The sequence below is a fragment of the Variovorax paradoxus EPS genome (genome assembly GCF_000184745.1).
Lineage (GTDB): Bacteria > Pseudomonadota > Gammaproteobacteria > Burkholderiales > Burkholderiaceae_C > Variovorax > Variovorax paradoxus_C.
Window position 1 is genome coordinate 505,872 of the sequence record NC_014931.1, and the last position, 114,866, is coordinate 620,737.

The window sequence follows — 114,866 nt, forward strand, 5'->3', positions numbered from 1 at the left end:
CCATGCGCGAAGACATGGACAAGGTCATCGTCGAGCGGCCGCGCCGCGGCGGCAGCTGGCAGGGCGACGGGCGCGCATGGCGCAACAGCAAGGAGGCCGGTTCGCACCTTGGCATGAAGCGAGGCTACGACCATCCGAAGGGGTTCAACGAAAACCTCGCGCCGCTCAAGCGCTGGCTGCACAAGCAGGTGCACCGGCCGTGGGACAAGGTGTACGCCGAGCTCTGCAGCGGCATCGACCGCCGCAGCACCGTGCAGGCGCACATCTTCCTGCACATCGACGACTTCGTGGAGCGTCGTGCCGAGCTGCGCGACGGCGAGGTGTGCGTTCCGCCGCATCGCTGGGGCACGCACCGCAGCGTGCCCTTGCGAGAGGCGCCGGATGTCGAGCTGTTCGTGCATCCGGTCACCGGGATTCTGCTGCCCAACCGGCGACTGGCCGAGGCGAAGGCCGCACGAAGGGCTGCGCGCAAGACGTGGACTGAACAGCGCGGCGGCAAGCCCTGCGCGGTCTATCACGTGATCGACGAGACCACGCAATGGCACCGCGTCGATGGTTGCTGGTTCGAAGTCACGCTCGCGAGGTTTCCCGAGAAAGCGTGTGCGACGCAGGGGGAAGAGAAGCGCTACGACGTGCTGCGTCGTTGCCTCGTTACCCGAAGCGGCGCCGCCCGGCGTCCGGCGCCCGACCTGCCCACCCACCGTGCCATGTACGGTCGCAGCGATGTCTACGCGATCGCCAAGCGACAACTGGGGCGCCGCGAAGTGCGCGCGCGTCTGGGCGACGAGGCGTGAGTGATGTGGGCCAACGTTGCGCGCGCACTGCCCCGCATAATTCAAGACGAACTTCCTCAGAGCGTTGCCTTGCCAACTTCCGACAAAACTCCACCCCGCGCGGCGAAGACGACTCGTGCCAAGGCAGCATCTTCCTCGAACGCTCTTCTGGCACGGGTGCGCGAAATTCTGGAGGCTGCGCGTGCCGGTGTGGCGCGGACAGTCAACACGACGCAGGTTGCCGCCAACTGGTTGATCGGACGCGAAATCGTCGAGGAAGAACAGCGCGGGCAGCGACGTGCCGGCTACGGTGCAAAGCTGCTTGCCGAGTTGTCCGCGCGCTTGAACGCGGAGTTCGGCCGTGGCTACTCGGTGGACAACCTCGAGGCATTCCGGCAGTTCTATCTTGACTACCCGCAGCTGATTTCCGAGACGGCGTCTCGGAAATCAACCGTGATTCGGGAACTGCCCGCGCAACCGATTTCCGCGACACCGTCTCGGAAATCGATTTCCGAGTCGGACTGGTTGCCGGGGGTGCTGCACCCCTCGCTTTCCTGGAGTCATTACCGGCAACTCCTGCGTGTCGCTCGCATGGAAGCACGCGCCTTTTATGAGATCGAGGCGATCCGCAATGCATGGTCGGTGCGCGAGTTGCAGCGTCAGGCGGCGAGCCTGTTGTACGACCGCTTGGCGAAGAGCAAGGACAAGAAGGGCCTGATGCGATTGGCAACGCATGGGCAGGAGGTAGCGCAGCCGCTGGATGCACTGAAAGACCCGATGGTGATCGAATTCCTCGGGTTGCCTGAATCTCCAAGGCTCGTGGAGTCGGCGCTGGAGCAGGCGCTGATCGATAACCTGCAGACCTTTCTGCTCGAACTGGGCAAAGGCTTTGCGTTCGTGTCGCGTCAGGAGCGCATCACGATCGATGGCGATCACTTCTACATCGACCTGGTTTTCTATCACGCGGTGCTGAAGTGCTATGTGCTGATCGACCTCAAGGTCGGCAAGCTCACTCATGCTGACCTGGGGCAAATACAGTTCTATGTGAACTACTACGACCGCGAACGCCGCACCGAAGGCGACAACCCTACATTGGGCGTCATCCTGTGCCCCGACAAGAACGATGCGGTGGTGAAGTACACCTTGGGCGAGCAGCAGGAACGCAACATCTTTGCCAGCCGCTATCAATTGCACTTGCCGACCGAACAGGAACTCGAAAGCGAATTGCGCCGCGAGATTCGTTATCTTTCGGTGTCGGAGGCGGTCCGCGTACCCGCAAAAAAGCAGGCGAAACGAGGCGCATGAAGCGGCCTCAAAGAGGCGTCATGCCTTCACGGAACGATTGATTTCGTGCCTTGGGATTCGCGCATCCGCGGCAGCACCAGAAACGCCACGGTCCCCATTGCCAGCATCCCCGCCACCGTGAGGAACACCGCGCGGAACGGCTCGACGCCGTTCGCCACGCCCCATGATGCGGCCACGCCGGTCGTCCATTGCATCAGCGACACGCCGAGGAACATCGCCATGTTCATGAGCGCCAGCGCGCGGCCCGTCATGGCGGCCGGGTAGGCGTTCTTGGTGTAGGCGTACTGCAGCACGCTGTAGCCGGAGAGAAGGCCATAGACGATCGGCAAGCCGATGTCGATCGCGCGCGAATGCGTGAACGCCATGGCCGCGAACATCAGCGCGCCGGCGGTTGCGCAGCCAATCATCCACCGCGCACGCCGCGCGGCGCCGGGGTCCAGGCGGCCGAACAGCGCGGGGCTGATCATGCCGGTGATGGTCATCACCAGCGCCACGTTGCCGCTCGCCACGAGCGAGAGGCCGTGCCGCTCGTGCAGCACGGGCCCGAGCCACAGGCCGCGCAGCGTGATGAAGGCCGCATACGACACGCAGGCAAAGCACAGGAGGCCAAGCGTGTGCGGCATCGCGAACAGCGGCAGCAGTTCGCGCACGGCCTTGCGCAGCGACTGGCGTTCGGTCGGCGCCATCGTGCCCACAGGTTCCATCGCCGCACGCGCCGGCTCGCGCACGCGCCAGAAGATGATGAGCCACGACAGCACCGCGGCCGCAGCCAGCACCGCATAGCCGGCGCGCCACGAAGCGGCCTCGATCAGCAACGCCAGCGGCGTGCCGGTGAACACGATGCCCAGGCCCGCCATGCTCATCACCAGCCCCGACATCGCGGTGAAGCGCGCGGCGTCGAAGTGCCGCGCGATGAACACCGTGCATGCGAGAAACGCCGGCGCGCAGCCGACGCCGATCAGCGCCTGCCCGAGCAGCAGCATGTGAAAGCTGTCTGCCACCGTGCACAACACGGCGCCTGCGATGGCCAGTGGAAAGGCGGTGAGCACTGTGCGGCGCACGCCGAACATGTCGATCGACACGCCCATCGCGAGCTGCATGATTCCGAACATGAAGTGAAAGGTGCCCGCCCAGGTGCCGAGCTGCTGCGGCGAGAGGCCGAAGTGGCTGCCGAGCGGCGTGGCCATCATGGCGCCGACGGTGCGGAAGGCCTGGCTCAGCGCGAAGGCCGAAGCGAGAGCCACGAGCATGGCGGCCGCGGAGGTCGACCAGCGCGGCGGGGGCGGCGATGCCGCGTTCGTGTTCATCGGGAGGGGAGAGGCTGAAGGAAGAAGGGAGCGGCACGATGCTAATGGCATGCCGCCCTCCATGCAGAACGGCGCCCGAAGGCGCCGTCCGTTCGCTCAAGCCCGGCGCGGTGCCGGACGCACGCCGATCAGGCCTCGCCCTTGACCTTCAGGCGCCATGCATGCAGCAGCGGCTCGGTGTAGCCGCTCGGCTGCTCGATGCCCTTGAACACCAGGTCCTGTGCCGCCTTGTACGCGGCCGAGGTCGCGAAGTTGCCGGCCATCGGCTGGTAGAGCGCGTCGCCTGCGTTCTGCTCGTCGACCACCTTGGCCATGCGCTGGAAGGTCTCGTCGACCTGCGCCTTGGTCACCACGCCGTGCAGCAGCCAATTGGCGATGTGCTGGCTAGAGATGCGCAGCGTCGCGCGGTCTTCCATGAGGCCCACGTTGTGGATGTCGGGCACCTTGGAGCAGCCCACGCCCTGGTCGATCCAGCGCACCACGTAGCCGAGGATGCCCTGCACGTTGTTGTCGATTTCCTGCTGGCGCTCTTCGGCCGTCCACTTGGCTTCGGGCGCGATCGGCACCTGCAGCAGCGCGTTGAGGATGTTGTCGCGTTCGGCGTCGGCGTCGATCTTTTCCAGCTCCTGCTGCACCGCGGTCACGCTCACCTGGTGGTAGTGCAGCGCGTGCAGCGTGGCGGCGGTGGGCGAGGGCACCCAGGCGGTGTTGGCGCCGGCCTTGGGGTGGCCGATCTTCTGCTCGAGCATCGCGGCCATGAGGTCGGGCATGGCCCACATGCCCTTGCCGATCTGCGCCTTGCCGCGCAGGCCGCACGAGAGGCCGACCAGCACGTTGTTCTTTTCGTAGGCGCCGATCCACGCGCTGGACTTCATGTCGCCCTTGCGGATCATCGGGCCGCCCTGCATGGCGGTGTGCATCTCGTCGCCGGTGCGGTCCAGGAAGCCGGTGTTGATGAAGGCCACGCGCGCGGCCGCTTCGGCGATGCAGGCCTTCAGGTTCACGCTGGTGCGGCGCTCCTCGTCCATGATGCCGAGCTTCACCGTGTTGGCGGGCAGGCCGAGCAGTTGCTCGACGCGGCCGAACAGCTCGCTCGCGAAGGCCACTTCGGCCGGGCCGTGCATCTTGGGCTTCACGATGTAGATGCTGCCGGTGCGCGAGTTGCCCTTGCGCTTCAAGTCGATGGTGGCGATGGTGGTGGTCACCACGGCATCGAGGATGCCTTCCGGAATCTCCTTGCCGCCGGCATACAGGATGGCCGGGTTGGTCATCAGGTGACCGACATTGCGCAGGAACATCAGCGAGCGGCCATGCAGCTTCACGGGTTGGCCGTCGGCGCCGGTGTATTCGCGGTCGGCGTTCAGGCCGCGCGTGAAGGTCTTGCCGCCCTTGGCGACTTCTTCCGTCAGCGTGCCTTCGACGATGCCGAGCCAGTTCGCATACGCGACGACCTTGTCGGCCGCATCCACCACGGCCACCGAGTCTTCGAGGTCGAGGATGGTCGAGAGCGCGGCTTCGAGCACCAGGTCGCTCACGCCGGCCGCATCGGTCTTGCCGATGGCGGTGCTGCGGTCGATGCGGATATCGAGGTGAATGCCGTTGTGCTTGAGCAGCACCGACGACGGCGCTGCGGCATCGCCCTGGTAGCCGATGAATTGAGCGGGGTCGGCGAGCCCGGTGCTGCTGCTCTGCAGCGCGACGACCAGCTTGCCGTCCTTCACGCTGTAGCCGGTCGCCATCTTGTGCGAGCCATTGGCCAGCGGCGCGGCCTGATCGAGCACGTTGCGTGCGAACTCGATGACCTTGGCGCCGCGCACCGGGTTGTAGCCCTTGCCCTTTTCGGCGCCGCCGGTTTCGGGGATGGCATCGGTGCCGTAGAGCGCGTCGTACAGCGAGCCCCAGCGCGCGTTGGCGGCGTTGAGCGCATAGCGTGCATTCAGGATCGGCACCACCAGCTGCGGGCCGGCCTGCAGCGCGAGTTCGGAGTCGACGTTCGCGGTCGTCGCCTTCGCGCCCTTGGGCTGCGGCAGCAGGTAGCCGATCTTCTCGAGGAAGGCGCGGTAGGCCGGCATGTCGGCGATCGGGCCGGGGTTCTTCTTGTGCCAGGCGTCGAGTTCGCTCTGCAGGCGGTCGCGTTCGGCGAGCAGCGCGATGTTCTTGGGCGCGAGGTCGCTCACGATGGCGTCGAAGCCCTTCCAGAAGACATCGCTGGCCACGCCGGTGGCGGGCAGGACTTTTTCTTCGATGAAACGGTGGAGCTCGGTCGCGACCTGAAGTCCGTGGGCGGTGGTGCGGGCGGTCATTTTTCTCTCCTGGAAAATCGGAATCCGGCGAAATACGGCGGAATACGGAAGCTAAAGACGTGGGTGTCGCAATGACGTAGGTCAACTTTATTCGATACCTTACGAAGGAGTAAGAGCCGAAAGCGGGATTTATCAATGACAAAAATGAGGGTAATGACGGTCCGGCGCCGCTTTTTACGCAAAGGGTAGGCACTGATAGAGGTGCCGCGGGCACGGGATATATTTAATTTCTTAAATAAATCCAGCACGCGCCGAAATGATCCTCCTGGCTTCCAACGAAAACCCGCTCGGCATGCCCGAGTCGGCCCGCCGCGCCGCGGCCGCCGCCCTCGAAGGCGCCGGCAACTACCCCGACAGCAACGGCACCGCGCTCAAGAATGCACTGGCGGCCCGGCTCGACGTGTCGCCCGAGTGGCTCACGCTTGGCAGCGGATCGAGCGAAATCCTCGAACTCGCCGCGCAGGTGAGCTTGAAGCCGGGCGAGAACGTCGTCTATTCGCAGTACGGCTTCATCGTCTACGCGCAGGCCACGGCGCACGCCCATGCGCGCGCCTCCGTCGTACCTTCGCAAGATTTCGGCCACGACCTGGGCGCGATGCGCGCCGCGATCGCCGACGACACGAAGCTGGTCTTCGTCGCCAACCCGAACAACCCGACCGGCACCTTCATCGATGCTGGGCCGCTGCGCGACTTCCTGCAATCGGTGCCCGCGCATGTGACGGTGTTGCTCGACGAGGCCTACACCGAATACCTCTCGCCCGCGCAGCGCTACGACAGCATCGAATGGGTGCGGCGCCTGCCGAACCTGATCGTCGCGCGCACCTTCTCCAAGGCCTTCGGCCTCGCGGGGATGCGCATCGGCTACGGCGTGTCGCAGCCGCCGCTGACCTCGCGCATGAACGCGCAACGGCCGCGTTTCAACGTGACGACGCCGGCCCAGGCCGCCGCAGTGGCCGCGCTCGGCGACACGGAATTCCTCGCGCGCACCTACGAACTCAACACCGCCGGACGCGAGCAACTCGCCGCGGGTTTCACCGAGTTGGGCCTCGTGCACATCCCTTCTTCGGGCAACTTTCTCATGGTGCAGGTGGGCGATGCGCAGGCCGTGCACGCGCGCCTCTTGGCCGCCGGCATCGAGGTTTCGCTGCTCGGCCCCTACGGCCTGCCGCAGTGGCTGCGCGTGAGCGTGGGCCTGCCCGAACAGAACGAGGCGCTGCTCGCCGCGCTGCGCTGACAGCGCATTTCTCCCCGCCCGCGGGAGGGCCGGGGTGGGGGCACGCGGCCGTCGATCAGGCGCCGTGCCGTGGCAAGCGCCGCGTGCCCCATCCCAACCTTCCCCCGGAAGGGGAAGGAGCAAGGCAGCTAAACCTGCCCGCTGAGTTCCTTCGCCGCCGCGCGCACGGGTTCGATGTAGCCCTCGTCATAGCGATGCGTCGGCATCGTCAGCGTGACCGCCGCAGCAAGGCTGCCGTCCGCATGGAACACCGGCGCCGAGATGCCCGCGAGTTCGGCCGTTCGATCCCCGACCAGCGCGCAGCAGCCTTGCGCGCGGATCGCTTCATACAACTTGCGTTCCCTCGCGCCGCGCGGCCGCTCGGTATCGGGACCGAAGGCGATCAGCACGCGAGCACCGGCGCCGCGGTCGTTGGGCAACAGGTCGCCCGCGCGCACGTGGTCGCGCACCACGTGCGATGAGTCGACGCGAAACTGGCACAGGCGCACCCAGCCGTCGCCCTGGTCCTGCCGCACGTGGTACGCCGCGCTTTCTCCGGTTGCGGCTGCGAGAGCACGCAGCACCGGCAGCACGATGCGGTCGAGCGACTGCGACGCGGCATAGAGCCCATGCAGCCGCGCGATCTCCATGCCGAGCGCGTAGCGGCCGTCGTCCTGCCGGCGGATCAACCGCGCGTGTTCGAGCGATGCCAAAAGCCGCAGCGCCGTGCTCTTGTAGAGCTGCGTGCGCTCGGCGAACTGCGCGAGCGACAGCGCTTCGTCGCCCGGCCGGAATGCCGACAGCAGGCTCAGCGCGCGATCGACCGCGGCGGCACCGCCGGGTGCGGCGTTGAGGTCGGAAACCGATTCGGTCTGGGCTTTGCGGGGCATGGGCGTGACTTGACAGGAAAAGTCGATCGGCGGTGTAATTCTGTTTGACGGAATTTAGTTCTGTCTAACAGAACAGTCAAGCGATCCACATCAAGATCGCTCCAAGGAGACGAAGTCGATGACACCCCCCGATGTCCTCATCAGCGAGGTCGGCCCGCGCGACGGTCTGCAATCGGTCAAGGCCACCATGCCCACGGCAGACAAGCTGCGCTGGATCGACGCGCTCTACGCCGCCGGCGTGCGCGAGATCGAGGTCGCGTCTTTCGTGCCCGCGAAGCTGCTGCCCCAGATGGCCGATGCCGCTGACGTGGTGCGCCACGCCGTCACGCTGCCTGGCCTTACCGTGATGGCGCTGGTGCCCAACCGCAAGGGCGCGCAGGCCGCGCTCGAAGCGGGCGTGCACAAGCTCACGATGCCGGTGTCGGCGAGCGTGGCGCACTCGCTCGCCAACGTTCGCAAGACGCCGTCGGAAATGGTCGAGGAGGTGCGCGCCATCTCCGACCTGCGCCGCGCGATCGCGCCGCAGGTGAAGCTCGAAGCCGGCATCTCCACCGCATTCGGCTGCACGCTGCAGGGGCTGGTGCCCGAAGACGACGTGATCCGCCTCGCCGCGCAATGCATCGAAGCCGGCGCCGAAGAGGCGGGCCTTTCGGACACCGTCGGCTACGCCAACCCGGCGCAGGTGCGGCGGCTCTTCAAGCGCCTGCGCGCGGAGCTCGGCACGCACGCCGGCGCGGCCCACATGCACAACACGCGCGGCCTCGGCATCGCGAATTGCCTGGCCGCGTGGGACGAGGGCGTGCGCACCTTCGACGCCTCGCTCGGCGGTCTCGGCGGCTGCCCCTACGCGCCCGGCGCCTCGGGCAATGCCGTGACCGAAGACCTCGTCTTCATGTTCGAGGCCATGGGCGTTCGCACCGGCATCGACATCCAGAAACTCATCGCGGCGCGCGCGCCGCTCATGGCCGGCCTGCCCGGCGAACCGGTCTACGGCATGACGCCCGAAGCCGGGTTGCCCAAAGGTTTTGCCCAGGAACACAACACACATGTCTGAAGCCAATCCACCGCCCTCCCTTCCCTACGCTGGCATCCGCGTCGTCGAGTTCACCCACATGGTCATGGGCCCGACCTGCGGGCTGCTGCTGGCCGATCTCGGCGCCGAAGTCATCAAGGTCGAGCCCATCGAGGGCGACAACACGCGCCGCCTGCTCGGCTCGGGTTCGGGCTTTTTCCCGACCTTCAACCGCAACAAGAAGAGCATCGCGCTCGACCTGAAGAAGCCCGAAGGCGTCGAAGCCGCGCTGCGCCTGATCGCCACCGCCGACATCGTGAGCGAGAACTTCAAGCCCGGCACGATGAAGAAGCTGGGGCTCGACTACGACACGCTCGCCAAGCTCAACCCGCGCCTCATCTACGTGAGCCACAAGGGCTTCCTGCCCGGCCCCTACGACCACCGCACGGCGCTGGACGAAGTGGTGCAGATGATGGGCGGCCTCGCCTACATGACCGGCCGCTCGGGCGACCCGCTGCGCGCGGGCACCAGCGTGAACGACATCATGGGCGGCATGTTCGGCGCCATCGGCGCGATGGCCGCGTTGCGCCAGCGCGATGCGACCGGCAAGGGCTGCGAGGTGCAGGCGGCGCTGTTCGAGAACAACGTGTTCCTCGTCGCGCAGCACATGATGCAGTTCGCCGCCACCGGCAAGGCGGCCGACCCGATGCCCAGCCGCATCTCGGCCTGGGCGGTGTACGACGTCTTCACCGTGAAGGACGGCGAGCAGATCTTCCTGGCGGCCGTCAGCGACAAGCAGTGGGCCATCTTCTGCAAGGCCTTCGGCCTGGAAGACATGCTGGCCGACCCGCGCCTGAAGACCAACAACGACCGCGTGCGCGCGCGCGACTGGATGATGCCGATCCTGCGCTCGCACCTGGCCGACCGCAGCGCGGCCGAACTCGCAGCGGTGTTCGAGCAGAACGAGTTGCCCTTCGCGCCGATCACCAAGCCAGAGGAGCTGTTCGATGATCCGCACCTGAACGCCACCGGCGGCCTCGCGCCCGTGCGCATGAACGACGGCCACATGGCGAAGGTGCCGCTCGCGCCCTTCACGCTCGGCGGCCAGCGCCCCGGCATCCGCCTGCAGCCGCCGCGCATCGGCGAGCACGGCGACGAGTTGCTGAGGGAAGTGGGCTACAGCGAGCCGGAAATCGCCGCGCTTCGCGCCGTTGGCGCAACCTCCGGCGGCTGAGGCCGGCTGGCGGGCTCTATCTATATAGTTTCCGCCCCATGGACCGCCTGAAGCAACTCGAATCCTTCGTCTCGGTCGCGACCCGCGGCAGTCTCACGGCCGCGGCCAAGGCCGAGGGCGTGGCGCCCGCGATCATGGGACGCCGGCTCGATGCGCTGGAGGAGCGGCTGGGCGTGAAGCTCCTGGTGCGCACCACGCGGCGCATCACGCTCACGCACGAGGGCAGCGCCTTTCTCGAAGACTGCCAGCGGCTGCTCACCGAATTCCAGAACGCCGAGGCCAGCGTGAGCGCTGGCGGCGTCAAGGCCAGCGGGCATCTGCGGGTCACGGCGCCGGCCGGCTTCGGACGCCGACACGTGGCGCCGCTGGTGCCGCGCTTTCATGCGCTGCATCCGGAGGTGACGATCTCGCTCAACCTCAGCGACCGCGTGGTCGACGTGACCGGCGAGAGCTTCGACTGCGCGGTGCGCGTGGGCGACCTGCCCGATTCATCGCTCGTGAGCGTGCGCCTTGCCGACAACCGCCGCCGATGCGTGGCGACGCCCGATTTCCTGCGCCGCCACGGCACGCCGAAACACCCCGGCGAGCTGTCGCGCTTCGCCTGCCTCACGCTGTCGAGCGATGCCTCGCAGACGCGCGGCTGGGCCTTTCGCGTCACCACCGAGGCCGGCGTGGAAGAGCTGATCCACCTGCGCCCGAGCGGTCCGCTCGATTGCTCCGACGGCCAGGTGCTGCACGACTGGTGCCTGGCCGGCCACGGCATCGCCTGGCGCAGCACCTGGGAAGTCGAGGCCGAGATCGACGCGGGCCTCTTGGTGCCGGTGCTCGACGAATTCGCCGCGCCGCCCAACGGCATCTACGCAGTGTTCGCGGGCGCCAAGCACCTGCCGCTGCGGGTGCGACTGTGGCTTGATTTCCTCAAGGACCAGTACGGACAACCGGAATTCTGGGGACGAACGGCCTGACGGCTCGGGAGCGGCGGCACAATCTGTTTGCATTTGCAACCCGTTCCGGAAGAAAGCCATCGATGACCCTCGAAGCCATCCTCGCCTACGTGCACTTGCTCGCCATCCTCACGATGGTCGTGTTCATCTCCAGCGAGGCCGCCCTGTGCCGCGTGCAGTGGCTCAACGCCGCGGTCGTCGAGCGGCTCGCCAAGGTCGACATGGTCTACGGCATCGCCGCCATCGCGGTGCTCGCGACCGGCATCGCGCGCACCTGGTGGGGCGTGAAGGGCACGGCCTGGTACTGGACCAACCCGCTGCTGCACGTGAAGCTGGGGCTCTTCATCATCGTGGGCGTGCTGTCGATCTTTCCGACGCTCACCTATTTCCGCTGGCGCAAGACGCTGCGTTCCACCGGCAAGCTGCCGGTCGAGGCCGACATCAAGAAGACGCGCAAGCTGGTGATGGTGCAGGCCCACCTGATCGCGCTGATCCCGCTGGTCGCCGTGTTCCTGGCGCGCGGCTTCGGCAAGTAATAGAAATAGAAATAGAAAAGCCCGCACGGGGCGGGCTTTTTTTTCTTTTCGGCGTTGACCTTGGTCAGCGCGACGCGGGCCTCATCAGGCCTTGGCGTCTTTCTCGCACTTCTTGATGAAGCTGTTCTTGGCGGCGCCGGCCAGCGGCTTGCCGTTCTTGTCGATGGCCTTGGCGGCGCAAGCGGGCGCTGCGGCGGCCTTGGTTTCCTTCTCGCACTTCTTGATGGAGCTGGCCTTGGCGGCGCCGGCCAGGGGCTTGCCGTTCTTGTCGATGGCCTTGGCGTCGCAGGTGGCGCCGGCGGCGGGTGCTGCTGCAGCGGGAGCGGCTGCGGCCGGGGCGACAGCGGGCGCGGGAGCCTTGTCTTGTGCCTGTGCGGCGCCGAAGGAAAGGCAGGCGCCCAGGGCGACCAGGGAAAGGAACTTCTTCATGGTGATATGTCCTTGCAAGGTGGAGTTGTGACAGGTGCCCCGCCCCGGGGCCGCTCATCCTAACGGCCGGAGGCAACGATCGGATGACGATCGTCAACAGCGCCCGGGTTTGCCCCCGGTAAAATTCGCAGATGCTATTGGTCAAACAGGAGCTGCTCGCGGCGCTCGCGAACACGCTCGAATCCCTCTCCCCCGGCGCTGGCGCCAAAGCCGCGTTCGAATCGCCCAAGGTGGCGGCGCATGGCGATTTCGCTAGCACCGCCGCCATGCAGCTCGCCAAACCGCTCGCGAAGAAGCCCCGCGAACTGGCCGAGCAACTGAGCGCTGCGCTGCTCGCCACCCCCGCTTTCGGCCAATGGGTCGAAGCCATCGAGATCGCCGGCCCCGGCTTCCTCAACATCCGCCTGAAGACCGCCGCCAAGCAGCAGATCGTGCGCGAAGTGCTGGCCGCAGGTAACACTTTTGGCCAGCAGCCCGCCACCGGCGAGAAGGTGCTGGTCGAATTCGTCTCGGCCAACCCGACCGGCCCGCTGCATGTGGGCCACGGCCGCCAGGCAGCACTGGGCGACGCCATCTGCAACCTGCGCGCCTCGCAGGGCGACAGCGTCTGGCGCGAGTTCTATTACAACGACGCCGGCGTGCAGATCCAGACGCTGGCCAACAGCACGCAGCTGCGCGCCCGCGGCTTCAAGCCGGGCGACCCGGAATGGCCGAGCGGCGAAAAGGCACCCGCCTACAACGGCGACTACATCGCCGACATCGCCGAGGACTTCAAGGCCAAGAAAACCGTCAAGTCGGACGACCGCGAATACACCGCGAGCGGCGACATCGACGACATCGATTCCATCCGCGAATTCGCCGTGGCGTACCTGCGCCGCGAACAGGACCTGGACCTGCAGGCCTTCCGCGTGCGCTTCGACAACTACTACCTCGAGTCCAGCCTCTACACCAGCGGCCGCGTCGAAGCCGCCGTGGGCAAGCTCGTGGCCGCCGGCAAGACCTACGAGGAAGACGGCGCGCTCTGGCTCAAGTCGACCGACTACGGCGACGACAAAGACCGTGTGATGAAGAAGAAGGACGGCACGTACACGTACTTCGTGCCCGACGTCGCCTATCACATTGCCAAGTGGGAGCGGGGTTTCCACAAGGTCGTGAACATCCAGGGCACCGACCACCACGGCACGATCGCGCGGGTGCGCGCCGGGCTGCAGGCGGCGGGCGAGGGCATTCCCGAGGGCTATCCCGACTACGTGCTGCACACGATGGTGCGCGTGATGAAGGGCGGCGAAGAGGTCAAGATCAGCAAGCGCGCCGGCAGCTACGTGACGCTGCGCGACCTGATCGAGTGGACCAGCACCGATGCCGTGCGCTTCTTCCTCCTGAGCCGCAAGCCCGACACCGAATACACCTTCGACGTCGACCTCGCGGTGACCAAGAACAACGACAACCCGGTGTACTACGTGCAGTACGCGCATGCGCGCATCTGCTCGGTGTTGGCCGGCTGGGGCGGCGACGCCGCCACGCTGAAGGATGTGGACCTGTCGCCGCTCAAGAGCCCGGCAGCGCAGGCGCTCATGCTGCTTTTGGCCAAGTACCCGGCCATGCTCACCGCCGCGTCGAAGGATTTCGCCCCGCACGACGTCACTTTCTACCTGCGCGAATTGGCCGCTAGTTACCACAGCTATTACGACGCCGAGCGCATTCTGGTGGACGACGAAAAGGTCAAGCTGGCCCGCCTGGCGCTGGTCGCCGCGACCGCGCAGGTGCTGCACAATGGCCTCGCGATTCTCGGCGTCAGTGCGCCGAACAAGATGTGAACCTCACTCCCATGAAGAAGACAACCAGACAACGCGGCAACATCGTCATCGGCCTGATCATCGGGCTGGTGATCGGCCTGGGCGTGGCGCTGGGCATCGCGGTCTACGTGACCAAGGTGCCGATCCCGTTCGTGAACAAGACGCAAAAGGGCGGCGCCGAGCAGGACGAAGCCGAGGCCCGCAAGAACCGCGACTGGGACCCCAACGCGCCGCTGGCCGGCAAGGCCGGCGCCGCCAAGCCGACGCCGCCGGCCGCCACCGGTCCGGTCAACCCGGTCACCGGCGAACCCGCCACCAGCACCACCGCCGTCGCACCCGGCACGCCGCCCCCGGCCACCGCACCGGTGCCCGTGGTGGTTGCGCCCAAGCCGACGCGTGCGGTGCCCGTGCCGGCCGAAGCCAATGCGCTGCCGGCGTCGAACGATCCACTGGGCGACCTGGCCCGTGCCCGCGCGGGCACCGGCTCGGGCAGCACGACCGTGGCATCCGCCGTGCCGAGCAGCAACGCCAACAACAGCGCCGCGGCGTCTTCCGGCGCCGATCCGTTCATGTACTTCGTGCAGGCCGGCGCCTTCCGCACCACCGACGACGCCGAGGCGCAGCGCGCCAAGTTGTCGCTGATGGGCGTCGAGGCCCGGGTCACCGAGCGCGAGCAGGCTGGCCGCACGGTCTACCGCGTGCGCGCCGGTCCGTTCAACAAGAAGGACGATGCCGACCGCCTCAAGGAGCGGCTCGATGGCGGCGGCCTCGAATCGGCCCTGGTCCGCGTGCAGCGCTGACCGACCGGACGCTCCGTTGCTGCCACAAATAGCCCTTAAGCTTCGCCGCGCGGCATTTGCCGCCACCATTCAGCGCCCTGGGCGTGCCGGGTGATCGCTTGCGAGGAACTCCTCGCCGCGCCCCGGCTCAGTCTGCCGTACCAACAGGAGAACCCTTTCAATGAAACGTCGTGACTTTTCGCTGGCCGCCACTTCGCTCGGGCTGCTTTCGCTGGCCGCCAATCCGGCCCACGCCCAGGCGCGCATGCCCAAGGCCGGCTCCGAGTACCTTGTGCTCGACAAGCGCGTGCCTGTCGATGCACCGGCCGGCAAGGTCGAGGTGGTCGAGTTCTTCTCGTACAACTGCCCTCATTGCAACGACTTCGAGCCCGCGCTCGAAGCCTGGGCCAAGACGGCACCCAAGGAAGTCGCCTTCCGCCGCATCCCGGTGCCTTTCGTGGGCAACGACGTCGAAGCCAAGCAGCGCCTGTACTACGCGCTCGAGGCGATGGGCAAGGTCGACGAATTCCAGCCGAAGGTCTTCAACGCGATCCACAAGCAGCGCCAGAACGTGAATGGCGATGCCAACATCATTGCCTGGGTCGCTGCCAACGGTATCGACGGCACCAAGTTCAAGGAAGTCTTCACCTCGTTCGGCGTGGCCAGCAAGGCCAAGCGCGCCTCGCAGATGACCGACGCCTACAAGGTGGCTGGCGTCCCGGCGATGGCCGTGGCCGGCCGCTGGTACGTGGATGGCGAGACCGCCGGCAACATGACCAACGTGCTGCAAGTGGTCAACTTCCTGGTCGGCGAAGCAAAGAAGGGCTGACGCCTTCCGGCTGCGCGGCACTTCGTGTCCGCTGCGCCACCCCTTGCGGGGAGCGACACCAGCGGCCGGCGGAGCCGGTTCCGCGGTGTCTCCCGATGGGAACACCGGCCCGCTTCAGCGGGCCTTTTTCATCGGGGTTGGTAACTGGTGTTAATCCGCCGCATACAATGGTTCAGAGCAAGTTTCGTGCCTCTATGACATTGCCCTCCTACCCAAACAACACCCCCCTCGTTCGTCGCATCGGCCGCCTGGCCATCGGCGCGCTGTTGCTGGCCGGCCTCGCCTCGGGCGTCCTGGCCGAGACCGCCGACCGCAGCAAGCCGATGAACATCGAGTCGGACGCCATGCGCTACGACGACCTGAAGCAGACCAGCGTGTTCACCGGCAACGTGCTCGTCACGAAGGGCACGATCATCATCCGCGGCGCGCGCCTCGATGTGCGCCAGGATGCCGAGGGCTACCAGTACGGCGTGGTCACCGCGGCACCCGGCAAGCGCGCTTACTACAAGCAGAAGCGCAATGCGCCCGACGAGTGGATCGAGGGCGAATCCGAAGTCATCGAATACGACAGCCGCGCCGACAACGTCAAGTTCATCCGCAACGCCACCATGCGCCGGCTGCTCGGCGCCACGCCGAACGACGAAAGCCAGGGCGCGCTGATCGTCTACGACCAGAGCAACGACACCTACACCGTCAACGGTTCGACCGTGCCGCCGAACACCGCGGTGAACGCATCGACCCCCACCGGCCGCGTCAAGACCATCCTCACGCCCAAGGCCGCCACCGCGCCGAAGCCCGGCGCCTCGGCACCGGCCGGCGCGAAGCCCGCGGCACCGGCTTCCACCCCCGCGCCCGGCACCGGCCTGCGCTCGACCACCACGCTGAGTGGAGAGGGAGAAGGGCGCAAGTGATCGAAACCGCCGGAATCCAGGAAGCCAACACCGTCCCGGGCAGCCGCTTGGTCGCACGCGGCCTGCAGAAAAGCTATGGCAGCCGCACCGTCGTGAAGGACGTCTCGCTCGACGTGCAGAAGGGCGAAGTCGTCGGCCTGCTCGGCCCCAACGGTGCCGGCAAGACCACATCGTTCTACATGATCGTCGGGCTGGTGCGCGCCGATGCGGGCGAGATCACCATCGATGGCGAGCCGATCGCCCACATGCCGATCCACCGCCGCGCGCGCATGGGCCTGAGCTACCTGCCGCAGGAAGCGTCGATCTTCCGCAAGCTCACGGTCGAGGAAAACGTGCGCGCCGTGCTCGAGCTGCAGCGCGAACCCGACGAGAACGGCAAGGTGGTGGCGCTGTCGAAGAAGCACATCGAGGAGCGCCTGTCCGAACTGCTGACCGACCTGCGTGTCGATCACCTGCGCGATTCGCCCGCGCTCGCGTTGTCGGGCGGCGAACGCCGCCGCGTCGAAATTGCGCGCGCGCTGGCAACCCAGCCGCGCTTCATCCTGCTGGACGAGCCCTTCGCCGGCATCGACCCGATCGCGGTGATCGAGATCCAGCGGATCATCAGTTTCCTGAAGGAACGTGGCATCGGCGTGCTCATCACCGACCACAACGTGCGTGAAACGCTGGGCATCTGCGATCACGCTTTCATCATCAGCGACGGGCACGTGCTGGCACAAGGCACACCCTCGGAGATCGTCGACAACGCCGAGGTACGCAGGGTGTACCTGGGCGAACACTTCCGCATGTAAGGGAGGGTCGCGTTCTTCATGAAGCAAGGGCTGTCCCTTCGCGTCTCGCAGCATCTGGCGCTCACGCCACAACTGCAGCAGTCGATCCGGCTGCTGCAGCTCTCCACGCTCGAACTGAGCCAGGAGGTCGAGCAGATGCTGGACGAGAACCCGTTCCTCGAGCGCACCGCTGAAGAAGCGGCGCGCGAGGAATTCGGGCTCGATGCCGTCGACACGCCGGTGCCGCGCGACGACGGCGGTGAAACCGGCGAAGGCGATTTCGCCCCGGTCTCGACCAGCAGTGCGACGACCACGACCGAGACCTCCTCCACGCCCGACTCCGACGGCCCTGCCGCCGAGATCACCGAGCGCGAGCCCGACTGGGAAGGCGACGGCACCGTCGACATGGCGCCCGACGACAGCGAGTGGGGCAGCGACGCCCCCGCGCGCCAGAACAACCTGGGCGACGACGAACGCGCCGACGCCACCGAACTTGCGCGCAGCCAGGAGTCGCTGCAGTCGTTCCTGCACCGCCAGGCGCTGAGCCTGCGCCTGAACGAGAACGACAGCGCTGCGCTGCGCTTCCTCATCGAGTCGCTCAACGACGACGGCTACCTCGAAGACTCGCTCCCCGCGCTGGCCTCGGGCCTCGCGGGCGACGACAACGACCAGTTCGACGACCTCGTGCATCACTTCCAGGTGGCACTCGGGCTGCTGCAGAGCCTGGAGCCTGCCGGCGTCGGTGCGCGCGACCTGGGCGAATGCCTGGGCATCCAGCTGCGCGCGCTCGCCAGCGAAGACGAGACCGAGGACGAAGAACTCATCCGCAAGACCGCCATCGCGATCTGCAAGCAGCCGATGGAGCTGCTCGCGCGGCGCGACTTCAAGCGCCTGGCCACGCTCACGCGAACCAACGAAGAACTGGTGCGCTCGGCGCTGCAGATCATTGCGCGACTGGAGCCCAAGCCGGGCCGGCGCTTCGTCGACGTCGAGCGCAACATCGTCATTCCCGACGTGATCGTCACCAAGACGGGCCGCGGCACCAACATCAAGTTCCGCGTCATGCTGAACCCCGAGGTGATGCCGCGCCTGCGCGTGCACGACATCTACGCGGGCGCGCTCAAGTCGCACAAGGGCGAGGGCAGCCAGGCGCTCTCGCAGCGGCTGCAGGAGGCGCGCTGGTTCATCAAGAACATCCAGCAGCGCTTCGACACCATCCTGCGCGTGAGCAACGCCATCGTCGAGCGCCAGAAGAGCTACTTCGTGCACGGCGAGCTCGCGATGCGCCCGCTGGTGCTGCGCGAGATCGCCGACGAGCTGGGCCTGCACGAATCGACCATCTCGCGCGTGACCACCGCCAAGTACATGTCCACGCCGTTCGGCACGGTCGAACTCAAGTACTTCTTCGGCTCGGCGCTCGGCACCGAGACCGGCGGCAACGCATCGAGCACCGCGGTGCGCGCGCTCATCAAGCAGTTCGTGAGCTCCGAGAGCATCAAGAAGCCGCTGTCGGACAGCCAGATCTCCGAGATGCTGAAGGAGCAGGGCATCGAGTGCGCGCGCCGCACCGTGGCCAAGTACCGCGAGGCGCTGCGCATCGCGCCCGCCAACCTTCGCAAAGCCCTTTAGAAAGTCATCGATGACCCGTCGCCTGCTGTCGCGTTGTGGGCACTGGGTCTTCGCCATGGCGACCGTGTTGCTGTTCGCGGGTTGCGCGACCTTGCCCGACGAGGCGCCGCGTGCGCCCGCCAAGGCCATGGGCGTCTCGGCCGACACCGCGCTCGGCAAGATCGCGCTGGCCTCGCAGCCCGACCCTGACCTCAGCGGTTTCCGCTTGATGCCCGGCGGCGACTTCGCCTTCGACACCCGCATCCAGCTCGCGCGCCGCGCCCAGCGCACGCTCGACGTGCAGTACTACCAGATCGAGAACGACGAAACCGGCCGCTATCTCTTGCGCACCCTGCGCGATGCGGCCCAGCGCGGCGTGCGCGTGCGCCTCCTGATGGACGACCTCTACACGTCCGGCGAAGACGAACTTTTGCTCGGCCTGGCCGCCACGCCGAATGTCGAGCTGCGCCTCTTCAACCCATTCCCGGCCGGACGCGGCAGCCTGCTCAAGCGCTTCACCGCGTCGCTCTTCGACTTCAGCCGCGTCAACCGCCGCATGCACAACAAGCTCTTCATCGCCGATGGTGCGATGGCGGTGGCGGGCGGCCGCAACATCGGCAACCAGTACTTCACCCGAACCTCGGGCGAGAACTTCATCGACCTCGACACCTTCGTGACGGGCGCGCTGATCCCGCGCCTGGGCGTCTTGTTCGACCAGTATTGGAACAGCGTCTACGTGCGGCCGGTGCAGTCGATCATCGCGAGCGACCTTTCGCGCGAGGAACTGCAAAGGCGCTTCGAAGCCGCCACCGGCCCCGACACCACGCCCCCGCCGCCGAAGCCCGCGCCCAACGACCTGCTCGGCTACAGCCCAATGGCGGACGACCTGAACGCCGGCAAGCTCGGCCTGATCTGGACCCTCGCCGAGGCATACGCCGATTCGCCCGAGCGCGTGATCGGCAAGACCGCGTCGTACGGCGGCGTGCCGCTGCTCGATGTCGACAGCGTGCGCTACAACGTGGTCGAGCAGATGCGCCGTGCGCGCAGCGAGGTGACCATCGTGTCGCCTTATCTCATCCCGGGCGCCGCGGGGCTGGAGGTGATGAAGGAGATCCGTGGGCGCAACGTGAAGATCAGCGTGGTCACCAATTCGCTCGCCGCCACGGACGAGCCGCTGGTGCACACCGCCTACCGCCGCTACCGCCCCGAGATGCTCAAGCTCGGCGCCGACCTCTACGAGCTGAGCACCACGCGCACGCGGCGCAGCGTGCGGCTTGGGCTGTTCGGTACTTCGGTGGGCCGGCTGCATGCGAAGTCGGCCGTCATCGACCAACGCATCCTTTTCGTCGGCTCGATGAATTTCGATCCGCGCTCGGAGACGCACAACACCGAGATCGGCCTCTTCATCCGCAGCGCCGAGATGGCGCAGCAAGCGCTCAAGCTCATCGATGTGCTCAAGCAGCAGGGCGCCTACCGGCTGCGCTTTGTCGAAGGCAGTGGCGAATCGCACATCGAGTGGACCAGCGAAGACGCGGGCAAGACCACGGTGCTGAACGAGGAGCCCGACTCCGGCTTCTGGGACCGAACGATGCTCGAACTGTTGGCGCCGCTGACGCCGGAGAGCCTGCTGTGATTCCCCGGCAGCCTGCGTTCAAAAAATACCGTTCACGCTGAGCTTGTCGAAGCGCCGCGCGAGGCTTCGATCCTTCGACAAGCTCAGGACAGGCCAAGCTCAGTCCGAACGGTTGGGCCTCAGCTTTCGCTCACGGCCGACCACACCAGCCGCAGGCCCAGCAACCCCATCACGCCACCGGCCGCGCGGTCGATCCAGACCTTGTAGCGCAGGTAGGCCGAACGCGGGGCCGCCGACGACAGCGCGAGCGCGACGATCGCGTACCAGCCGGTCTCGATGCAGAAGATGACCACCGGCACTGCGAGCGCCAGCACCAGCGGCACCTCGCGCGGCAGGAAGGCCGCGAAGATGCTCGCGTACACCACGGCCGTCTTCGGGTTGCTGACCTGCGTCGCCAATCCGAGCAGGAAAGTGCGGCGGCCGCGGCCCTGTTGCGGAGTCGATGACGCGTCCGCATCCTGCGTCATTGCAAGCGGCTGCCGCGCACCGCGCCAGATGAGAAAGCCCAGGTAGATCAGGTACGCGCCGCCGAAGCCCTTGATCGCGAGGTAAAGCCCCGGCACCGCGAGGAACGCCGCCTGCAATCCCGCCAGTGCGGCAATCGCGAACACGAGGCCGCCCGCGCCCATGCCCAGAGCAGCCGCAAGCCCGTCGCTGCGCGAAGCCACGGCCGTGCGCGCGACCATGACGAAGCTGGGGCCCGGGCTCATGGCGCCGACGGTCATGGCGCCGGCGATGCCCAGCAGGGAGAGGGTGGTGTCCATCATCGCGAGGCTCCGTTCATTGCTGCACGTTCACCGCTTCCACCTGCACCAGCAGCTTCACCTTGTTCTCGAAGCCGAAGTTCAGTCCCCAGTTGATGCCCCAGTCGCTGCGCTGCACGGTGGTCTCGAAGTCGCCGCCGCAGACCTGGCGGTTGATCAGCGGGTTCAGGTAGCAGTTGAAGCGCACGGCCTTCAGCGTCACCGGCTTGGTCTGGCCCATGAGCGTGAGGGTGCCCGGCACGTCGACCACCTTGTCGCCGCTGAACTCGATGCGGTCGGCCACGAAACGGCCGGTGGGGAATTCGGCGACGTTGAAGAAGTCCTTGCTCTGCACGTGGCGGTTGAGCAGGTCGACGCCGGTGTTGATGGTGCCGATGTCCATGGTGATGTCGACCTTGCCGCTCGTGCCCGAGCCGTCGATCTGCACCGAGCCGTCCTTGGTGCTGAAGCGGCCGCGGTTGGTGGTGGTGCCGTAGTGGCCCATCTCGTACATCACGAAGGTGTGCGTGGGGTCGATGACGTAGTTGCCGTTCTTCACCGGGCCGCCCGCGGGCTTGGCGGCGACGGCGGGGGCCGTGTATTCCTGCGCGATGGCGGCGAACGGGAGGGCGGCGGCGGAGAGCGCCGAGGCGAGAAGGAGCTTCTTCATGGCGTAAGGAATGAGGGACATGGGATGCAATCGAAAAAAGAGAGCGGACTCAGAGCGGCCCGAGGCCCGCGAGCGTGAGCTTGAAGCGCACCTGCACGTCGTTGCCGACCACCGAGGTGTCGGTCCACTCGCCGTCGCCCACCTTGTAGTCGAGCCGCTGGATGGTGAAGTAGCCGGTGGCCACCGCGTAGTTGCCGCCGGCCGGCGCGATGGTGACGGGCACCGTCAGGTACTTCGACGTGCCCTTGATGGTGAGCTTGCCGGCCATCTCGAACTTGCCGTCGCCCAGCGCCTTGATGGCGCTCGACTGGAAGCTCGCCTGCGGAAACTTCGCCGCATCGAACCACGGGGCCTTGGGAAGCTCGGCATCGCTCATCGGCACGCCGAAGCCGGCGCTCGCGGCGTCGATTTGCAGCGCGACCGTGCCGCCTTCGGGCTTCTTCGGATCGAAGGCGATCTGCGCGTCGAACTTCTTGAAGGCGCCTTCCATTGGCACGCCCATCTGCTTGGTGACGAAGGCGATCTGGCTCTTGTCGGCGATGAGCTTCGCGGCGGGATCAGCCGCGGCGGGCATCGTCGCAGCGGCGAGGAGCAGTGCCGTCAGCAGCGGGAGAAAGAGGCGTGTCATCCGGCGGGTTCCTTCAGTTGCGGGGTCAGGGCCACATGCGCTTGAGCAGGTCGTCGCGGTCGATCCAGTGGTGCTTCAGGGCGGCCGCCACGTGCAGCAGCGCCACCGCCGCCAGCGTGTAGGCGCTGCCCTTGTGCAGCGGCTTGAGTATGGCCTCGGCGAGGTCCTTGTCGACCGGCACGAAATCCGGCAGCGGCAGCACGCCGAACCACACGACCGGAATGCCCAGCGCCGAGGTGTAGGCCCAGCCGAACAGCGGCACCGCGAAGAACAGCAGGTACATCGCCGCGTGGCTGGCCCGGTAGCCCGCGATTTGCCAGCGCGGCATGGCGGCCAGCACCTGCGCCGGCACCGCGGGCGGACGGTGCGCAAGCCGCCACAGGAGCCGCACAGCCGACAGCAGGAGGATCGTGACGCCGGCCCACTTGTGCCAGTTGTAGAGCTTGATGCGCAGCGGCGAGAACGGCAGCCCCGTCATGTAGAGCCCCACGCCGAGCGAGCCGACGATCATTGCCGCGAGCAGCCAGTGCAGCACGATGGCCACGGTGCCATAGCGCTGGCCGCGCGCGACGGCGGAAAGAGGAGGAAGAGGGGTGTCGGCAGACATCAGTGGCAGGGCGGGCGGCCTGTGCGCGGAGCATATCCGGAAGGTGTGGCCTCCGGCTCGCATGGGTCGTGCCAGCCCTGCCTCAGGGCCGCTGCGGCGCGCGCAGCAGCACGCCGCGCAGCTCCTCCGGCTGCACGGGCTTGCGCAGCGCATGCCAGCCGCGCTCGGTGGCCAGTCGCTGTGTGGCCTCGTTGATGTCGGCGGAGATCAGCGCGATGGTGAGTGCCGGGTTCTGCGCCTGCAGCCGCTCTGCCAGCGCGATGCCGTCGAGCGCGCCCGGCAGGCGGATGTCGCACAGCGCCGCATCGAGGGCGCGCAGGTCGGCCAGCGCCAGCGCCTCGGCGGCGCTGGCGTAGACGCGCGGCGACACCTCCCACTGCCGCAGCAGCGCATACAGGCTGTCGGCCACCACGGCGTTGTCTTCCACCACCAGCACGGCGAGGCCGGGGCGCAATGCGGGGGCGGCTTCCGGGCTCGCCTGCGGTGGGGGCGCCGGCTGCAACGCCGCCGCGCCATAGCCCTGCGCCGCGGGCAGCTCGAAGCCGAACACCGAGCCCCGGCCCGGCGCCGAGCGCAGCGACACCTCGATGCCCAGTTGCGCCGCCAGCCGCCGCACGATCGCGAGGCCCAGGCCATGGCCGTGCTGCAGGTTGCGCTCCGCGTTGCCGATCTGCTCGAAGTCGTTGAACACGCGCTCCTGCGAATCCGCCGCGATGCCGATGCCGCTGTCGCGCACCTCGACGCGCCAGGCCCGTTCCGTGCCCCGGTGCCGCGCCCGCACCGCCAGCAGCACGCGGCCGCGCGGCGTGAACTTGACGGCGTTGTCGACCAGGTTGGCCAGCACGCGGCGCAGCGACACGGCGTCGGTCCACGCCACCGCGCCGGCCGGGCAGCGCACCGTCACGCGGCCGTTGCCGGCCTGGCGCGCGAGGTCCTGCAGCAAGGGGGCCAGCGCCACCGCCACAGGCCGCAGCGGATCGACCGCGGCTTCGATGCGGCCGATTTCGAGCAACTGGTTGGTGAGCCCTTCCAGCGCCTGCTGCGCCCGCGCGAGCGAGACCACGGTGTGCTGCACCGCACTGGCGTCCGCGCCGGTGTCCAGTTGCTGGCGCAGCACCTCGGCCTGCAGGCCGATGGCCATCACTGGCTGGCGCAGGTCGTGGTTGGCGGCGGAGAAGAAGCGCAGCCGTTCGGCCTGCGCCTGCTCGGAAGCGCGCAGGCCCGCGAGCGCCTGTTCGCGCAGCGTGCGCTCGTTCAGGCGGAGGCCGATGTTCTCCTCGAGCTGGCGCGAGCGCTCGGCCACCAGCTTCCACATCATGGCCGTGAGTCCGATGCCGATCACCGAGACAGCCATCATGGTCGGCGCACCCAGCGTGAGGCCGGTCACGATCACCGGCGCGAGCAGCAGCGTGATCGCCAGTTGCGTGGCCGGCGTGTAGAACGACACCGAGAACGCCGACGACAGCGTCATGCCCATCAGCATCAGGCCGAGCAAGAGTTGCTGGTCGGGCCGCTCGGGATTGAAGAGCAGCACGCCGGCCAGCCCGTGCGCCAGCTCCCAGACGGCGGTGCGCAGCGTGTGCGCGCGCTGTGCGTGGCGCAGGCTTTCGGGCGTGAAGGGATCGGGCAGGCGCTGGGGGAAGAAGCCGCGCATCACCGTGACTCCGGTGATGAGCGCGATCCACACCAGCGCGCGCACCAGCGAGTACTGCCAGGCGAAGAGCGCCGCCACGCCGCAATTGAGCAGGTACTGCACCAGCAGCACCGGCCCGATGGGCCGGATCGAGAGCCGCAGCACCTCGCACTGGATCGCGAAGCGGTCGCTGCTGGCGTCGGCGGCCGGGGCGACCGAAGGTGCGGGGGTGGGAGTCATCGGCAAATCGACTATATAGAGAAGAACCGTGACGCGGCGACAATGGAGTCCCCCCTAGTCGGGCTTCCCGATGGCCAATTTCCTGTGAACGATCTTTCCTTTTTCCTGCCTTGCGCCGCCGGCGTCGAGGAATTCCTGGCCCAAGAGGTGCACGCCCTGACGGGCCGCGTCGGGCAAGACCTGCTCACGCTGCGCGGCGGCGTGCGGGTGCGTGCCGACTGGCGCGACGCCCTGAAGCTCAACCTGCACAGCCGCCTTGCGCAGCGCGTGCTGGTCGAGCTGGCCCATGCGCCCTACCGCAACGAGAACGACCTGTACGCCATTGCGAGCGGCGTGGCCTGGGAGATCTGGTTCACGCCCAAGCAGACCTTCAAGATCGAGACCACCGCCCAGCACAGCCCGCTGCAGAGCCTGAATTTCGCCACCCTGCGCATCAAGGATGCGATTGCCGACCGCTTCCGCGCCAAGGCCAACGGCGTGCGCCCGAGCATCGAGACCCAGTGGCCCGACACCCGCGTGTTCGCCCACCTGACCACCGAGCACTGCACGCTCTACATCGACACCTCCGGCGAGCCGCTGTTCAAGCGCGGCTGGCGCCAGGACAAGGGCGACGCCCCGCTGAAGGAAACCCTTGCCGCCGCGATGCTGGCCGCCAGCGGCTGGTGGAACCCCGAGACCGGCACCGTGTCGGAGCAGCCGCTGTACGACCCCTGCTGCGGCAGCGGCACCATCCCCATCGAGGCGGCGCAGATCGCGCGCGGCATCGCGGCCGGATCGCTCAGGCGCTTCGGTTTCGAGAAGCTGCTGCCGTTCCAGGCGCACGTGTGGGACGCGATCAAGAAGGAATCGCTCCTGGCCGTGAAGCCGGGCAGTGTCGCGATCTTCGGCTCCGACGTGTCGCACCGCATGGTCGACTTTGCCGAGCGCAACGCGGAGCGCGCCGGCGTCGCCGATGCCATCGAGTTCCGCGGCGGCGACGCGCTGCAGCGCATGCCGCCGGCCGAGGGCGGCGTGGTCATGCTCAATCCGCCCTACGGCGAGCGGATCGAAGTCGGCGGCGTGGCCCGCGCGGGTGCGCGCGAAGCCGCGCAGACCGAAGAGGGCGATGGCAGCGAGTTCTTCCCCCAACTCGCCACCCATTGGAAGAAGAACTATGCCGGCTGGACGGCCTGGGTCCTCACGCCGGACCTGAAGCTGCCCAAGCAGATGCGGCTGAAGGAATCGCGCCGCGTGCCGATGTGGAACGGGCCGATCGAATGCCGGCTGTTCCGCTTCGACATGGTTGCCGGGTCCGCGCGGAAGTAGGGCTGTCGTTCAGGGCGGCACTCCCGCCGACGGTGGGCTCTGTTTCGCGAATGTCCTCCGGCCTGCGGCCTCGCCCTTGATTTCGCGAAACAGAGCCCACCATCAGCGTGAGCGCTTCAGAGGGCCGTCGATCAGCTATTTGGCGCCGACATTGCAGGCCGCGTTGACCGTGCGCGCGGCCAGCTCGGGCGGGGCGCCGGGCAGCGTCATGGGGCGGATGTCGTCGTCCTCGAACTGCTTGATCGCCACGGGCTGGCCGACGAAGTTCGGCAGGCCGTAGTAGGTGGCGCTCACATAGCGTGCGGTGCGCGCCTCGCAGTCGACGGTGACCCTGGCTTCGAAGGAGCGCAGCTTGAAGCCGTCCTTGCCGGTGAAGTCCTGCGCGAGGCTCATGCGCAGGGTCACGCCGCGGCGCGCGCCGTCGACCTCGATGCGCGCCGGATCGACCTGCACGTAGCTGCCGGTGGCATCGCCGGGCGTGCCGCTCAGGGTCAGCCATTCGGCCCGCGTGAGCGCAGAGGCGAGCAGGGCGAGGAAGAACAGCGGGAGTCGTTTCATGACGGAGGTAGGGCGGCGTGTCCGGAAGCGCGCGGTGCGCGCCGCAGCATTGTGGGGCGTCGCGCCCGACCCGCGGCTGACAAGGGGCGCACATGGTGCAACATCGGCGCTCCTCTTTTCGCCGCCATGACTCTTCCTCAAGAAACCGGCCTTGTCGTCATCGACACCAACATCGCGCTCGACCTGCTCGTGTTCGACAACCCCGACTGCCTGCCGCTCGCGGCGGCGCTCGCATCCGGCGCGCTGCGCTGGATCGCCACCGCGCCGATGCGCACCGAACTCGCACGGGTGCTCGGCTATCCGCTGATCGCGCGGCGGCTGGCCCAGCGGGAGATGGAAGCAACCCGCGTGCTCGAAGCCTTCGATGCCCGCGTGAGCCTTTTGACCGACACGCCGCCGCGCGCGCCCTGCGTGTGCAAGGATCCCGACGACCAGGTCTTCATCGACCTCGCGGTGGCGCAACGCGCGCGCCTCTTCAGCAAGGACCAGGCGGTGCTGACGATGCGCAAACGTTTGGCTGCGCAAGGCGTGGTCGTGGCGACGGTGCTGGCCGCTGCCTGAGTGCGCTGAAAGCGGTTGGCGTGGGGTCGTCTAGACAAGCATCCCCCATCGATCGCCTCGCCGATGGCCGCACCGGCGCGCCTGCGTGCAAAGCGGTTGTCTAGACAACGCTGTCGGTGCAAATCGGGTGCTTGCCGTGCGCGCATACGAATCTTCGTAGTCCGCATAGGGTCTGGCAATTGCAAGGCCCAAACAATATCTTCCGCCCCGCGAACCCGGCCCCTGCGCTCACCATGACGTGCCCGCGCGCCTCAGGCCTGTTTGCCCCCGAAGATGCCACTTCATCGCCGCGTCGCCCGCGAACCCCAGGATCGCGAGGCGTGTTGTCTCCTGTCTCCTGTCAGCCCAACAAAAAGCCATGACGAGTTCCAGCCAACGATCCCCGCGTCAACTGCTCCCCGAAGTGGAGGTCGAGCGCAGCCGCTCTACCGAGCTCGGCTACGAGCCATCGACCGAGGTGGGGCTGGTGCGTTGCCTCGAGCACGGCTTTCCGACGCCGCTCGCGCGCTGGCATTGCCATGAGGAATACGAGCTGCACCTGATCGTCGCCACCTCGGGCCAGGCCTTCGTGGGCGACTGGATCGGCGCCTTCGAGCCGGGCCACCTCGTGCTGTGCGGCCCGAAGCTGCCGCACAACTGGATCTCGCTCGACATGCCTGCGGAGGGCGTGCCGCAGCGCGACCTGGTGATCCAGTTTTTGCACGACCCGATCTTCGAAGCGGCCCAGCGCATTCCCGAACTGCAGGAGGCGGTGCGCATGCTGGAGCGCGCGCGCTACGGCATCGAGTTCTTCGGCATGTCGGCCAGCGCCGAGGCGCACTGGCACCGCGTGAAGGACGCGCGCGGCCTCAAGCGCTTCAGCCTGTTCTGCGACTTTCTCGCCGACATGGCGATGTGCACCGACTACCGCCTCTTGTCGGGCATGCAGACCGACGGCGACCACGGCATCGAGGCCATCAACGACGTGGTCACGCGCATCACCAACGAGCCCGCAAAAGACATCAGCGCGGCCGACATCGCGGCCGAGCTCGGCATGAACCCGGGGCGCTTCGGCCGGCTCTTCCGGCGCGCCACCGGCCACAGTTTTCTGGGCTACGTGAACGAGGTGCGCATCAACAAGGCGTGCCTTCTCCTGATGCAGAGCGACCGCTACGTGACCTCGATTTGTTACGAAGTTGGTTTTAACAACGTCTCGAATTTCAATCGCCGATTTCTCGAGATCAAAGGCGTGACGCCGACCGAATTTCGCAGGCAAAGCCAGCTTCGTTTCGAAGGCGCGGGCAGTTTGGAGAACTAAAGAATTCCGGGTGTTTTGCGATTGTTTTGAGATTGTTAATTTGTATCGGGATTCGCGAAAACTGTATCGAACACACGACGGATGCGTCCCTACGATCCGCCTGTTCTTTCAGCCACCTTTCAGGAACTTCCCTCATGCAAATCCATCGTCTGACCCAGTTGAGCCGCCAACTTGCCTCGAAGATCAAGATCCGCGGGCAAGGCATGACCGAGTACCTCGTGATCCTGGGCCTGATCGCCATCGCCGCGATCGCCGTGTTCAGCTTCTTCGGCCAGACCATGCGCAACCAGGTTGCCGGCATGGCCAAGGAAGTGGGCGGCCAGTCGGGCGCCACCGAAGTCACGAACGCGCAGACCGCCGCCGGCAAGGCGTCGACCAACGCGCAGGTCAACATGAACATGAGCACCTACACCAAGGGCGGTGCCGAGGCCACGAAGTAAGGCTTTGCTCGACGTCCTGACGGCCTGACCGACATCGCGCGATGCCTCCAGCCGCCGCTTCGCTCCCCCTGGCCACTGCCGGCGCCTCCGCGCGCCGGCGGCGCCAGTCGGGCCAGGCGATCGTGTACCTGGTGGCGATGCTGCCGATCATCTTTCTGAGCGTGCTGGTGGTCTACAACACCGCCACCGCGGCGCGCGAGAAGATGAAGCTGCAGAACACGGCCGATGCGGCCACCTACAGCGCCAACGTGCTCACGGCGCGCACCCTCAACTACCTGGCCTACACCAACCGCGCGATGGCCGCCAACGAGGCGAGCGTCGCGACGCTGGCGAGCGTGCAGACGTCGATGGCGATGCTCATCACGAGCGCTGCCAACATCCAGGAGGGCCTGGTCGTCGCCGAGGCCATGAAGGGAATACGCAATCTCGAGAGGGCGCGCCTGCCGGTGGTCGGGCCCATCTTCGCCCTTGCCTGGTTGCTCGGCAACGTGCCCCGCGCGAATCGCCTGCAGCGCACCGCCGACCGCATCGCCGGCTTCGTCGAGCCCTCGGCCAAGCCGCTGCAGATCGGCGCCGACATCCTTCGCGCGTTCAACCAGGGCATCTCGGCCAGCCAGGCCGTGATGCTGCTGGGCACGACCGCGCAGCTGCCGCAACTGGTGAAGGACGTCGTCAACTCGAACGACCCCGATGCGTCGGTCCCGCCGACCGAGACCGCGATCTTCGTCATCAAGTTCGTGGCCGACGTGGGGACCTACCTGAAGACGTACCACCAGTCGGGCAGCCTCGGTTTCGACGACGAGGAGTTCAACGAGGTGCTGCGCTTCGCGCACGCCGCGCAGGCCACGCGCGACGACTGGACCAAGAACCGCCGCTTCCTGCCCAACGTGCTCGGCTGGGTCGCCTCGGGCATGTCCGGCGCGCTGCAGGGCATGGTTTCCAGCAGCCCGAATTCGCCACCGGGCTTCAGCGACATCACCGGCGACATGATGGGCGGGCTCCTCGAGTGGAAGGGCGGCACCGAACTGGTCGCGACCGAAGGCATCGTGGGCGACGAGACCGGGCGCATCCGCTGGCAGTCGGCCGATTCGATCGAGATCAAGCTGCCCATCGGCGTGCTCTACACCGACCTCATCGGCGGCTGGGACGACATCCTGCGCGGCCGCTTCGGCCTGGGTGCGGGCGCGGCTGCGGCAGGCGGACCCAACTACATGAAGAGCTGGGAAGGCCAGCGCCTCACCCTTCGCAGCTACGCCCGCGAGGGGCGCACCTACGGCGGCCTGAACGGCGAGGTCGGCGACACCGCGTACATGGAGCGCGAATCCTTCGAGCGCGCCGCGCGCGACCGCAACGGCGAGCTGCTGCTGGCCCCGATGGCGGTGCTGGTGTTCAACGCCAAGCTGCACTACAGCCCGCGCACCGACATCGGCATCGTCACCAAGAGCTGGGCGATGCCCCGCTTCACCGAGATCAAGGACCACCCGCCGATGGTGGCCAACGAGTCGGACAACTGGCTCAAGGAAAACGGCTTCAGCGGCGCCAACCCGCTCAAGTGGGGCAAGAACACCGACAAGGGCCCGGCCTTCACGCTCGTGGTGCAAAAGGGCGGCGACAAGGTGCGCACGGGCGAGGTCGCCGGCTTCGGCAACTCGGCGGCCGACGGCAAGGCGGGTTTGCGCGACAACTTCCAGGGCCGCGAGATCAAGGCGCTGTCGACCTCGCAGGTCTACTTCCGCCGGCCGCAGGACCGCTGGGCGCGCCGCGACAACGCGGTGGCCGATCCCTCGACGGTCGGCAAATACAACGTGGGCTTCGCCGGCGGCTACATCGAGCACCGCAGCCTCTTCAGCCCCTACTGGCACGTGCACAACGTGGAGCCCTCGCTGTGGGCGCGCGCCATCGCCATGGGCGGCGCGGCGGTCGGCGGCTCGGCCGACGAAGACAACGGCAACTGATGAAGGACGCCCGCGCATGACCCGCCCGCATCGACGCCCGTTTGCACATCAGGCCCGCGCGAGCGCCACCGTCGCAGGCCACGCGATGGTCGAGACGCTGCTCATCGTGAGCTTCGCCGCCGTCGTGCTGGGGGCGATTCCGGCCATTGCCGAATACGGCACCAAGCGCATGCAGACCGTGTCCGCCGCCAAGCTGGTGGCCTGGCAGCGCACCGTGTGGATGCCCGAGGCGCAGGGCATCACCGCGGAAGAAGCCAAGGGCGCATCGGGCGCCATCAAGAAGACCGATGCGGAGGTCACGCGCGACCTGCGCCGCCACATCTTTCGCGACCGCTCGGCACCCGGCATCTCGATCCACGCCGCCGACATCGCCGAGTTCGAGCCGATGCTGCCGGCCATCGACCAGCGCACCACGGCGGTGGCCGCGTCGAGCACGGCCGCGCCCTTGCCCTCGCTGCTCAATGCCAGCGACGTGGTGTTCGACGGCATCCGCGTGGCGCAAGCCGCGCTGGGGGGCAACGCGATCACCGGTCCGCTGGGCAAGTTCCAGTTCGTGAGCAGCGGGTATCTGCGCCACGAGGTGAAGGTGAGCCAGACCTACACCAAGTTCAAGGACGTTCCCGCGCTGGACATGACCGAGCAGGTCACCATGCTCACCGAAGCCTGGAACGCCGGCGGCACGAACCGCGAGGAAACCAAGATCCAGGGCCTGGTGCCGATGAAGCTTCTGGACGCGCCCTTCTACCAGCAGCTTCGCGGCGGCATGCACCAGACGGCCTACCAGATCAAGCAGATCTTTCCGGCCTTCGACATGAACAACCTCACCATGGGCTTCACGCCGGGCGACGCGCTCGAGAAGACGCCGCTGGACCGCTTCGAGCGCATTCCGCCCGGCGCCACCGGCGAGACCGGCGGCGATGGCGAGGCGAACGGCGGCAGCGTGAAGGACCACTTCCGCTACTACCGCGCCTTCCCGCCGACCCCCGTGGTCAACACGCTGCCCTGATGAGCCTCGCCGCGCCGTTTCTGCGATGGATGCTCGCCGCCGCATGGCTGTGCCTGTGCGGCGCTGCAGTCGCGGCGCCGCCGCAGCGCGACTGGCCTGCGATTCCGTCGCCCGCGGCGGCCAAGACCTTCTGGATCGCCGAGTACATCGAGCAGAACACCATCCCCATGCAGATCCGCGGCATCGAGTCGAGCGATCCGCTGGAGGTCGTCTCGCGCTTCTACGAGAAGTGGCTTTCCGACAAGACCGGCTACGGCGTGACCACGCTCGGGCCCATGCGTGTGCTCGGCGCGCGCTTCGGCCTGTACCAAGTCACGGTGCAGTTGCGCGCGGTTCCTTCGGGCACGGCGGGCCGGCTGGTGGCGGCGGTGGTCTACGACGAAGTCAAGAACGAGCAGGCGCTGCGCGAGCGCGCCGAGCGCATCGGCAAGGGCTTTCCGCGGCCGGCCGGCTCGCAGGTGGTCTCGGACACGCTCTCCTTCGACGAAGGCCAGCGCAACCGCACCATCGTCGTCACCAACAACGTGAGCGTGGAGACCAACGCGCTCTACCTGCGCGAACAGATGATCCGCCTGGGCTGGACGCTGATACAGGACCGCACGCTGGAGGGCGGCACGCGCTCTTCGCTGGTGTTCCGACGCAACAGCGAGGAGATGACCGTGGCCATCTCCAGGCGCGACGACGGCTACTTCATCGTCGCCAGCCAGACCTCGCCGGAATGAGCGCGACCGCCATGCGTTCACGTCGTCCACCTCGCCCACGTTCTTCTTCCCGCCGCACCCAGCGCGGCCAGGTCATCACCGAATACGTGATCGTCGCCGGCATCCTGGCCGTGATGCTGTTCGCCACCTTCCCGGGCGCCGACCGCTCGGTGGTCGCGCTGCTCATCAAGGCCTTCCGCGATGCCTGGTCGACCTACTCGTACACCCTTTCCTATCCTTTGTAGCCAGGCATGAAATCATCTCCGGGACTCCTCAAGTTCAAGCAAAGCGTCAAACGGCTGTCCCCCCTGATCGGTGCCCTGATGCTGGGCCTGCTGGCCGCGGGCCTGGGCTGGTATTACCTCAGGGCCAGCGAGCGCGAGATCGCTGCGAGCCTGGAGAAGGACGCCGACAGCCAGCGCCGCGACGTGGTGGTCGCGAACCGCGCGCTGGGCGACGGCACCACCGTGCTGCCCACCATGGTGGCCAAGCGTTCGGTGCCCAACGAGTACGTGCACAACGACGCGATCACGCCCGAGACCTTCTCGCAGTTCGCGGGCCGTCAGCTCTCGGTGCCGGTGGCCGCGGGCAAGCCGCTGCTCGCGTCGTTCTTCTCGGCGCCGCGCAAGGTGTTCGCGCAGGAGATCGAGCAGGGCGTGCGCGCCATCACGATTCCGGTGGACGAGATCAGCTCCATCTCGGGCATGCTGCGCGCCGGCGACCGCATCGACTTCATGTACATGGTCGAGAAGTCCGCGGCCAACGATCCCTCGGTGGTGGTTCCGCTTCTGCAGGACGTGGAGGTGCGCGCCACCGGCCAGATCACCTCGGAGCAGTTCGCCGCGATGCGCAAGCGCTCCGACGTCTCGGCCGACACCGACCCCTACGCGCAGCAGCGCTACTCGACCGTGACCGTGGCGATCCAGCCGCAGGACGCGCAGAAGCTCATCCTGGCCCAGCGCCTCGGAAAGATCATCGCCACGCTGCGCAACCCCGAGGACCGGGCCACCATGACCAGCGGCGTCGACGCGGTCGACCTCGATGCCATCGTGGCCGGCTTCAGGCCGCAGCGCTCGCATGCGATGGCCGTGTCCAGCGGACCCTCGGGTCCGAGCGTCGAATACATCGTCGGCGGCAGCGGCAACCGCGGTGCTCCTCCCGCGCCTGGCCTCGGCGCCGCGTTGCCGACCGGTGGCGCGTTGCCGCGCTGAAGTCCCGCCTCCCTGACCTGAACGTCGCCCTCCGGGGCGCGGCCCGATTGACTGATCTCCAGAAAAGTTCGATGAACCTCAAGCGATGCACCTTGGCAGCGACGGCGCTGTGTCTTGTTTTCCAGGCCGAGGCGCAGGGTCCGTACCCCGGCGCACCGGCGGCATCGCCCGTGCCGCTGGGCACGGTGGCGCCTGCGCCGGCTTTCTCGGCACCGGGCGCGCCGGCAGGGGCCCGCGCTGAAACTTCGCCGGGCATCCGCCCACCCGCGCCACCGCCCTCGCAGGCCTCCATCACCGAGGCCGAGCTGCAGCGCATCGCCGCGCGCGCCACCGTGCTGCAGCGGCTGCCCGATCTGCTCACGCTCTACGTCGGCCAGATGGCGCTGGTCAAGATGCCGGGCGTCTCGCGCGTGGCCATCGGCAACGGCAAGGTGATGGAAGCCCGCGTGCTCGACGGCGCGAACATGCTCATCACCGCGCAGGACGCGGGCGACAGCACGCTGCATGTCTGGGACAAGAACGGCACCGTGCGCAAGCTCAAGGTGCGGGTGAACGTGGCCGACCTGGAACGCATCGCCGACGAGCTGCGCGAGATCACGCGCGGCATCTCGGGCGTGAACATCCGCCGCATCGGCGAGCGCATCATCATGGACGGCAACAGCCTCGATCCGGCCGCCGTCGAGCGCCTCAATACGGTGGCGCAGCTCTACGCGCCCGCGGTGGTGTCGCTGGCCACGGCCGACCGCATCCGCGTGGACCGCATGGTGGACATCCAGGTGCGCATCGTCGAGTTCAGCAAGACCGCGCTGGACGACCTGGGCGTGCGCTGGCAGAGCTCGGGCGACGGCTTCAATTTCGGCCTGTTTTCCGACATCGCCTCCAGCGGCAGCTACCGCATCCTGCCCGACGGTTCGGCCTTCAACACTTCCACGCCGCAGGGCACGGCGCTGCTGGGCCAGAACCGGCGCATGCCGGAGGCGTACTTCGGCATCGGCCTCAGCCTCACCTCGCGCATCAACCTCTTGGTGCAGCGCGGCAACGCCTTCCTGCTTGCCTCGCCGAACCTTTCCACCCGCAGCGGCGGCGAGGCCAAGTTCCTGGCCGGCGGCGAAATCCCGCTGCCCGCGCTCAGCACGCAGGGCGCGGGTTCGGTCGAGTTCAAGCCTTATGGCGTGCGGCTGAACATCAAGCCCATCGCCGACGGCGAGGGCAACGTGTCGGGCAGCATCCTTACGGAGGTGAGCAGCATCGACCGCAGCGTGGCGGTGCAGGGCATTCCGGGCCTGTTGATCCGCCGCACCGACACCGAGTTCAACGTGAAGGCCGGCGAGACCATCGTGCTGTCGGGGCTCCTGAGCCGCGAATCGACGCGCTCCAGCGACGGCGTGCCGGGCCTGCGCAAGACGCCGATCATCGGCCGCGCCTTCCGTGCCGACAACGACACCGACAAGGAACAGGAAGTGGTGGTGTTCATCACGCCGCGCGTGGTCGGCCCGGCGGACAGCCGCCCGCGCATCGAGCGCGCGCGCGAACTCGAGCGGGACGTGGGAAGCAACTTCGGCACGCTGACCGAAGACAAGTCGGACCCGAACGGTTCGCGCCCGCCTGCTGCTGCCGCGGACATCGGCGGCATCCCCGCCGGCACGCCCGGCCAGCCCGTCGCTCCTTAAGACCCGAGAGTCCGCCACCATGCACAAGGTCTTCGTCAATTCCCCGCAGCAGGTCGTGCGCGAGGTCCCGATCGATGTCGCGGAACTCCAGGTCGGCAAGGACGCCGGCAACCACATCGTGCTGTCGGGCTGGAACGTCGCGAAGCTGCACGCCCAGTTCGTGCTGCACGACGAGGAAGTGTTCGTGCAGGACCTGGGCAGCCTCTTCGGCACCTGGGTCGATGGCAACCGGGTGACGCGCTTCGGCCCGATGAAGGGCGGCGAGGAAATCATCATCGGCGGCCACACGCTGGTGGTGTCGCTCGACGTGGCGCTCAAGCCCGCGGGCGCCGATCCGCAGGAGGCGGCCGAGGCGGCGCAGTACGCCGAAGCGGCGCTCGCCATCGAGGACCCGCTGCTGCAATGGCGCCGCTCGCTGCACCGCACGCTGCTGCAGCAACTGGACAACCGCCGCATCGACACCGCGCAGATGAAGGACGAGGAGCTGCGCTCCAACATCCGCGCGCTGATCGCCGAGGTCATCCGCGACACGCGCGACATGCCGCCCGAACTCGACCGCGCGTTGCTGAGCCAGCAACTGCTGGACGAAGCCATCGGCCTCGGTCCGCTCGAAGTGCTGCTGAAAGACGAGAGCGTGACCGAAGTGATGGTCAACCGCTTCGACGAGATCTGGATCGAGCGCGCGGGCCGGCTGGAGCGCACCAACGTTGCCTTCACCAGCAACATCGCGGTGCTCGGCGCCATCGAGCGCATCGTGACGCCGCTGGGCCGGCGTATCGACGAGAGTTCGCCGATGGTGGATGCGCGCCTGAAGGACGGCTCGCGCGTGAACGCGATCATTCCGCCGCTCGCGCTGCGCGGACCCAGCGTCACGATCCGGAAATTCCCGAAGAACCGCATGGGCCACGAGGGGATGATCCGCACCGGCTCCATCACCGCGCAGATGGTGGACTTCATGCGCATCGCGGTGGAAGAGAAGCTCAACATCATCGTCTCGGGCGGCACAGGCACCGGCAAGACGACGCTCTTGAACATGGTGTCGAACTTCATTCCGCCGAACGAGCGCATCGTGACCATCGAGGATGCCGCCGAGCTCTCGCTGGGCCAGCCCAACCTGGTGTCGCTCGAATCGCGGCCCGCCAACATCGAAGGCAAGGGCGCCATCGCGATTCGCGACCTGGTGCGCAACTCGCTGCGGATGCGGCCCGACCGCATCGTGGTGGGCGAGTGCCGCGGCGGCGAGGCGCTGGACATGCTGCAGGCCATGAACACCGGCCACGACGGCTCGCTCACCACGCTGCACAGCAACTCGCCGCGCGATGCGATGTCGCGGCTGGAAGTGCTGGTGACGATGGCGGGCATGAACATCCCGGTGGCGGCGATCCGCGAGCAGATCGCCTCGGCGGTCGATCTGATCGTGCAGCTCACGCGCTTTCCGTGCGGCAGCCGCAAGGTCACGCAGATCACCGAGATCACGGGCTTTGCCGACGGCATGATCCAGATGCAGGACGTGTACGCCTTCCGCAAAACCGGCGTGGACGACAGCTTCAAGACCATCGGCCACTTCACCGCCGCGGGCACCGTGCCCGAGTTCTTCACGCGCCTGCAGGAGCATGGCCTGAAGCTCGACCTGGAATACCTTTTCGGGGAGACCACGGCATGAAGGGAATGATCCTGCTGGCCTCCGTGCTCTGCGGCATGGGCTTCATCACGCTGTGCGGCTACCTGCTTTTGCAGCGCTCGCCGGAGCTGGTCGGCAAGATGATGAGCAAGCTGCAGGCAAGCGGCCGCCGCACGCTGAACCTCTCGGAGTTCCAGGCGCAGCATGCGGTGGCGTTCGCTTCGGGTCATGCATTTCTTGTGGCGCTGTGCGGCGCGGTCGGCTGGCTCATCTCGGGCAACCTGATCGGCGGCGTGGTGGCCGCGGTGGTGCTGTATCTCCTGCCAGCGCGCTGGTTCGCATGGCAACGCAAGAAGCGCAGGCAGCAGATCGAATCGGAGTTGCCCGATGCGCTGCTCTTCATTGCGAGCGCGCTGCGCGCCGGCAGCGCGCTCTCGGTTGCGATTCAGGTTCTGGTGCGCGACCAGGTCGGCCCGCTCGGCCAGGAGTTCGGCCTGGTGCTCAAGGAGCAGCGCCTGGGCGTGAGCTTTGACGACGCGATCCAGAAGATGTCGCAGCGCCTCGGCATCCCCGACTTCGTGCTGGTGGTGGTGGCGCTGCGCGTCTCCAAGGAAGTGGGCGGCAATCTGTCGGAGCCTCTGCAGGTGCTGGCCGAGACGCTGCGGCGCAAAGCCATTCTCGAAGGCCGCATCAAGGCGCTGACGGCGCAGGGCCGCATCCAGGGCCTGGTGATGACGCTCTTTCCGCTGCTCCTGATGGGCGTGCTCTACCTGATGCAGCCGACCATGTCGCTCCTGTTCACCACGACGATCGGATGGGTCGTGCTGACCGTGATCGCCATCATGCTGATGCTGGGCTACGCGATGATCCGCAAGATCGTCGCCATCGATATCTAGGAAGAATCATGCGCTCGCTGATCCTCCTGGCCATCATTTTCCTGTGCGCGACCACGGGCGTGATCTTGCTGCTCTACATGATCTCGCTGATCCGCAAGGCCCGGCCTTCGGAGCGCACGCACATGGACCCGCTGCCGCGCATGCTGCGGCTGGTGTGGCCGGTGGTGAACATCCTGCAGTTCCATGTGTCGGAGATCGCGCCGACCTCGATGCTGGTCAAGAGAAAGCGCCAGTTGCAGCTCGCGGGCCTGGAGTTCGTGCTGAAGGCCGAGGAGTTCATCGCGGTGCAGTGCGTATCGATGCTCATCGTCGCCGCGCTCGGTCTCTGGACCGCGGGCCTGCTCGACGCCACCGCCGGTACCAAGATCTGGGTCACGCTCGCGTCCTGCGTGACCGGGTGGCTCTACCCGGTGATGTGGATGCGCGACCGCCGCAAGCGCCGCGAGAAGGACATCCTGCGCACGCTGCCAGGCTACCTGGACATGATCACGCTGTGCTGCCAGGCGGGCCTGAGCTTGACCGGTGCCATCGCGCAGGCGGTGCAGAAGGGCCCTGGCGGCGCGCTCGGCCAGGAGTTCGACCGGATGATGCGCGAGATGCGCACCGGCGCGAGCCGCATGGACGCGCTCAACGCGCTGGCCGATCGCCTGGACAACAAGCACATCAAGAGCCTGGTGTCGAACCTCACGCAGGCCGAGTCGCTGGGCGCGAGCCTGGCCGACACGCTCTCGGCCATTTCGGACCAGCGCCGCACCGAGCGTTTCCAGATGGCCGAGAAGCTCGCGATGGAAGCGCCCGTGAAGATGATCGGGCCGCTGGTGATCTTCATCTTTCCGGTGACCTTCATCATCATTTTTTTCCCGCTGGTGATGCAGTTCCTCGAAACGCAGAACCACTGATTCCACTGAAATCACCGATGCGCATCGTCTCCCTCCGCTCCCCCCAGGCCCAGCCCTTCGGTCCCGTGCGCGTGGCCGAACGCGGCTGGGACCGCACACGCGGGCTGCTCGGGCGGCCGCGGCTGGCCGCGAGCGAGGGCCTTCTGATCATGCGCTGCAGCTCGGTGCACACGGTGGGCATGCGCTATCCGATCGACGTCGTCTTTCTCGACCGGCACGGCGGCATCGCGCGCGTGGTCGAGAGCCTGCGCCCGATGCGCGTGGCCATGTGCCTGCGCGCGGCCCACGTGCTCGAACTGGCGGCGGGCCAGGCGCGGCGGCTCGCGCTGCGTCCGGGGTCGAAGTTGTCGGGCTGGTAACCACCCACGAAAGCACAGGAGAACAGCAATGCATTCCACGCTTCAACCCAAGCGCCGCCAGCGCGGCGTCTCCATGACCGAGACCATGATCGCGCTGCCGGTGCTGATCCTGTTCGTGATGTGCGTGGTGCAGTTCGGCCTCATCTACCGCGCGCGCCTCACGCTGGAGTACGCGGCGCACGAGGCCGCGCGTGCGGGCTCGCTCAACAACGGCATGCCGCTGCCCTTCATCTTTCGCATGGGTAACTCGACCGTGCCGGGCCTCTCCACGCTCAACAGCGCGGCGCTGGAGCTCACCACCAACGCGCTCACGCGCGGGAGCGTGTGGCAAGGATTGGTCAAGGGGATGATGCCGCTCAATGTGCGAGAGGCCAGCGTGGGCGGCATGTTCAAGGGCTGGATCGACACCAACACCGACCTCATCCAGTCGGCCTGCATCGAGTACCTGAATCCGACGCAGACCACGTTCATCGACTGGGCCTTCATCGAGAACTTCGGCCAGAACCGCTGGATCATGCAGATCCCCAACGACACCATGCGCTACCGGAAGCCGCTGCCCTACGACTTCAAGGCCAAGGCCATGAGCACCACCGTGGGCATCGGCGATCCGCTGCCGCCCGATGCGGAACTGCGCGGCAACGTGTCGAACAAGACGTTGGGCGAAGCCAGCGTGCTGCACCTGCGCGTGCACTACGGCTACCGCCTCGGGATTCCGGTGGCCAACAAGATCATTCTCACCGCGCTCAAGGGCTACCAGTTCGTGGGCGAGGCGTGGTTCAAGCTCATGTCCACCGACGGCGCGACCGCGCCCGGCACCGATTTCCGCCTCAACCAGCTCGATGCGTACTACATCGCCAACGGCAAGATCCCTTTGTCGGCCGAGGGCGTGGCGGGCATGGAGTCGCCGATGTTCTGGCACCCGTTCTATTCGTTCGGCCCGCGGGGCGACCGCAGCATCGAGCTGCAGTGGGACCCGGCATGGAGCAACAATCTCGGCATCAACGTGCTGGAGAAACCGCAGGACGCCATGACCAACATCTTCGCCTTCGTGCGCAACAACAGCACCGAGTGGGCCTCGCAGCTGCTGGCCAGCGGCGTCGACGCGCTGGCCGACAAGGTCGGTGACGGCAACTCCTTCTGCCCGGCCATCTGGGACGCCTCGGTCAAGGGCCAGCTCGACCAGGTGCCGAACCCGGGCAAAGCGCCCTGATGCAAGAGGCAGTGCACGACGGGCATGGCGCGGGCACCGCGCAGGACGCGCACGCTGCGCGCGGCGCTGGCGCTCTGGCGCTTTGTGCATCGACGATCTTCGTCTCGGCCTTCCTGCTGTTCCTCGTCCAGCCGCTGATCGCGCGACAGATCCTGCCGTGGTTCGGCGGCTCGGCTGCGGTGTGGACGCTGTGCCTGGTGTTCTTTCAGGTCGTGCTGCTCGTCGGGTATTTCTATGCCGACCGGCTCTCGCGCCGGCCGCTGCGCACGCAGGCCGTCGTGCATGCGCTCCTCTTGCTCGCGGCCTGCGCGATGCTGCCGGTGATTCCCGATGCGGCGTGGAAGCCGACCGGGCAGGGCGACCCCTCGGCGGGCGTGCTCGCGGTGCTGGCCGCCACCATCGGGCTGCCGTATCTCGCGGTGTGCACCACCGGGCCGCTGGTGCAGAGCTGGGTCGCGCGGCTGCATGCGGGCGATGCGCCGCGGCAGGCGAAGGTCTACCGGCTGTTCGCGCTGTCGAACCTCGCGGCGCTGGCGGCGCTCGTGGTGTATCCCTTCGTGCTGGAGCCGGTGTTCGCGCTGCATGCGCAGGCCATGGCATGGTCGGTGGGCTTCGGGCTGTTCGCGGTGCTGGCGATCGTGTCGGTGGTGGCCGTGGCGAAGGCAAAGCCGATGTCGACAGCGAACGCCACAGAAGCGCCGACGAGGCCGACATTGCCGCTCTCGTGGAAGGACCAGTTGCTGTGGCTGGTGCTGGCCGCACTCGGCACGGTCGCGCTGCTGGCGGTGTCGGCCTTCATCACGCAGGACATCGGCCTCGGTGCCGATGCTGTGGATCGTGCCGCTCGCGCTCTACCTGCTGAGCTTCGTGCTCTGCTTCGACAGCGACTTCTGGTACCGGCGCTGGCTCTTCTGGCCCGCGGTGGTGGTGCTCCCGCCGGTGATGGGCTGGTACCTGAACACGCCGCAGCGTTCGCTGCCGATCGCCGCGGCCATCGGGCTCTATTGCGTCGGCCTCTTCGCGATCTGCATGTTCGCGAACGGCGAACTCGCACGCGCCCGGCCCGGGCCCGAGCGCCTTACGCGCTTCTACCTGCTGCTGGCGCTGGGCGGTGCGGTGGGCGGCATCTTCGCTGGCGTGGTCGCGCCGCATTTCTTCAACGGCTACTGGGAGCTGCCGGCGAGCCTTGCAGCGCCGGGGCTGATCGTGCTGTGGCTCACGCGCGGGCGCCTGCAATGGGTGTGGACGGTGTTCGCGTTCGCCGTCGTGGTGGGCTTCGCGGCATTCCTGCGGATGGACGCGGTGGCCGTGTCGCTCAACGTGCTGTATGCGTCGGTGAGCGCGTTGGCGCTCTTCGCGGTGGGCTACACCGCATGGCGCGCACGCTCATGGCTGGCGGCCGCGGGCTTGGCCGGCGCGCTGGCCTCGGTGGCGGTGGCTTGGCTCTCGGTGTACAGCGTGCTCGAAGCCGACAACCGCACGATGCTGCGCGTGCGCAACTTCTACGGCGCGCTGCGCGTGGAGCAGTTCGGCATTCCGGGCGCGCTGACCGCGTCGCGCCGGCTGATGCACGGCGTGATCTCGCACGGCGAGCAACTGCAGGGCGCGGTGCAGCGGCGCTTGCCGAGCACCTACTACGGACCGAAATCCGGCGCCGGTCTGGCGCTGCTCACGAACCGCGGCGAGACCCAGCGCGTGGGCGTGATCGGCTTGGGCGTGGGCACGCTCGCGGCCTATGGGCGTGCCGGCGATATGGTGCGCTTCTACGAGATCAACCCGCGCGTGACGGCGGCGGCGCGCTCGCATTTCACCTACCTCGCCGATTCGCCCGCGACGGTCGAAGTCGCGCAAGGCGATGCGCGCCTCTTGATGCAGCAGGAGCTCGATGCGCAGGGTTCGCAGCGCTTCGATGTGATCGTGGTCGATGCCTTCTCGGGCGATGCGATCCCGATGCACCTGATGACGCGCGAGGCACTGGCGCTCTATGGCAAGCACCTGCTGCCCACGGGCGTGATCGCCTTCCACATCAGCAACCGGCACCTGCTACTCGCGCCGGTGGTCAAGCGCCTGGCCGAGGATGCGGGCATGCAGGCGCTGCGCATGCATTTCGAGCCCGTGCCCAACAACCTCACGCTCGAGCATTCGTCGGAATACGTGCTGCTCACGCGCGACCCGCGCTTTCTGCAGGACCCGGTGATCCGCGAGCGCGGTGAGGCCATCGATGCCGCGGGCGTGACGACGTGGACCGACGACCACAGCAACCTGCTGGGCGCGCTGCGTTGGACGACGAAGCCTTGATCTAGAGCGTCAGGCGGCTGCGTCGTGCCAGCGCCCGAGCAGCCGGGCCACCGCGCGCACGCGCTGCGTGTCGCGTCCCCAGCGGCGGCTGGCGGGCAGCTTGCGCGCCCACTTCATGCGGCGCGCCGCATTCGCGATGCGCTCGCGCACTTCTTCGTTCACCGTGGCGAGCGCGGCATGCCAGTGCTGGCCGGCGGCTTGTGGCGCGGCGGCCTCCAGCATCATGGCCGTGGAGTGCAGGTAGCTGAGCCAGTCGCGCGCCTGGCATTCGGCCAGCGTCATGACCTCGGCGGGGTCGTCCTCGAAATCGATGTAGCCGATCACGCCGTCCGGGCACTGCACGAGGTTGCGGTCGAAGGCCTGGCTCAGGTGCTGGCCGCGCACGTGCACGGCCGCGATGGCGGCAAGACCTTCGCGCCATACCGCGAGCAGCGCGGCGGGGCCGGCCGCTGCTGCTTGATCGAGCCGCTCCTGCAGCACGACGGTGGCACGGCCACTTTCGCCGAGGTCGGAGATCAAGAGGCCATCGGGTTGCTGTGCGAGCACGGTGGGCACGCGCAGGCCTGCGGCCGCGAGTTGCTTCAGGCGCCGCGCCTCGGTAGCGATGGCGGCCTCGCCGCCCGGGTTGGGCACCGGCTTGATGATGTCCAGCCGCACCATCCGCGCGACCGCCGCCATCACGCGGTAGCCCCATTTGCCATGACGCGGCCCGGCCTTCTTGAGCCACACGCGCTCGCTGCCGAGGCGGTGGCTCGCCACGTTCTTTTCTTGCTTGGGCAGGGTGACGCGCAGGAACTCGGCGTAGTCGCCGGGGGCTGGCGTATTGGGCAGCGCGTCAAGCGGCGCCGGCGCGGAAGCCGCGCCCTTTGCGCTGTGCAGGCGCGTCGAAGCGCCTCGTCTCAGTGGATTCATCAGGTAGGTACCTCCGCACTTCGTGCTGCGGTACAAGCTTGCTTGGGGCGGCCCGGCGCTGCGCTCATGCGGCCATTGCAAAGCCCGGCACAAGCCCTTGCGGGCTTTGGGTCACGGGCTGAAAACTCTCTGCACTGGCCAGCGGCCAGTAGGTACGAAAGACATTGTGCTGCGCATCGAGCGGCCCGAGCAGCGCGCCCGGCTGCACCTGCATCACCAGGTTGCTCAACAGGCGCACCTCGGTGTCGGAAATGCGGCGCACGATGTGGTGGGCGGTGATCTGCTGCGGATGATCCAAGCCCGCGGCCTGCACCAGCTCTTGCAGCGCATGCAGCGTGCTGCGATGGAAGTTGCGCACCCGGTCGGCCTTGGTCGGCACCACCAGCGCCTGCTGGCGCAGCGGGTCCTGCGTGGTCACGCCCGTGGGGCAGTGGCCGGTGTGGCAGCTCTGCGCCTGAATGCAGCCCAGCGCCATCATGAAACCGCGCGCCGCGTTGCACCAGTCGGCGCCCAGCGCCATCATGCGGGCCACGTCGAAGGCGGTGATCACCTTGGCGGCGCAGCCGATCTTGATGCGGTGGCGCAGGTTCACGCCGATGAGCGTGTTGTGCACCAGCAGCAAACCTTCTTGCAGCGGTGCGCCCACGTGGTCGCTGAACTCGACCGGTGCCGCGCCCGTGCCGCCCTCGGCACCGTCGACCACGATGAAGTCGGGCGTGATGCCGGTCGCCTGCATCGCCTTGACGATGCCGAACCATTCCCACGGATGGCCGAGGCAGAACTTGAAACCCGTCGGCTTGCCGCCCGAGAGCTCGCGCAGCTTCGCGACGAAATGCATCATCTCGGTCGGCGTGGAGAACGCGCTGTGCGAGGAGGGCGAGATGCAGTCCACGCCCACCGGCACGCCACGCGCGGCCGCGATCTCGGGCGTGACTTTGGGGGCAGGAAGCACGCCACCGTGGCCTGGCTTGGCGCCCTGGCTCAGCTTGATCTCGATCATCTTCACCTGCGGGTCGCGCGCGTTGGCGGTGAAGCGCTCGGCGTTGAAGCTGCCGTCGTCGTTGCGGCAACCGAAGTAGCCCGAGCCGATTTCCCAGATCAGGTCGCCGCCATGCACCCGGTGGTGCTGCGAAATCGAGCCCTCGCCGGTGTCGTGCGCGAAGCCGCCCATCTTGGCGCCCTGGTTGAGCGCGAGGATGGCGTTGGCCGACAGCGCGCCAAAACTCATGGCCGAGATGTTGAACACGCTGGCGCTGTACGGCTGCGTGCAGACCTGCGCGGAGTTCCCATCGGTCGGCTGCGGCGTGCCGCCGATCACGATGCGGAAATCGTGGTTCGCGAGCTTGGTCGGCTGCATCGAATGGTTGATCCACTCGTAGCCCGCGATGGTCACATTGAGTTGGGTGCCGAACGGCCGGTTGTCCGGCTCGCCCTTGGCGCGCTGGTAGACCAGCGAGCGCTGCGCGCGCGAGAACGGGGCTGCTTCCGAGTCGCTCTCGATGAAGTACTGCCGCATCTCGGGCCGGATGAATTCCAGCAGAAAGCGCAGGTGGCCGATGACCGGGTAGTTGCGAAGGATCGCGTGCCGCGGCTGCCGCAGGTCGTGGATGCCGGTACCTGAAAGTACCGCGAACACCGCCACGCCGATCCACGCGAGCCACAGATGCGGCGACACCAGCACGAAGGCCAGGCAGGCGACCAGTCCGACCACGCACAAGGCAAAAGCGCTGTAGCGCGCCGGAAACGGAATAATCGTGGGCATAGAAATAGATGACTCCGGGAGCCTGCTGCATCATAGAGGGCTGCCCCGAACCTGCCATGACGACTTCCCCTCCTACCCCCGAGACCCCACAGATCCCCGCCGCACCCGCCCAGGAACCCTTGGGCCCCGACGATTTCGATGCCCTGGACACCGCGCTGGACGCCATGCGCGAGCACGATGAGGAAATCCCCCAGTGGGAGTTCTGCGAAGGCTTCATGGCCGCGCTGATCTGCACCCGCCGGTCCATCGAGCCCACCGAATACTGGCCCGTGCTGCTGGGCGACAGCTTCGTGCCGGCCCAGCACATGGAGTTCGTCTGGAACTGGAAGCGCCGCTGGCGCGAGATCGAAGAAGGCCTGGACGCCCCCGTCGAAACGCTCGACGACGAACGCAGCTGGCAGCCCGAGGTGCTCGACACCCGCGGCGCCATCGCATCGCTCCCCGAGGAAGAGCGCGCCGAAGTGGCGGGCGAGGCGATCCCCTCGTTCGCCCAGGTCTGGGCGCTCGGCTTCATGTACGCGGTCGAGAACTGGCCTGAAGACTGGGCCACCCCGCGCGACAAGGACGCCGCGCAGATGCTCGACGACGCGCTCGACAACATCGTCGCGCTGACCGAAGACGACAAGGCCAAGCCCACGGTGTCGATGTACAGCGAAGACGGCCCGCCCAGCGTGAGCCAGCAGCGGCTGGACGACTTCGGCGCCGCCATCTGGGCGGTGTACGACCTGCGCCAACTCTGGAAGAGCCTGGGGCCGAAGGTCGAGACGATCCGCAAGGAAGCCACGCCGGGGCGCAACGATCCGTGTCCTTGCGGCAGCGGAAAGAAATACAAGAAGTGCCACGGTGCCGCCTAGCACTGGTCCGGAGAGCGCCGCGCCGCTGACGCCGCGCGCGGCCTGGGTGATGGTCCTGGCGCTCTGCGCCGGGGTCGCACTCAGCCAGGCCTTCCGCACAGTCGGCGCCATCATGGCCAGCCCGCTGCAGACGGATTTCAAGCTCTCCGCCCAGGCCCTCGGCATCTTCTCGGGGGCTTTTCATTTCGCCTTCGGTGCGATGCAGCTTTTCATGGGCATCGGCATCGACCTGCACGGCGTGCGCCGCACGGTGCTGGTGGCCTTTCCGATCGCCATCGCGGGCGCGCTGCTCTCGGCCGTGTCGTCCAGCTATCTCGTGCTGGTCGCGGGGCAGGCGCTGATCGGCGTGGGCTGCGCGCCGGCTTTCCTGGTGTGCACGGTCTTCATCGCGCGGCACTTTCCGGCGGCGCGCTTCGCCACCGTGTCGGGCATGGTGCTCGCCATCGGCGGCATCGGCATGCTGGTCACCGGTACGCCGCTCGCGTGGCTGGTCGAGGCGTATTCGTGGCGCGCGGGGTTCCTCGTGCTGGCCGTTGCGGCCGCGCTTGCGTGGCTCGCGATCTGGCACTGGGTGCATGAGCCCGCGTCCGCCGTGCCGCAGGTGAAAGAGTCGATTCCGGAAGCGATCCGCCAGTTCGGCGCGCTGTTCGCGATGCCGCACACGCTGGGCATCATGGTGCTCGGCGCGGTGACGTATGCCGCCTTCATCTCGCTGCGGGGCTTGTGGCTCGGGCCGCTGATGATGGAGCGCCACGGCTACTCGCTGGTGCAGAGCGGCAACGTCGCGCTGGCTGTGTCGGTGATCTCGCTCATCGGCGCGCCGCTGTTCGGGCGCCTCGACCGCGATGGCGCATCGCGCCGCCGCTGGATCGTGATCTGCGCGCTGGTCTATGCCGCGCTCTTCGCGCTCATCGCCGTGCTGCACTCGGCCTGGCTCGACATCTTCGGCATGGTGCTGATCGGCGTGCTCTCGGGCTTCATCGTGTGGCAGTACGCCGATGTGCGCGTGGCCTATCCGGTCACGCTCACCGGGCGCGCAATGGCTGTCTTCACGATGGCGATGTTCCTCGGCGTCGCGCTGATGCAGTGGGGCACCGGCGTCGCGGCTTCCATTGCCGCGGCGCATGGCGGCGATCCGCTCACGGCCGTGCTGGCCACGATCGCCACGCTGCTGGTGATCGGCATCGCGGCCTTCGCGTGGTTGCCCGCGCCGAAGGCCGTGACTGTCAGATCTTGAAGGCGCGCTGAATATCGGGCCGCACGAGGTCGGCGTATTCGCGGTGCTTGCGGATGTAGCCCGCAATGAATTGGCACACCGGAATCACATGCAGACCCTTCGTGCGCGCCTCGCCGAGCACGTGCTTGGCAATGCCAGAGCCCACGCCCTTGCCTTCGAATTCGGGCAGCACCTCGGTGTGCGTGAACATGATCGCGTCGGTCAGCAGGTTGTATTCGGCATAGCCCGCGAGCTTGCCGTCGATGGCGGCTTCGTAGCGGTGGGCTGCTTCGTTGGAAGTGAAAACGATGTCGTTGTTGCTCATGAGGGTTGGCTCGAAAGAAATTTGGAAAGATTGCCGGCCGCCGTGGCGCGCACCTTGTTGCGCAGCATCGGCGTCCAGCCCAGCAGGAGGCCCGGCGTGCCGAGCGCCTGGCGCGACCAGGTCCAGAACGGAAAGGTGTCGCGGTGCGTGGCGATCAGCCCCTCGGGCGTGAAGGTGAAGCGGGCATCGACGCTGTTGTCCACCAGCCGGCCCGTGGCGCTGAAGCGGTAGTGCGCGTCCCAGTGGGCGCTGCCGGTGGTGTCGTCGGCCTGCACGTCGCGAAAGGTCAAGCGCCACACGTCCGCGCCCTTGGCCTTGGTGGCGCCGGCCAGCATGCGCCACATGCCGCCCACTTCGCGCCGCCCGCGCAGGGAAAAGGCCTCGTCGTCGAACACCGCGTCGGGCGCGTAGCAGGCCTCCATGGTGGCGGCGTCGAGCTTGGCGAACGCGCTGTAGAAGCGCTCGATGGTCTGGGCATTGGTGGCTGCTGTCATGAGGCCTTCTTGGAGTTTTCGGGGGAGGAATCTGTCAGATCGACGCCGGGATGTTTCGCGCGAGGAAATCATAGACGGCGCGGATCCGCCGGTCGGTGCGGATCTCTCGGTGCACTGCGAGCCACACCGGCAGCGACGGGATCTTCAGTTGCGGCAGCACGCGCTGCACCTGGCTGTCGGTGCGCGCGAGCGACTCGCTCACGAAGCCGATGCCCATGCCCTGGCGCAGCGCCTCCCAATAAGCGCCCATGTCGTCGGTGCGAAAACAGAAGTCCTCGCGCTGCAGCGGCGTGCCCAGCTGCGCGGACATGCGAACGATGGTGTCGATGCGGTCGTAGCCCAGCACGTCGTGCCGCAGCAGATCGGCCGTCTGGCGCGGCGTGCCGCGGCGGCGCAGGTAGTCGGCCTGGGCAAATGCGCCGAGCGCGAAGCGGCCGATGCGCCGCGCCACCACGGTGGCGGTGGTGGGCTCGGTCATGCGGATCGCGATGTCGGCCTCGCGCCGCAGCAGGTTGCTGACCTCGTTGGTCGACACCAGCTCGACCTGGATCTCCGGCAGCTCCTGCCGCATGCGCACCAGCAGGGCCGGCAGCATCTGCCGCGCCGTGGCCTGGCTGGCCGAGATGCGCACCGTGCCCGCGGTGGCGGCATTGGCGCCCGACACGCTGCGCGACAGCGAGACCGCGCCGCTTTCCATGGCCCGCGCCGATTCGGCCAGCCGCGCCGCCATGGCCGTGGGCCTGAGGCCCCGGCCGGTGCGCTCGAACAACACCACGCCCAGTTGGGTTTCGAGTTCGGCGATGTGCCGCCCCAGCGTCGGCTGGCTCGACCCCAGTGCGCGCGAGGCGGCCAAGAGGCTCCCGTGGTCGAGCGCGGCGAGGAACGCGCGCACCAGTCGCCAGTCGAAATCGAGGTTGCTGTCCAGGCCCACGTATTCAGTTCCGCATAGCAGGTATCAAAAGTTGACGCATTGTGAATTGAAAGGCGTCTTTCGATAATGCGGGCAATGGACGAACGAAGAAATTTTGTCCGGCTGCTGGGAGGCGGTGTGGTGGTGGCGGCAGGCGCGGTTGCTCTGGCAACCTGGTGGCTGCACTCCGACATACCGGCTGCCGCACTCGAGATATGGAACGGCCCCGGCAACGAGCCCGATGCGCGCAGGCGCGCCGTGGCCTACGCGGTCACCGCGCCCACTGCCTACAACTGCCAGCCGTGGCTGGTGGACCTGCGCGAGCCCGAGGCCATCGTTCTTTACTGCGACCGCGAGCGCCTGCTGCCCCAGACCGATCCGTACGGCCGGCAGGCCCTCATCGGCCACGGCGCCTTCATCGAACTGCTGGTGATGGCGCTGGCGCAGCAGGGCATCCTGGCCAGCGTGCAGTTGTGGCCGCAGGGCGAATTGCCGCTGGAGCCGCGGCATTGGCCGCATGTACCGGTGGCGCGGCTGCGGCTGGCGAGTGGCGGCGCGCCCGATCCGCTGTTCGCGCAGGTGCTGCGCCGCCGCACGCCGAAGCAGCGTTTTGACACCGCCCGGCCGGTGTCGAGCGACATGCTGCAGGGGCTTACCGCCATCGCGCCCGCGGGCGGCACGGTGCAGGCCGACGGCACGGTCGACATGGCCCGCGTGCGGGTGCTGCGCAAGCTCTGTGCGGCGGCCGCGCGCGTGGAGATCGCCACGCCCGGCACGGCGCTGGAGAACCTGCGGATGCTGCGCGTCGGGCCGCAGGAAATCCTCGAACACCGCGACGGCTTCTCGCGCAACGACCCGGCGCTGCGCCTGGCGATCGCGCTGGGGCAGTTCGACCGCAACGTGCCCGCCTCGGAAGACAGCGAATCGTTCAAACAGACCTTCCAGATGTTCGAGGACCAGGCCAACACGGCGATGGGCTTCGTCTGGCTCAGCACGCGCGGCAACAGCCGCACCGACCAGATCGCCGCGGGCCGCGCCTATGTGCGCCAGCAGCTGCGCGCCACCGATTTGGGCGTGGGCCTGCACCCGATGAGCCAGCCGCTGGAGGAATTCGCGGAAATGGCGCCGCATCACACGGCGGCGCACGACCTGCTGCTGGGTACGGAACCGCCGCGCAATGCGCGCAGCCCGACGCTGCAGATGATGTGCCGGCTCGGCTATCCGATCTCGCCGGTGCAGGCCGCGCCGCGCCGCGCCATCGGCGATTTCATGATGGCTTGAATAGGCACTCCCCCAGGCTACGCGCACTTCGTGTCGCTTCTCCAACCCCCTCGCCGGGGGCAACACCTGCGGCCCGGCAGAGCCGGTTCCGCGGTGTTCCACGAAGAAGACCGGACGGCTGCGAACAGGCGCAGGCGGCCTATTCCGTGAGCAGCGTCACCAGCGTCTGCAGCGCGTAGTGCACCGTGGCCGCCCGCACCGTGGCGCGGTCGCCGTCGAAGCGGCGGCGCTCGGTGCGGATCTGCCCGTCGACGCACCAGCCGAACCACACCGTGCCGACCGGCTTTTCGGGCGTGCCGCCCGTGGGGCCGGCGATGCCGGTCACGGCGATGGCCGCGCGCGACGGGGCCGAGCGCGCAATGGCGCCGAGGGCCATGGCGCGCGCCACCGGCTCGCTGACCGCGCCGTGGGCATCGATCGAGGCCGCATCGACGCCCAGTAGTTCGGTCTTCGCCGCGTTGGAGTACGTGATGAAGCCGCGCTCGAACCAGGCGCTCGAACCCGCCAGCTCGGTGCAGGCCGCGGCGATCAGGCCGCCGGTGCAGCTCTCGGCGGTAGAGAGCATCCAGCCTTTTTGCAGCAGCCGTTCGGCCACCGCCGCGACCAGCGCGGGCGTGTCCTGGTCGGGGAGCGGCGACGACAACGTCGAAGAGAAAGAAGAATCCATGGTGTTCACCAGGCGCGCCACAGGGCAATGACCAGCAGCGTGCAGAAGGCCGCCACGAGGTCGTCGAGGATGATGCCGAAGCCCGCGTGCCACCAGCGCACCTGGCTGGTCTGGACGGCGTCGCGCTGCTTGAACAGCCCATCGGCCCAGGCGACCGGGCCGGGCTTGGCGGCATCGAAGAAGCGGAACAGGCCGAAGGCGATGGCCTGCGCGAAGAGCCCGGCCGGCGTGACCAGCCAGAGCACGATCCAGAAGGCGACGACCTCGTCCCACACGATGGCGCCGGGGTCGGCAATGTTCATGTCCCGCGCCGTCACCGTGCAGGCCCACCAGCCGATGGGCAGCGACGCCAGGATGATCCAGCCGATGGTGGCCGGCGTGAACCACAGCTGCATCACCGCGAAGGCGACCCAGGCCCAGAGCGTGCCCACGGTGCCGGGCGCGAAGCGCGGCAGGCCCGAGCCGAAGCCCAGGGCGATGGCGTGCGCCGGATGCCCGAACAGGAAGCGCAGGGTGGGGCGGCGGATCGAGGGTTGCGGCATGGCGCCGGAAGCGGTGGCGTGAGAGGAGGAAGAAGGGGAAGCGGCTTGCATCAAGCCCGAAGTGTCGCGCATCCGGGCTTTGGGCGATCAAGGGCTCCGGCCTTTTTATCAAAGCAATAGCTTGTTTAATTGGTCTTGGACGCCTAGGATCCGGACTCCTTTCCAGTCTTTCGGGTTCGCCATGCCGCCTGCTGCTTCCTCCTCCGTCGCCGATCCTTCTTCAATCTCGCCGCCGGCCACGGCCGCCTGGGGCGAACTCTTCACCGGCCGCAACGGCTGGCGCGCGCTGGCGCTCACCGGGGGCGTCGCGCTGCATGCGGTCAACGTCCATATCGTGACCACGGTGCTGCCCTCGGTGGTGCGCGAGATCGGCGGGCTCGACTGGTATGCGTGGAGCACCACGCTCTTCGTGGTCGGCTCGATCCTCGGGGCCACGCTGTCGGTGCGTCTGCTCGCGGTGCTGGGGCCGCGCGGCGCGTGCCTCGCGGCGCTGGCCGTGTTCACCGCCGGTTCGGTGGGCTGCGCACTCGCGCCGGCAATGCACTGGCTGCTCGCCGGACGCACGGTGCAGGGGCTGGGCGGCGGGATGCTCGCGGCGCTGAGCTACGGGCTGATCCAGCTCGTGTTCGCGCAGCGGCTGTGGCCGCGCGCGGTGGCGCTGGTGTCGGGCATGTGGGGCGTCGCCACGCTGTGCGGGCCGGCGGTGGGCGGGCTGTTCGCGCAATCGGGGCACTGGCGCTGGGCCTTCTGGTTCCTGCTGCCGGTGGCCGCGGCGCAGGCGCTGCTGGTGACGGTGCAGTTGCGTCCAGGTGCCGGCGTGCATCACGCAAGGCCGGCGAAGATGCCGCGCATTCCGGCGCTGCAGATCGCGCTGCTCGCGATTTCGGTGCTGGTGATCGCGGCGAGCGGACTCCTGGCCGACCTCGCCTTGCAGGCGGCGGGCGTGGTGCTCGGCCTGGGAGTCGGCGTCGTCGCCACGCGCGTCGATCGCGAGGCCACGGTGCGGCTCCTGCCGACCGGTGCGTACATGTTGAGCGCGCCGCTGGGCGCCATCTACGCGAGCGTGGCGCTGCTGCTGATCGGCACCACCACCGAAATCTTCGTGCCGTACTTCCTGCAACTGCTGCACGGCCATTCGCCACTTGCGGCGGGCTACCTCACGGCCGCCATGGCCGGCGGCTGGAGCGCGGGTTCGCTGCTGTCGTCGGGGCGCAGCGGTGCGGGTGCCGACCGCATGCTGCGCGCCGGCCCGGTGGCCTGCACGCTGGGGCTCGTGGCGTTGGCGCTGCTGCTGCCGTTCCCGGGACATCTGGGCGCGGGCTTCGAGACCGCGCTGGTCGCTATGGCACTCGCCGTTGTGGGCGCGGGCGTGGGCATCGGCTGGCCGCACCTCGTGACGCGCGTGCTGTCGCTGGCACCCAAGGGCGAAGAAGGGCTGGCCTCCGCCTCGATCACCACGATCCAGCTCTACGGCATGGCGGTGGGCGCGGCGGTGGCGGGGCTGGTGGCCAACGCGGCGGGCCTCACGCTGCCGGGCGGCGTCGAGGGTGCGCAGTCGGCGGCGGTGTGGCTGTTCGCGAGCTTCGCGCTCGCCCCTGCGCTGGCCGCGTGGCTGGCCTACCGCGTGGTCGCGGAACGTTCCTAGGCAAGCGCTCAGGCGGCCGCGACGACGCCTTCCCAAGCCAGCGCCCGCTTGCGCTCGCGCACCCGCTTGGCATCGCCGCGCAGGATGGCGACGAAGTCGTACACGTCGAACGGCAGGTGCGCACCGCGCCAGGCGACGTGCTGGTCCGCGCGGCACAGCACCAGGCGGTGGGCGTAGACCTTGGGCACCTCGGCGGTCTCGATGTCGAGCACCGTGAGCGGCATGCTGTAGCTCTGCGCGGCGCGCTCCAGCGGCCGCACGTCCACGCTGCGGTCGAAGCGCAGCAGCGTGTAGCCGGGGCCGAACGCGTCGTACAGCGAGCGGCCGTCGGCCAGCCAGAAGTGCGGCGCGCGGCAGCCGGGCACGGTGGACGGCGTGAAGTCGCCCATCGAGTAGGGCGGCGCGGTGTGCTCGCCGTCCGCGATGATGATCGGCGAGCCCGTGTAGAAGTAGCCGAAGTTCAGCCCGGCGCAGCAGAACTGCTGCACGTTGAGCGCGTAGGCCTCGCTGCCGATGTCGGCGCGCAGCGCATCGCCCTCGGGGCCGGGCGCCTCGATGTTCTGCGGCACGGCGCGGCGCGCGCGGATCATCTTTTGCGCATGGTCCATCGCGAAGTTCGACACCTGCTCGGTGATCGGCTGGCGCTCGGCCTCGTAGGCGTCCAGCATCGCCTCGTCGCCCCAGCCCTGCACGCAGGCGCCCAGCAGCCACGAGAGATTGAGCGCGTCGGCGATGCCCGCGTTCATGCCGTAGCCCGCGTAGGGCACCCACAGGTGCGCCGCATCGCCCGCGAGGAACACGCGGCCTTCGCGAAAGCGGTTGGCCACGAGGCGGCGACCGATCCAGTCTTCCTTGCTGATGACCTCGTACTGAAAATCGGGGCCCACGCCCAGGATGTCGCGCAGCGCCTGGTCGCGGTCGACCGAATCGAACTCGGGCTCCTCGGCATTCAGGTGGTTGTGCACGAGCCAGGTCTCGTGTCCGTCGATGGCGAACATCGTGCCGCAGCGGCGCGGGTTCATCGCGTAGGTCGACCACGCGAGCTTGCCGGGGATCATGTCGCGCAGTTGCGGCGCGCGGATGAAGGTCGACTGCACGCGCTGGATGACGGCCGTGCCTTCGAGCTTGGCGCCGATCTGCTTGCGCACCACGGAGCTGCCGCCGTCGCAGCCGACCATGTAGCGGCAGCGGATGCTGCGCGTGACGCCACTGTCCATTTCGATGGCGATCGCGGTCACGCCTTCCCTGTCCTGCGTGAAGCCTGCGAACTGCGTGCGGTTGAGCAACTGCACGCCCGGCAGCGCCGCCGTGTGCTTCAGCAGGATGGGCTCCAGGTAGATCTGGTTGATGCGGTGCGGCGGCTCGGGCGTGGGCCACCACGCGTCGGGCCCCTCGGTCTCGGTGTAGCGGTCGCGCCGGCACGGAATCGGAATGCGCGTGAGCTCCGTGCCCGTCACGGTGGTGCGGAACACCACGTCGTTGGGGTAGTCGGCGGGGAGGCCCGCATCGCGCAGCTTCTGCGCCACGCCCAGGCGCCGGAACTGCTCCATGGTGCGCGAGGCCACATGGTTGCACTTCACGTTCGGCGGTTCGGCGAAGCGGCGGGTCTCGCACACGATCACCGAGACGCCGCGCGATGCGAGGTCCATGGCCAGCGTGAGGCCCACGGGGCCCGCGCCAATGATGAGAACGTCGGCCTTCAGTGTGGTGTCGTTCATGGTTCGTTCTTCCCTGTTGTCTCTGTCTGTCTTGTTCTGTTCCGTCAGTCGAGCTTGATGTTGGCGACCTGGATCACCTTGGCCCACTTCTTCGTCTCGCTGCGGATGTAGGCCTCGAAGGCCTCGGTCGATGTCGGTGCGGGCTCCGCGCCGAGGTTGCGCATCGAGGCCTTGATCTGCTCGTCGCCGAGCGCGGCGTTGAGCTCCGCGTTGAGCCGCGCCACGATCGGCGCGGGCGTGCCGGCCGGTGCCACCACGCCGAACCAGCCGGTCGAGTCGTAGCCCGGCAGGCCCGCTTCGGCCACGGTGGGCACGTCGGGCAGCATCGGCACGCGCTGTGCACTCGTCACCCCGAAGGCGATCAGCTTGCCGGCCCGGATCTGCTGCAGCGAGGCGGGCAGATCGACCAGCGCGAGCTGCACCTGGCCGGCTATTGCATCGAGCGCGGCCGGGCCCGAGCCGCGGTAGGGCACCTCGATCAGCTTCACGTCGGCCATCTGCGCGAAGAGCGCGGTCGAGAGGTGCATCGCGGTGCCGTTGCCGCCGTGGCCCATCGAGAGCGTGCCCGGCTTCGCCTTGGCCAGCGCGATCAGTTCACGCAGCGTGCGCGCGCCGATGGAGGGATGCCCGACGATCACGAACGGCGTGGCGGCGACCATGCCGACCGGCTTGAAGTCCTTCACCGGGTCGAAGGGCATCTGCGGATAAAGGTTCACATTGGCGGTGAGCGCCCCCGCCGCGCCGAGGCCGAGCGTGTAGCCGTCGGCCGGCGCCTTCGCCACCAGCGTGAGGCCCACGTTGCCACCGGCGCCGGGCCGGTTGTCCACCACCACCTGCTGCCCCAGCTTCTCGTTGAGCCGCGGCACCAGCATGCGCACCACCGCGTCCGCGCTCCCGCCGGGCGGAAAGGTCACGACCATGCGAATGGGATGGGAGGGGAAGTCGGCGGCCGGGGCCTGTGCCAGGGCGGTCCCGGCCAGGAGGGTGAAGGCCGTGGCCAGCAGCAATTGCCTGCGAAGCGATGGCGCCGTGCGGGCGATCGATGCTGTCATGGAGGGCTCCTTGATTGTCTTTTTACTTTGTTTGGAGCCATTGAACGATGCGGAAATTCATTCGTAAATCCAGAAATTTCGTATCAAATATCAGATTGCCTTATGAATGAAAACTTCAGTCCTACGTTCAGCCCGACGATCCGGCAGCTGCGCGCATTCCTCGCGGTGCACCAGCTGCGCAAGCTGAGCGCGGCCGCGCAAAGGCTCTTCGTCACCCAGTCGGCGGTGAGCATGCTGATCCGCCAGCTCGAGGAGGGCCTGGGCACGCGCCTGTTCGACCGCACCACGCGCTCGCTCAAGCCGACCGCGGCGGCCAACGAAATGCTGCCTGTGGCCGAGCGCATCCTGCGCGACGTCGATTCGCTCTCCACCGGCTTTCGCGAACTCACCACGCTGGAGCGCGGCCGCGTGTCGGTGGCGATCACGCCCACGCTGGCCACCTTCCTTTTGCCCGATGCGATCCGCAGCTTCAGCCAGGAGCATCCGAAAGTTCGCGTGCTGGTCAACGACTGCGCGCCCGACCAGTTCATCTCGCGCATCCTCGGCGAGCATGTGGACTTTGGCATCGGCACGCCCGAGCGGCCCGGTGCCGAGGTCGAGGTCGAGCGGCTCATGCGCGACCACCTCGCCCTGGTGTGCCGCGACGACCATCCGCTCGCCAAGGCACGCGTCGTGCGCTGGACCGACCTCGCCGGCCACCCGTTGATTACCGTGCGCGCGGGCTACGGCGTGCGGCCGCTGATCGACGGCACCGCGGCCGATGCCGGCGTGGCGCTCGACGTGGTGAACGAGGTGTCCTTTCTCTCCTCCGCGATCTGGATGACGGCCATCGGCATGGGCGCATCGATCATGCCCTCGGCCTTCGCGCGCGCCGCGAACGATCCGTCGCTGGTGGTCAAGGTGCTCAGCGCGCCGCGCGTCTCGCGCGACATCTCGCTGGTCATCAAGCGGGGGCATTCGCTCTCGGTCGCGGCGCGCGCCTTCATTGCGGCACTGAAGAAATCTTTGTAGCTACCTCGCCGGTCCGGCTCGGGCGATCGTGCGGCGCCTCTGAAAGCCATATGCCGGACGTATGCTTGACGACTCACATCCACAAAGAAAACACTCCCTCCATGAAGAACATCGTTCGTCTCGGCGTCCTCGGCCTGTGCCTCGCCTTCAGCTTCATGCTCGCGGCCTGCGGCAACAAGGAGGCCGAGCAGCGCACCGCCTTCATCGAATTCCTTCAGACCCGCGTGCTCGACAAGCCGGGCCTGCGCGTGCCGTCTCCGAGCGAAGAGCAGAAGAAGTCCTTCGGCGACTACGCCCAGCACTACGCGGTGATCACCGATTTCACCGAGGGCATGAACAAGTCGGTGAGCCAGCCGATGGGCGAGGTCATGGCCAAGGGCGCGCTGCGCTCCATCGGCGACCTGGCGACCCGCCGCGACGACCTCAAGGCGGCGAAGGAAGGCCTCGCGGGCCTGCGCACCGCGCTCGACCAGCAACTGGCCAAGGCCGATGCCGCACGCGCGCAACTAAAGCAACCCGAAGACCTGAAGCAGGTCTACGACAAGGCCTACGAGAAGACCGTCTCGACGCCGGCCGCCACCTTCAAGGAAGTGTTCCCCGCGCTCGACACCACCTTCGACGGCGCGCTGGCCGTGGGCGAGTTCCTGCAGCAGAACAAGTCGAAGATCCAGATCTCCGGCGCCTCGGTGACGGTGACCGATCCGGCCGTGCAGGCGGAGCTCAACAAGATGCTGCAGAACCTGAACGGCCAGTCCGCGGCGATCAACGCCGCACAGCGCAAGATGCAGGCGGTGGTGCGCGGAAGCTGATCAGACGAAGTGGTCGAACGAGCCGAAGCGCTGCGCCACCGGCGCGCCGCTTGCGTCGGCGATGCGGAGGCCCGCTTCGGCATCGATGCGACCGATGCGCGTCACGCGCGTGGCGCTGTCCTTGCCGGCCTGCTCGACTGCTGCACGCGCAGAGGACGGTGCGGTGAATACAAGCTCGTAGTCGTCGCCGCCTGACAACGCGCAGGTGCGCAGCATCTCGACACTCAGCGCGGACGTGCCCGCCGCAGCCACCGTGCCCACGGCCGCATCCACATCGAGCGTGGCGCCCACGTTGCTCGATCCGAGGATGTGCCCCAGGTCGCCGACCAACCCGTCGCTCACATCCACTGCTGACGAAGCAATGCCGCGCAGGGCCTGCCCCAGCGTCACGCGCGGCGTGGGTTGCTCCATCCGCATGCGAGCCTGTGCGAACACGTCGGCAGGCAGCGCGATCGTCCCGCGGAACACTTCGAGCGCCAGCCGCGCATCGCCGAGCGTGCCGCTGACCCAGATGTCGTCGCCCGCCCGAGCGCCCGAACGCAGCAGCGCCGAGCCGGCCGGCACTTCGCCGAATACCGTGATGCAGATGTTGAGCGGGCCGCGTGTGGTGTCGCCACCCACGAGTTCGCAGCCGTGTTCGTCCGCGAGCGCAAAGAGGCCGCGCGAGAAGCCTTCGAGCCAGTGCTCGTCCACACCCGGCAATGCGAGCGCGAGCGTGAAGGCCAGCGGCTTCGCGCCACAGGCCGCGAGGTCGCTGAGGTTCACCGCCAGCGCCTTGTGGCCGAGCCTCGAAGGCTCGACGGTCGAGAGAAAGTGCCGGCCCTCGACCAGCATGTCGGAAGACACGGCGAGCTGCATGCCCGGTGCGGGCGCGAGCAAGGCGCAGTCGTCGCCGACGCCCAGCGGGGAGCGCTTGGCGGGGCGTTTGAAATAGCGTGTGATCAGGTCGAATTCACCCATGGGGTGGAGCATAAGCGCTGCGGGGGACGGGTTTTTCTCCCTCCCCTTCCGGGGGAGGGCAGGGGTGGGGGCTCGCGGCGTATCCATCGGGCGCTCTGCCCGCCCCCATCCCAACCTTCCCCCAAAGGGGGAAGGAGCAAAACGGATCAGGCCGCGCCGCGGAACCTGAGCGCCGCCTGCCTCACCACCTCCGCCAGCAGCCGCTCCTTCCCCTGCTTCTCCCGCAGCCATCGCGCGTCGTTGCGGTTGGCCTCCACGCTGGTGCGCAGTTCGCCCAGCGCCTGCGTGGCGTTGAGCGCTTCGCTGTGCCATTCGAGCTGCGTCATCGTCATCAGGATGTGGTCGCGCAGCGGCATGTGCTGGCCGCTGGCCGGATCGACGTACACCGCATCGAGCCCGAAGCGGCAGGCCTGGAAGCGGTTGTAGGTGTAGACGAGGTAGTCGTCCTCGCTCGGCTCGAAGGGCTGCTCCTGCAGGAACCATGCGGCGAGCGACTGCACATAGCCCGCGAGCGCGGCGGCGCGCTCCACCGTGAGCGGCGTGTCGAACACGCGGATCTCGATGGTGCCGAACTCGGGCTTGGGACGGATGTCCCAGTAGAAGTCTTTCATGCTGCGCACGACGCCGGTGCGGGTCATGCGCTCGAAGTAGGCCTCGAACTCCTTCCAGCTCGTGGTGAACGGCGCGCGGCCCGAGAGCGGGAACGCGAACACCGAGTTCAGGCGTGCCGAGTCGAACTGCGTGTCCTGCCCCTGCACGAACGGCGACGAGGCCGACAGCGCGATGAAGTGCGGGATGTAGCGCGACATGCGATGCAGCATCAACAGCGCCGCATCCGCATCGGGGCAGCCGATGTGCACGTGCTGGCCGAAGATGGTGAACTGCTTGGAGAGGTAGCCGTACAGCTCCGAGAGTTCGCGAAAGCGCGGCTTGTCGTAGATGCGCCGCTCGTGCCATTGCTGGAATGCATGCGTGCCGCCGCCGACCACCGCGATGTTGAGCTTGTCGGCGTTCTTGATGAGCGCCTCGCGGATCGGCGAGAGCTGCTTGATCACATCGGCCGCCGAGTGGCAGATGTCGGTGGATATCTCGATCATGCTCGAGGTCATCTCGGGCACGACGCTGCCGGGCAGCGGCGTCTGCGCCATCAGGCGCAGCATGTCCTCGGCGTAGGGCGCGAGGTCGTAGTCGTGCGTGTTCACGAGCTGCAGCTCGAGTTCGACGCCGAGCGACAGCGCCTCGGACTTGTTGAACGGCTCGAGCTTGACCGCGCGGCTGTCGGGGTCGGCCGCAAGCGGCGCCGAGCGCACGTCGTCGCTGTCCGGATCGATGGGGGTCTGGAGGGCGGTGCTCATCGCTGCGTGTCCTCGGTGGTGCTGAAGGCCTGGGGCGCCCAGGGCACCGAACTCTCTCCGACCGCGTGAATGGCCACGGTGGCCAGCACGGCGCCGACCACTTCCATCAGCAGGATCGACGGCAGGGCGACCTGCGTGATCATGGTGCCGAGCAGCGGCGACGCGGTGGCGAAATTCGATGCGATCAAAAGGGCGATCGACGACAGCGGCGACATTGCGCAGCCGACCCAGAAGGCCTGCTTCCAGCTCGCGCCGCTGCCGGGATTGGCGATGGCCACGCCGGAGATCTTGGCGATCATGCGCACGCCGATCACGGCCAGCACCACGCTGGCCACCGGCAATGTCCAGTCGGCTTGCGCCGCCACGATGGAGACCAGCACGAACATCAGCATGGTGAGCAGCGACGCGGCGGTGCCGAGTTGCCGCTGCCATGCCCAGGGCTTGGGATTGAGGGTCTTGAGCAGCACGCCGCCGATCAGCGCAGCAAGCGGTGCCGAGCCGCCGACGTGCGCGGTGAGCGCCGCGCCGGCCGCGATGATCGCCAGCAGCAGGATCGAGGTGTTCTCGCTCGTCGGGCTCATCACGCGCAACGCGGAGCGAAGCGCAAGCGCCATCAGCGCACCGACCACGAACGAGAGGCCGAGTACCACCGCCACCGGGTAGAGCTTCTGCAGCATCGTCTGCGGTGCGCGCTCGATCAGGCCGGCCTGCGCGTAGCCGAGTGCGAGCGCGTAGAAGGTGTTGAGCGTGGCCAGCGTCATCGCGCGTTCGGTGACGGGGCCCGCGGCGCGCGTGTCGATGATCACGCGGCTCAGCACGGCCGGCGAAGCGACGATGGCCATCAGCGCGATCGGGTTGGCCACCGGCTCGGGCAGGCCCAGCAGCGTGAGCACCCAATACACGCCGAAGTAGGTCAGTGTGGCTTCGAGCAGGCTCTGCACCAGCACCATCGGGTTGTGGCGGAACCAGCGCAGCGGCAGCCGGCCGCCAGCCTCGAACAGCACCACGGCCACGCCCAGTTCAAGAAGGAAGAGGCTGATGCCGCGCAGCGGCCAGATCGCGCCTTCGAAGCCGGCAAAGCCGACGACCGCGCCGACCAGCGAATAGCCGATCACCTTGGGCAGCCCCAGGTAGCGTTGAACCAGGTGGCCGGAGGCCGCAGCGGCCGCCAGCAGCAGCGACCACAGCACGGTGGGCAGGCCCGCCGAAGGGCGCACCCATTCGGACCAGAAGCCCAGCAGATCGTTGATGAAGCTCGTCAAATTCATGCAGGTAGAAAAAAGCTCACAGGCCGGCTGCGCCAGCGCGCCCAGATGGCGCTGCGGATGCGGGCGCGGTCACCAAGGCTCACGCTGTGCGCGCGCAGCGCAAGGCGGAATGCGAAATAGAAACTCACGCTCACATTGAGCGCGCCGATCACCGGGATCGCCGCCACCGCCCACCAGAGGGCGGGCTGCTGCAGCACCGACAGGCCCGTGGACGCCGTGGCTGCGGCAATCTGCCCGGCCGAGAGTGTCACGTGGCGCACATCCAGCCCGAGCCCGAAGAAACCCGCGAACGCGGGCAGCAGGCCCAGCATGAGTCCCAGCGAGATGTTGGAGGCGAAGCCTGAGATGTGTGTGCGCATGAAGGTGGCCCAGCGGCGAGCCCGGGCGGCACCCAGAAAGGCGCCGATGCGTGGGTTGTAACGCATGGCGGAGTCCAGGCGATGCAGGACAAAGGCGTTTTCTGTCCATCCGGCGACGATGCTGGCCGAAAACAGCAGGATGCCGGTGATTGCCGCGAAAAGCGCGGTCGGCCCGGCGAGCGAGAGCGAATGCAGCGTGGCCGCGGCGTGCGCCGCGTCCAGCAGCGGCCGTCCGAGCGCGTACTGCACCAGGAGCGCGAGTGCGATCATCGCCGGCACCACCACCAGCACGTTGCCCAGCACCGCCGCCACCTGAGAGCGCACGAGGTTGGCCACCTCGTCGACGAAATGGTCCACCGCGCCGTCCGCCTTGATGTCGCGCAGCCGCGCCGCGAGCGCCGGCGCCGTCATCGCGGGCTGCTTGGTGGCCAGCGTCAGGTGCAGCAACTGGATCGCGACGAAGCTCGCCGCATACATCAGGCCCGAGGCGAGGCCGGCCCAGAAGGCCGACAGCGCCAGCGCGTAGATGCCGAACTTCAGCAGCACCGTCATGGCCGTGAGCGCGCCGCCGCCCGCGGCCTTCTTCACCATCTGCAGGTAACTCGCGCGGTCGCGGGTGATGTAGTGCTCGCCGGTCTCGGCGCTGCGCTCGGTCACCTTGGCCGCGAGCATCGACGAGTTCGTGGCAACGAGCGCGCGGATGCTGTTGCGCTCGCCGCCTGCGAGCACCAGCTTGCCGATGAGCCGCGCCACGCTGGGCGCGGGCGAGGGCGACATCAGGCAGTCGAGCAGCTCGCGGATGCGCAGCACGCGCTCGCGCAACTGGCGCAGCCGGAACACCAGGCCGACCGAGATGCCGTTGTCCTCCAGGTGCGTGTAGACCGACGAGGCGCTGGCGCGGCAGGCGTCGAGCCGGTCGCGGAAGGCGACGAAGGCGGCCTGCAGGGCCTCGTCGCTTTCTTCGCCTTCGGGCTGCTCGAACATCTGCTCGCGCAGTTCGTCCAGGTCGGCCATCAGCGCGTGGAAAGGGCGGTTCTCGTGGTGCTCCGCGCTGATGCGCAGGCGCAGCTCGGGCGAGAAACCGGCCGCCACCACCTGGCTGCCGCAGTAGGTGACCGCGTCCATCACGGTATGGCGCCAGCGCGGCGAGCCGTCGGTGTCCACGGTGGCATCGGCCAGCAGCGCGCCGATGCGGGCGAGCTGGGTGTCATCGAGCAGCGCGATCCAGCCCGCGTCGAACACGCCGGGCAGCACCATGCGGAACAGGTCCGAGGCATCGGTGGTCTCGGGCGTACCAGGCAGGATCTTCCGGCGCAGCCGCTCGCTCAATTCGCTCACGAACGCGGTGCGCGGCGCGAAGCCGTAGTCGGCCAGGAGCGTGGTCAGGTCGACCGATTGCGTGAACACCCGCCACCAGGCGCGCAGGCGCTCGCGCAACTCGGGCCGCGCCTCGACGGCATCGAGCAGCAGCGACACCCGGCCCATGGCCGCCTGCGGCGAGGCGCGGTCGCCGCGCAGCCAGTCGAAAAGATTGATGAGCCAGATGTGGCGCTGCGCCACATCGGCCGTGGGGTCGAGGCCGGCAAGCAGCCCCTGCAAGTCGCGCGATGCTGCAGCCATGGTGAAAGGAAAGGAGAGGAGAGGAAAGTCAGCGCGGGAGCACCGCGGAGCCGGCTTCGCCGGGCCGCTGGTGCTGCCCCCGGCGAGGGGCAAGGAGAGGCAAGACGAAGTGTGCGAAGCCCGGGGGCGTGCCTAGTGCAGCACCCGTGAAACGGGTGCACCGCCGATGTCTGCTTCGAGCACGAACATGGGAACCGGCACGTCGAAGCGCTCGCCTTCCTCGGTCACCACGAAGAAGCTGCCGTGCATCGTGCCGCTCGCCGCCTGGAGCCTGCAGCCGCTGGTGTAGCGGAACGATTCGCCGGGCGCCAGCAGCGGCTGCTGGCCGATCACACCCAGGCCCTTCACTTCCTGCGGGTGGCCCGAGGCGTCATTGATGAGCCAGTGGCGCGCGATCAGTTGCGCGCCCACCGTGCCCACGTTGGTGATGGTGATCGTGTAGGAGAAGGTGTAGACGTCGTCCTTCGGGGAGGACTGGTCGGCCAGGTAACGCGGTTCGACCTGGACGCTGAAGGGGCTGTGTGACATGGGGCGGATGGTAACGGAGGCCTTTCCTCGGACTTCCGCTCGCTGCGAGAATCCGGGGTTATGAGCACCCCGTTCCGCATCGCCCCCTCCATCCTTTCCGCCGATTTCGCGCACCTCGGCCAGGAACTGACCGACGTGATCGCCGCCGGCGCCGACTGGATCCACTTCGACGTGATGGACAACCACTACGTGCCGAACCTGACCTTCGGCCCGATGATCTGCCAGGCGCTCAAGCCCTACGCCAAGACGGCGGACGGCACCCCGGTGCCCATCGACGTGCACCTGATGATCCAGCCGGTCGACGCCCTGGCGGCCTCTTTCGCGCAAGCGGGCGCCGACTACATCAGCTTCCACCCCGACGCGTCGCCCCATGTGCACCGCAGCATCCAGGCCATCAAGGCCGCGGGCTGCAAGGCGGGGCTGGTGTTCAATCCGGGGCTGGGGCTCGAAGCGCTGGACTGGGCCATCGACGACATCGACCTCATCCTCATCATGAGCGTGAACCCCGGCTTCGGCGGCCAGAGCTTCATCGACTCGGCGCTGCGCAAGATCGAACTCGCGCGCAAGCGCATCGAGCAGAGCGGACGCGACATCCGCCTCGAAGTGGATGGCGGCATCAAGGCCGACAACATCGCGCGCGTGGCCTCGGCCGGCGCCGACACCTTCGTGGCCGGCAGCGCGATCTTCAACGCCAAGGACTATGGCGCGGTGATTGGCGAGATGCGCAAGAACCTGGCCGGCGTCAGCGCTTGATCTTGTCGTTGTAGACGCGGTCGGCCTCCGGCCCGCGGTCGGTGTCGACCACGCCGCGTTCCACGTCGTCGTGCGCCTGGCGGCCTACCTTGGTGGGTTTACCGTCCTGGGTCTGCTGGCTGTCCGAGGACTGGTCTCGCTCGTGCGGCAGGCGCGGCGCCGATTCGCCGCCCTGCTCGACCTTGGTCTTGCCGCCGCCCGCGTCCTTCGACGGGTCTTTCGGGTCGGTGGGCGGGGTCTTGCTGGGCTTGGCTTGGGTCATGCGATGGCTCCTTCGTGCGTTGCCTTGCAGCCTGCCCCGCACGGCGCGCCGCGGCGGTAGGACATGCAAGGCAGGCCCTGTAGGTCGCCGCTCGGGTGCTATGAAACGGATAGCGGCTTTGCGCCGGTGGAAGGGCCTCCGCAATAATCCCCGCATGTCTTCCGATCCTTTTGCCGGCGTGGCGACCGACAGCCTGCGCATCCACACCTTCGCCTCGCTCCACCCTGGTCCGCGCCTGCTCGTGATCGGCGGCGTGCACGGCAACGAGACCTGCGGCACCGCGGGCATCGAGCGCATCCTGGCCGAGTTCGATGCCGGCACGCTGCAGTTGCAGCGTGGCGAGCTGACGCTGGTGCCCGTGGCCAACCCGCTCGCGCGCCGGCGCCTGCAGCGCGAAGGCGAGCGCAACCTCAACCGCCTGTTCCGCCCGACCGACGAACCCGCCGACTACGAAGCCTGCATCACCAACCGCCTCGCGCCGGTCATCGCGCGCCACGAGGTGCTGCTCGACCTGCACTCCTTCCAGAGCGAGGGCGAGGCCTTCGCGATGATCGGCCCGCGCGACAACACCGGCACGCTGGAGCCCTTCGCCCGCTCGTACGAAGAGGGCCAGCTCGCGCTGCACATCGGCACGCCGATCGTGGTGGAAGGCTGGCTCGACATCTACGCCGCCGGCCTCGCGCAGCGCGCCGGCGGCGCGCCGGCCGACGAGGCCGCGCTCGACTTCGGCCGCGGCACCAACGAATACATCCGCAGCTGCGGCGGCTACGGCGTCACGCTCGAATGCGGCCAGCACGACGACCCCCAGGCGCCCGAGGTGGCGTGGCGCGCCATCCGCCGCACGCTCGCGCTGCTGGGCATGGCCGCCTTGCCGCCCGGGCTCTCGGGCGCGCCGGCGCAGCCGCCGAAGCTGCTGCGCCTGGCCAGCGTGACCGACCGGCTGCATGAAGAAGACAGCTTCGTGCGCGACTGGGCCACCTTCGACGAGGTGCGGCGCGGCGAGCCCATCGGCATGCGCCACGACGGCACGATGCTGAACGCGCCGGACGACGGCTTCATCGTGTTCCCCAATGCGCTCGCGCTGCCGGGCACCGAGTGGTTCTACTTCGCGCACCCGAGCGAGCGCGTCCTCGGGCCGGTGACCGGCACGGCCTGAGGCCGCGTTCCTACACCGCGCGGCCTGGGGCGCGGCACACATTCCGAACCTGAAGGAGTGTGCCCATGCCCGTCTCGAAGAAAGCCCCCGCGCCGCGCGTCCTGTGGAAGGGCGCGATCAGCTTCGGCCTCGTCCACATCCCGGTGGCGCTCTATTCGGCCACCACCGACCACGGCATCGACTTCGACTGGCTCGACAAGCGCAGCATGGACCCGGTCGGCTACAAGCGCATCAACAAGAAGACCGGCAAGGAAATCACGCGCGAGAACATCGTCAAGGGCGTGGAGTACGAGGACGGCGAGTACGTGGTGCTCAGCGACAAGGAAATCGCGGCCGCCTATCCCAAGACCACGCAGACCATCGAAATCGAGACCTTCGTGCCCGCGAACGGCATTCCGTTCGTGTACCTGGAGCGGCCCTATTACGTGGCGCCGATCAACAAGGGCGCGAAGGTCTACGCGCTGCTGCGCGAGACGCTGCAGCGCAGCGAGCGCGTGGGCGTGGCGCGCGTCGTGATCCAGACCAAGCAGCACCTGGCGGTGCTGGTGCCCGTCGGCCCCGGCCTCGTGCTGAACCTGCTGCGCTGGGGCGCCGACATCCGCCCGTGGAACGACCTGCCGCTGCCGTCCGAAGATGCGAAGAAGGCGGGGCTCACCGACCGCGAGCTCAAGATGGCCCAGCAGCTCGTGGAGGACATGAGCGGCGAGTGGGACCCGATGGAATACAAGGACGAGTTCAAGGACGAGATCCTGCGGCTGGTCGATCGCAAGGTGAAGGCAGGCCAGACCGAGACGGTGACGCAGCCTGACCCCGAAGAGGGCCAGTCCACCGAAGGCAAGGGCGCCAAGATCATCGACCTCACCGAGCTGCTGCAGCGCAGCCTGCGCAGCAAGGGCGGCAAGACGAAGGCCGTGGCCAACGATGAGGACGAGGACGACGACAAAGAAGGCGACGCGCCCGCGCCTCGCGCCAAGCCGGCGGCCAGGAAGCGCAAGCCCGCCGCAAAGGCCGCTTCGAAAGCGGCCTCGAAGACCGCCACACGCCATCGCCGCGCAGCCTGAGGTGCCTTCGCCATGGGAACAACCCGCACCGCATCGACCGCGCGCAAGGCGCTTTCCCGCTACCACGGCAAGCGCGATTTCTCGCGCACGCCGGAGCCCAAGGAGGGCGGCCGCGCGGGCCAGGGCGTGCTCTCCTTCGTCATCCAGAAGCACCACGCGAGCCGCCTGCACTACGACTTCCGGCTCGAACTCGACGGCACGCTCAAGAGCTGGGCCGTGCCGAAAGGACCGTGCCTCGATCCGACGGTCAAGCGCATGGCGGTGCATGTCGAGGACCATCCGATTTCGTATGCGGACTTCGAGGGCACCATTCCGCCGAAGCAATACGGTGCCGGCACCGTCATCGTGTGGGACCGAGGCGACTGGCTGCCGGAGGGGGGTAGCGAAGCCGACGCGCGCAAGGCGCTCGCGGCCGGCAAGCTCAAGTTCGAGCTGCGCGGCGAAAAGCTCAAGGGCCACTGGACGCTGGTGCGCATGCGCGGCAAGGGCGACGAGAAGCAAGAGCCGTGGCTGCTCATCAAGGAGCGCGACGACGCGGCGCGCGATCTTGCCGATTACGACGTGCTCGAAGAGCAACCCGCGAGCGTGCTGACCGGCCGCGGCTTGGACGAGGTGGACAGTCCGCCGAAGAAGGCGGCGCCCGCCAAAAAGGCCGCGGCGAAGAAGCCCGAGAAGAAAGCGGCAAAGAAGGAGGTCAAGAAGGAGGTCAAGAAGAAGGCCGCCTTGCCCGCCACCCTTCAACCGCAGCTCGCGGTCCTCGCCGCTTCGCCTCCGTCATCGCCCGACGACTGGCTCTACGAACTCAAGTTCGACGGCTACCGCCTGCTCGCGCGCATCGACAAGGGCAAGGTGCGCTGCTTCACCCGCAACGGCCATGACTGGACCGACAAGCTGCCCGTCATCGCCAAGGCCCTCGCCAAGCTACCCACCGATTCGGCCTGGCTCGACGGCGAGATCACCGTGGAAGGGGGCAACGGCGCGCCCGATTTCCAGGCGCTGCAGAACGCCTTCGACCGCGGTGCGACTTCATCCATCGTCTACTGGCTGTTCGATGCGCCCTTTCTCGATGGGCAGGACCTGCGCGACGAGCCGGTCGAGGAGCGACGTGCGCACCTGGCCCGCCTGCTCGGCAAGCGGCCACCGGCGACGCTGCGCCTGAGCGAGGCCTTCGATGCGTCGCCGCGCGACCTGCTTGCGTCGTCCGCGCGCATCGGCTTCGAGGGCATCGTCGGCAAGCGGAAGGGCTCGCCGTACGTGTCGCGCCGCTCGGCCGACTGGATCAAGCTCAAGAACCAGCAGCGCCAGGAGTTCGTGATCGGCGGCTACACCGCGCCCAAGGGTTCGCGCTCGGGGTTCGGCGCGCTGCTGCTGGGCGTGCACGACGACAAGGGGCGGCTGCGCTATTGCGGCAACGTGGGCACCGGATTCAACGCGGATCGGCTCGCCGACATCAAGGCGCGGCTGGACAGGCTGGCCACCGACGACTGTCCCTTCAAGCCCATGCCGGACGGCGCGAATGCGAAGGCGCAATGGGTCAAGCCCACGCTGGTGGCCGAAGTCTCTTTCGGCGAATGGACGCGCGAAGACCGCGTGCGCCAGGCGGTATTCCAGGGGCTGCGCACCGACAAGCCCGCGCGCGGCATCGTGCGCGAACGGGCGGCGCCTTCCGAGACATCGCCCGAGACATCAACCGAAGCATCAACCGACACACCCGCGAAGAAGCAAGGAGCAAGGAAATCCATGGCGCTGAAGATCACCCACGCCGACCGCGTGATCGATGCGAAGAGCGGCATCACCAAGGGCGAACTCGCCGCCTACTACGACGCGGTGGGCACGCTCATGCTGCCGCACCTGCGCGGGCGGCCGGTGTCGCTGGTGCGCGCGCCCGACGGCGTGGGCGGCGAGCTGTTCTTCCAGAAGCACATCCAGAACCGCGAGATACCCGGCGTCAACCTGCTGGACCCCGCGCTCGATCCGGGCCACGAGCCGCTGCTGCAGATCGACAGCAAGACCGGGCTCATCGGCGCCGCGCAGATGAACGTCATCGAGCTGCACACCTGGAACGCCACCTCGCGCGCCATCGACCGGCCCGACCGCATGACCTTCGACCTGGACCCCGGCGAAGGCGTGGGCTGGCCGCAGATCCAGGAAGCGACGCTGCTGGTGCGCACGCTGCTCGACGAACTGGGCCTGCCGTCGTTCCTGAAGACCAGCGGCGGCAAGGGGATGCATGTGGTGGTGCCGATCCGCCGGCAGTACGGCTGGGACGAGGTCAAGGGGTTCTCGCAGGCCGTGGTGGTGCACCTGGCGAAGACGATTCCGGACCGCTTCGTCGCCAAGAGCGGGCCGCGCAACCGCGTGGGGAAGGTGTTCGTGGATTACCTGCGCAACGGCTTCGGCGCGACCACGGTCAGCGCGTGGTCGGCGCGGTCGCGCCCGGGGCTGGGCGTGTCGGTGCCGGTGGCGTGGGAGGAGTTGCCCGCCCTGACCGGCGCCGCGCAATGGACCGTCGCCAACGTGGCCGAGCGCCTCGCCACGGGCAACAAGCCGTGGGCGGCGATGGAGCGCAGCCGAAAAGGCATCGCCGCGGCGATGAAGATGCTCGACTACAAACCGGCGTAGCGCCCCGGTTTTTCTCCCTCCCCTTCCCGGGGGAGGGGTTGGGGTGGGGGCACACGACGGCCTGCACAACAGCACGGCGCCTCATTGAAGGCCTGCCCCCATCCCAGCCTTCCCCCGGAAGGGGAAGGAGCGAATACCGAACCGCCTACTGCAGCACTTCTTCGGTCGTCACATCGAAGCGCTCCAGCGTGTTCGCGCCGAACACCATCGTGATCGGCACGTCCGCCGCGTCGCGCCCGCGCGCCATCACGATGCGGCCGATGCGCGGCGTGTTGTGGCGCGCATCGAAGGTGTGCCAGCGGTCGCCCAGGTACACCTCGAACCACGCGCTGAAGTCCATCGGATAGCGCACCGGCGGAATGCCGATGTCGCCCAGATAGCCGGTCACGTAGCGCGCCGGAATGTTCATGCAGCGGCACAGCGTGATCGCCAGGTGCGCGAAGTCGCGGCACACGCCCGTGCCCTCGCGAAAGCCCTCGAGCGCGGTGCGTGTGGCGCGGGCGTTCTGGTAGTCGAAGCGCAGGTGGCCGTGCACGAAGTTGCAGATCGCCTGCACGCGGTTCCAGCCCGGTGCCACGTTCGCGAAGTTGGCCCAGGCGAACTGCAGCAGTTCGCTGTCGACCTCGCAGTAGCGGCTGGGCAGCACGAAAGGCAATGTGCCCACCGGCAGGTCGGCCGGCGCGTGCTCGATGGCGCCCAGGTCGACCGGGTCGGGCGCGCCGGTGTCGAACACGGTCGCCGTGTTGCGCAGCCGCACGCTGCTCACGCCCAGAGGCACCTGCACGCGCGCGCAATGGTTGTCGAAGCTGTCGCGGTAATGGTCGGTGACCAGCGGCGGGCTGATGGTGATGTGCTCGCTGCCCTGGATGTCGGCGGCGCGCGAAGGGTGCACCTGCAGCATGTAGATCAGCGCGGTGGGGGCGGTGACGCCCAGCTGGATGTCGTAGCCGATCCTGATCTGCATTTTGGATTTCTTCCCTGGATGAACCAACCGGTGAGGCGACCGGTGCGCAAGAGACGCCGAGAACACGACAAGCACGATCGGTGCCGTCTTCAGCACATGCTATGCGACCGGGGTGTCCGAAGCCGCGCGCCACATCCCGCAAACCCTCGTAGTCCGCCGCGATGCGCTGTAGTCGTGCTCCTACTCCCGGGGCGCGCGCCCTCCCACATGCGAGGGCGGGGCGCCACTACGGGTAACAGACGGTGCAAAACATAACCTTCCAGGTCTGTACAGATCGATTCCTTGGAGGGAAATCATGGAGTTCGCAACCCTGTTCGATTCGCTCACCGGTGCGTGGGGCGACGAAATCCTGGTGTGGGCCGTTGCCGCGGTCGCCGGCTGCATCTGCCTGGTCGCCCTGGTGAACGTGCTCGACATGTTCCTCGACAGCAACGAAATGGGCTGACGACCCCGGGGCCAGGCGCCTTTTTTTCTTCTCCCGTTTTTCCATGAAAGATTCCAGGTCCCCGATGACGCCACAGAACAAAGCCGCCGCAGGTCGCCGCGCCAATGCCACCAAGACCGCCAAGTCCGGTGATGGCCGCAACACCAAGCAGCTGCAGCTCGATGGCTTCACCACCGAGCATCCCGCGCACCTGACCACCAATCAGGGGCTGCAGATCCCGGACAACCACAACTCGCTGAAGGCGGGCGTGCGGGGACCCACGCTCCTGGAAGACTTCATCCTCCGCGAGAAGATCACCCACTTCGACCACGAGCGCATTCCCGAACGCGCAGTGCATGCGCGGGGCTCGGCGGCGCACGGCTACTTTCAGGTCTACAAGTCGATGTCGCAGTTCACCTCGGCCGACTTCCTGCAGGACCCGGACGTGAAGACGCCCGTTTTCGTGCGCTTCTCGACGGTGGCCGGCGAGCGCGGATCGGCCGATACGGTGCGCGACGTGCGCGGCTTCGCGGTCAAGTTCTACACCCGGGAAGGCAACTACGACCTCGTGGGCAACAACATCCCGGTGTTCTTCATCCAGGACGCGATGAAGTTTCCCGACCTCATCCACGCGGTCAAGCCCGAGCCGCACCACGCGATGCCGCAGGCCGCGAGCGCGCACGACACCTTCTGGGACTTCGCCTCGCTCATGCCCGAGAGCACCCACATGCTGATGTGGGCGATGAGCGACCGCGCCATTCCTCGCAGCTACCGGATGATGGAAGGCTTCGGCGTCCACACCTTCCGTTTCGTCAACAGCCACGGCGAAAGCCACTTCGTGAAGTTCCACTGGAAGCCCAAGCTCGGCATCCACGGCCTGGTGTGGGACGAGGCACAGAAGATCGCCGGCAAGGACGCCGACTTCCACCGCCGCGACTTGTGGGAAGCCATCGAGAACGGCGACTTTCCCGAGTGGGAACTCGGCGTGCAGATCATTCCGGCCGACAAGGAGCACTCGCTCGGGTTCGACCTGCTCGACCCCACCAAGCTGATTCCCGAAGAAATGGTGCCCGTGCAGCGCATCGGCAAGCTGGTGCTCGACCGCAACCCCGACAACTTCTTCGCCGAGACCGAGCAGGTGGCCTTTCACCCCGGCCACGTGGTGCCCGGCATCGACTTCAGCAACGACCCGCTGCTGCAGGGGCGCCTCTTCTCGTACACCGACACGCAGATCTCGCGCCTGGGCGGTGCGAACTTCCACGAGCTGCCGATCAACAAGGGCGTGTGCCCGTTCCACAACTTCCAGCGCGACGGCATGCACCGCCAGACCATCGCGCGCGGCCAGGTGGCCTACGAGCCCAACACGCTGGGCAGCGGCACGGAGTTTCGCGTCGATGGCGGCAGCAACGGCTTCCAGTCGTTCCCCGAAGCGATCGATGCGCCCAAGGTGCGCCGCCGCAGCGCCTCGTTCGACGACCACTTCACGCAGGCGCGCCTGTTCTTCAACAGCCAGAGCGTGGCCGAGAAGGAACACATCATCGCGGCCTTCCGCTTCGAGCTTTCGAAGCTCGAGGTGCCGGCGATCCGCCAGCGCATGGTCGACAACCTCGCGCACGTGGACGAGAAGCTCGCGCGCCGTGTGGCCGAGCCGCTGGGCATCGGCGAGCCCGATGCCAAGGCGGCGGCGGGACGCGCGGGTTTCCGCGACCACCGCATCGCCCTGCCCATCGACGAGTCGCCCGCGCTCAGCATGGCCGACACCGGCGACGGCTCGATCCGCACGCGGAAGATCGCGATTCTCGTGGCCGACGGCATCGATTCGGCTTCGCTCAAGCCGATCCGCGAAGCGCTCGAACAGGCGGGCGCGCAATGCAAGATCGTCGGCCCGCGCCTGGGCACCGTGGCCAGCGCGTCCAAGCGGCAGATCGATGTGGAGATGACCTTCTCGAACACCCCCTCGGTGATGTTCGATGCGGTGCTGGTGCCGGCCGGCGCCGACAGCGCGGCCACGATGTCGGCCACCGGCGATGCGGTGCACTTCGTCCTGGAGGCCTACAAGCACTGCAAGGCGATCTGCACGGTGGGCGAGGGCGTGAAGCTGCTCGCTTCGCTGGGCGTCGGCGCGGACGGCGATGCGCCCGCGGGCGTCGTCGTGGCCGCGACGCCGGTTACCAACCTGGGCGACACCACGGCTGCCCAGCAGATCGCGCAGGACTTCGTTGCGGCGATTGGGAAGCATCGGCATTGGGACCGGGCGAATATCGACGCAGTGCCGGCGTAAATGTGTAGAGGCGAACGGCGCTAACTGTCGATTGTGGTCAGCGTCACATGCACATGGCCTGAGGTATCCGCTCGATTGGCATCACCGATCCAATGCCACCGGATATCCCTGGCGGCCACGGTGATTCCTCCCGCTTCGTGCAGTGTGGTTGGTACCGGGAAGGGCTGGCCTTCTTCGATGTAGGCCTGCCGCCATGGCTCGTGGAATACCGCATGGTGCGCGTGCTCCTTCTTCAGGCCCGCAGACCAGATGCCGGTCTGCGGACAAGGAACGGTTCCACTGCAACTGCGGGGCGCTTCAGGTCCCGGCACATATCGCGCAATGCCCTGTGCCACGTATGGATGGCTCGATGCAGCCTGCTGCACCGGCAGTCCCTTGTAGTGCCAGGACACCGCGCCATAGCCGGGTGGAACCTGTTCCGCCAGATTGGGTAGCGGCTCGCCGCGGTTGAATTTCCACGGCACCTGTGCCGCGTTCCAGTTGGCTTGCCAGTCACCCCGGATCACATCGATCTGAGGCAGCCAGTAGCCGGTGAAGTGGGCGTGCTGCCTGGCCTTGAGGCTCCAAGGCCTGCCGTGGTTGTCGTAGGCGTTTTCGTCGGGCGGTGGCGCGATGTTGCCGGTCAACACATAGCCCTGAGGGATGTGGGTACGACCGGTACGGTTCGCGCCCGGCGTGGCCGGTGTTGGCTGCTTGACGATGACCGCTTTGGCCGCATCGATCAGTGTTTCGCGTTTGCCGTCCCAGAAGGGCAGTGAAGCAGGCGGCAGGGGCAGAACCTTGTCGAGATTGGGGAAGCGCAGGTCGGGGTTGAGTTCGAGGGCGTCGCCCAGAAGGCTATAGCGCTCAGAACGGGCGCGGTCGATTTGATTGCCCGAGAGGGGATCAACTTGGGTAAAGGAAGAAGACAGATAGTTGGCGGCGTCTGCACTGCCGAACTTTGCCCCTTCATGCAGAACAACGAGCGCGCGGGTGTAGTTCTTGTCGATATCCAGGGTTTGCCCCAGCCTGTAGGCAGCCTCTCCATCCCCTTGCGCAAACGCGCATTCCAGCATCTTGAGGCCCACCTTTCGGTTGCCCCAGATGCCCATCTGTGCATCGTCATAAGCGGCATCCAGCTTGTCGCCGATGTATGTCTGCGCCGCAGGATTGCCCATGTCCGCTGCGAGTTGCCAGAACCCGTAGGCCCGGTCAATGTCCGATTTGACCCCGATGCCGCTCTGGTGGTAAGTGCCCATCTTGTCGAAGGCACCGGGCACGCCCTGCTTCATCAATCCTTCGACGATCAACACCGCTCGTTCGGTGTCGCGCTGCACCCCCAGGCCGCGCTCATGCAAGCCCGCGAGATTCATCGCGGCCTTCCAATGCCCCATGGCCGCAGCTTTCTCCCAGAGCTGCGCCGCCTTCTTGTAGTCGCGCTGGTTGGGCCAGAGTTCGTTGTTGGTCACAGCCATGCCCTGCTGGAACAGCATTTCCACTTCGACCGCAATCGGCGGCAGCTTCGCTGCCTCGTGCACGCAGGCGAAGTCGGCCCGATGCGGGTTGAAGGTCTTCAGGTTCATGTTGCGGGGCAGATCGTTCATTGCACAGGCAGTCAGGGTGAAGAGAACTAGTAGCGTGGCTAGTGCTGCGCTTGAATGGGAGATGTCGCAAAGACGAGATGGCTTCATGGCGATCAACCCAGGCGGATGCTGCTGGCGCGGTCGTCGTGGAACGCGACCAAGAAACAAGACGGAGCTTCGCCAAGGGCCTTCTTCTTGAAATTCTTGTAGGCCTCTCTGCGCCAGTTTTTAAACGTTTCTGCCATCACCGTCTGATCCGTCGCCACCCCGCCCGCGAACTTCCCGTCGGTGTGCTGCCCCCACACCCGTTCGCGCAGATTCTTGGCAGTGACCGGATCGTCGCTCGCGATATTGATCTCGCTGTCCACCGCAAAGCTGCGCAAGTTCAAATTCGCGCTGCCCAGCGTGAACATGCTGTCGTCGATGACCATCAGCTTGCTGTGGATGTAGATCTCGCGATAACGCGCCTTGAGCAACTGGTTCTCCAGATCCTTGATGTAGTTGATGCCCCCGGCGTAGCCGGGGGAGTTCGGGTCGTAGTTCGCTGACTTCTTCCATCCGTCGAGTTTGGCCAGCCTATCTCTCTGGGTGGTTTGCCAGTTCGTATCGAAGGTCCACAGGCTCGCCACCAGCGAGCGCATGGCGAACTGGCCCTCGAGCGCTTTGCGCGCCATCTCGTCGTCCTTGCCGCCGCCCGCGTCCTTGTAGGCTTGGGCGATGCTGGACAGCGGTTGGGGCGGAGGGATCATGAGCGGATCCCGACTGCGCCTGCGGGCCTCTTGTACGGCGTCGTAGCGCGCGATTTCCTCCTCCACCAACTTTGTCTGATTGGGCATGGACGAACCATGCCCCAGCTCTGTCACGGTGTCGTGGGTGCGCGGCACCATCTGCTTGCGCTCTGGCGTGGGCGTCAGGACCATCACGTGCAGCTTGGGCACGTCAGCCATGCCCAGTTTGCCTTTCTGGAAACCCGCCAAGTACTCCCCACGCAAGCGCTTCAGTTCCTTGACCCAAGCCGCATGTTGAAAGTACTGGTTCTCTACATACAGGTAGTGGCGTGCGAAGCTGATCGCATGGTTGTAGAGGCGGTGGATGGACTTTTCGCTGCCATCGGTGGCGGGCAAGGTGCGCAGGATTTGCGCGCTCTGATGCGGAGCGACCAGGTTCCTGGTCAAGTTTGCAGGCGTGGCCTTGAGATTGAATTCTCGGCTCACATTGCTGCCCGCGCCTTTGCCGTTGCCTTCGGCCTTGTTCCACGCCTCGGTGAAGTTCTTGCACACCGCCGCCAGCACCTGTCCCTCGACACGGCAGCCGTAGTCCTGATACGGCTTGAGGCCGGGCTCCGCGTCGTTTGCACCTTCCCAGCTCTTGCCACGCCTGGGATCGTCGAACTTGTGAGCCGTGGTATCCCAGTAGTCGGTGACCGAATTGAGGCCGAGCACATAGCCGCAGGGTTTGTCGCCTTCATAGTCGATGACGATGGTTTTCTGATGATGAGTGGCCAGGTATTCGAAGCCCAGGCGCTCGATTCGGCCCAGGCCATTCATGCTCGCTTCGCTCCTCAGACTGGTCATCACATCGTCGTGAACGCCGCCGCGCGTACGCAGCGACAGGGCGTTCTGCTTTCCTGCCACGACATCCCTGTACCAATGCGAATTGAATATCTCCCGCCGATCACGCTCGGAAGGAGATGGAGGAAACAGCAAACCCGGTTTGCTGCGTTCATAGAGAGACTCGGTCTTGTACCCCGGCATGTTGTTCACGGCGGCGCTGCCGATGAAGTCGTACCACACCAGAAGACGCACATTGACCGGCTTTCCGTTGTTGAACTTGCCCTGCGCAGCGCCCAGCAGCAAATCGCCCCAGGTGTCACCCCTCGGCCATTGGTCGGCCGTCTCGCGAGTGAGCTCCATCGCGGGATCGAAGCCCCAGCAGACGAGGTCGATGCTGTGCTGTGCTCTTCGGATGTCCGTCGCGATCTGCTTGAAGGTCTCCTCGCCGCATATATAGAGGCGCAAATTGTTGTGATGAAAAACCGGTGTTTTCTCGTCTTCGCCCCTCTTCTCGAGAAACCATTGCGCGCTGCCGGTGGCGGCGCCTGTGGCCGCGCATAAGGGGACGGTCGATCTGTGTTGCGTGTCGTTCGTTGGTCGCAGGTCGCTCATGAATTTCCTTCGTCGTCACGGTGCCGCAGGTAGTGCTGCATCCGGTTCTTCGTGTCGCTGTGAGCCGCGCGATAGCCGGAGGCTGCAAGCCTGTCGTCGTTGGATTTCAGCTGTGCCTTGACGGGCAATTCGTATTCGTTGCCATTGGCGAGCCGGACCTTGTAGGAGGTTGTGTCGCTCTGATGGTCTTCAATGAGTACTTGCCCATCGGCGTCGGTGACGCCGTCGGCCACATTCGCGCCGTCCCTGTACAAGGTGTAGGGCTCGAAGCCGAGCGGCCGGCCGTCCTGTGCGTGCGAAAGCAGCACAAAGCTGAGCGCCCCTTTTTTCTTGAGGTCCAGGCTCGACATGCCGCTCACCGACCGGGGCGGTGCGTTCTTCGGCCCGACCATGCTGTGCACGGCGGCGTGCTCCACATGCTTTCCAGAGGTGGCATCTTCGATGCCCGCAGCATTCAGGCGAATGGTGCTTCCGCCACCGTTGAGCACGAGTTCCTCCTTGGCGGTGATCGTGATCCTGTTGGCGACCTGGACGATATCGAGCTTGGCCAGGATGTTGATGCTTTCCTTGAGCGCCTTGATGTCGATGTTGCCGCCGAATGCGAACAGTCTCAGCCCTGCTTGGTAAGCAAAGAGTCGAACCGCCTGCTTGGCGCTGACCAGAAAGCTCTTGGCTGCGGAGACGCTGGTGTGCCCTCCGCTGGTCAGCGCGTTGTGCTCGGCGCTGGCAATATGGGTCGACTGCGACGTGGTGGTTTCGATGCCTGCGGGGCTCGCCAATACGAGATGCGGGTCGGCTAATTCGGGGAAGCGGTCTTTGCCTGCGGCGGCGGTGCTCTTGATCGCGTCGTTCTGTGCCTTGATCGATTGAATAACTTCGTCCTGATCGCCCGTGGAATGCGCCTCAGTCTGTAGCGCAGCGCCGGACAACCCTTCGTGCTGCTCGTGGGCCGCTGTCAGCCGCGCCGCTGTTTCGTCCATGTCCGTGATGTGAGCCCTGGCGTTGGCTCGTCCCTCGGTGGTGATCAACAGACCCTGGGCGGCACGAATGGCGCCATGACCATCGGTGCGCAGTTCCAAGCCTTGGCCTCGATGGTCTTTTCGCCCCGCGTTGTCCTCGATGCGCGTGATGTGCCCCAGGCTCAGCTGGCTGTGCTGGTGATCGCTCTTGATCTGGACCTGGATCTTGCCCTTCGTGTCGTCCATCGCGATGTGGTTGCTGCGCCCCGCCGAGCTGTTGCCCCCGTTGTCGGTCAGCTCCCGGCTCCTGTAGCCCGACAGCGCACTGTGGTGGGGCAATGCCCACGGCGGCTCGTTCGCCTGGTTGTACACCCGCCCCGTGCAGATCGGCAGGTCCGGGTCCCCGCCGACAAAGTCGACGATGACTTCCTGGCCGATGCGCGGGACATGGATGCTGCCCTGCTGGTTGCCCGCGCCGTGCAGGTTCACGCGTATCCAGCAGGAGCTGTGCTGGTCCTCGTTTCCGATGCGGTCCCAGGGAAACTGCACCTTGATGCGGCCCCACTTGTCGGTCCAGATGTTCTGGCCAGGAGGGCCGACCACCCGCGCGGTCTGGGGGCCGTGCGTGAGCGGCTTGGGTCGTGTGGGCACCGGGCGCAAGGGCTCGGCCATCGGGTGCGCGGTGAAGTCGACCTCCACTTTCCATTGCTGCTTGCGACCGGGAGCCGCATCGCCGATCTGGCTGTCCTGCGCGACGTCTTCGATCAGGAAGCGGGTGTCCAGGAGCAGGTATTCGGCATTGGCTTTCTGGCGCGGGTGCTTGGTCAATTGAAAGGAGCAGCCGGGCACCATGCCGCGCAAATTGCCGCTGGCCCGCGCCCTGGCGCCGTGGGTGCGCAGCGCCTCCATGCGCAAGAGCGCCAACCGGTGGCCTTCGCCGTGGGGATCGTTCGCCTCGGCACTGCCGGCCCTGGGCTGCGCGTAGTGGCTGCCGGCCGCGCTGCCTTCATGCCATTGGTACACCTCGCCATCGGCCTGGCCCGTCGCTCTCGGTTCCTTGCGGCCCTGGCTCAGGTCGGCCCTGGGGCGCATGTAGTCGTACTCGCGGCTGGCGTACCTGCCGCTGGTCAGGTGGTGATGCGGAACGAAGCTGCTGACGTATTCGGCATCGACCTTCCAGCCCGGCGCGTGGTACTCGACCTTCTGGTATGCAGCGCTGTCGTTCTTCCGGTAGGCCCCCATGTTGTCGATGAGAACCAGGCGGTGCTTGCCCTCGCTGTGCTGGAAGAAGTAGCTGATTCCCCAGGATTGCGTCAGGCGCTCGAAGAATTCAAAGTCGCTCTCGTTGAACTGAACCTGGTAATCCCGCGTCGGGTAGGTCTCGATCAGGCGCTTGTCCACGGGAAAGTCGTAGCTGGCAAGAAGCTCGTCCAGGATCTGGACCACGGTCTTGTTCTGATAGATCCTGCAGTCGGTGGTGAGGGTGGCCAGGTGCAGCCAGGGACGCAGCGTGAGCTTGTATTGCACATGGCGCCCCTCTTCGCCCCAGACTTCCACGTCGGTGATCAGCGCGTTGATCTGGCGCACGCCTGCGCCGATGTGGTCGAGGGCTTGTCCGGCAACGCTGGGAACAAACTGCCCCGCGCCGTCGAGCTGGATCAAGCAGGTGATCTCGCGACCGATGAAGAGGTCGAGATCGAAGTCCATCGCTCCGCTGGCGCCAAGGTTCAGTGCATCGGGCGTCTTCAAGAGCAGTTCGTACGCGAACAAGCTGTTGATCCCTTCGTTTCCTGACAGCCGAACCGCTTCCAGCGTCGGCTGTCCGAGCAGGACAGGAATTGCAGGAGACTGAATCGAGAGCGTGCGCTGCATCGCGATCTTTCATGACGGAAAAGAGATCGCGCAGTTTGCGAGCGCGCATCCGCTCACATTGCGAACAATCGTCACCCATCCATGAAACCAGCACCTGCCTCCAGATTCGCCGCGCAATGTGTGACGGACTCGGCAAGTACCTGAAAACAGACACCAATGGCCCGTAGTCCTTTAGCGCTAGACCGTATTGCGAATAGCCGCGAAAGGTACCCCCTCCTAGACTTTCCCCACGAGGCCTGAACGGCGCGCACTTCCGCGGCGTCGAGCATCTGCTGCAACACCGGCGGCAGGTGCACCGGCCGCGTGCGGGGGTCCAATGGCGTGGTTTTCAAGATGGGGATGGGAGCGCCCTGCACGTTGTCGTGCGGGAATCGCAGGCGCGCTCGGCCTGGCCGGCATTCTTCTGCTGGGCTTCGGCCCCCCGGTCTCGGCGCAGCCGAATGCCGAAGCGGCAGCCAGCAAGGCCGAGCAGGCCCGGCTCGCCGACACCGACACCTTGCTGGCACTGACCAGCGAAGGCGCCGTGCTCTACGGGCAGGACGCGGTCAAGCTCTCGGGCTACCAGTACTGCAGCCAGGCCGTCGCATTGGCGGAGGCGGGCGAATTCCGTCAGAGCATCCGCGCCGCGAGCAAGGCGCTGCACCTGGCCAACGCCACGCGCGATCCGAACCTCATGGCGATGGCCAATCGCGACCTGGCGATCGTCTACAGCTACTCGGGCCAGCTCGAAAAAGCCGAGGAGTTCGCACGCGAGGCGCTCAAGCATCCGGCGCGCGATCCAAAGCTGGTGGTCGGCCCGGTGCAGAAGGTGATCGGCGACGTGCGCACGCGCCGCGGCGATTTCTCGGGAGCGGTGCTCAGCTACGACGAAGCGCTCGCCAACAGCTCGCCGCGCTATGCGCCGCTGGTGCAGGCCTCGCTGGTCAACGCGCTCATCGAATCGGGTGATGCCGTCCGGGCGCGCGAAGTGCTCGGCACCATGCCGCCGCCCAAGGACGCACCGCTCACCGCGCAGCTCGACCGCACGCGCGCCCGCCTGCTGCTGGCCGAGAACAAGCCGGCCGAGGCGCGCGACATGTACCGCGCGCTCACCGCGCGGCAGGTCGGGGCCGATACCGAGTACTACCGCCTCTGGGCCTGGGACGGCGTGGCGCGCAGCGAGATCGCGCTGGGCCAGAAACAGGCCGCGGCCGAGGCCGTGGGCCAGGCGCTGGGCGGCGTGGACAAGGTGCGCGCCAAGTTCCGCAGCGAAGAATTCAAGATGGGCCTGTTCTCCGACCTGCAGTCGGTGTTCGAGCGCGGCGTGTCGGTGTACAGCGATGCGGGCGATGCGCGCGCGGCCTTCGAGGTCAGCGAGCACAGCCGCTCGCGTGCGCTGCTCGACGCGGTACGCGGGCGCGCGAAGGTCAGCGAGCAGGCTTCCAACACGGTCGACCTCGCCACGCTGCAGCGCACGCTGGCCGCCGACGAGCGCGTGGTGCAGTTCCACTCGCTGCCCGACCGCCTCGTGGTGTGGGTCGTGAGCCCGAGCGCGATTCAAGAGAAGACGGTGGCCGTCAAGCGCGAGGAGCTCAACGAGCTGGTCGAGACCTTCCGCAACTCCATCGTGCGCGGACGCCGCACCGCCATTACCAACGCCGACAAGCTCGGCGCCGCGCTGCTCGGGCCGCTCGGCCTCGCACCGGGGCAGCGCCTCGTCATCGTGCCGCACGGCCCGCTGCACTACCTGCCGTTCCAGGCGCTGCGGCTGGACGGCCGCTACATCATCGAGACGCACCCGGTGTCGGTCGCGCCGTCGATGAGCATCGCGGTGCAGCTCGCGCAGCGCACGCCGCGCGTGAACGCATCGCTCACCGCCTTCGGCAATCCGCGCATCGAGGACAAGTACGACCTGCCCGGCGCCGAGACCGAGGTGAAGCAACTCGCGCAGCTCTTCCCGCGCAACACCGTGTTCATGGGCGCGGCCGCCACCAAGACGCAGTTCCGCGACGTGGCCGCGCGCTCGCCGCTGATGCACGTGGCCGCGCACGCCGAGGCCGATGCGGTCGATCCGCTGTACTCGCGCATTCTCCTGGCCAACGAAGGCGGAAAGCAGAACTTCCTCGAAGCGCACGAGATCCTGGGCATGCCGATGGACGGCACTGCATTGGTCACGCTCTCGGCCTGCGAATCGGGGCTCGGTCGCATCGCGCAGGGCGACGAGGTGCTGGGCTTCACGCGTTCGTTCCTCTCGGCCGGCAGCTCCAGCCTGATCGCCTCGCTGTGGCCCGTGTCGGACGACGCGACCGCGGTACTCATGGGCACGCTTTACGGCGAACTCTCCAAGGGCCGCGACCTGCAGAAGGCCATGCAGGCCGGACAACTCGCCGTGCTGAAGGACCCCAAGATGTCTCATCCCTTCTTCTGGGCGCCGTTCAACCTGATCGGCAACTGGCGCCTCACCGTCGGGAGCTGATCCATGCGCAACGCCATGAACAGCAGCAACCGCTCCACCGCCCTCGCTCCACGCAGCGCACTGCGCCCCATCGCCTGGGCCACCGGCGCCCTGGTGTCGGCCGTCCTCTTCATGGCGGCGGACCGCGCGCATGCCGAGGAACACGCGCAGGCTGAGCAACAAGCCGCACCGGCCAACGATGCCGGCGACAGCACGGAACTGCTCCCGACAAAGGACCCGTGCGGCACCTGCGACCGCCCGCTCGCGCAAGCGACCGGCACCGTCGCGCCGCAAAGCCTGCCCGCACCGCCGCGCCCCGCCGGCACGACGTTCAAGCTCAACGATCTGCGACTGAACGGCGTGAAGGCGCTGACCAACGCAGAGCTGCAGTCGATCACCGCGCCCTACATCGGCCGCGACGTCACGCTGGGCGATCTCGAAGGGCTCGCGCAGGCGATCACCGCGCGCTACAAGGAGCGCGGCTACTTCCTCGCGCAGGCCATCGTGCCGGTGCAGACGGTGCGCGACGGCATCGTCGAGATCAGCGTGATCGAAGGGCGCCTGGGCAAGGTCGACGTGGTCGTCGCGCCCGATGCGCCGCTCAGCGAGGCGCGCGTGCGCGGCTTCCTCGCGCCGCTGCAGCCGGGCGAAGCGGTCAGCGCGCAGGGCTACGAGCGCGCGATGCTGCTCTTGTCCGACCAACCGGGCGTGAAGGTGTCGTCGGGCCTGCAGGAAGGCACGTCGCCCGGCACCACCGACCTGTCGGTCGAAGTGGCCGCCGCACCGCGCTGGGCCTTCACGGCCGAGGCCGACAACCACGGCACCAAGGAATCGGGGCGCTACCGCGTCGGCGGCACCGCGCGCTGGCTCAGCCCCTTCGGCATCGGCGACAACCTCGACATGCGCCTGATGGTGTCCGACAGCAACGACCTGCAGTTCGGCCGCATCGCGTACGAAGCGCCCATCGGCACCAGCGGGCTGCGTGCGGGCGTGGGCCTCGCGCGCGTCAACTACGAACTCGGCGGCCAGTTCGCGGACTACGAGGCGCGCGGCCGCGCCAACGTGCTGGACTTCTCGCTCAACTACCCGCTGATCCGCCAGCGCCAGCAGAACCTGTTCCTGCGCCTGGGCGCCGACATCAAGGACCTGACCGACGAGGTCGGCATCGCCAACACCACTTCGCGCAAGCGCGTGCACGGCCTCAGCATGGGCTGGACCTGGGAGCGCCGCGACGAGGTGCTCGGCGGCGGCTACTGGGCGAGCACCGGCACGCTCTATCACGGCAACCTGTCGATCCGCGATCCCGAGAGCCGGCTGGCCGACCAGAGCCTCGGCGGCCACAACACCGAAGGCGGCTTCACCAAGATGACCTTCCAGCTCTCGCGGCTGCAGGCCATCGTGCCGCGCCATTCGCTGTACCTCTCGGTCGGCGGCCAGTGGGCGAGCAAGAACCTCGACGGCTCCGAAAAGCTCGCGCTCGGCGGCGCGCGCGCGGTGCGTGCGTATCCCTCGGGCGAACTGCTGGTGGACCAGGGCGTGATCGGCACTGCCGAGTGGCGCTGGTCGTTCAACGAAGAGCTCACGCCCTTCCTGTTCTACGACGCCGCACGCGGAAAGATCGTGCGCAACCCCACGGTCTTCGACGGCGCCAACAGCCACAGCCTGCGCGGCTACGGCGTGGGCGTGAGCTGGTCGCGGCCGGGCAATTTCTCGATCAACGCCACGCTCGCCTGGCGCGCCGGCACGCCGCCGGCGCAGACCGACGGCGGTGGGCGCAATCCGCGCCTCTACGTGCAGCTCATCAAGGCGTTCTGACCATGAAGCAACGCAGCAATCCTTCCCGCCAACGGCCCCGCCACCATCGCGGCCTGCAACTGCGGCCCCTGGCGATCTCGCTCCTGTGCGCCGGCCTTTCGCCGGCCATCGCGCAGGTGCTGCCCACGGGCTTTCTTCCCATCGCGGGCGGCGTCACGATGAGCCAGACCGGCGCCGTGATGAGCATCAACCAGCCGCTCGCGCGCGGCATCGCCAGTTGGCAGACGTTCTCGATCGGTGCGGGCGGCACCGTCAACATCGTGCAGCAGAGCGCCAGCAGCGTGCTGCTCAACCGCGTCACCGGCAACGAGCTCTCGACCATCGCGGGCACGCTCAACGCCAACGGGCGCGTCATATTGGTCAACCCCAACGGCGTGATGTTCAGCCAGGGCGCGACGGTGAACGTGGGCGGCCTCATCGCCTCCACGCTGGCGCTGACGACCAGCGACAAGAGCTTCATGGACGGCGCCACCAAGCTCACCTTCGAGCGCGCCGATCTCAACTCGGCCGAGGTGCGCAACCTCGGCAGCATCACGGCCACCGGCGGCGGGCCGGTGGTGTTGATGGGTGCGGCGGTCGGCAACGGCAGCACCGGCACCATCACCGCGGACAACGGCACCGTCGCGCTGGCCTCGGGCCGCAGGATCACGCTCGATCTCGTGGGCGACGGGCTCACCAACCTCGTGATCGCGCCCGACGCCATGGCCACCCATGCGGCCGTCAGCAACGGCGGCACGATCCAGGCCGATGGCGGGCGCGTGGCGCTCGTCGGAAGTTCGGTCACCGCGGGCGAGCTGGTGGTCAACCAGACCGGCACGGTGCGCGCGCGCAGCATCGGCACGCGCAACGGCGAAATCATCCTGGGCGGCGGGCGAGACAACCAGGTCGCGATGACCGGCGGCACGCTCGACGCCACCGGCGACACGGCCAACGAGCGCGGCGGCAGCATCCGCATCGCGGCGGGGCAGGTGCAGCTGCAGGCCAACGACAAAGGCCAGCAGGCGGTGGTCGATGCCAGCGGGCTGGCCGGCGGCGGCACGGTCGCGGTGCGCGGTTACGACGTGGCCCTGTCGTCGGGATCGGTGCTGCGCGCCAATGCCACCGGCCAGGGCGCGGGCGGCACCATCGACGTGGGCACGGCAACGGGCCAGGTCCTGGTGGACGGGCTCACCGCGCCCGAGCGCGAATCGCATGCGCAGGTGTTCGGCGAACTGAGCGCGCGGGGCGCCGGCACCGGCGCGGGCGGTGCGATCACGACCTCGGGCGATTTCCTGCGCATCAACCCGGCGAAGGTGGATGCCGGCGGCGGCACGCAAGGCGGCGCCAACGGAAAGTGGACAGTGACCGCCGCATCCGACCTCAACGTCGTTTCGGCCGCCGACATTCCGGCCTACGACAGCATCTACCCGCCGTTGTCGATCACCAACGTGAGCGCGGAAGGCATCGGCGGCACGCTCGGCCGCGGCACCGATGTGACGCTCTCCAGCAGCAGCATCGGCGACAACGCGGGCGTGCGCTTCGCCGCGGATGCCAAGGTCATCAAGTCCGAAGGCGGCACCGCCACGCTCAGGGTCGATTCGGCCGGCAGCATCGTGATGGCCACGGGCTCGGCCATCGATGCCCGCACCGGCGCGCTGCACGTCGACTTCAACGCCGACTCGACCGGCCGCGTCGCGGAGAACGCGGCAGTGATCAACTCCGGCTCAGGGCCGGTCACCGAACTCGACTACGCAGGCTCGATTCGCCTGAGCGGCGCCACCATCAACGCCAACGGCGGCTCGGTGCGCTTCTTCGGCCAGAGCGACGCGGCCAACGGCCGCGCCATCGGCGGGTCGGCCTCGCACACCGACGAGCCCGCCGATTCGTGGCGCGACGGCGTCTACCTGAACGCAAGCTCCGTCACCACCAGCGGCAGCGGCCAGGTCTCGATGCGCGGCCAGGGCCGAAGCTGGGTCTCCGACCCATCGGGCACCGGCGGCTTCTATGTGGGAAGCGGCGGCGTGGTCGTGACGAACGACAGCGCCGTGCAGGCCGGCACCGGCGGTGTCTCGCTCGACGGTGTCGCGGGCTTCGGCGCGAGCGGCGTGGCGGCGCAGGACGGCGCCAAGGTCGTCGCCACGGGTGACATCGCGATCACCGGGCGCGGCGCCGCATGGAACGACACCATGCCCGCCGCTGGCGCGGGTTCGAGCACCGCTGTGCTTATCGACGCCGCCTCGGTCGCGAGCGATCGCAACGTGCGCATCGACGGCACCGGCGCCGACCTCGACGGGTTTCGCACCAGCAAGGCGTTTGCGGCACAGAACGACTTTGCCGGCAGCAGCCAGGGTGTCTCGATCTACGGCAGCGTCACGGCGGGCGAGGGACAGCGCATCGACGTGAACGGACGCGCCGGCAACCAGAGCTTCACCTCGACGCTCGACGACAGCGGCAACATCGTGGTGACCCCGTTCGGCCAGGTCTACGGCGTCGTCGTGCGGGCCAACGAAGCGCTGCCGAATCCGCTGCGCACCTCGGGCGGCACCATCGCCATCGACGGGCAGGGCACCGACGTGTCGCTGCGCATGGAGACCTTCGGCTCGGGCTCCTTCGCGCTCGCCGCGGCACCAGAGCCGGGCGCGCTAGCGGCCCCACCCCAGCCCGCGCTGCTGTCGGTCATGAGCGAGACCGGCAAGGGCGGCAACATCTCGGTGCGGGGCCGCAACATCGTCATCGACGGCGCGGAGCAGTTCGGCGACGTACCGCTCGTCGGGCGCCTGGATGCGAGCGGCGCCACCGGCGGCGGCAGCATCGACATCGCCGCCACTGGCGTGATCGCCGTGGGCGCCAACGCCAGCCTGGAAGCCAACGCCACCGGCTCGGGCAACGGCGGCAGCGTGAAGGTGGTCGCGGGCGACAGCCTGCGCGCCTACGGCAACCTCTCGGCGCGCGGCGGCGCGGAGGGCGGCAACGGCGGCTTCATCGAGACCTCGGCCGCGCAGTTCGACCTGGCCGGCATTCGCGCCGACGCCTCGGCGCCGGTGGGCAACGCGGGCTCGTGGCTGATCGATCCGTTCGACGTCGACATCGTGAGCGGCGTCGCCACCGGCTCCCTGACCGGCAACCCGTTCGATCCGATCGCCGCCTCGACCATCCAGGACGGCGACATCAATGCCGCGCTCAATGCGGGCACCAGCGTAACGATCGGCACCGGCAGCACCGGCTCGCCTTTGCTCGGCGACATCCACATGTCGAACGCGAAGGGCGCGGTCAACATCAACTACAGCACCAACAAGGGGCCGGTGACCTTCCAGCTCGATGCCAACCGCAGCGTGCGCGGCGACGCGGGCACGGTGATCCAGTCCACCGGGGGCGGCGCGCTGAACGTGGTGTTCAACGCCGACGTCAACAACGGCGGCACGGCCACTGGAGGCGGGCAGATCAGCTACAGCGGCGACATCTACACCAACGGCGGCAACGTCGTGATGAACGGCAGTTGGGCCAACCCCAGCAACCAGAGCGTGAGCGTGAACCTGGACGGCAACGAGATCGACACCCGCGTGGGCCGCAGCGACGCGGGCGCGGGCGGCTCGGTCACGATCGTCGGCAAGAGCATCGGGCTGGGCGGCATCGGCGACGCCGCCGTCGCCGTGGACGGCGTGCACATCTCGACCTCGACCGGCAACGTGAACATCACCGGAACAGCCGAAGGCGCATCGGGCGTGCGCCTGGGCTCGCGCTTCGTCGCGACCGGCATCCCGAACCGGCAGACCGAGATCACGAGCACCACGGGCAACATCACCGTGCTGGGCGTGGGCAACAGCGTCACCAGCGCCGGCACGACGCCGGGGCACGGCGTGATCATCGACCAGTCGGCGCTGCGCTCCGTCGACGGCGACATCACGGTGCGCGGGCTGCGCCAGGCCGGCGGCCCCACCGTCGGGGACGGCGTGCGATTGACCACCGGCGCGCAGGTCGTGACCAGCGGCACCGGCGACATCGAACTGAGCGGCCAGTCCGTGGGCAACGGCGCCGGCGTGCGGGTCGGCCCGCAGGCGGCGCTGGGCGGCGCGGTCCCGCCCGTCCTGGCGGACGTCATCGTGTCCGCCGGCGGCAACACCGTGCTGCGGGCCGGCAACGACGGCAGCACCGATGCGCTGGTGATCGACGGCAAAGTCAGCGCCGCCAATGTGATCAACCTGCGGCCGGGCGGTGTCGATGCCGCGGGCAACGGCGTGGACCAGACGGGCACGCCGATCACCCTCGGCGGCACGGCCGCCACGGGCTTCGCGGTCTCGGCCGCCGAGTTCGGGCGCCTCACGGCCCCCACCATCGTGGCGGGGAGCAACGCGCATGCCGCGAACATCGATGTCGTGGGGCCGCTGACCCTGCCGTCCGCACTCACGCTGCAGAACGGTGGCGGCGGCAACATCCAGCTCGGCGGTGCCATCGCGGCGACGCGGCTCGGGCTGCTCAGCGCCGGCAACATCACGCAGGCCGCGGGCGCGCCCATCACCGCCGGCACGCTGATGGCGCGCTCCACCGGCGGCAGCGTGCTGCTCGACATGGCGCCGAACAACGTCAGCGCCGCCACGGTGGGCGGCGGCGCGGCCGGCGCCTTCCGTTATGTCGACGTCGACACGGTGCAGCTGGGGTCGGTGTCCGTCACGGGTTTCGATGCCGCGAGCAACGCGCCGCAGGTGCAGTCGGCCACCTCGATGGCGGCCGACACCGTGTTCGTGCGCACGCTCTCCGGCGACCTGCTGCTGGGCACCAACGTCAGCAGCACGAGAGGCACCGATCTCGTGGCCGCCTCGCGCTTCCAGAACCTGGGCGCCTACACGATCACCGGCGCGCCGTGGCGCGTGTGGGCCGACACCTGGGGCGGCGAAACGCGCGGCGGCCTGTTCGGCTCGGGCCCGCTGCCCAACCTGTACCACTGCGCATACCTGGGGTTGTGCACCGTCACCGTGTCGCCGGGCGACAACCACTTCATCTACGCGCAGCAACCCGTGGCCACGGTGGTGATCGGCAATGCGACCCGCCCCGCGGGCCAGGCCAATCCGCCCTTCACGTACACCGTCGCCGGACTGATCCTGGGCGACACGGCCTCGAGCTTCAGCGGCGCACCCGGCACGTCGGCAACGCCGGACAGCCCGCCGGGCCTCTATGCGATCAATGGCAGCTTCGCTTCCGCCGCGGGCTATGCGGTCAACGTGCGGCCGGGCGACCTGACGGTGACGGAGGCGCCGCCGCCTTCAGTCGTGCTCCGGTTGCCCGACTTCCCCAAGCCCGACGTGCTGCGCGAAGTGCCTTCCACCTGGCTCTACGACCGCAACGTCGGCCCGCCGCCGATCTGCTTTGCGACCGGTGCGCTCGAAGGCGATCGCGCATCGCAAGGCGGCGATGTGCTGGCGCGCGAATGGTCGCGCGTGCGGTCGCGGCCGAATCTTTCGAGTTGCGTGGACACCGAAAAGCGCAACGGCTGCGCCGATTTCTGACGGCGGCGTTCGCGCCTTTTCAATCCACAAGAGCCGTTCGGGCTGAGCTTGTCGAAGCCGCGCGCCCACCGCGAACAGCCCTTCGACAAGCTCAGGGCGAGCGGTGTCATGGGCGGATGGCCACTGCATTGTTCGAATTGCCCAACAACCGTTCTGGCTGAGCTTGTCGAAGCCTTGCGCTGACCGCGAACAGCCCTTCGACAAGCTCAGGGCGAGCGGTGTCATGGGCGGATGGCCACTGCATTGTTCGAATTGCCCAACAACCGTTCTGGCTGAGCTTGTCGAAGCCTTGCGCTGACCGCGAACAGCCGTTCGACGAGCTCAGGGCGAGCGGTGTCATGGGCGGATGGCCACTGCATTGTTCGAATTGCCCAACAACCGTTCTGGCTGAGCTTGTCGAAGCCTTGCGCCCACCGCGAACAGCCCTTCGACAAGCTCAGGGCGAGCGATGTCATGGGCGGATGGCCACCGCATGGTTCGAATTGCCCGACAACCGTTCGGGCTGAGCTTGTCGAAGCCGAGCGCCCACCGCGAACAGCCCTTCGACAAGCTCAGGGCGAGCGGTGTCATGGGCGAATGGCCACTGCATTGTTCGAATTGCCCGACAACCGTTCGGGCTGAGCTTGTCGAAGCCGCGCGCCCACCGCGAACAGCCCTTCGACAAGCTCAGGGCGAGCGGTGTCATGGGCGGATGGCCACTGCATTGTTCGAATTGCCCAACAACCGTTCTGGCTGAGCTTGTCGAAGCCTTGCGCTGACCGCGAACAGCCCTTCGACAAGCTCAGGGCGAGCGGTTTTATCTTTTCGAACGCAAACCCGGTATCAGGCACCGCGCGCCGCAAGCAGTTGCAGGTAGCGCTGCTGCGCGCCGGCCTCGACCGCGCGGCGCTCTTCGAGCAGCAGCAGGCAGCGCAGTGCGAGATCGAAGGAGCCGTGGCAGTGGTGTGCGACCAAGGCCAGATGCCGCAGCTGCTCGTCGTCCATCGCCTCGGGGCGGCGGATGTCGCGCATGTAGACCAGGTCGGCCTCCAACAGCTGGCGGAGGGGCCGGCGCGGATCGCCATCCACCACGCACGGCGCGATCGGCCACTGCTTCACCGCGGCGAAGCAATGCGGCACGAAGCCCTGGCCGCGCAGCTCCTGGTCGATTTCGCCCTGCGTCGGCTGGTCCTTGTAGAGCGTGACGAAGGACACCTCGGTCTGCACCATCACGGCCTGCGCCAGCTTGGCGCGGCCCGCGCGGAACACCGCGAGCTCGCTGCCCTGCACGTCGATCTTCAGGAAGTCGAGATGCGCGATCTCGGCGATGTCGTCGAGCCGCCGCGTCTGAACCGCGATCCGTTCGCGAACCTCGGCCAATGGCTGCAGGGCCTCGAAGAGCGCGAGCGATTGCGCATCGGGCGCGAGGAGGCTGGTCATGCCCGGTGCGGCGCAGACATGCAGCGTGTGCATGCCGCCGTCGCCGAGCGCCCACGGCAGGTAGCGCTCGAGCGGACCCTGGGCCTGCGTCAGTTCATGCAGCGCCGAAAGCTGCGGCTCGAAGCCCGTGACTCGGCACAGCCCGGCCTGCAACATCGCGAGATAGGGCGGGTCGCCGTCGATCGGGTTGGCCCCGACATCGACCACCTCGGTCAGCCGCCGCGGCGCAAGGATGTCGCGCAGGTCCACGGCAGCGCGTGTGGTCTGCGTCATCGTGTTCATCGGCCTTCGCGCACGGCCAGCGCACGGCCGAAGTGGCCTGTGTAGGTGCGCGTGCCCTGGTGCGACAGGTTGGAGCGGGCATCGATGAAGACCTGCCCGCCGATCGATTGCCAGCGGCGGCAGAACGCGAAGTCCTCCGCCAGGTAGGCTCCGTTGTCGGGCTCGGCGAGCACGTCGAAGAAGCGGTAGTGCGGCAGGTCGCGCGTCGCGGGGTCGGCGGCGCGCTCGGGTGTGTAGCGCAACTGCGGATAGGCGGCAGCGAGGCGCTCGAACACGCTGCGCGCGATCAGCATGAAGCCCGTGGGCGCATCCAGCACCTCGGTAAATCCTTCTGCGTCCACCGACAGGCGGGTGTCGAACGCATTCGCCGGAAAGCTGGCATGCAGCGCCTCGAAATCTTCGCGAGTGGCGCCGGCCGGCAGTGGCTCGCGAAGTCCGCCCGCGGGCCAGCCGTCGGTCTTGTGCGGGTAGATGCCCGCCACCACGTCGCGCCCCGCGCACAGAAGCCGGAGGGCCGCTTCGGGTTCGAAGCCGATGTCGGCATCGATCCAGAACAGGTGCGTCCAGCGGGTGTCGGCCATGAACTCCGCGACGAGGCGGTTGCGGGCGCGTGTGATGAGACTGTCGCCATCGAGAAAGCGTGTCTGCATCGGGAACCGGTGTTCCCACGCCAGGTTGACCAGGCCCAGGAGGCTGCGCACGTAGAGGCTGGTCATCGTGCCGCCGTAGCTCGGCGTCGCGACGAAAGGGCGGATGTCTTTCAGGGCAGAGAGATCGGGCATGGCGGGATGTCCTCGAGGGCGGTCTGCACGCATCGTGCGGGCGGCTGCGGGGCCACCATAGCACCCGCGCCGCGCGCACGCCCTCCCGGATTGCCCTCGGCCCGCCCGCTTCAGACGCCGCGCGCGCGGCGGTTGGACATGACCACGTTGTCCTTCGCGATGGCCTGGCCTTCCTGCATCGCGGTGATCCACGCCGCAGTCGAAGTCACGGCCGCGAAGTTGCTGTGGAACACGACGCTGAAGACGCGGTGGATCTCTTCCGCTGTGACCTTGCCTGCGTCGTTTGCATACGGCAGTGCGCCGCTCGCATCGGCGAGGAACTCCACGTTCAGGCCGCGGTGCATCGCCTCGAACACCGTCGATGCATCGCAGTTCTGCGTCATGTAGCCGGCCACGCTCAGCGTGTCGATTTCGTGGAGAGCAAGCCAGTCGGCGAAGTCAGTGCCGGTGAACACGCTCGGGAAGGTCTTGGTGATGAGGTGATCGCGCGGACGGTTCGCGACCTCGGGGTGCAACTGGCCATTGTGGGTGTCGGCCTGGAACACCGGTGCGCCCTTGGGGGCGTGGTGGCGGACCACGACGACGGGCACGCCGGCGGCGTGTGCGGCGTCCATCGCCTTGGTCACGTTGGGCAGCGTGTCCAGGATGGGCGGGTACTCGATCGGCAGGCCGCCGCCTTCGAAGTATTCGTTCTGCACGTCGATCACGACGAGGACGCGGCGGGGGGCGGCGGTGTTGCTCATGGTCTGTCTGGCTCCTTCTCTTTGTTCGTGCGGTTGGTATGGGCTCGATTCTTCGCCTTTCGCCGTCTGGCCGAAAGTGGCCCGATAGCCAATCATCGATAAGATCGGGCCATGGCCCGCACAACCACCACGACCACCGAAACCATCGCAGTCGTCGCGTTCGACGGCATCAGCCCCTTTCACCTGTCCGTGCCCTGCATGGTGTTCGGCGAAGACCGCACCGAGGCCGGCGCACCGCGCTTTCGCATGCGCGTGTGCGCCCCGGAGCCGGGGCCGCTGCGGACCAACGCGGGCTTCGATCTCGTGGTGCCGCATGGGCTGGAGGCGATCCGCCGGGCGCAGATCGTGGTGGTGCCCTCGTGGCGCGACGATGGACGGCCCGCACCGCCTGCACTCATCCGCGCGCTGCAGGCCGCGCACCGGCGCGGCGCCACGGTGGTCGGCCTCTGCCTCGGTGCCTTCGTGCTGGCCGAGGCCGGGCTGCTCGACGGCCGGCCCGCCACCACGCACTGGAACCTCGCCGCCGCGTTCGCGAAGCAGTACCCGAAGGTGAGCCTGCAGCCCGAGGTGCTGTATGTCGACGACGGCGACGTGCTCACCTCCGCCGGCACGGCCGCGGGCATCGACTGCTGCCTGCATCTCCTGCGCGTGCGCTACGGCGCCGAGACGGCCAACCGCGCGGCGCGGCGCATGGTGGTCGCGCCGCACCGGCAGGGTGGGCAGGCGCAGTACATCCAGCAGCCCATGCCCGCGACGGCCGAGCGCGACCGGCTCGCACCGTTGCTCGAATGGCTGGGCAAGCACCTCGATGTGCCGCACGAACTCGACGAGCTCGCGCGCCGCGCGTTGATGAGCCGCCGCACCTTCACGCGGCGCTTCCGCGAATCGACGGGCACGACAGTCGGGCAGTGGATCCAGAACCAGCGCCTCGCGTTGGCGCAACGGTTGCTGGAGACCACGGACCATCCGGTCGAGCGCGTGGCCACCGGCGCGGGCTTCGGCTCCGCGGTGTCGCTGCGCAAGCACTTCACCTCGGCGTTCAAGGTGTCGCCGACGGTGTATCGCAGGCAGTTCTCGCGGACCGAAGAAGCGGCTTGAGGCGCCACCACCGTTCGGGCTGAGCGCACCCGTTCGGGCTGAGCGCCACCGTTCGGGCTGAGCGCCACCGTTCGGGCTGAGCTTGTCGAAGCCTCGCGCGGCGCTTCGACAAGCTCAGCGTGAACGGATCGGGTAGGGATCGTTTCCAACACAAGCTGGCTTCAGGCCGCGTGTGCGTGCCGCCGCGTAGTGAGCAGCGCGCGCAACTTGGCCGGCGGCACCGGCTTGGTCAGCAGCATCACGCCGCCATGCCGCAGCCGCTGCAGCACCTCGGGCCCTGTCGCGCCCGACACCAGCACCGCGAGCGCGTCGGGCTGCAGGCGCTTGGCCGCTTCGATCACGTCGACACCGTCGCCGTCGCCGGCCAGTTGCAGATCGCACAGCACCGCATCGAAATGGATGTCGCCCGTGCCCATCCGCGCGATGGCCTCGGCGCCGGTGGCCACGCATTCGACCTCGCAGCCCCACTGCTCCAGCAGCGCGCGGCTGCCGTCGAGGATGGCGGGGTCGTCGTCCACCACCAGGCAGCGCAGGCCCGCGAGCGGCGCGGGTGCGACGGGTGCGGGCTCGGGCAGCACGACGTCGGCGGCGCGCGCGGCGGGCAGGGTGAAGGCGAAGGTGCTGCCGGCCTGCAGCGCCGAGCGCACGGTGATGCGGGTGCCCAGCAGCGTGGCGATGCGCGCGCAAATCGCGAGCCCCAGGCCGAAGCCGCGGCGGCGGTCGCGCTCGGTGTTCGCCACCTGGTAGAACTCCTCGAAGATCCGACCCTGGTGGATCGGTGCGATGCCCACGCCGTTGTCACGCACTTCAATGCGAACGCCGGACGCGATGCGCCGCGCGGCCACCAGCACGGTGCCGCCTTCGGGCGCATGGCGCAGCGCATTGGCCACGAGGTTGTTGACGATGCGCTGCAGCATCGCCGCGTCGGTGCGCACCGCCAGGCCCCGGTCGCTCCAGCGCAGCCGCACGCGCGCCTCGATGGCGGCGGCGGCGTGTTGCGCATCGAGTTGGTCGAAGAGGGCGGCCAGCGAGATGCGCGTGATGGTGGGCGTGAGCACCTGCGCATCGAGCCGCGAGATTTCCAGCAGGTCGTCCAGCAGCACGCCCATGAACTCGGTGCTCTCCTGCAGCCGCAGCACGGCCGGGCGCTGCGCCGCGCTGGCGGTGGGCAGCAGGCCGTCGATGAAGAGGCCCATCGCATGCAGCGGCTGGCGCAGGTCGTGGCTCGCGGCCGCGAGAAAACGCGCACGCGAAAGCGCCGCCTGCTCGGCTTCGGCCATGCGCTGCAGCGCGACGGCGGTGGCTTCACGCACCCGCTCCTCGCTCACCTGGCGGTTGTGCTGCAGGCGTTCGGCGAGCCGGTCGATGTCGTGCGCGAGCACCGCCAGTTCGTGCGAGCCGCGGGTGCCGCCCTCGACCACTTCGCAGCGCATGTCGAAGTGGCCGGCTTCGAGCGCGGCGACGGTGCGCGACACGCGCCGCAGCGGCCGCGCCACCGTGCGCGCCATGTGGCGCACCGAGGCCCACGCCGCCAGCAGCGCCACCAGCGCGATGCCGATGCCCGCCATGAGCGAGCGGCTGCGCTCGCGCGCATAGGCGGTGGTGTCCCGGAAGGTCTGGACCAGGCCGATGGGCGTGTCGCCCGCCGCGGTGGAGCCCGCGGGCGCGAAGGCGCTGGCGCGCGAGGCCTCGCGCAGCGTGACCGGCGAGGTGAACATGCGCAATTGCGCGAGCGATTCGTTCTTGGGCCCGGCCGTGACGTACACGCCCGCGCTGTTGCTGATCTCCACCCGCATCACCTGTCCGCCGCGCAGCGCCGCATTGGCCACGTTCTGCAGCGCCGGCACGTCGCCCGCGTACAGGCTCAGGTCGGACATGGCCGCCACTTGGCGCGCCACGGCCTCGCCTTCGGCATCGAACTGGGCTTCGAGCGTCTGCAGCCGGTTGTGGGTGAACCAGCCGGTGAGCGCGAGCGCCACCGCCGCGCACGGCACCACGCCCAGGCGGAACAGGTCGCCCTGCAGATTGCCGCGCACGACCAGCGCGGACGCGGCACGGGGCTGCACCGCGTCGTCGCCGGCGGGCACCGGACCTTGCGGGGGCGGCGGGGCGTTCATCGCGGGGCCGCGAGGCGGTCGGTGAGCTCCCGTTCCTCCGGCAGGCGCAGGCCGAGCCCGCGTGCCACGGTGGCGTTGACGCGCACGGTGGCCGGCGTTGCCGCTTCCACCAGCGGGCTGTTGCTGCTGCCTGCGACGGCGACCTTCTGGCCCAGCAGGCGGGCTTGTTGTGCGAGTTGAGAAGGCGTCGAGACCGCTGCCGCCAAGCCGCCCGAGCGCACCAGCCCTTCGCTGGCGCCGAACACCGCGAGGCCTGCGCTCGCGCCCGCGCGCAGCACCGACAGCGTGGCCGCCTGGTTGTCGCCGATCAGGTCGGGCAGCACCATCAATGCATCGCTCATCGGCACCACGGTGCGCAGCGCGGCGGCGAGCGATCGGGCATCGGGCGCGTACTCCACGCGCACCTCCCAGGCCGGGTTGGCACCCTGCGCGGCGCGCTGCAGTTCGCGCACCAGCGGCTCCGACTCGGGCGTGGCGACCACGCCGATGCGGTGCTTCTGCGGCAGCACCGCATGGATGAGCGCGAGCTGGTCGGCCATGGCGGGGTCGCGCAGCAGCACGCCCACGCGGCGGTCGCCGCGCTTCAAGGCGGGGCTTGCGGCCTTCAGGGCCTCGTAGTCGAGCCGGCTCAGCATCGCGAGCACCAGCGGCTCCTGTCCGGGGCGTTCGACGGCGGCGCGCGCGGCCGCTGCGCCCACCGCCATGGTGAGGTTCGCGTCGGCCGCCGAGGGCCGCATGCTGCGCGTGCGAACGCCCGCATTGGCGCGGGGTTCGGTCTCGGCGCTGGCGGTTTCGACGCCCTGCGGCATCTCGCCGGTCGGCGAGAGGCGCACCAGCTCGAAGCGGCCACCCGGCTCCTGGCCCGCGCGCAACTGCTGCACGAATTCCGAATGCGCCGGGTTGTCGTCGCTCATCAGCACGGTGAGGCTGGGGGCGGCGGCCGCGCGGCTGGCCATCGACAGGCCGAGCAGGCCGACCGCGACGCCCGCGGTCAGGCCGAAGGCCAGCGCCGCACGCACTGCGCCGCGCAGCCTTCCGGGGAAGGGATGAAAGAGGTGTTTCGCGACGACGGACATGTGACTGCTTCTGCAGCGAGGGTGCATGACCCAATGTAAGGAGACGCCCTGTTTCGCGCGATAAGGCGGAGGGGCTATGTCCGTCCCCGCGACCCTGTGTCAGTGTGATGAAGTTCACACCGCAGCGGCCGCACGGCCTATGTCCGATGGACTATGCGTCTAGGTTGAGCAGCGCCGCCGCGCGCTGCGCGTGGATCGATTGGCGCAGCACCCGCGGCGAGACCGGCTTGTAGAGCACCGCGATGCCGGCGCTCGCCACTTCGCGGAGGCGATCAGGCTTGGTCTCGCCCGTGACCAAAAGGCGCGCCGTGCCGGGGCCGATGCCGCGCGGATGACGCTCCAGCGCGGCGATCACATCCAGCCCGTTGTCGCCGCCCTGCAGCAGCAGGTCGCTCACCACCACATCGGGCGGCTCGGCCCAGGTGTCGGCCAGCGCGAGCGCCTCGGCGCGGGTCTGCGCGACCAGCACCTCGGCGCCCCAGTTGGCGAGCACCACGGAGAGCCCTTCGAGGATCGTGCGCTCGTCGTCGATCACCAGGATGCGCAGGTTCGCCAGGCTTGGTTCCCCGTCCTCCATGCCCGCTGCCACCGGCGACGGCGTGGGCGACGGCAGCGCGGCCGGTGCCGAGCGCACCAGCACCCGCACGCAGGTGCCCTTGTGCAGCCGCGAGCTGAGCTCCACCCGCGTGTTCAGCAGCTCGGTCAGCCGCTGCACTGTCGCGAGGCCCAGGCCCATGCCGCGCGCGCCGCGCGCCGACGGCCGGCCGGCCGGCTCCACCTGATAGAACTCCTCGAACACCCGCGTCTGGTGCTGCGCGGCGATGCCCACGCCGGTGTCGACCACGTCGATGCGAACGCCCTTGCCGCGGCGCCGCGCGCCGATGAGCACGCCGCCTTCGAGCGTGTGGCGCAGCGAGTTCGACACCAGGTTGTTCAGGATGCGCGAGAGCATCACGTAGTCGCAGCGCACCCAGAGCTCGGTCTTGCGCGCCACCAGCCGGAGGCCCTGCTGCTCGGCCACGGGGCGGAAGTTGCGGCTGATTTCGTCGAACAGCCGGTCCAGCGGAAAGTCGGCCCACTGCGGCTGCAAGACGCCGGCGTCGAGTTGCGACAGGTTCAGCAGCTCCGAGAAAAGCCGGTCCAGCGATTCGACGCATTCGCGGATGTGCCCGATGCGCTGCAGCTTCACCGGATCGGTCTCGCCGTTGGCCAGCCCGTCCGAGAAAAGCGTGAGCGCATGCAGCGGCTGGCGCAGGTCGTGGCTCGCCGCCGCCAGGAGGCGCGTCTTGGCCTGGCTCGCCACTTCGAGCAGCGCGTTCTTGCGCGCCAGCTCGGCCGTGGCCTCGTTGATGCGGCTTTGCAGCAGCCGACGGCTCTCGGCGAGCGCGCGCGCCGCGTGGTTGAAGCCCAGTTGCAGGTGCTTCACCTCGGAGGTGCCCTCGATCGCCACGCTCGCGTCCTCGCCCGCGCCCAGGCGGTCGACCGCCTTGCCGAGCGCACGGATCGGCTCGCTGATGCGCCGCGCCGCCCACCAGCCGGCGAGCCCGACGCCCAGCAGGCTGATCGCCAGCACCACCGCCACGTTGAGCCACACCGAGCGGCGGGCGTTCTGCACCGCGGAGAGGCTGATCTCGACCATCACCTTGCCGTTGTGGCGGCCGTCGTCGGCCACGATCGGCACCACCACCTGCAGGCCCTCGCCGCGCGCGCGGTCGACGGTTTCGGAATTGGCCACGATCTCGCCGTCTTCCGTCCAGATCTGCACCTGCTGCACATGCGGCTGGTAAGTGCCCGACTGGGCCGTGCGCTGCAGGGCGCGCTTGTCCATGCGCGCGAGCGGCGCCTGCGCCACAGTGGCCACCTGCAGCGCCACCGTCTGCGCATTGGCGCGCATCAGCTCGGTGAGGTTGCCCAGGTGCTGGCGCGTCAGCACGGCGATGGCCGTCAGCGTGGCCGCGGTCGCCGGCACCAGCGCCAGCAGGATCAGCTGCTGGGCGAAGGTGAGGCGGGCGAGCCCACGCAGGACGCGGAAGTTCCAGTTCATCGAGGCCGCGAGCTTAGGAGCCCAACGCCAAACATGGAAGACAGGAAAAACATCACAAAATTAACTTGTATTTGCTATTTAATGGCGTCCGCGTTGCCCATTAGACCCGCTGGTGCGCAGCGGCCCTACGCCTTTCGGTCCTGAAAATGCTGGCTTTCCTGCGTCATTTCGCTGCCGTCCCCGCTGTTTTTTCCGCTGCTTTCCGGGCTGCGGCGCTGGCGTTTTTCGTCGGCCTGCCTGTCGTGGCCGCGGCCCAAACCGCCCAGGCGGCACCGCCGGACAAGACCGCCGTGCGCTTCGGCATCCTGCCGCTGGGCGGCGCCTTCGAGTCGCGCAGCGACTGGGACCCGCTGCTGGCCGAACTGAGCCGCGCCATCCATCGCCCGGTGAGCGTGCTCTCGGTCAATTCGTACGAGGCGCTGGAGCAGGCGATCCAGCGCGACGAGGTCGACATGGCCTTTCTCTCCGGAAAGATGGCGCTGGACGCCGTGACCCAGCGCCGCATGAAGGTGGTGGCCCAGGTCGTGCGGCACGACGGCCTGCCCGGCTACCGCGCGCTGCTGCTGGCGCGCAAGACGCCGCCGCTCAACACGTTGAAAGACCTGATGGACCAGCCCGAACGCTGGCGCCTCGCGCGCGGCGAGAAGCAGTCGGTCTCGGGCTTCATCGTGCCGCAACTGCAGCTTTTCTTGCCGAACCACATCGTGATGGAGACCCGCTTTTTGAGCGAGGTCGTCGGCACCCACCAGACCAACGCGCTCGCCGTGGCCAACAGCGAGGCCGACGTGGCCACCAACAATTCGGCCGACTTCGAGCGCTTCAAGCTGCGCTTTCCGGCCGAGGCGCAGCGGCTGCAGGTGCTGTGGGAGTCGGAATTGATACCACACGCGCAGATCGTGGTGCGGCGCGAATATCCGGCCGAACTGCGCAGCCGCGTGCAGGCCTTCCTGACCGCCTACGGCCGCGGCAAGGGCCCGCGCGGCGACGCCGAACGGCTGGTGCTCAAGTCGCTGCACGACCTGGCCGGCTTCGTGGTGGCCGACAACAGCTCGCTGCAGCCCGCGGCCAAGCTCGCCTACCAACTGGCCAAACAGAACGCCGTGACGGCCCAGTTCGTGAACGACGCCGCCAAGCAGGCCCGCCTCCAACGCATAGAGAACGGCTACGCCGAGCAGGTCAGTGTGCTCAGGGACATCGCGCCTTGATCGATCCGGGCAGCAGTCGATCGCCCTGAACAGCAGCACGCCCCAACAAGCCAAGCCAAGCCGCGACATGCCCCCCGCACTCAAGCACCTGCTGGCAGCCGCCTTCATTGCAGCCTCCGGGCTGCTTCCGCCGTCGCTCGCCCTGGCGCAAGCAGTGAACGAGAAGCCGGTCCAGACGATCCGTTTCGGCGTGCTCCCGCTCGGCGGCACCGTCGAATCGCGCGCCCTGTGGACGCCCTTCATGGCCGACATGAGCCGCTCCCTCGGCATTCCGGTCAATGCGTACTCGGTGCCGTCGTACGAGGAACTCGACCGCGCCATCGGCAAGGACGAGATCGACATGGCCTTTCTCTCCGCCAAGATGGCGCTGGACGCCGTGATGCAGCGCCGCATGAAGGTCGTGGCCCAGATCGCGCGCCGCCCCGGCATGCCCGAGCACCGCGCGGTGCTGCTCGCGCGCAAGGCCGGCCCGCTCAACACCCTGGAAGGCATGCTCGCCCAGCCCGAGCGCTGGCGCCTCGCGCGCGGCGACAGCCGTTCGGTCACCGGCTTCGTCGTGCCGCAGAGCCAACTCTTCCTGCCGAACAACATCGAGATGGAAACCCGCTTTCTCAGCGAGTTCGTCGGCACCCACCAGGCCACCGCGCTCGCCGTGGCCAACGGCGACGCCGACGTGGCCACCAACAACACCACCGACCTCGAGCGCTTCCGCCAGCAGTTCCCCATCGAGGCCGAACGACTCCAGGTGATCTGGGAGTCCACGCCGCCGCCCGGTGCGCCGATGGTGGTGCGGCGCAACTACCCGCCCGAGTTCCAGGCGAAGCTGCAGAACTTCCTAATCACCTACGGGCAGGGCAAGGGCCCGCACGCCGATGGCGAGCGCGAAGTGCTCAAGAACCTGCGCGCGGCCTACGGCTATGTCGCGGCCGACGACAGCGCGCTGTTGCCCGAGGCGCGGCTGGAATACGAACTCGGCAAGCAGCGCGCCATGGCCGCCGCCTGGGTGAACGAAGCGGCGCGCGCCCAGCGGCTGCAGCGCATCGAGAAGGCGTATGCGGAGCAGGTGCAGACGCTGCGTGCCGGCGGGCGCTGACACATCGCCGGGACTGCCCGCCTAGTCCCTTCGCCGTAGCTCCAAACCCCTTCGTCTAGGCCATTAGGCGGATTTGCCCGCCGCCCGCCGCGCCGGAAACTTCGTGTTTCTTTCTGGCAACCCTTGCCGTTGACGGAGTGCGGATGAGTTGGCGAACAAAAGTGGTCTGGAGCGAGGGGATGCTGTTGCAGCCCCAGCACCTGCAGCAGAGCGAGCGTCATGCCGATCATGCGAGGCATGTGCTCTTGCGTTCGACCACGCCCTACGCCTGGGGCTTTGCCGAACTGGAAATCGACCAGGCGGCGCTCACGCTGGGCAAGCTGGCGCTGGTGCGCGCGGTCGGCATCTTCGGCGACGGCACGGTGTTCGACATGCCGGCGGTCGATCCGCTGCCCGAACCCATCGACATTCCCTCTTCCATGCGCGACGAGGCCGTGGTGCTTGCACTGCCGCTGCGCCGCGCCGGTGCGCGCGAGGCCGACGCGGAAGAATATGAAGAGCTGGTGCGCCACCGGGTGCTCGAGTCCGACGTGCCCGATTCCAACACCGCCGGCGAGCGCACCGCGATGCTGCAACTCGGGCAGCTCCACACGCGCCTCATGCGCGCCAGCGAAGCCACCGACGCCTGGACCACCATGGGCGTCGCCCGCGTGGTCGAGCGCCGCACCGACAACCAGGTGCAGCTCGATCGCGGGATGCTCCCGCCGCTGCTCGACGTGGCCGGCCATGCGGTCATCCGCGCATGGCTCGACGAACTGCTCGGCCTGCTGCGCCAGCGCGGCGAGGCACTCGCCGGCCGCATGACGCAGGGCGGCACCGGCGGCGTGGCCGAGATCGCCGACTTCATGCTGCTGCAGGCGGTGAACCGCAACGAAGCCATCTTTGCGCACCTCGCGAAGAGCGCGATGCTGCACCCGCAGCACTTCTTCGAACATGCGCTCGGGCTCGCTGGCGACTTGTCGAGCTTTCGCGATACGCGCCGCGTCGCGCGCTTCGGTCCCTATATTCATGACGACCTCGCGCTGAGCTTCCGCCCGGTGATGGACGACCTGCGCCGCAGCCTCTCGATGGTGTTCGAGCAGTCGGCCATCCGCATCGAGCTGCACGACCGCAAGCACGGCGTGCGCGTGGCGATGGTCACGGACGTGGAACTGCAGCGCAAGGCCACCTTCGTGCTCGCGGTGAACGCCAACATGCCCAGCGAGGCGCTGCGCGCGCGCTTCCCGACGCAAGTGAAGATCGGCCCGGTCGAGCGCATCCGCGACCTCGTGAACCTGGCCCTCCCGGGCGTCACGCTCACGCCGATGCCGGTCGCGCCGCGCCAGATTCCGTTCCACACGGGCGCGAACTATTTCGAACTCGAAACCCGCAACAGCGACCTGTGGCGCCAGCTCGAGCAATCCGGCGGCATCGCGATGCACATCGCCGGCGATTTCCCTGGCCTCGACCTTGCCTTCTGGGCTATTCGTTCATGAAGCCGCAAGCCAACCCCCACCCCGTTCGCCCTGAGCTTGTCGAAGGGCTGGGCACCGCGCGCAAGGTTTCGAAAAGCTCAGCCCGAACGGCTGTTGCAGTTTTCCACCCCGGTGGCCCTGAGCTTGTCGAAGGGCTGGGCATGGCGCGCAAGGCTTCGACAAGCGCAGCCCGAACGGCTGCTATCACCCAAGTGGCTGTTGCCGCATAGACGGCCCTGAGGTAAACCCATGAGCACACCTCCCGACCCCTTTGCCGCCTTCGAGTCGGAGCGCACGGTCATCAAGCCCAAGCCGCGCACGCCCGCCGGCACGCCGCCGGCCGCGACACCCGCACCGTTTTTCGGGGGCGCCGATCCGACGCCGGCCGTGGAAGTCGGCGAGATCGGGCTGCTCAATCCGCTGGTCTCGGCCGCGGGCAAGCTGCTGGTGCTGATCGGCAAGCTGCGCAACCTCGCGCAGCCGCCCAACGTGCCGGCGTTGCGCGCCTCCACCGCCGATGCGGTGAACCAGTTCGATGCCAGCGCGCGCCGTTCGGGCGTGAGCAACGAATCGGTGCTTGCCGCGCGCTACGTGCTGTGCACCGCGCTCGACGAAGCCGTGGCCAACACGCCCTGGGGCGTGCAGGCCGGCTGGAACAAGCAGAGCCTGCTGGTCCAGTTCCACAACGAGACCTGGGGCGGCGAAAAGGTGTTCCAGCTTCTCGCCAAGCTCGCGCAGGATGTGCCCACGCATCGCCAGTTGCTCGAACTCATCTACAGCGTGCTTGCGCTCGGCTTCGAGGGCCGCTACCGCGTGGTCGACAACGGCCGCGCGCAACTCGATTCGGTGCGCCAGCGCCTGGCCGACCTGATCGCCAAGGACCGACCGGCTGTCGAGCCCGAGCTTTCGCCGCACTGGCGCGGGCAGGGCGCGGGCACGGTGCGGCTGCGCGAATCGCTGCCGCTGTGGGTCTTCGCTGCGGGCTTCGCGTTCCTGCTCGCGCTCGCGTGGGTGGGCATGCAGATCATGCTGAACCAGCGCTCCGACACCACCTACGCCGCGGTGTCGGGCCTGCGCGTGCCCAACATCCAGATCGCGCCACCGGCACCGCCCGCGAAGACGCCGCGCCTCGCGCGCTTCCTCGAACCTGAAGTGAAGCAGGGCCTCGTCACCGTCACCGACGAGGCGGACCGCAGCGTGGTGCGCCTGCGCGGCGATTCCTTCTTCGGCTCCGGCAGCGCCGAGCCGATGGCCGCCTCGCTGCCGGTGCTGCGCCGCATCGGGCAGGCGCTGGCCGAGGTGAAGGGCGATGTGCTCATCACCGGCCACTCCGACAACCAGCCGATCCGGTCGCTGCGCTATCCATCGAACTGGCACCTCTCGGCTGCGCGCGCCGATGCGGTGAAGGGCGCGCTCACCACGCTGGTCGACCCCGCGCGCATGCGCTCGGACGGCAAGGCCGACGCCGAGCCCGTGGCCGCCAACGACACGCCCGCCAACCGCGCGCGCAACCGCCGCGTGGACATCGTGCTGCTGACCGAGCCCGAGCGCATTGCCTCCGCTGCGCCAGTGGCACCTGCGCCGGCTGCTCCCGTTCCAGGAGCGACGAAATGATCAAGAAAATCTTCGGCTTCCTGTTCAGTCCGCTGCTGCTGACGCTGCTCGCGCTCATCGTCGTCGGGCTCCTGATCTGGTGGATCGGACCGCTGGTGAAGATCGGTTCGCTCGCCCCGCTCGAAAGCGAGTTGGCGCGCTGGCTGCTGATCGGCGCCATCGTGCTCATCGTCGTGCTGCGCATGGCGTGGCGGCGCTGGCGCGCGCGCCGTGCGAGCCAGCACCTGACCGATGGCCTCATGAAAGCGCCGACGGTGAAGACCGACGCACCGGCCAATGGCGAGCAGAAGATTCTCGATACGCGCTTCAGCGAAGCCGTCGCCACCTTGAAGCAGATGCGCCTGCACGCCGCCGGCAAGAAGCCGGGCTGGCGCGACTGGATGTCCATCTCGGGCGGCAGCTATCTGTATGACCTGCCTTGGTACGTCTTCATCGGCGCGCCCGGTGCTGGCAAGACGACGGCACTCGTGAACTCGGGCCTGTCGTTCCCGCTCGCCGAGAAGTTCGGCCCCGGCGCGATCCGCGGTGTGGGCGGCACGCGCAACTGCGACTGGTGGTTCACCGACGAGGCGGTGCTCATCGACACCGCCGGCCGCTACACCACGCAGGACAGCCACCAGACCGAGGACAAGAACGCATGGGAAGGCTTCCTCGGCCTGCTCAAGAAAGCGCGCCCGCGCCGTCCGCTGAACGGCGTGTTCCTCACGGTGAGCGTCGCCGACTTGTTGAGCCAAGGGCCCGAGCAGCGCACGCAACTCGCCGCATCGATCCGCGCGCGTTTGCTCGAACTCGACAGCAAGCTCACGACCCGCCTGCCGGTGTATGTGCTCGTCACCAAGAGCGACCTGCTCTACGGCTTCACCGATTACTTCGACGACCTCGGCAAGGAGCAGCGCGCGCAGGTCTTCGGCTTCACGCTGCCGGCCGACGAGAACGTGCAGACCGAAGAGAAGGGCCTCTCCACCGCCTTCCATCGCGAGTTCGCGCTGCTGCACAACCGCGTGAACGACGGCCTCATTCCGCGCATGCAGCGCGAGACCGACGGTGGGCGCCGCGCGGCGATCTTCGGTTTCCCGGCGCAGTTCGGCTCCATCGGCTCGCTGCTGTCGGACCTGCTCGACCAGGTGTTCACCGGCTCGCGCTTCGCGCAGCCGCCGTGGGTGCGAGGCGTGTACTTCACCAGCGGCACGCAGGAGGGCAGCCCGATCGACCGCGTGATGGGCAGCCTGTCGCGCAGCTTCGGCATCGAGCGCGCGATGCTCGCGCCGCAGAAGTCGAGCGGCCGCAGCTACTTCCTCACATCGCTGCTGCGCGACGTGGTGTTTCCCGAGCAGCGCCTCGCAGGCGCCGACGTGAAGCTGGAGCGCCGCCGCCATCTGCTGCGCATGACGGGCGTGGCCGCGATGACGCTGGTCACGGTCGGCCTCATCGCGGGCTGGGGCTACAGCACCTGGCAGAACACGAACTACCTGAAGTCGGTGGAAGCGCGCGCCGTGCCCGCGCAGAAGAGCCTGGCCAATCTTCCGGTGCAACTGCAGAACCTGGTCGAGGTCGCGCCCGTGATGCAGGGCATACGCGACATCTGGAAGACACCCGAGAACCGCCAGGGCGATGAGCCGCTCAGCATGACGCTGGGCCTCTACCAGGGCAACAAGCTCGACGCCGCCGCGCGCCTTGCGCACCAGCGCGCGCTCAACGACGTGTTCCTGCCGCAGATCGCCAAGCGCATCGAGGACCAGCTGCGCACCGCGCAGAAGGACAACCTGGAGTACACGTACGAAGCGCTCAAGAGCTATTTGATGCTCTACCAGCCCGAGCACTTCGACCCCGAGGCGCTGAAGGCCTGGATCACGCTCGACTGGGCGCGCAGCCTGGACCGCGGCATTCCCGAAGAGCAGCGCATGGCGCTCGAAGAGCAGCTCGACGTGCTCATCGCCCAAGGCCCGCCGCGCTCGCCGCTCAAGATGGACGAGAACCTCGTGCGCAGCGTGCGCGCCGTGCTCGCGAGCTATCCGCTGGAACAGCGCGTGTTCAGCCGCCTGAAGCGCCAGCGCGCGACCAAGGACATTCCGGGCTTCAGCGTGGCGACGGCCGCCGGCCCCTCGGCGCCGCTCGTGTTCGAGCGCATCAGCGGCAAGCCGCTGACCGAAGGCGTGCCGGGCATGTTCACCTACGACGGCTATCACAAGCGCTTCCAGAACGAAGTGACGGTGCTCACCGGCCTGCTCGCCGCCGAAGACCCGTGGGTGCTCGGACAGGACAAGGGCGCCGCCGACCGCCTGCGCGACGTGGCCGCGCTCGGCGCGCTGACCGACCGCGTGCGCCGCCTGTACCTCGCCGAGTACGTGAAGCAATGGGAAGCGCTGCTCGGCGATGTGCGGCTGATTCGCGCCACGGGTCTCGACAAGAACATCGAGGCCGCGCGCATTCTCTCGGGCGTGAGCTCGCCGCTCGCGAACTTCCTGCGCGCCGTGGTGAAGGAGACCACGCTGATCCCCGCCGATCAACCGAAGGACGTGGTGAGCAAGGCCACCGCCACCGTCGCCAGCACCCGCAAGGGCCTGGAAGACCTGTTCGGCGGCGACCCCAACAAGCCGGTCGCGACCGGCAAGCGCATCGAGAGCATCGTGGACGACCGCTTCGAGCCGCTGCGCCGCCTGGTCACCGCCGCGGCGCCCGGCCAGCCCGCGCCGATCGACGATGCATTGAAGCTCTTCAACGAGGTGTACGTGTACCTCAACGCGGTCGACACGGCAGTGAAGGGCCGCACCTCGCCGCCGCCCGGCGATGTGGCCGGCAAGCTCAAGGCCGATGCCGGCCGGCTGCCCGAGCCGGTGCGCTCGATGGTCGAGAACCTGAGCCAGTCGGGCGCCGCGCAGGCGCAGGTGGCCGAGCGCGGCAACCTGAGCCAGGACCTGCGCCCCGTGACCGAGTTCTGCGCGCGTGCCATCGCGGGCCGCTATCCGTTCTCGCCCACCAGCAAGCGCGATGTGCTGCCCGAGGACTTCGGCCAGATGTTCGGCGCCGGTGGCCTGATGGACGACTTCTTCCAGAAGCGGCTGGCTGCATTGGTCGATACGAGCACGCGGCCGTGGCGCTACAAGCCCGTGGCCGAGCGCGGCGCGATCACCACGCAGGCGCTCGCGCAGTTCGAGCGTGCCGCGCGCATCAAGGACATCTTCTTCCGCGCGGGTGGCCGCGGGCCTTCGATGCGGCTGGATTTCAAGCCGGTGGAGATGGATGCGGGCATCACGCAGTTCATCCTCGATGTCGATGGGCAGCTCGTGAAGTACGCGCATGGCCCCGTGGTGCCGATGGCGGTGCAGTGGCCGGGGCCGAAGGGCAGCAACCAGGTGCGCATCCAGGTGAGTCCGCCTTCGACGACCGGCAGTTCGGGCTCGGCGGTCGATGGGCCGTGGGCGCTGTTCCGTGCGCTGGACGATGGACAGCTCGAAGCCGGTGATGCGCCGGAGAAGTTCTTCATCACCTTCCAGATCGGCGCGCGCAAGACGCGTTTCGAGGTGACGACGAACAGCGTGCAGCATCCGATTCGCTTGCGTGAGCTGCGGGAGTTTTCTTGTCCGGAGGGGTTGTGAGTTTGGCCACTTCTTCTTCCTCTTCATCATCTCTCTTTACCTCGACTGAATTGCCTGGGTGGTTTGGCAAATTGCCGGGGATGGGGGACTTTGCGCATCGGCGGTTGCCGGAGTCGTTTCGCACGGTCTGGGATCAGTGGTTGCAGCGGGGGCTTGCGCGGCTGCGGGATCGGCATGCGGACTGGACTGCGCATTACCTTGAAGCGCCGATCTGGTGTTTTGCGCTTGGGCCGCAAGTGGCCGGCGAGCGTGGGTGGATCGGGGTGTTGATGCCTTCTGTCGATGGCGTTGGACGGTACTTTCCGTTCACCCTTGCTGTTGAACTGGCTGGCGATGTGTCGGATGCGCTTCAGGGTGAGGCGCTGGTTGCCGCGCTGCAGTGGTGGGCTTTGGCGACTCAGGCTGCGCTTGAGGGACTGGATGGGGATCTCGATGCGCTGAGATTCGATGCCGTGCTTGGACGGCTGTTCGTGGCTGCTGCTGCCGGTTCTGTCGATGGCGTCGAGTTGCTGGAAATGCCTGCGGCGGGGGCTTCTTTGTGGCTTGGCGATCCTGCTGTTGAAGGTGGGGTTCGGATGCTTGCGACTGGGCTGCCTCGCGATGCGCAGTTCGAGGCTTTGTTTCTTGGGGGTGGGGAATGAACTCCTTGCTTCCTTTTACTTTCCGAGGCCGGGTCTCGCCCCGGCAGGCGACCTACTTTTCTTTGCTTCGCCAAAGAAAGGTAGGCAAAAGAAAGGCGACCCTGCTGTCTGCGACCCTCCGCTTCGCTGCGGGCAACCTGCGGTGCTCGCGGTTCGCGGGGTCTCGCAGAACTCGCTTCGCTCAAACAGCTGCGAGCCCTGATCCGCGAACCGCTGCGCTCCTCGGCGCAGCCAGAAGGGCTTTGGGGACCGACAGGCCATCGCTGCGCTCGGCCAGTTCACGGGCCTTCGCTGCGCTCGGCCGTGGTGCCCCCGCCCCGGCCCTCCCCCGGGAGGGGAGGGAGAAAGACAAGACATGCGACACCGGGCCTGATGCATTGCTCCTTCCCCTTCCGGGGGAAGGCTGGGATGGGGGCACGACGGCCCTCGCTGCACAGCTGCGCCTCATCGAGCGCCGCGTGCCCCCACCCCAACCCTCCCCCGGAAGGGGAGGGAGCCAATCCAAGCCGAGCGAAGCGATGGCTCGGGATGTCTTCAAAGCCGAGCGTAGCGATGGCGCGTCCGAAAGCCCTTCTGTATGCGCCGAGGAGCGCAGCGTTTCGCGGATCAGGGCTCGCCCTTGTTTGAGCGAAGCGAGTTTGGGCGAGACCCCGCGAAACGTGAGCACCGCAGGTTGCCCGAAGCGAAGCGCAGGGACGCAGACAGCAGGGTCGCCTTTTCTTTGCTTACGTTCTTTTGGCGAAGCAAAAGAAAGTAAGTCGCCCGCCGGGGCGAGACCCGGCCTCCGCCCCTCGCAGGGGAAGCAAAGCATCCAACCAGCAGGAGCAAGTCGATGACCGACTCTCCCTCCAACTCCTCGCCGCCGGAAGACGACCGCACAAGGGTCGTCTCCCGCCCCGCACCGCAGCAGCAGACAACAGGCACCGGCGACACCGCCGCAACCGTAATCAGCGCCGGCGTGACAAGCCTCTCCAACGTCCCGGTCACCAGCCCCGCATCAGCAACGCATGAAGCAGGCCTCCTCCCCGTAGGCAGCCGCCTAGCAGAATTCGAAATCACCCGAGTCATAGGCCAAGGCGGCTTCGGCGTCGTCTACGAAGCCTGGGACCACGACCTCGAACGCGTCGTCGCCATCAAGGAGTACCTGCCAACCTCTCTCTCGACAAGGCAGAACGACGGCACCGTCGTCCCCCTCTCCGAGAGACACAGAGAAACATTCGACCTCGGCATGCGCAGCTTCATCAACGAAGCCCGCCTCCTCGCCCAGTTCGACCACCCGTCACTGCTGAAGGTCTACAGGTTCTGGCAAGAGCGCGGCACCACCTACATGGTGATGCCCTTCTACCGAGGCGACACGCTGAGAGAAGCACTGGTCGCCATCCCCGCGGGCGTCGACGAGTCCTGGCTCATCCGCATCATGGACGGCGTCACGCAGGCGCTCGGCGTGATGCACAACGCCAACTGCTACCACCGCGACATCGCGCCCGACAACATCATCCTGCTCGAAGGCTCGGGCCGTCCGGTGGTGCTCGACTTCGGCGCCGCGCGCCGCGTGATCACCGACAAGACGCAGGCGATCACCGTCATCCTCAAGCCCGGCTACGCGCCCATCGAGCAGTACGCTGAGATGCCCGACATGTCGCAAGGCGCGTGGACCGACGTCTACGCGCTCGCGGCCGTGATGCACGTGGCCGTGTGCGGCCGCGCGCCGCCGCCTTCGGTGGCGCGGCTCCTGTCCGACAGCTACGTGCCGCTCGCGGGCAACGACATCCTTCGCCAGCGCTACAGCTTGAAGCTGCTGCAGGCGATCGATGCGGGCCTGGGCGTGCGGCCCGAGCAGCGGCCGCAGTCGATGGCTGACCTGCGCGCGGCGCTCGACCTGGAAGTCGGCCACAGCATCGCGCCGACGCCGCGCACGCAGCCGCCTTCGGGCGCGCGCACCGGTGGCGGGAACAACAACACGGGCTCGAACGCGAACGCCGCCACGGTGATCGCCGGCAAGAAGGCGCCACCGCCACCGGCGCCCGCACCCGGCAGCGGCAACAGCGGCGCGGGCAAGGGCAAGGCCGTTGCCGCCATCGCCTCGATCGCCGTCGTTGCCGCCGTCGCGGGCGGAGGCTGGTGGTGGTACCAGGGCCGCGCGGGCGGAACCGACAAGCAGGACGTCGCCATCGCCACGCCGCCACCGCCGCTGGAGAACGTCACGAAGCTGGACCCTCCGCCGCCTCCACCTCCACCTCCGCCACCGCCTCCTCCGGCAGCACCGCGCACGCCGCTCGAATCGCTGCAGTCGCTCGCGGCCGGCGCCGCGCCGGGCTTCGAGGTCACGGCCACGGCGAAGAAGCCCGAGGTCGCCATCGGCAAGGACAAGCTCGCCTTCGAGGTCCGCAGCAAGCGCGACGGCTTCGTCTACGTGTTCCTCCTGTCCAGCGGCGGCGAGATGTTCCTCTTGTTCCCGAACCTGCTGGACAAGTACAACAAGATCAACGCCAACAGCGCGCTCGCGCTGCCGCGCGCCTCATGGCCGATGGACGCCGGCGGCCCCGCCGGCACCAACCAGTTCGCGGTGCTCGTCAGCGAACACGAGCGCGACTTCAGTGCTTCCGGCGTGCAGAACGACGGCGTGTTTCCGCAGTTCCCGCTGCCGGTGCTCTCGGCGCTCGAAGCCACGCGCGGCACCGGCCCGTCGCCGCTGCTGGGCAAGCCGACCTGCGCGCCCGGCGCCCCGTGCAACGACGTCTATGGCGTCGCGAATTTCAAAATCGTCGAGAAGTAATCGTCTGTAGACGTTGGCCCATCGGCTCGATGGCCGCTTTTTCCGGACAAGGAGACTTTCATGCATACCTCTTCACAGTCGCCACGCTTCACTGGCTCCACGCTGATCCGATGGGCCGCCTTCGCAGCCGTCGCGTCGCTCGCGGGCTGCGTCAACCCGCCGCCAGCGGCCACCACCGCCGACACGACGGCCGCGACCGACACGTCGTCGACCACCAGTTCGCGCCCCGCCTCCACCGGCGCCAGCGTGGCCGGCCAGGCGCGCACCTTCTCGACGCAACTCGCCACCTACACCGCGGTGAGCTTCGATGCGATGCCGGGCTGGTCGCGCGACGACTTCTCCGAGACCTGGCCCGCGTTCCTCGGCAGCTGCAAGGTGCTCACAGGCCGCGGCGCCGAGTGGAAAGAGGTGTGCGATCGCGCCGGCAAGGTCGACGGCAAAAACCGCAACGCCATCCGCGGCTTCTTCGAGAGCGAGTTCTCGGCCTACCAGATCCGCGACGACGACCGCAAGCCCGATGGCGTGGTCACCGGCTACTTCGAGCCCGAGATCGCGGGCAGCCGCACCTACGGCGCGCCGTTCATCTACCCCGTGTACGGCCAGCCGGAAGACATGCTGTTCGCCGATGCGCGGAAGCTCCCGGCCGGCAGCGGCACGGTGGCCGCGAAGGTCGAAGGCCGCAACGTGGTCGTGCAGACGGGCCTGAGCACGCGCGACATGGGCGCGCCCGGCCTCTATGCGCTCGACCTCTCGGCCATCACCCGCGACACGCTGGACCGCAAGGTGCGCATGCGCATCGAGGGCAAGCAGCTGCTGCCGTACTACACGCGTGAAGAGATCGAGACCAAGGGCGCGCCCAACGCCAAGGTGCTGGCCTTCGTGAGCAGCGCCACCGCGCTCTACGAGATGCAGATCCAGGGCTCGGGCCGCATCAAGCTGGCCAATGGCGACACGATTCGCGTGGCTTATGCCGAGCAGAACGGCCAGCCGTTCCGCCCCACCATCGCGCAGGCCGCCAACGGCAAGCCGCGCAGCGCGGTGAAGGTGCGCGGTTCGTCGATCGAACTGCAACTCGACGACGGCGACGACGACGATGTCGGCAGCGTCGACAGCAGCGTCATCCGCACGCGCGGCTTCACGCTTGCACGGCCCACCGCCAGCGGCGCGGTCGTGGTGCCGGGTCGCCGCACGGCTGGCGCGGTGGCGGGTTCGGGCATCAAGGACCCGAGCTACGTGTTCTTCAAGGAAGCGACCTCGCCCGCGGGCGGACCGGTCGGCGCCTTCGGTGTGCCGCTGTCGGCAGGCCGTTCCATTGCGGTCGATCCGCGCAGCACGCCGCTCGGCTACCCGGTGTTCGTCTCGACGCGCACGCCCGGCAGCGGCGCGCCGATGCAGCGCCTGACCATCGCGCAGGACACCGGCGGCGCGATCCGCGGTGCGGTGCGCGCCGACTATTTCTTCGGCAACGGCCAGGCCGCCGCGACCAACGCGCGCCGCATGAAGGAGCGCGGCCAGCTCTGGATTCTTCTGCCGCGCGGCCTCGCCGTCGCACAGGCCGCGGTGTCGTCGGCGATCCGCACGCGCGGCGCCGCGGTGGGCGCGGGCTTGCCGCAGTGCCTGGTGCCGACCGAAGGCCAGTGCGTGGATGACTGACCCGATCCTGGCTTGAACCTTGTCCCCTCATGCAGGAAACACTGTCGTCCGCAGAGAGCACTGAACTCGTCCGCCTCTGGCGGCGCAGGCAGACGCTGTCCTCGAACGACATGGGCACCATGTACCGCATCGTTGGCGATGCGCTCGTGGCCTGCAATCCGCCCGAGCTGCAGATCCTGGGCGAAGGGCGGCAGGAGCTCGTGGCGCAGTTCATCTATGTGAAGGTGCTGCGGCTCGATGCCGATCCGGACGAGGCCGACGAGCGCGCGAGCCACAGCGCGCCCTCGACCGCCTTCGCGCTCTGCGCGTACTTCCGGCGCTACCTGATCGACTGCACGCGGGCGAGCTCTTTCCGACGCAAGCTCTCCATCGGCGACCAGATCACCGAGGCGCAGCTCGAAGACGAGATCGGTGCCGGCGACGACCTCGAGGGCTGCCTCGCCGAACACGGCCTGAGCGCACAGGCGGTGCAACTGGCCGCGCGCGCCTTCATCGCCGAACTGCCCGAGCCCGAGCGCATCCTGCTGTGCGAGGGCTTCGGCAAGGAGGCCGAAGGCGGGCTCTCGGGCATCGCCTCGCGCCATGCCATTGCCTCGTACCACTACCGCGCGGGGCGCCTGGGCCTCGTGCACAAGCGCGAGGGCCTCACCGCCGACTACGCCAAGACCCGCCTGGGCGGCTGGATCCAGCAGACCCTGGGCATCGCCATCGAGGCGGAAAACATGGCGGCGATCCTGCAGGTTTTCAAAATCCTCGGTGCTGAAGCGTCTTATGCCTGAAGACATAGCCATTCAGGAACAGACCGCCATGAACACCGAACTCTGGCCCCCGCTCAGCGTGATCCGCAACGCGTTCGAAACCGGCCACGCCGCCGTGCCCGATGCAGCAGCCGCTGGCGTGGCCACGGTGGCCATGCCGGGCACCACGTCCCAGGCCACGCCTCAAGCCGCACCCGCGGCAGCGCCCGTGCTGCAGGATCTGCTGCTCCCTCTCACCGAATTGGCCCGGCGCCGCGAGGCTGTCGCCCAGCGCGGCTTTACCGCACGCTGGGCGCCGGGCCGCCTCTTGAGCGTGCTGCACGAAGGGCGGCTGCTCGGCGTGCTGCTGGACCGCTGCATCCACGGCGATCTCTGGCAGGGCTGGATGGCCGCGGGCGAGGCCGATTGGGCTTCTGCCTTCGACGTGCTGCTCGAACCCGACGACGAACCCTTCGAGCCGGCCTTCGGCCTCATCCAGGCCTGGAACGTGTTGACGCTCGAGCCCAGCCCGCAACTGTGCGCGCGCGTGCTCGGCGAAGTCTCGGCCACGCGGCTCGCGGCGATCCGCGCGGTGCACGACGAGTGGGCCGCGCAGAAGGTGCTGCCCATCGCGCCCGAGCCCGGCCACATCGCGCTA

At 67.8% G+C, this 114,866-nt stretch carries 93 protein-coding genes (1 of these 93 only partly in view); 56 read left to right on the forward strand and 37 right to left on the reverse strand.

Going from position 1 to position 114,866, the window contains the following annotated elements; genetic code table 11:
• The first annotated feature begins 2 nt into the window (after positions 1-2).
• Complete coding sequence (locus VARPA_RS02340) at positions 3-794, forward strand: hypothetical protein (RefSeq protein WP_013538936.1); 792 nt, start codon at positions 3-5, stop codon at positions 792-794.
• 69 nt (positions 795-863) lie between these two features.
• Entirely contained in the window at positions 864-2,078 is a 1,215-nt protein-coding gene (locus tag VARPA_RS02345; RefSeq protein WP_234974921.1) for a PDDEXK nuclease domain-containing protein, read from the forward strand.
• Between the two features lie 26 nt (positions 2,079-2,104).
• Here VARPA_RS02345 and VARPA_RS02350 read toward each other — a convergent pair whose 3' ends face one another.
• Both VARPA_RS02350 and VARPA_RS02355 read right to left on the reverse strand, forming a co-directional pair.
• Positions 2,105-3,385 (reverse strand): MFS transporter, encoded by a 1,281-nt coding sequence (locus tag VARPA_RS02350; protein ID WP_013538938.1) that lies wholly within the window; start codon positions 3,383-3,385, stop codon positions 2,105-2,107.
• Positions 3,386-3,513: 128 nt separating this feature from the next.
• A complete protein-coding gene (locus tag VARPA_RS02355; protein WP_013538939.1) occupies positions 3,514-5,688 on the reverse strand; it encodes a malate synthase G in 2,175 nt (724 codons plus the stop codon).
• Positions 5,689-5,944: 256 nt separating this feature from the next.
• Between VARPA_RS02355 and hisC the strand changes: the two genes are divergently transcribed.
• A complete protein-coding gene (gene hisC / locus VARPA_RS02360; RefSeq protein ID WP_013538940.1) occupies positions 5,945-6,922 on the forward strand; it encodes a histidinol-phosphate transaminase in 978 nt (325 codons plus the stop codon).
• A gap of 128 nt (positions 6,923-7,050) precedes the next feature.
• On the opposite strand, the gene VARPA_RS02365 is transcribed toward hisC, so the two are convergent.
• Positions 7,051-7,791, reverse strand: a complete 741-nt coding sequence (locus VARPA_RS02365) for an IclR family transcriptional regulator (protein ID WP_013538941.1) — start codon at positions 7,789-7,791, stop codon at positions 7,051-7,053.
• Between the two features lie 118 nt (positions 7,792-7,909).
• Here VARPA_RS02365 and VARPA_RS02370 point away from each other — a divergent pair, with 118 nt between their 5' ends.
• From VARPA_RS02370 to VARPA_RS02385, 4 genes are all read left to right on the forward strand, one after another.
• Positions 7,910-8,845 carry a hydroxymethylglutaryl-CoA lyase gene (locus tag VARPA_RS02370; RefSeq protein WP_013538942.1) on the forward strand — a complete coding sequence of 312 codons (936 nt, stop codon included), beginning with the start codon at positions 7,910-7,912 and terminating at the stop codon, positions 8,843-8,845.
• The gene (locus VARPA_RS02375) at positions 8,838-10,037 is read left to right on the forward strand and encodes a CaiB/BaiF CoA transferase family protein (protein ID WP_013538943.1); all 1,200 of its coding nucleotides are present in this window, start codon (positions 8,838-8,840) and stop codon (positions 10,035-10,037) included. The genes VARPA_RS02370 and VARPA_RS02375 overlap by 8 nt, the downstream gene beginning before the upstream one ends.
• 38 nt (positions 10,038-10,075) lie before the next feature.
• Positions 10,076-11,002 (forward strand): LysR family transcriptional regulator, encoded by a 927-nt coding sequence (locus VARPA_RS02380; RefSeq protein WP_013538944.1) that lies wholly within the window; start codon positions 10,076-10,078, stop codon positions 11,000-11,002.
• 62 nt (positions 11,003-11,064) lie between these two features.
• The gene (locus VARPA_RS02385) at positions 11,065-11,517 is read left to right on the forward strand and encodes a DUF2214 family protein (RefSeq protein WP_013538945.1); all 453 of its coding nucleotides are present in this window, start codon (positions 11,065-11,067) and stop codon (positions 11,515-11,517) included.
• Between the two features lie 84 nt (positions 11,518-11,601).
• On the opposite strand, the gene VARPA_RS02390 is transcribed toward VARPA_RS02385, so the two are convergent.
• Positions 11,602-11,946 carry a hypothetical protein gene (locus tag VARPA_RS02390; RefSeq protein WP_013538946.1) on the reverse strand — a complete coding sequence of 115 codons (345 nt, stop codon included), beginning with the start codon at positions 11,944-11,946 and terminating at the stop codon, positions 11,602-11,604.
• 131 nt (positions 11,947-12,077) lie between these two features.
• Between VARPA_RS02390 and argS the strand changes: the two genes are divergently transcribed.
• The 7 genes from argS to VARPA_RS02425 all read left to right on the forward strand — a co-directional run bounded on the left by argS (position 12,078) and on the right by VARPA_RS02425 (position 20,272).
• Positions 12,078-13,763, forward strand: coding sequence for an arginine--tRNA ligase (argS, locus tag VARPA_RS02395; protein ID WP_013538947.1), 1,686 nt, complete (start codon positions 12,078-12,080; stop codon positions 13,761-13,763).
• 11 nt (positions 13,764-13,774) lie between these two features.
• Positions 13,775-14,542 (forward strand): SPOR domain-containing protein, encoded by a 768-nt coding sequence (locus tag VARPA_RS02400; RefSeq protein ID WP_013538948.1) that lies wholly within the window; start codon positions 13,775-13,777, stop codon positions 14,540-14,542.
• Between the two features lie 160 nt (positions 14,543-14,702).
• Positions 14,703-15,350: a thiol:disulfide interchange protein DsbA/DsbL gene (locus VARPA_RS02405; RefSeq protein ID WP_013538949.1), complete on the forward strand. Its 648-nt coding sequence runs from the start codon at positions 14,703-14,705 to the stop codon at positions 15,348-15,350.
• A gap of 194 nt (positions 15,351-15,544) precedes the next feature.
• On the forward strand, positions 15,545-16,261 hold the full coding sequence (gene lptA, locus VARPA_RS02410) for a lipopolysaccharide transport periplasmic protein LptA (protein WP_013538950.1): 717 nt from the start codon (positions 15,545-15,547) through the stop codon (positions 16,259-16,261).
• Positions 16,258-17,052, forward strand: a complete 795-nt coding sequence (gene lptB / locus VARPA_RS02415; protein WP_013538951.1) for an LPS export ABC transporter ATP-binding protein — start codon at positions 16,258-16,260, stop codon at positions 17,050-17,052. The genes lptA and lptB overlap by 4 nt, the downstream gene beginning before the upstream one ends.
• Positions 17,053-17,070: 18 nt before the next feature.
• Complete coding sequence (rpoN, locus tag VARPA_RS02420) at positions 17,071-18,660, forward strand: RNA polymerase factor sigma-54 (RefSeq protein ID WP_013538952.1); 1,590 nt, start codon at positions 17,071-17,073, stop codon at positions 18,658-18,660.
• A 10-nt stretch (positions 18,661-18,670) separates the two neighbouring features.
• Positions 18,671-20,272, forward strand: coding sequence for a phospholipase D family protein (locus tag VARPA_RS02425; RefSeq protein WP_013538953.1), 1,602 nt, complete (start codon positions 18,671-18,673; stop codon positions 20,270-20,272).
• A 119-nt stretch (positions 20,273-20,391) separates the two neighbouring features.
• Here VARPA_RS02425 and VARPA_RS02430 read toward each other — a convergent pair whose 3' ends face one another.
• The 5 genes from VARPA_RS02430 to VARPA_RS02450 form a co-directional block, all read right to left on the reverse strand.
• Positions 20,392-21,039 carry a LysE family translocator gene (locus VARPA_RS02430; protein WP_013538954.1) on the reverse strand — a complete coding sequence of 216 codons (648 nt, stop codon included), beginning with the start codon at positions 21,037-21,039 and terminating at the stop codon, positions 20,392-20,394.
• Between the two features lie 13 nt (positions 21,040-21,052).
• Positions 21,053-21,685, reverse strand: a complete 633-nt coding sequence (locus VARPA_RS02435) for a YceI family protein (RefSeq protein WP_041942744.1) — start codon at positions 21,683-21,685, stop codon at positions 21,053-21,055.
• Positions 21,686-21,734: 49 nt separating this feature from the next.
• Positions 21,735-22,313 carry a YceI family protein gene (locus VARPA_RS02440; protein ID WP_013538956.1) on the reverse strand — a complete coding sequence of 193 codons (579 nt, stop codon included), beginning with the start codon at positions 22,311-22,313 and terminating at the stop codon, positions 21,735-21,737.
• A gap of 25 nt (positions 22,314-22,338) precedes the next feature.
• On the reverse strand, positions 22,339-22,920 hold the full coding sequence (locus VARPA_RS02445) for a cytochrome b (RefSeq protein ID WP_013538957.1): 582 nt from the start codon (positions 22,918-22,920) through the stop codon (positions 22,339-22,341).
• Positions 22,921-23,002: 82 nt separating this feature from the next.
• Complete coding sequence (locus tag VARPA_RS02450) at positions 23,003-24,793, reverse strand: ATP-binding protein (RefSeq protein WP_013538958.1); 1,791 nt, start codon at positions 24,791-24,793, stop codon at positions 23,003-23,005.
• An 84-nt stretch (positions 24,794-24,877) separates the two neighbouring features.
• Here VARPA_RS02450 and VARPA_RS02455 point away from each other — a divergent pair, with 84 nt between their 5' ends.
• Complete coding sequence (locus tag VARPA_RS02455; protein WP_041942746.1) at positions 24,878-26,098, forward strand: THUMP domain-containing class I SAM-dependent RNA methyltransferase; 1,221 nt, start codon at positions 24,878-24,880, stop codon at positions 26,096-26,098.
• 135 nt (positions 26,099-26,233) lie between these two features.
• Here the strand turns inward: VARPA_RS02455 and VARPA_RS02460 are convergent, their stop codons facing one another.
• A complete protein-coding gene (locus VARPA_RS02460; protein WP_013538960.1) occupies positions 26,234-26,656 on the reverse strand; it encodes a surface-adhesin E family protein in 423 nt (140 codons plus the stop codon).
• A gap of 126 nt (positions 26,657-26,782) precedes the next feature.
• Here VARPA_RS02460 and VARPA_RS02465 point away from each other — a divergent pair, with 126 nt between their 5' ends.
• The 14 genes from VARPA_RS02465 to VARPA_RS02525 all read left to right on the forward strand — a co-directional run bounded on the left by VARPA_RS02465 (position 26,783) and on the right by VARPA_RS02525 (position 40,482).
• On the forward strand, positions 26,783-27,217 hold the full coding sequence (locus VARPA_RS02465; protein ID WP_013538961.1) for a putative toxin-antitoxin system toxin component, PIN family: 435 nt from the start codon (positions 26,783-26,785) through the stop codon (positions 27,215-27,217).
• 358 nt (positions 27,218-27,575) lie between these two features.
• The gene (locus VARPA_RS02470) at positions 27,576-28,514 is read left to right on the forward strand and encodes an AraC family transcriptional regulator (protein ID WP_013538962.1); all 939 of its coding nucleotides are present in this window, start codon (positions 27,576-27,578) and stop codon (positions 28,512-28,514) included.
• A 134-nt stretch (positions 28,515-28,648) separates the two neighbouring features.
• Positions 28,649-28,954, forward strand: coding sequence for a Flp family type IVb pilin (locus VARPA_RS02475; protein ID WP_013538963.1), 306 nt, complete (start codon positions 28,649-28,651; stop codon positions 28,952-28,954).
• A 41-nt stretch (positions 28,955-28,995) separates the two neighbouring features.
• On the forward strand, positions 28,996-30,909 hold the full coding sequence (locus VARPA_RS02480) for a TadE/TadG family type IV pilus assembly protein (protein WP_013538964.1): 1,914 nt from the start codon (positions 28,996-28,998) through the stop codon (positions 30,907-30,909).
• A gap of 16 nt (positions 30,910-30,925) precedes the next feature.
• Positions 30,926-31,915, forward strand: coding sequence for a hypothetical protein (locus tag VARPA_RS02485; RefSeq protein ID WP_013538965.1), 990 nt, complete (start codon positions 30,926-30,928; stop codon positions 31,913-31,915).
• Entirely contained in the window at positions 31,915-32,637 is a 723-nt protein-coding gene (locus VARPA_RS02490; RefSeq protein ID WP_013538966.1) for a hypothetical protein, read from the forward strand. The genes VARPA_RS02485 and VARPA_RS02490 overlap by 1 nt, the downstream gene beginning before the upstream one ends.
• Positions 32,638-32,648: 11 nt before the next feature.
• Entirely contained in the window at positions 32,649-32,861 is a 213-nt protein-coding gene (locus tag VARPA_RS30395; RefSeq protein ID WP_013538967.1) for a hypothetical protein, read from the forward strand.
• A gap of 6 nt (positions 32,862-32,867) precedes the next feature.
• Positions 32,868-33,827: a Flp pilus assembly protein CpaB gene (cpaB, locus tag VARPA_RS02495; RefSeq protein WP_013538968.1), complete on the forward strand. Its 960-nt coding sequence runs from the start codon at positions 32,868-32,870 to the stop codon at positions 33,825-33,827.
• A gap of 71 nt (positions 33,828-33,898) precedes the next feature.
• Positions 33,899-35,497: a type II and III secretion system protein family protein gene (locus tag VARPA_RS02500; protein WP_013538969.1), complete on the forward strand. Its 1,599-nt coding sequence runs from the start codon at positions 33,899-33,901 to the stop codon at positions 35,495-35,497.
• A 19-nt stretch (positions 35,498-35,516) separates the two neighbouring features.
• Positions 35,517-37,160: an ATPase, T2SS/T4P/T4SS family gene (locus VARPA_RS02505; protein WP_013538970.1), complete on the forward strand. Its 1,644-nt coding sequence runs from the start codon at positions 35,517-35,519 to the stop codon at positions 37,158-37,160.
• On the forward strand, positions 37,157-38,014 hold the full coding sequence (locus tag VARPA_RS02510; protein WP_013538971.1) for a type II secretion system F family protein: 858 nt from the start codon (positions 37,157-37,159) through the stop codon (positions 38,012-38,014). Before VARPA_RS02505 ends, VARPA_RS02510 begins: the two co-directional genes overlap by 4 nt.
• 8 nt (positions 38,015-38,022) lie before the next feature.
• Positions 38,023-38,913, forward strand: a complete 891-nt coding sequence (locus VARPA_RS02515; protein ID WP_013538972.1) for a type II secretion system F family protein — start codon at positions 38,023-38,025, stop codon at positions 38,911-38,913.
• Between the two features lie 17 nt (positions 38,914-38,930).
• A complete protein-coding gene (locus VARPA_RS02520) occupies positions 38,931-39,272 on the forward strand; it encodes a DUF192 domain-containing protein (protein ID WP_013538973.1) in 342 nt (113 codons plus the stop codon).
• Between the two features lie 28 nt (positions 39,273-39,300).
• Entirely contained in the window at positions 39,301-40,482 is a 1,182-nt protein-coding gene (locus VARPA_RS02525) for a TadE/TadG family type IV pilus assembly protein (RefSeq protein ID WP_013538974.1), read from the forward strand.
• Between the two features lie 232 nt (positions 40,483-40,714).
• Here the strand turns inward: VARPA_RS02525 and VARPA_RS30955 are convergent, their stop codons facing one another.
• Together VARPA_RS30955 and VARPA_RS02530 are read right to left on the reverse strand one after the other, a co-directional pair.
• Positions 40,715-40,909 (reverse strand): hypothetical protein, encoded by a 195-nt coding sequence (locus VARPA_RS30955; protein ID WP_144298937.1) that lies wholly within the window; start codon positions 40,907-40,909, stop codon positions 40,715-40,717.
• 69 nt (positions 40,910-40,978) lie between these two features.
• On the reverse strand, positions 40,979-41,281 hold the full coding sequence (locus VARPA_RS02530) for a hypothetical protein (RefSeq protein WP_144298938.1): 303 nt from the start codon (positions 41,279-41,281) through the stop codon (positions 40,979-40,981).
• A 26-nt stretch (positions 41,282-41,307) separates the two neighbouring features.
• Here VARPA_RS02530 and VARPA_RS30075 point away from each other — a divergent pair, with 26 nt between their 5' ends.
• Positions 41,308-42,780: a spermidine synthase gene (locus VARPA_RS30075; RefSeq protein ID WP_049794313.1), complete on the forward strand. Its 1,473-nt coding sequence runs from the start codon at positions 41,308-41,310 to the stop codon at positions 42,778-42,780.
• Positions 42,781-42,789: 9 nt separating this feature from the next.
• On the opposite strand, the gene VARPA_RS02540 is transcribed toward VARPA_RS30075, so the two are convergent.
• Together VARPA_RS02540 and VARPA_RS02545 are read right to left on the reverse strand one after the other, a co-directional pair.
• Positions 42,790-43,692 (reverse strand): hypothetical protein, encoded by a 903-nt coding sequence (locus tag VARPA_RS02540; RefSeq protein ID WP_013538975.1) that lies wholly within the window; start codon positions 43,690-43,692, stop codon positions 42,790-42,792.
• A gap of 64 nt (positions 43,693-43,756) precedes the next feature.
• Complete coding sequence (locus tag VARPA_RS02545) at positions 43,757-45,454, reverse strand: FMN-binding glutamate synthase family protein (protein ID WP_013538976.1); 1,698 nt, start codon at positions 45,452-45,454, stop codon at positions 43,757-43,759.
• Between the two features lie 56 nt (positions 45,455-45,510).
• On the opposite strand from VARPA_RS02545, the gene VARPA_RS02550 reads away from it, so the two are divergent.
• Together VARPA_RS02550 and VARPA_RS02555 are read left to right on the forward strand one after the other, a co-directional pair.
• Positions 45,511-46,308: a UPF0149 family protein gene (locus tag VARPA_RS02550; protein ID WP_013538977.1), complete on the forward strand. Its 798-nt coding sequence runs from the start codon at positions 45,511-45,513 to the stop codon at positions 46,306-46,308.
• 49 nt (positions 46,309-46,357) lie between these two features.
• On the forward strand, positions 46,358-47,545 hold the full coding sequence (locus VARPA_RS02555; RefSeq protein WP_041943206.1) for an MFS transporter: 1,188 nt from the start codon (positions 46,358-46,360) through the stop codon (positions 47,543-47,545).
• Here VARPA_RS02555 and VARPA_RS02560 read toward each other — a convergent pair.
• The 3 genes from VARPA_RS02560 to VARPA_RS02570 are packed head-to-tail and all read right to left on the reverse strand — an operon-like array spanning position 47,535 to position 49,274.
• The gene (locus VARPA_RS02560; protein WP_013538979.1) at positions 47,535-47,849 is read right to left on the reverse strand and encodes a GNAT family N-acetyltransferase; all 315 of its coding nucleotides are present in this window, start codon (positions 47,847-47,849) and stop codon (positions 47,535-47,537) included. The genes VARPA_RS02555 and VARPA_RS02560 overlap by 11 nt on opposite strands.
• Positions 47,846-48,343 carry a nuclear transport factor 2 family protein gene (locus tag VARPA_RS02565; protein ID WP_013538980.1) on the reverse strand — a complete coding sequence of 166 codons (498 nt, stop codon included), beginning with the start codon at positions 48,341-48,343 and terminating at the stop codon, positions 47,846-47,848. The genes VARPA_RS02560 and VARPA_RS02565 overlap by 4 nt, the downstream gene beginning before the upstream one ends.
• A 34-nt stretch (positions 48,344-48,377) precedes the next feature.
• The gene (locus tag VARPA_RS02570) at positions 48,378-49,274 is read right to left on the reverse strand and encodes a LysR family transcriptional regulator (RefSeq protein ID WP_013538981.1); all 897 of its coding nucleotides are present in this window, start codon (positions 49,272-49,274) and stop codon (positions 48,378-48,380) included.
• Positions 49,275-49,349: 75 nt separating this feature from the next.
• On the opposite strand from VARPA_RS02570, the gene VARPA_RS02575 reads away from it, so the two are divergent.
• Positions 49,350-50,534, forward strand: coding sequence for an Acg family FMN-binding oxidoreductase (locus VARPA_RS02575; RefSeq protein WP_234974922.1), 1,185 nt, complete (start codon positions 49,350-49,352; stop codon positions 50,532-50,534).
• A gap of 139 nt (positions 50,535-50,673) precedes the next feature.
• Here VARPA_RS02575 and VARPA_RS02580 read toward each other — a convergent pair whose 3' ends face one another.
• Both VARPA_RS02580 and VARPA_RS02585 read right to left on the reverse strand, forming a co-directional pair.
• Positions 50,674-51,201, reverse strand: a complete 528-nt coding sequence (locus VARPA_RS02580; protein WP_013538983.1) for a CinA family protein — start codon at positions 51,199-51,201, stop codon at positions 50,674-50,676.
• Between the two features lie 5 nt (positions 51,202-51,206).
• Complete coding sequence (locus VARPA_RS02585; RefSeq protein ID WP_041942749.1) at positions 51,207-51,743, reverse strand: phosphatidylglycerophosphatase A; 537 nt, start codon at positions 51,741-51,743, stop codon at positions 51,207-51,209.
• Between the two features lie 181 nt (positions 51,744-51,924).
• Between VARPA_RS02585 and VARPA_RS02590 the strand changes: the two genes are divergently transcribed.
• Positions 51,925-53,388, forward strand: a complete 1,464-nt coding sequence (locus VARPA_RS02590; RefSeq protein WP_013538985.1) for an MFS transporter — start codon at positions 51,925-51,927, stop codon at positions 53,386-53,388.
• Between the two features lie 8 nt (positions 53,389-53,396).
• Here the strand turns inward: VARPA_RS02590 and VARPA_RS02595 are convergent, their stop codons facing one another.
• Together VARPA_RS02595 and VARPA_RS02600 are read right to left on the reverse strand one after the other, a co-directional pair.
• Positions 53,397-55,106: an FAD-dependent oxidoreductase gene (locus tag VARPA_RS02595; RefSeq protein ID WP_013538986.1), complete on the reverse strand. Its 1,710-nt coding sequence runs from the start codon at positions 55,104-55,106 to the stop codon at positions 53,397-53,399.
• A gap of 44 nt (positions 55,107-55,150) precedes the next feature.
• A complete protein-coding gene (locus VARPA_RS02600) occupies positions 55,151-56,158 on the reverse strand; it encodes a Bug family tripartite tricarboxylate transporter substrate binding protein (RefSeq protein ID WP_013538987.1) in 1,008 nt (335 codons plus the stop codon).
• A 102-nt stretch (positions 56,159-56,260) separates the two neighbouring features.
• Here VARPA_RS02600 and VARPA_RS02605 point away from each other — a divergent pair, with 102 nt between their 5' ends.
• Both VARPA_RS02605 and VARPA_RS02610 read left to right on the forward strand, forming a co-directional pair.
• Positions 56,261-57,169 carry a LysR family transcriptional regulator gene (locus tag VARPA_RS02605; RefSeq protein ID WP_013538988.1) on the forward strand — a complete coding sequence of 303 codons (909 nt, stop codon included), beginning with the start codon at positions 56,261-56,263 and terminating at the stop codon, positions 57,167-57,169.
• 101 nt (positions 57,170-57,270) lie between these two features.
• Entirely contained in the window at positions 57,271-57,978 is a 708-nt protein-coding gene (locus tag VARPA_RS02610) for a DUF3053 domain-containing protein (protein ID WP_013538989.1), read from the forward strand.
• Here VARPA_RS02610 and thiL read toward each other — a convergent pair whose 3' ends face one another.
• The 5 genes from thiL to apaG form a co-directional block, all read right to left on the reverse strand.
• Positions 57,979-58,938 (reverse strand): thiamine-phosphate kinase, encoded by a 960-nt coding sequence (gene thiL, locus VARPA_RS02615; RefSeq protein ID WP_013538990.1) that lies wholly within the window; start codon positions 58,936-58,938, stop codon positions 57,979-57,981.
• Positions 58,939-59,084: 146 nt separating this feature from the next.
• The gene (locus VARPA_RS02620; protein WP_013538991.1) at positions 59,085-60,293 is read right to left on the reverse strand and encodes a YbdK family carboxylate-amine ligase; all 1,209 of its coding nucleotides are present in this window, start codon (positions 60,291-60,293) and stop codon (positions 59,085-59,087) included.
• Entirely contained in the window at positions 60,290-61,561 is a 1,272-nt protein-coding gene (locus VARPA_RS02625; protein ID WP_013538992.1) for a cation:proton antiporter, read from the reverse strand. The genes VARPA_RS02620 and VARPA_RS02625 overlap by 4 nt, the downstream gene beginning before the upstream one ends.
• Positions 61,558-63,540 (reverse strand): site-specific recombinase, encoded by a 1,983-nt coding sequence (locus VARPA_RS02630; RefSeq protein ID WP_013538993.1) that lies wholly within the window; start codon positions 63,538-63,540, stop codon positions 61,558-61,560. Before VARPA_RS02630 ends, VARPA_RS02625 begins: the two co-directional genes overlap by 4 nt.
• Before the next feature lie 132 nt (positions 63,541-63,672).
• Positions 63,673-64,068: a Co2+/Mg2+ efflux protein ApaG gene (gene apaG, locus VARPA_RS02635; RefSeq protein WP_013538994.1), complete on the reverse strand. Its 396-nt coding sequence runs from the start codon at positions 64,066-64,068 to the stop codon at positions 63,673-63,675.
• Positions 64,069-64,128: 60 nt separating this feature from the next.
• Here apaG and rpe point away from each other — a divergent pair, with 60 nt between their 5' ends.
• Complete coding sequence (gene rpe, locus VARPA_RS02640) at positions 64,129-64,821, forward strand: ribulose-phosphate 3-epimerase (RefSeq protein ID WP_013538995.1); 693 nt, start codon at positions 64,129-64,131, stop codon at positions 64,819-64,821.
• On the opposite strand, the gene VARPA_RS02645 is transcribed toward rpe, so the two are convergent.
• The gene (locus VARPA_RS02645) at positions 64,811-65,083 is read right to left on the reverse strand and encodes a hypothetical protein (protein WP_013538996.1); all 273 of its coding nucleotides are present in this window, start codon (positions 65,081-65,083) and stop codon (positions 64,811-64,813) included. The two genes, rpe and VARPA_RS02645, sit on opposite strands and share 11 nt — an antisense overlap.
• 154 nt (positions 65,084-65,237) lie before the next feature.
• Here VARPA_RS02645 and VARPA_RS02650 point away from each other — a divergent pair, with 154 nt between their 5' ends.
• The 3 genes from VARPA_RS02650 (at position 65,238) to ligD (ending at position 69,922) form a co-directional block, all read left to right on the forward strand.
• On the forward strand, positions 65,238-66,239 hold the full coding sequence (locus VARPA_RS02650; protein ID WP_041942750.1) for a succinylglutamate desuccinylase/aspartoacylase domain-containing protein: 1,002 nt from the start codon (positions 65,238-65,240) through the stop codon (positions 66,237-66,239).
• 65 nt (positions 66,240-66,304) lie between these two features.
• Positions 66,305-67,300, forward strand: a complete 996-nt coding sequence (locus VARPA_RS02655) for a Ku protein (protein WP_013538998.1) — start codon at positions 66,305-66,307, stop codon at positions 67,298-67,300.
• A 12-nt stretch (positions 67,301-67,312) separates the two neighbouring features.
• On the forward strand, positions 67,313-69,922 hold the full coding sequence (ligD, locus tag VARPA_RS02660) for a DNA ligase D (RefSeq protein ID WP_013538999.1): 2,610 nt from the start codon (positions 67,313-67,315) through the stop codon (positions 69,920-69,922).
• Between the two features lie 145 nt (positions 69,923-70,067).
• Here ligD and VARPA_RS02665 read toward each other — a convergent pair whose 3' ends face one another.
• Positions 70,068-70,886: a transglutaminase-like domain-containing protein gene (locus VARPA_RS02665; protein ID WP_013539000.1), complete on the reverse strand. Its 819-nt coding sequence runs from the start codon at positions 70,884-70,886 to the stop codon at positions 70,068-70,070.
• 295 nt (positions 70,887-71,181) lie between these two features.
• Here VARPA_RS02665 and VARPA_RS31295 point away from each other — a divergent pair, with 295 nt between their 5' ends.
• Positions 71,182-71,331, forward strand: a complete 150-nt coding sequence (locus tag VARPA_RS31295) for a hypothetical protein (RefSeq protein ID WP_013539001.1) — start codon at positions 71,182-71,184, stop codon at positions 71,329-71,331.
• 64 nt (positions 71,332-71,395) lie between these two features.
• Complete coding sequence (gene katE / locus VARPA_RS02670) at positions 71,396-73,591, forward strand: catalase HPII (RefSeq protein WP_013539002.1); 2,196 nt, start codon at positions 71,396-71,398, stop codon at positions 73,589-73,591.
• A 20-nt stretch (positions 73,592-73,611) separates the two neighbouring features.
• On the opposite strand, the gene VARPA_RS30405 is transcribed toward katE, so the two are convergent.
• From VARPA_RS30405 to VARPA_RS02685, 3 genes are all read right to left on the reverse strand, one after another.
• Positions 73,612-75,174, reverse strand: coding sequence for a DUF6396 domain-containing protein (locus VARPA_RS30405; protein ID WP_013539003.1), 1,563 nt, complete (start codon positions 75,172-75,174; stop codon positions 73,612-73,614).
• Positions 75,175-75,266: 92 nt separating this feature from the next.
• Positions 75,267-77,318: a phospholipase D-like domain-containing protein gene (locus tag VARPA_RS02680; RefSeq protein ID WP_013539004.1), complete on the reverse strand. Its 2,052-nt coding sequence runs from the start codon at positions 77,316-77,318 to the stop codon at positions 75,267-75,269.
• Positions 77,315-80,149: a type VI secretion system Vgr family protein gene (locus VARPA_RS02685; RefSeq protein ID WP_013539005.1), complete on the reverse strand. Its 2,835-nt coding sequence runs from the start codon at positions 80,147-80,149 to the stop codon at positions 77,315-77,317. The genes VARPA_RS02680 and VARPA_RS02685 overlap by 4 nt, the downstream gene beginning before the upstream one ends.
• A 316-nt stretch (positions 80,150-80,465) precedes the next feature.
• On the opposite strand from VARPA_RS02685, the gene VARPA_RS02690 reads away from it, so the two are divergent.
• From VARPA_RS02690 to VARPA_RS02700, 3 genes are read left to right on the forward strand one after another with little or no spacing between them, the layout of a single operon-like run.
• Entirely contained in the window at positions 80,466-82,604 is a 2,139-nt protein-coding gene (locus tag VARPA_RS02690; protein WP_013539006.1) for a CHAT domain-containing protein, read from the forward strand.
• Positions 82,605-82,619: 15 nt separating this feature from the next.
• A complete protein-coding gene (locus VARPA_RS02695) occupies positions 82,620-84,398 on the forward strand; it encodes a ShlB/FhaC/HecB family hemolysin secretion/activation protein (RefSeq protein ID WP_049794492.1) in 1,779 nt (592 codons plus the stop codon).
• Between the two features lie 2 nt (positions 84,399-84,400).
• Positions 84,401-89,878 carry a filamentous hemagglutinin N-terminal domain-containing protein gene (locus VARPA_RS02700; protein ID WP_013539008.1) on the forward strand — a complete coding sequence of 1,826 codons (5,478 nt, stop codon included), beginning with the start codon at positions 84,401-84,403 and terminating at the stop codon, positions 89,876-89,878.
• Between the two features lie 822 nt (positions 89,879-90,700).
• On the opposite strand, the gene VARPA_RS02705 is transcribed toward VARPA_RS02700, so the two are convergent.
• The 3 genes from VARPA_RS02705 to VARPA_RS02715 all read right to left on the reverse strand — a co-directional run bounded on the left by VARPA_RS02705 (position 90,701) and on the right by VARPA_RS02715 (position 93,104).
• On the reverse strand, positions 90,701-91,570 hold the full coding sequence (locus VARPA_RS02705) for an FkbM family methyltransferase (RefSeq protein ID WP_041943214.1): 870 nt from the start codon (positions 91,568-91,570) through the stop codon (positions 90,701-90,703).
• Between the two features lie 5 nt (positions 91,571-91,575).
• Positions 91,576-92,361 (reverse strand): hypothetical protein, encoded by a 786-nt coding sequence (locus VARPA_RS02710; protein WP_013539010.1) that lies wholly within the window; start codon positions 92,359-92,361, stop codon positions 91,576-91,578.
• A gap of 110 nt (positions 92,362-92,471) precedes the next feature.
• Complete coding sequence (locus tag VARPA_RS02715) at positions 92,472-93,104, reverse strand: cysteine hydrolase family protein (RefSeq protein WP_013539011.1); 633 nt, start codon at positions 93,102-93,104, stop codon at positions 92,472-92,474.
• Positions 93,105-93,215: 111 nt separating this feature from the next.
• Between VARPA_RS02715 and VARPA_RS02720 the strand changes: the two genes are divergently transcribed.
• On the forward strand, positions 93,216-94,202 hold the full coding sequence (locus VARPA_RS02720; RefSeq protein ID WP_013539012.1) for a GlxA family transcriptional regulator: 987 nt from the start codon (positions 93,216-93,218) through the stop codon (positions 94,200-94,202).
• Between the two features lie 161 nt (positions 94,203-94,363).
• Here VARPA_RS02720 and VARPA_RS02725 read toward each other — a convergent pair whose 3' ends face one another.
• The 3 genes from VARPA_RS02725 to VARPA_RS02735 all read right to left on the reverse strand — a co-directional run bounded on the left by VARPA_RS02725 (position 94,364) and on the right by VARPA_RS02735 (position 99,439).
• Positions 94,364-96,319, reverse strand: a complete 1,956-nt coding sequence (locus VARPA_RS02725) for an ATP-binding protein (protein ID WP_013539013.1) — start codon at positions 96,317-96,319, stop codon at positions 94,364-94,366.
• Entirely contained in the window at positions 96,316-97,395 is a 1,080-nt protein-coding gene (locus VARPA_RS02730; protein ID WP_013539014.1) for an ABC transporter substrate binding protein, read from the reverse strand. The genes VARPA_RS02725 and VARPA_RS02730 overlap by 4 nt, the downstream gene beginning before the upstream one ends.
• 151 nt (positions 97,396-97,546) lie before the next feature.
• The gene (locus VARPA_RS02735) at positions 97,547-99,439 is read right to left on the reverse strand and encodes a hybrid sensor histidine kinase/response regulator (RefSeq protein ID WP_013539015.1); all 1,893 of its coding nucleotides are present in this window, start codon (positions 99,437-99,439) and stop codon (positions 97,547-97,549) included.
• A 146-nt stretch (positions 99,440-99,585) separates the two neighbouring features.
• Between VARPA_RS02735 and phnD (VARPA_RS02740) the strand changes: the two genes are divergently transcribed.
• The 10 genes from phnD (VARPA_RS02740) to VARPA_RS02785 form a co-directional block, all read left to right on the forward strand.
• Positions 99,586-100,644 carry a phosphate/phosphite/phosphonate ABC transporter substrate-binding protein gene (phnD, locus tag VARPA_RS02740; RefSeq protein WP_013539016.1) on the forward strand — a complete coding sequence of 353 codons (1,059 nt, stop codon included), beginning with the start codon at positions 99,586-99,588 and terminating at the stop codon, positions 100,642-100,644.
• Between the two features lie 67 nt (positions 100,645-100,711).
• Positions 100,712-101,737, forward strand: a complete 1,026-nt coding sequence (gene phnD / locus VARPA_RS02745; protein WP_013539017.1) for a phosphate/phosphite/phosphonate ABC transporter substrate-binding protein — start codon at positions 100,712-100,714, stop codon at positions 101,735-101,737.
• 143 nt (positions 101,738-101,880) lie between these two features.
• Positions 101,881-103,212, forward strand: coding sequence for a type VI secretion system baseplate subunit TssK (gene tssK / locus VARPA_RS02750; protein ID WP_013539018.1), 1,332 nt, complete (start codon positions 101,881-101,883; stop codon positions 103,210-103,212).
• 228 nt (positions 103,213-103,440) lie between these two features.
• A complete protein-coding gene (locus VARPA_RS02755) occupies positions 103,441-104,805 on the forward strand; it encodes a DotU family type VI secretion system protein (protein WP_013539019.1) in 1,365 nt (454 codons plus the stop codon).
• On the forward strand, positions 104,802-108,401 hold the full coding sequence (gene tssM, locus VARPA_RS02760) for a type VI secretion system membrane subunit TssM (protein ID WP_013539020.1): 3,600 nt from the start codon (positions 104,802-104,804) through the stop codon (positions 108,399-108,401). The genes VARPA_RS02755 and tssM overlap by 4 nt, the downstream gene beginning before the upstream one ends.
• Complete coding sequence (gene tagF / locus VARPA_RS02765) at positions 108,398-109,042, forward strand: type VI secretion system-associated protein TagF (RefSeq protein ID WP_013539021.1); 645 nt, start codon at positions 108,398-108,400, stop codon at positions 109,040-109,042. Before tssM ends, tagF begins: the two co-directional genes overlap by 4 nt.
• Before the next feature lie 832 nt (positions 109,043-109,874).
• Positions 109,875-111,818, forward strand: a complete 1,944-nt coding sequence (locus VARPA_RS02770; RefSeq protein WP_013539023.1) for a serine/threonine-protein kinase — start codon at positions 109,875-109,877, stop codon at positions 111,816-111,818.
• Between the two features lie 60 nt (positions 111,819-111,878).
• Positions 111,879-113,471, forward strand: a complete 1,593-nt coding sequence (locus VARPA_RS02775) for a murein transglycosylase A (RefSeq protein ID WP_013539024.1) — start codon at positions 111,879-111,881, stop codon at positions 113,469-113,471.
• Between the two features lie 29 nt (positions 113,472-113,500).
• Positions 113,501-114,250: a hypothetical protein gene (locus VARPA_RS02780; RefSeq protein ID WP_013539025.1), complete on the forward strand. Its 750-nt coding sequence runs from the start codon at positions 113,501-113,503 to the stop codon at positions 114,248-114,250.
• Positions 114,251-114,278: 28 nt separating this feature from the next.
• Positions 114,279-114,866 carry the 5' portion of a hypothetical protein gene (locus tag VARPA_RS02785; protein ID WP_013539026.1) on the forward strand. 567 nt of this gene lie beyond the right edge of the window, so 588 of the gene's 1,155 nt are visible here — the first part of the coding sequence; the start codon lies at positions 114,279-114,281; its stop codon lies beyond the right edge, outside the window.

What these genes read in the sequence shown, in the direction of transcription:
- VARPA_RS02555 (WP_041943206.1), top strand. Translation starts at nt 46,358, where the DNA reads ATGGTCCTGGCGCTCTGCGCCGGGGTCGCACTCAGCCAGGCCTTCCGC.
- VARPA_RS02545 (WP_013538976.1), bottom strand. Translation starts at nt 45,454, where the DNA reads ATGCCCACGATTATTCCGTTTCCGGCGCGCTACAGCGCTTTTGCCTTG.
- VARPA_RS02580 (WP_013538983.1), bottom strand. Translation starts at nt 51,201, where the DNA reads ATGGATTCTTCTTTCTCTTCGACGTTGTCGTCGCCGCTCCCCGACCAG.
- VARPA_RS02780 (WP_013539025.1), top strand. Translation starts at nt 113,501, where the DNA reads ATGCAGGAAACACTGTCGTCCGCAGAGAGCACTGAACTCGTCCGCCTC.
- phnD (WP_013539017.1), top strand. Translation starts at nt 100,712, where the DNA reads ATGCCCCCCGCACTCAAGCACCTGCTGGCAGCCGCCTTCATTGCAGCC.
- VARPA_RS02590 (WP_013538985.1), top strand. Translation starts at nt 51,925, where the DNA reads ATGCCGCCTGCTGCTTCCTCCTCCGTCGCCGATCCTTCTTCAATCTCG.
- VARPA_RS02340 (WP_013538936.1), top strand. Translation starts at nt 3, where the DNA reads ATGCGCGAAGACATGGACAAGGTCATCGTCGAGCGGCCGCGCCGCGGC.
- VARPA_RS02500 (WP_013538969.1), top strand. Translation starts at nt 33,899, where the DNA reads ATGAACCTCAAGCGATGCACCTTGGCAGCGACGGCGCTGTGTCTTGTT.
- VARPA_RS02690 (WP_013539006.1), top strand. Translation starts at nt 80,466, where the DNA reads ATGGCGTGGTTTTCAAGATGGGGATGGGAGCGCCCTGCACGTTGTCGT.
- tssM (WP_013539020.1), top strand. Translation starts at nt 104,802, where the DNA reads ATGATCAAGAAAATCTTCGGCTTCCTGTTCAGTCCGCTGCTGCTGACG.
- VARPA_RS30395 (WP_013538967.1), top strand. Translation starts at nt 32,649, where the DNA reads ATGCGTTCACGTCGTCCACCTCGCCCACGTTCTTCTTCCCGCCGCACC.
- argS (WP_013538947.1), top strand. Translation starts at nt 12,078, where the DNA reads ATGCTATTGGTCAAACAGGAGCTGCTCGCGGCGCTCGCGAACACGCTC.
- VARPA_RS30405 (WP_013539003.1), bottom strand. Translation starts at nt 75,174, where the DNA reads ATGAACGATCTGCCCCGCAACATGAACCTGAAGACCTTCAACCCGCAT.
- ligD (WP_013538999.1), top strand. Translation starts at nt 67,313, where the DNA reads ATGGGAACAACCCGCACCGCATCGACCGCGCGCAAGGCGCTTTCCCGC.
- VARPA_RS02560 (WP_013538979.1), bottom strand. Translation starts at nt 47,849, where the DNA reads ATGAGCAACAACGACATCGTTTTCACTTCCAACGAAGCAGCCCACCGC.
- VARPA_RS02430 (WP_013538954.1), bottom strand. Translation starts at nt 21,039, where the DNA reads ATGATGGACACCACCCTCTCCCTGCTGGGCATCGCCGGCGCCATGACC.
- VARPA_RS02380 (WP_013538944.1), top strand. Translation starts at nt 10,076, where the DNA reads ATGGACCGCCTGAAGCAACTCGAATCCTTCGTCTCGGTCGCGACCCGC.
- VARPA_RS02520 (WP_013538973.1), top strand. Translation starts at nt 38,931, where the DNA reads ATGCGCATCGTCTCCCTCCGCTCCCCCCAGGCCCAGCCCTTCGGTCCC.
- VARPA_RS02525 (WP_013538974.1), top strand. Translation starts at nt 39,301, where the DNA reads ATGCATTCCACGCTTCAACCCAAGCGCCGCCAGCGCGGCGTCTCCATG.
- VARPA_RS02595 (WP_013538986.1), bottom strand. Translation starts at nt 55,106, where the DNA reads ATGAACGACACCACACTGAAGGCCGACGTTCTCATCATTGGCGCGGGC.
- VARPA_RS02365 (WP_013538941.1), bottom strand. Translation starts at nt 7,791, where the DNA reads ATGCCCCGCAAAGCCCAGACCGAATCGGTTTCCGACCTCAACGCCGCA.
- VARPA_RS02770 (WP_013539023.1), top strand. Translation starts at nt 109,875, where the DNA reads ATGACCGACTCTCCCTCCAACTCCTCGCCGCCGGAAGACGACCGCACA.
- VARPA_RS02465 (WP_013538961.1), top strand. Translation starts at nt 26,783, where the DNA reads ATGACTCTTCCTCAAGAAACCGGCCTTGTCGTCATCGACACCAACATC.
- VARPA_RS02620 (WP_013538991.1), bottom strand. Translation starts at nt 60,293, where the DNA reads ATGAGCACCGCCCTCCAGACCCCCATCGATCCGGACAGCGACGACGTG.
- VARPA_RS02695 (WP_049794492.1), top strand. Translation starts at nt 82,620, where the DNA reads ATGAACAGCAGCAACCGCTCCACCGCCCTCGCTCCACGCAGCGCACTG.
- VARPA_RS02480 (WP_013538964.1), top strand. Translation starts at nt 28,996, where the DNA reads ATGCCTCCAGCCGCCGCTTCGCTCCCCCTGGCCACTGCCGGCGCCTCC.
- VARPA_RS02715 (WP_013539011.1), bottom strand. Translation starts at nt 93,104, where the DNA reads ATGAGCAACACCGCCGCCCCCCGCCGCGTCCTCGTCGTGATCGACGTG.
- VARPA_RS02700 (WP_013539008.1), top strand. Translation starts at nt 84,401, where the DNA reads ATGAAGCAACGCAGCAATCCTTCCCGCCAACGGCCCCGCCACCATCGC.
- VARPA_RS02650 (WP_041942750.1), top strand. Translation starts at nt 65,238, where the DNA reads ATGTCTTCCGATCCTTTTGCCGGCGTGGCGACCGACAGCCTGCGCATC.
- VARPA_RS02705 (WP_041943214.1), bottom strand. Translation starts at nt 91,570, where the DNA reads ATGACGCAGACCACACGCGCTGCCGTGGACCTGCGCGACATCCTTGCG.
- VARPA_RS02630 (WP_013538993.1), bottom strand. Translation starts at nt 63,540, where the DNA reads ATGGCTGCAGCATCGCGCGACTTGCAGGGGCTGCTTGCCGGCCTCGAC.
- VARPA_RS02445 (WP_013538957.1), bottom strand. Translation starts at nt 22,920, where the DNA reads ATGTCTGCCGACACCCCTCTTCCTCCTCTTTCCGCCGTCGCGCGCGGC.
- rpe (WP_013538995.1), top strand. Translation starts at nt 64,129, where the DNA reads ATGAGCACCCCGTTCCGCATCGCCCCCTCCATCCTTTCCGCCGATTTC.
- VARPA_RS02575 (WP_234974922.1), top strand. Translation starts at nt 49,350, where the DNA reads ATGGACGAACGAAGAAATTTTGTCCGGCTGCTGGGAGGCGGTGTGGTG.
- VARPA_RS02510 (WP_013538971.1), top strand. Translation starts at nt 37,157, where the DNA reads ATGAAGGGAATGATCCTGCTGGCCTCCGTGCTCTGCGGCATGGGCTTC.
- VARPA_RS02585 (WP_041942749.1), bottom strand. Translation starts at nt 51,743, where the DNA reads ATGCCGCAACCCTCGATCCGCCGCCCCACCCTGCGCTTCCTGTTCGGG.
- VARPA_RS02725 (WP_013539013.1), bottom strand. Translation starts at nt 96,319, where the DNA reads ATGAACGCCCCGCCGCCCCCGCAAGGTCCGGTGCCCGCCGGCGACGAC.
- VARPA_RS02645 (WP_013538996.1), bottom strand. Translation starts at nt 65,083, where the DNA reads ATGACCCAAGCCAAGCCCAGCAAGACCCCGCCCACCGACCCGAAAGAC.
- cpaB (WP_013538968.1), top strand. Translation starts at nt 32,868, where the DNA reads ATGAAATCATCTCCGGGACTCCTCAAGTTCAAGCAAAGCGTCAAACGG.
- VARPA_RS02370 (WP_013538942.1), top strand. Translation starts at nt 7,910, where the DNA reads ATGACACCCCCCGATGTCCTCATCAGCGAGGTCGGCCCGCGCGACGGT.
- VARPA_RS02710 (WP_013539010.1), bottom strand. Translation starts at nt 92,361, where the DNA reads ATGCCCGATCTCTCTGCCCTGAAAGACATCCGCCCTTTCGTCGCGACG.
- VARPA_RS02550 (WP_013538977.1), top strand. Translation starts at nt 45,511, where the DNA reads ATGACGACTTCCCCTCCTACCCCCGAGACCCCACAGATCCCCGCCGCA.
- VARPA_RS02385 (WP_013538945.1), top strand. Translation starts at nt 11,065, where the DNA reads ATGACCCTCGAAGCCATCCTCGCCTACGTGCACTTGCTCGCCATCCTC.
- VARPA_RS02400 (WP_013538948.1), top strand. Translation starts at nt 13,775, where the DNA reads ATGAAGAAGACAACCAGACAACGCGGCAACATCGTCATCGGCCTGATC.
- VARPA_RS02450 (WP_013538958.1), bottom strand. Translation starts at nt 24,793, where the DNA reads ATGACTCCCACCCCCGCACCTTCGGTCGCCCCGGCCGCCGACGCCAGC.
- VARPA_RS30075 (WP_049794313.1), top strand. Translation starts at nt 41,308, where the DNA reads ATGCTGTGGATCGTGCCGCTCGCGCTCTACCTGCTGAGCTTCGTGCTC.
- tssK (WP_013539018.1), top strand. Translation starts at nt 101,881, where the DNA reads ATGAGTTGGCGAACAAAAGTGGTCTGGAGCGAGGGGATGCTGTTGCAG.
- VARPA_RS02375 (WP_013538943.1), top strand. Translation starts at nt 8,838, where the DNA reads ATGTCTGAAGCCAATCCACCGCCCTCCCTTCCCTACGCTGGCATCCGC.
- VARPA_RS02610 (WP_013538989.1), top strand. Translation starts at nt 57,271, where the DNA reads ATGAAGAACATCGTTCGTCTCGGCGTCCTCGGCCTGTGCCTCGCCTTC.
- VARPA_RS02605 (WP_013538988.1), top strand. Translation starts at nt 56,261, where the DNA reads ATGAATGAAAACTTCAGTCCTACGTTCAGCCCGACGATCCGGCAGCTG.
- VARPA_RS02775 (WP_013539024.1), top strand. Translation starts at nt 111,879, where the DNA reads ATGCATACCTCTTCACAGTCGCCACGCTTCACTGGCTCCACGCTGATC.
- VARPA_RS02475 (WP_013538963.1), top strand. Translation starts at nt 28,649, where the DNA reads ATGCAAATCCATCGTCTGACCCAGTTGAGCCGCCAACTTGCCTCGAAG.
- VARPA_RS02600 (WP_013538987.1), bottom strand. Translation starts at nt 56,158, where the DNA reads ATGACAGCATCGATCGCCCGCACGGCGCCATCGCTTCGCAGGCAATTG.
- VARPA_RS31295 (WP_013539001.1), top strand. Translation starts at nt 71,182, where the DNA reads ATGGAGTTCGCAACCCTGTTCGATTCGCTCACCGGTGCGTGGGGCGAC.
- lptA (WP_013538950.1), top strand. Translation starts at nt 15,545, where the DNA reads ATGACATTGCCCTCCTACCCAAACAACACCCCCCTCGTTCGTCGCATC.
- thiL (WP_013538990.1), bottom strand. Translation starts at nt 58,938, where the DNA reads ATGGGTGAATTCGACCTGATCACACGCTATTTCAAACGCCCCGCCAAG.
- VARPA_RS02665 (WP_013539000.1), bottom strand. Translation starts at nt 70,886, where the DNA reads ATGCAGATCAGGATCGGCTACGACATCCAGCTGGGCGTCACCGCCCCC.
- VARPA_RS02355 (WP_013538939.1), bottom strand. Translation starts at nt 5,688, where the DNA reads ATGACCGCCCGCACCACCGCCCACGGACTTCAGGTCGCGACCGAGCTC.
- VARPA_RS02425 (WP_013538953.1), top strand. Translation starts at nt 18,671, where the DNA reads ATGACCCGTCGCCTGCTGTCGCGTTGTGGGCACTGGGTCTTCGCCATG.
- VARPA_RS02655 (WP_013538998.1), top strand. Translation starts at nt 66,305, where the DNA reads ATGCCCGTCTCGAAGAAAGCCCCCGCGCCGCGCGTCCTGTGGAAGGGC.
- VARPA_RS02730 (WP_013539014.1), bottom strand. Translation starts at nt 97,395, where the DNA reads ATGTCCGTCGTCGCGAAACACCTCTTTCATCCCTTCCCCGGAAGGCTG.
- phnD (WP_013539016.1), top strand. Translation starts at nt 99,586, where the DNA reads ATGCTGGCTTTCCTGCGTCATTTCGCTGCCGTCCCCGCTGTTTTTTCC.
- VARPA_RS02720 (WP_013539012.1), top strand. Translation starts at nt 93,216, where the DNA reads ATGGCCCGCACAACCACCACGACCACCGAAACCATCGCAGTCGTCGCG.
- VARPA_RS02540 (WP_013538975.1), bottom strand. Translation starts at nt 43,692, where the DNA reads ATGAATCCACTGAGACGAGGCGCTTCGACGCGCCTGCACAGCGCAAAG.
- VARPA_RS02735 (WP_013539015.1), bottom strand. Translation starts at nt 99,439, where the DNA reads ATGAACTGGAACTTCCGCGTCCTGCGTGGGCTCGCCCGCCTCACCTTC.
- katE (WP_013539002.1), top strand. Translation starts at nt 71,396, where the DNA reads ATGACGCCACAGAACAAAGCCGCCGCAGGTCGCCGCGCCAATGCCACC.
- VARPA_RS02565 (WP_013538980.1), bottom strand. Translation starts at nt 48,343, where the DNA reads ATGACAGCAGCCACCAATGCCCAGACCATCGAGCGCTTCTACAGCGCG.
- VARPA_RS02685 (WP_013539005.1), bottom strand. Translation starts at nt 80,149, where the DNA reads ATGCAGCGCACGCTCTCGATTCAGTCTCCTGCAATTCCTGTCCTGCTC.
- VARPA_RS02435 (WP_041942744.1), bottom strand. Translation starts at nt 21,685, where the DNA reads ATGAAGAAGCTCCTTCTCGCCTCGGCGCTCTCCGCCGCCGCCCTCCCG.
- VARPA_RS02405 (WP_013538949.1), top strand. Translation starts at nt 14,703, where the DNA reads ATGAAACGTCGTGACTTTTCGCTGGCCGCCACTTCGCTCGGGCTGCTT.
- VARPA_RS02390 (WP_013538946.1), bottom strand. Translation starts at nt 11,946, where the DNA reads ATGAAGAAGTTCCTTTCCCTGGTCGCCCTGGGCGCCTGCCTTTCCTTC.
- VARPA_RS02350 (WP_013538938.1), bottom strand. Translation starts at nt 3,385, where the DNA reads ATGAACACGAACGCGGCATCGCCGCCCCCGCCGCGCTGGTCGACCTCC.
- VARPA_RS02490 (WP_013538966.1), top strand. Translation starts at nt 31,915, where the DNA reads ATGAGCCTCGCCGCGCCGTTTCTGCGATGGATGCTCGCCGCCGCATGG.
- hisC (WP_013538940.1), top strand. Translation starts at nt 5,945, where the DNA reads ATGATCCTCCTGGCTTCCAACGAAAACCCGCTCGGCATGCCCGAGTCG.
- VARPA_RS02485 (WP_013538965.1), top strand. Translation starts at nt 30,926, where the DNA reads ATGACCCGCCCGCATCGACGCCCGTTTGCACATCAGGCCCGCGCGAGC.
- VARPA_RS02530 (WP_144298938.1), bottom strand. Translation starts at nt 41,281, where the DNA reads ATGAAGGCCGACACCGCCAGCAGCGCGACCGTGCCGAGTGCGGCCAGC.
- VARPA_RS02515 (WP_013538972.1), top strand. Translation starts at nt 38,023, where the DNA reads ATGCGCTCGCTGATCCTCCTGGCCATCATTTTCCTGTGCGCGACCACG.
- VARPA_RS02680 (WP_013539004.1), bottom strand. Translation starts at nt 77,318, where the DNA reads ATGAGCGACCTGCGACCAACGAACGACACGCAACACAGATCGACCGTC.
- VARPA_RS02470 (WP_013538962.1), top strand. Translation starts at nt 27,576, where the DNA reads ATGACGAGTTCCAGCCAACGATCCCCGCGTCAACTGCTCCCCGAAGTG.
- VARPA_RS02440 (WP_013538956.1), bottom strand. Translation starts at nt 22,313, where the DNA reads ATGACACGCCTCTTTCTCCCGCTGCTGACGGCACTGCTCCTCGCCGCT.
- apaG (WP_013538994.1), bottom strand. Translation starts at nt 64,068, where the DNA reads ATGTCACACAGCCCCTTCAGCGTCCAGGTCGAACCGCGTTACCTGGCC.
- VARPA_RS02625 (WP_013538992.1), bottom strand. Translation starts at nt 61,561, where the DNA reads ATGAATTTGACGAGCTTCATCAACGATCTGCTGGGCTTCTGGTCCGAA.
- VARPA_RS02505 (WP_013538970.1), top strand. Translation starts at nt 35,517, where the DNA reads ATGCACAAGGTCTTCGTCAATTCCCCGCAGCAGGTCGTGCGCGAGGTC.
- VARPA_RS02460 (WP_013538960.1), bottom strand. Translation starts at nt 26,656, where the DNA reads ATGAAACGACTCCCGCTGTTCTTCCTCGCCCTGCTCGCCTCTGCGCTC.
- VARPA_RS02755 (WP_013539019.1), top strand. Translation starts at nt 103,441, where the DNA reads ATGAGCACACCTCCCGACCCCTTTGCCGCCTTCGAGTCGGAGCGCACG.
- rpoN (WP_013538952.1), top strand. Translation starts at nt 17,071, where the DNA reads ATGAAGCAAGGGCTGTCCCTTCGCGTCTCGCAGCATCTGGCGCTCACG.